108 protein-coding genes, 2 tRNA genes and 6 pseudogenes (2 of these 116 running past the window's edge) are annotated in these 115,057 nt (G+C 54.2%); 87 read left to right on the forward strand and 29 right to left on the reverse strand.

The window, feature by feature from the left end; genetic code table 11:
• The 12 genes from tssF to AC4OVS_RS09375 form a co-directional block, all read left to right on the forward strand.
• Positions 1-369, forward strand: partial view of a type VI secretion system baseplate subunit TssF gene (gene tssF / locus AC4OVS_RS09320; protein ID WP_023300321.1) — the 3' end only. It extends 1,503 nt beyond the left edge of the window; only the last 369 of its 1,872 coding nucleotides appear in the window; its start codon lies beyond the left edge, outside the window; the stop codon is at positions 367-369.
• Positions 366-1,409, forward strand: a complete 1,044-nt coding sequence (gene tssG / locus AC4OVS_RS09325; protein ID WP_491922339.1) for a type VI secretion system baseplate subunit TssG — start codon at positions 366-368, stop codon at positions 1,407-1,409. Before tssF ends, tssG begins: the two co-directional genes overlap by 4 nt.
• Positions 1,410-1,447: 38 nt before the next feature.
• Positions 1,448-4,063, forward strand: coding sequence for a type VI secretion system ATPase TssH (gene tssH / locus AC4OVS_RS09330; RefSeq protein ID WP_038416229.1), 2,616 nt, complete (start codon positions 1,448-1,450; stop codon positions 4,061-4,063).
• A 24-nt stretch (positions 4,064-4,087) separates the two neighbouring features.
• Complete coding sequence (locus AC4OVS_RS09335; protein ID WP_023300318.1) at positions 4,088-5,521, forward strand: serine/threonine protein kinase; 1,434 nt, start codon at positions 4,088-4,090, stop codon at positions 5,519-5,521.
• Between the two features lie 25 nt (positions 5,522-5,546).
• Positions 5,547-7,013 (forward strand): Tle-like phospholipase domain-containing protein, encoded by a 1,467-nt coding sequence (locus AC4OVS_RS09340; RefSeq protein WP_491922340.1) that lies wholly within the window; start codon positions 5,547-5,549, stop codon positions 7,011-7,013.
• The gene (locus AC4OVS_RS09345) at positions 7,010-7,771 is read left to right on the forward strand and encodes an ankyrin repeat domain-containing protein (RefSeq protein ID WP_481241472.1); all 762 of its coding nucleotides are present in this window, start codon (positions 7,010-7,012) and stop codon (positions 7,769-7,771) included. The genes AC4OVS_RS09340 and AC4OVS_RS09345 overlap by 4 nt, the downstream gene beginning before the upstream one ends.
• 52 nt (positions 7,772-7,823) lie before the next feature.
• A complete protein-coding gene (locus tag AC4OVS_RS09350) occupies positions 7,824-8,240 on the forward strand; it encodes a hypothetical protein (protein WP_491922341.1) in 417 nt (138 codons plus the stop codon).
• Positions 8,241-8,324: 84 nt separating this feature from the next.
• Positions 8,325-10,907, forward strand: a complete 2,583-nt coding sequence (locus AC4OVS_RS09355; RefSeq protein WP_491922342.1) for a type VI secretion system Vgr family protein — start codon at positions 8,325-8,327, stop codon at positions 10,905-10,907.
• Position 10,908: 1 nt separating this feature from the next.
• A complete protein-coding gene (locus AC4OVS_RS09360; protein WP_227746611.1) occupies positions 10,909-11,415 on the forward strand; it encodes a hypothetical protein in 507 nt (168 codons plus the stop codon).
• A 206-nt stretch (positions 11,416-11,621) separates the two neighbouring features.
• On the forward strand, positions 11,622-12,062 hold the full coding sequence (locus tag AC4OVS_RS09365; protein ID WP_023300307.1) for a DcrB-related protein: 441 nt from the start codon (positions 11,622-11,624) through the stop codon (positions 12,060-12,062).
• A gap of 3 nt (positions 12,063-12,065) precedes the next feature.
• Positions 12,066-16,451 carry an RHS repeat-associated core domain-containing protein gene (locus AC4OVS_RS09370; RefSeq protein WP_491922343.1) on the forward strand — a complete coding sequence of 1,462 codons (4,386 nt, stop codon included), beginning with the start codon at positions 12,066-12,068 and terminating at the stop codon, positions 16,449-16,451.
• On the forward strand, positions 16,448-16,927 hold the full coding sequence (locus AC4OVS_RS09375) for a hypothetical protein (protein WP_058677893.1): 480 nt from the start codon (positions 16,448-16,450) through the stop codon (positions 16,925-16,927). The genes AC4OVS_RS09370 and AC4OVS_RS09375 overlap by 4 nt, the downstream gene beginning before the upstream one ends.
• 426 nt (positions 16,928-17,353) lie before the next feature.
• Here the strand turns inward: AC4OVS_RS09375 and AC4OVS_RS09380 are convergent.
• Positions 17,354-17,602, reverse strand: a pseudogene (locus tag AC4OVS_RS09380) (DUF933 domain-containing protein); the annotation flags it as partial.
• Here AC4OVS_RS09380 and AC4OVS_RS09385 point away from each other — a divergent pair.
• The 5 genes and pseudogenes from AC4OVS_RS09385 to AC4OVS_RS09405 form a co-directional block, all read left to right on the forward strand.
• A pseudogene (locus AC4OVS_RS09385) lies at positions 17,601-18,774 on the forward strand (RHS repeat domain-containing protein); the annotation flags it as partial. The pseudogenes AC4OVS_RS09380 and AC4OVS_RS09385 overlap by 2 nt on opposite strands.
• An 8-nt stretch (positions 18,775-18,782) precedes the next feature.
• Positions 18,783-19,226, forward strand: a complete 444-nt coding sequence (locus AC4OVS_RS09390) for a DUF6386 family protein (protein WP_058646411.1) — start codon at positions 18,783-18,785, stop codon at positions 19,224-19,226.
• 132 nt (positions 19,227-19,358) lie between these two features.
• Complete coding sequence (locus AC4OVS_RS09395; RefSeq protein ID WP_023300301.1) at positions 19,359-19,586, forward strand: hypothetical protein; 228 nt, start codon at positions 19,359-19,361, stop codon at positions 19,584-19,586.
• 296 nt (positions 19,587-19,882) lie between these two features.
• Positions 19,883-20,212: a hypothetical protein gene (locus AC4OVS_RS09400; protein ID WP_200488062.1), complete on the forward strand. Its 330-nt coding sequence runs from the start codon at positions 19,883-19,885 to the stop codon at positions 20,210-20,212.
• A gap of 100 nt (positions 20,213-20,312) precedes the next feature.
• A pseudogene (locus tag AC4OVS_RS09405) lies at positions 20,313-20,653 on the forward strand (YciI family protein).
• A 59-nt stretch (positions 20,654-20,712) separates the two neighbouring features.
• Here AC4OVS_RS09405 and AC4OVS_RS09410 read toward each other — a convergent pair.
• Positions 20,713-20,868: pseudogene (locus AC4OVS_RS09410) on the reverse strand (hypothetical protein); the annotation flags it as partial.
• Between AC4OVS_RS09410 and AC4OVS_RS09415 the strand changes: the two are divergent.
• Positions 20,852-21,978: pseudogene (locus AC4OVS_RS09415) on the forward strand (RHS repeat-associated core domain-containing protein); the annotation flags it as partial. The pseudogenes AC4OVS_RS09410 and AC4OVS_RS09415 sit on opposite strands and share 17 nt — an antisense overlap.
• 11 nt (positions 21,979-21,989) lie before the next feature.
• Positions 21,990-22,472: an SMI1/KNR4 family protein gene (locus AC4OVS_RS09420; protein ID WP_063147196.1), complete on the forward strand. Its 483-nt coding sequence runs from the start codon at positions 21,990-21,992 to the stop codon at positions 22,470-22,472.
• A gap of 276 nt (positions 22,473-22,748) precedes the next feature.
• Here AC4OVS_RS09420 and ychF read toward each other — a convergent pair whose 3' ends face one another.
• Together ychF and pth are read right to left on the reverse strand one after the other, a co-directional pair.
• The gene (gene ychF, locus AC4OVS_RS09425; protein ID WP_010432886.1) at positions 22,749-23,843 is read right to left on the reverse strand and encodes a redox-regulated ATPase YchF; all 1,095 of its coding nucleotides are present in this window, start codon (positions 23,841-23,843) and stop codon (positions 22,749-22,751) included.
• A gap of 126 nt (positions 23,844-23,969) precedes the next feature.
• Positions 23,970-24,554, reverse strand: a complete 585-nt coding sequence (pth, locus tag AC4OVS_RS09430) for an aminoacyl-tRNA hydrolase (RefSeq protein WP_023306437.1) — start codon at positions 24,552-24,554, stop codon at positions 23,970-23,972.
• Positions 24,555-24,828: 274 nt separating this feature from the next.
• On the opposite strand from pth, the gene ychH reads away from it, so the two are divergent.
• A complete protein-coding gene (ychH, locus tag AC4OVS_RS09435; RefSeq protein WP_022648382.1) occupies positions 24,829-25,104 on the forward strand; it encodes a stress-induced protein YchH in 276 nt (91 codons plus the stop codon).
• 120 nt (positions 25,105-25,224) lie between these two features.
• Positions 25,225-26,283: a MerR family transcriptional regulator gene (locus AC4OVS_RS09440; RefSeq protein ID WP_063152557.1), complete on the forward strand. Its 1,059-nt coding sequence runs from the start codon at positions 25,225-25,227 to the stop codon at positions 26,281-26,283.
• Here AC4OVS_RS09440 and dauA read toward each other — a convergent pair.
• From dauA to lolB, 4 genes are all read right to left on the reverse strand, one after another.
• Positions 26,269-27,948, reverse strand: a complete 1,680-nt coding sequence (dauA, locus tag AC4OVS_RS09445) for a C4-dicarboxylic acid transporter DauA (RefSeq protein ID WP_491922344.1) — start codon at positions 27,946-27,948, stop codon at positions 26,269-26,271. The genes AC4OVS_RS09440 and dauA overlap by 15 nt on opposite strands.
• Positions 27,949-28,072: 124 nt before the next feature.
• Positions 28,073-29,020, reverse strand: coding sequence for a ribose-phosphate diphosphokinase (prs, locus tag AC4OVS_RS09450; RefSeq protein WP_003856663.1), 948 nt, complete (start codon positions 29,018-29,020; stop codon positions 28,073-28,075).
• Between the two features lie 125 nt (positions 29,021-29,145).
• Positions 29,146-30,015, reverse strand: coding sequence for a 4-(cytidine 5'-diphospho)-2-C-methyl-D-erythritol kinase (gene ispE / locus AC4OVS_RS09455; protein WP_491922345.1), 870 nt, complete (start codon positions 30,013-30,015; stop codon positions 29,146-29,148).
• Entirely contained in the window at positions 30,012-30,623 is a 612-nt protein-coding gene (gene lolB / locus AC4OVS_RS09460; protein WP_003856665.1) for a lipoprotein insertase outer membrane protein LolB, read from the reverse strand. Before lolB ends, ispE begins: the two co-directional genes overlap by 4 nt.
• A gap of 201 nt (positions 30,624-30,824) precedes the next feature.
• On the opposite strand from lolB, the gene hemA reads away from it, so the two are divergent.
• Genes hemA through kdsA form a run of 6 tightly spaced genes read left to right on the forward strand, consistent with a single transcriptional unit; the run spans position 30,825 to position 36,128 of the window.
• Positions 30,825-32,081 (forward strand): glutamyl-tRNA reductase, encoded by a 1,257-nt coding sequence (hemA, locus tag AC4OVS_RS09465; RefSeq protein ID WP_003856666.1) that lies wholly within the window; start codon positions 30,825-30,827, stop codon positions 32,079-32,081.
• Between the two features lie 41 nt (positions 32,082-32,122).
• On the forward strand, positions 32,123-33,205 hold the full coding sequence (gene prfA, locus AC4OVS_RS09470; RefSeq protein ID WP_023306432.1) for a peptide chain release factor 1: 1,083 nt from the start codon (positions 32,123-32,125) through the stop codon (positions 33,203-33,205).
• Complete coding sequence (prmC, locus tag AC4OVS_RS09475) at positions 33,205-34,035, forward strand: peptide chain release factor N(5)-glutamine methyltransferase (protein ID WP_022648378.1); 831 nt, start codon at positions 33,205-33,207, stop codon at positions 34,033-34,035. The genes prfA and prmC overlap by 1 nt, the downstream gene beginning before the upstream one ends.
• Entirely contained in the window at positions 34,032-34,424 is a 393-nt protein-coding gene (sirB2, locus tag AC4OVS_RS09480; protein WP_410022950.1) for an invasion regulator SirB2, read from the forward strand. The genes prmC and sirB2 overlap by 4 nt, the downstream gene beginning before the upstream one ends.
• Positions 34,425-34,427: 3 nt before the next feature.
• Positions 34,428-35,237 (forward strand): invasion regulator SirB1, encoded by an 810-nt coding sequence (sirB1, locus tag AC4OVS_RS09485; RefSeq protein ID WP_022648376.1) that lies wholly within the window; start codon positions 34,428-34,430, stop codon positions 35,235-35,237.
• Between the two features lie 36 nt (positions 35,238-35,273).
• Positions 35,274-36,128, forward strand: a complete 855-nt coding sequence (gene kdsA / locus AC4OVS_RS09490; protein WP_022648375.1) for a 3-deoxy-8-phosphooctulonate synthase — start codon at positions 35,274-35,276, stop codon at positions 36,126-36,128.
• A gap of 104 nt (positions 36,129-36,232) precedes the next feature.
• On the opposite strand, the gene chaA is transcribed toward kdsA, so the two are convergent.
• On the reverse strand, positions 36,233-37,333 hold the full coding sequence (gene chaA / locus AC4OVS_RS09495) for a sodium-potassium/proton antiporter ChaA (protein ID WP_003856672.1): 1,101 nt from the start codon (positions 37,331-37,333) through the stop codon (positions 36,233-36,235).
• 268 nt (positions 37,334-37,601) lie between these two features.
• On the opposite strand from chaA, the gene chaB reads away from it, so the two are divergent.
• Complete coding sequence (chaB, locus tag AC4OVS_RS09500) at positions 37,602-37,832, forward strand: putative cation transport regulator ChaB (protein WP_003856674.1); 231 nt, start codon at positions 37,602-37,604, stop codon at positions 37,830-37,832.
• 177 nt (positions 37,833-38,009) lie between these two features.
• On the forward strand, positions 38,010-38,705 hold the full coding sequence (locus tag AC4OVS_RS09505; protein WP_017384255.1) for a gamma-glutamylcyclotransferase: 696 nt from the start codon (positions 38,010-38,012) through the stop codon (positions 38,703-38,705).
• A gap of 30 nt (positions 38,706-38,735) precedes the next feature.
• On the opposite strand, the gene AC4OVS_RS09510 is transcribed toward AC4OVS_RS09505, so the two are convergent.
• The 3 genes from AC4OVS_RS09510 to AC4OVS_RS09520 all read right to left on the reverse strand — a co-directional run bounded on the left by AC4OVS_RS09510 (position 38,736) and on the right by AC4OVS_RS09520 (position 41,416).
• Positions 38,736-38,975 (reverse strand): hypothetical protein, encoded by a 240-nt coding sequence (locus tag AC4OVS_RS09510; protein WP_015570352.1) that lies wholly within the window; start codon positions 38,973-38,975, stop codon positions 38,736-38,738.
• Positions 38,976-39,171: 196 nt separating this feature from the next.
• Positions 39,172-40,956 (reverse strand): methyl-accepting chemotaxis protein, encoded by a 1,785-nt coding sequence (locus AC4OVS_RS09515; RefSeq protein ID WP_410022948.1) that lies wholly within the window; start codon positions 40,954-40,956, stop codon positions 39,172-39,174.
• 106 nt (positions 40,957-41,062) lie between these two features.
• Positions 41,063-41,416: a DsrE/DsrF/TusD sulfur relay family protein gene (locus AC4OVS_RS09520; RefSeq protein WP_023300288.1), complete on the reverse strand. Its 354-nt coding sequence runs from the start codon at positions 41,414-41,416 to the stop codon at positions 41,063-41,065.
• Positions 41,417-41,489: 73 nt separating this feature from the next.
• Between AC4OVS_RS09520 and nasR the strand changes: the two genes are divergently transcribed.
• The 7 genes from nasR (at position 41,490) to AC4OVS_RS09555 (ending at position 53,882) form a co-directional block, all read left to right on the forward strand.
• Positions 41,490-42,662: a nitrate regulatory protein NasR gene (gene nasR, locus AC4OVS_RS09525; protein ID WP_491922346.1), complete on the forward strand. Its 1,173-nt coding sequence runs from the start codon at positions 41,490-41,492 to the stop codon at positions 42,660-42,662.
• A gap of 227 nt (positions 42,663-42,889) precedes the next feature.
• Positions 42,890-44,137, forward strand: coding sequence for a CmpA/NrtA family ABC transporter substrate-binding protein (locus AC4OVS_RS09530; RefSeq protein WP_022648370.1), 1,248 nt, complete (start codon positions 42,890-42,892; stop codon positions 44,135-44,137).
• A gap of 2 nt (positions 44,138-44,139) precedes the next feature.
• Entirely contained in the window at positions 44,140-45,018 is an 879-nt protein-coding gene (gene ntrB / locus AC4OVS_RS09535) for a nitrate ABC transporter permease (protein WP_022648369.1), read from the forward strand.
• Positions 45,019-45,027: 9 nt separating this feature from the next.
• Positions 45,028-45,816 carry an ABC transporter ATP-binding protein gene (locus AC4OVS_RS09540; protein ID WP_042715167.1) on the forward strand — a complete coding sequence of 263 codons (789 nt, stop codon included), beginning with the start codon at positions 45,028-45,030 and terminating at the stop codon, positions 45,814-45,816.
• A gap of 12 nt (positions 45,817-45,828) precedes the next feature.
• Positions 45,829-49,815: a nitrite reductase large subunit NirB gene (gene nirB / locus AC4OVS_RS09545; RefSeq protein ID WP_491922347.1), complete on the forward strand. Its 3,987-nt coding sequence runs from the start codon at positions 45,829-45,831 to the stop codon at positions 49,813-49,815.
• Complete coding sequence (locus tag AC4OVS_RS09550; protein WP_491922348.1) at positions 49,812-52,289, forward strand: nitrate reductase; 2,478 nt, start codon at positions 49,812-49,814, stop codon at positions 52,287-52,289. The genes nirB and AC4OVS_RS09550 overlap by 4 nt, the downstream gene beginning before the upstream one ends.
• A gap of 174 nt (positions 52,290-52,463) precedes the next feature.
• The gene (locus AC4OVS_RS09555) at positions 52,464-53,882 is read left to right on the forward strand and encodes a YchO/YchP family invasin (RefSeq protein ID WP_022648365.1); all 1,419 of its coding nucleotides are present in this window, start codon (positions 52,464-52,466) and stop codon (positions 53,880-53,882) included.
• Between the two features lies 1 nt (position 53,883).
• Here the strand turns inward: AC4OVS_RS09555 and narL are convergent, their stop codons facing one another.
• Positions 53,884-54,534 carry a two-component system response regulator NarL gene (gene narL, locus AC4OVS_RS09560; RefSeq protein WP_003856701.1) on the reverse strand — a complete coding sequence of 217 codons (651 nt, stop codon included), beginning with the start codon at positions 54,532-54,534 and terminating at the stop codon, positions 53,884-53,886.
• Positions 54,527-56,323: a nitrate/nitrite two-component system sensor histidine kinase NarX gene (gene narX, locus AC4OVS_RS09565; RefSeq protein ID WP_192970030.1), complete on the reverse strand. Its 1,797-nt coding sequence runs from the start codon at positions 56,321-56,323 to the stop codon at positions 54,527-54,529. Before narX ends, narL begins: the two co-directional genes overlap by 8 nt.
• A gap of 309 nt (positions 56,324-56,632) precedes the next feature.
• Here narX and AC4OVS_RS09570 point away from each other — a divergent pair, with 309 nt between their 5' ends.
• From AC4OVS_RS09570 to narI, 5 genes are all read left to right on the forward strand, one after another.
• A complete protein-coding gene (locus AC4OVS_RS09570) occupies positions 56,633-58,030 on the forward strand; it encodes a NarK family nitrate/nitrite MFS transporter (protein ID WP_022648363.1) in 1,398 nt (465 codons plus the stop codon).
• Positions 58,031-58,411: 381 nt separating this feature from the next.
• Positions 58,412-62,155 (forward strand): nitrate reductase subunit alpha, encoded by a 3,744-nt coding sequence (locus AC4OVS_RS09575; RefSeq protein ID WP_023300281.1) that lies wholly within the window; start codon positions 58,412-58,414, stop codon positions 62,153-62,155.
• On the forward strand, positions 62,152-63,687 hold the full coding sequence (gene narH / locus AC4OVS_RS09580; protein ID WP_023300280.1) for a nitrate reductase subunit beta: 1,536 nt from the start codon (positions 62,152-62,154) through the stop codon (positions 63,685-63,687). The genes AC4OVS_RS09575 and narH overlap by 4 nt, the downstream gene beginning before the upstream one ends.
• Positions 63,684-64,394: a nitrate reductase molybdenum cofactor assembly chaperone gene (gene narJ, locus AC4OVS_RS09585; protein ID WP_022648360.1), complete on the forward strand. Its 711-nt coding sequence runs from the start codon at positions 63,684-63,686 to the stop codon at positions 64,392-64,394. Before narH ends, narJ begins: the two co-directional genes overlap by 4 nt.
• Positions 64,394-65,071 (forward strand): respiratory nitrate reductase subunit gamma, encoded by a 678-nt coding sequence (narI, locus tag AC4OVS_RS09590; RefSeq protein ID WP_022648359.1) that lies wholly within the window; start codon positions 64,394-64,396, stop codon positions 65,069-65,071. Before narJ ends, narI begins: the two co-directional genes overlap by 1 nt.
• Before the next feature lie 211 nt (positions 65,072-65,282).
• Here the strand turns inward: narI and AC4OVS_RS09595 are convergent.
• From AC4OVS_RS09595 to AC4OVS_RS09610, 4 genes are all read right to left on the reverse strand, one after another.
• Positions 65,283-65,367: transfer RNA gene (locus AC4OVS_RS09595), tRNA-Tyr, on the reverse strand.
• Between the two features lie 34 nt (positions 65,368-65,401).
• A tRNA-Tyr gene (locus tag AC4OVS_RS09600) sits at positions 65,402-65,486 on the reverse strand.
• A gap of 157 nt (positions 65,487-65,643) precedes the next feature.
• Positions 65,644-66,486 carry a formyltetrahydrofolate deformylase gene (gene purU, locus AC4OVS_RS09605; RefSeq protein ID WP_003856715.1) on the reverse strand — a complete coding sequence of 281 codons (843 nt, stop codon included), beginning with the start codon at positions 66,484-66,486 and terminating at the stop codon, positions 65,644-65,646.
• A 41-nt stretch (positions 66,487-66,527) separates the two neighbouring features.
• Positions 66,528-66,992, reverse strand: a complete 465-nt coding sequence (locus AC4OVS_RS09610; protein ID WP_022648358.1) for a YchJ family protein — start codon at positions 66,990-66,992, stop codon at positions 66,528-66,530.
• Between the two features lie 113 nt (positions 66,993-67,105).
• Between AC4OVS_RS09610 and rssA the strand changes: the two genes are divergently transcribed.
• From rssA to galU, 3 genes are all read left to right on the forward strand, one after another.
• Positions 67,106-68,008, forward strand: coding sequence for a patatin-like phospholipase RssA (gene rssA, locus AC4OVS_RS09615; RefSeq protein ID WP_491922349.1), 903 nt, complete (start codon positions 67,106-67,108; stop codon positions 68,006-68,008).
• An 89-nt stretch (positions 68,009-68,097) separates the two neighbouring features.
• A complete protein-coding gene (gene rssB / locus AC4OVS_RS09620) occupies positions 68,098-69,111 on the forward strand; it encodes a two-component system response regulator RssB (protein WP_491922350.1) in 1,014 nt (337 codons plus the stop codon).
• 199 nt (positions 69,112-69,310) lie between these two features.
• Positions 69,311-70,216, forward strand: coding sequence for a UTP--glucose-1-phosphate uridylyltransferase GalU (galU, locus tag AC4OVS_RS09625; RefSeq protein WP_022648355.1), 906 nt, complete (start codon positions 69,311-69,313; stop codon positions 70,214-70,216).
• A gap of 201 nt (positions 70,217-70,417) precedes the next feature.
• On the opposite strand, the gene hns is transcribed toward galU, so the two are convergent.
• A complete protein-coding gene (hns, locus tag AC4OVS_RS09630) occupies positions 70,418-70,831 on the reverse strand; it encodes a histone-like nucleoid-structuring protein H-NS (RefSeq protein WP_003856724.1) in 414 nt (137 codons plus the stop codon).
• 550 nt (positions 70,832-71,381) lie between these two features.
• Here hns and tdk point away from each other — a divergent pair.
• Positions 71,382-71,996: a thymidine kinase gene (tdk, locus tag AC4OVS_RS09635; protein ID WP_032622434.1), complete on the forward strand. Its 615-nt coding sequence runs from the start codon at positions 71,382-71,384 to the stop codon at positions 71,994-71,996.
• A gap of 68 nt (positions 71,997-72,064) precedes the next feature.
• Here tdk and adhE read toward each other — a convergent pair whose 3' ends face one another.
• Complete coding sequence (gene adhE / locus AC4OVS_RS09640; RefSeq protein ID WP_022648353.1) at positions 72,065-74,746, reverse strand: bifunctional acetaldehyde-CoA/alcohol dehydrogenase; 2,682 nt, start codon at positions 74,744-74,746, stop codon at positions 72,065-72,067.
• Positions 74,747-75,226: 480 nt separating this feature from the next.
• Between adhE and AC4OVS_RS09645 the strand changes: the two genes are divergently transcribed.
• From AC4OVS_RS09645 to AC4OVS_RS09675, 7 genes and pseudogenes are all read left to right on the forward strand, one after another.
• On the forward strand, positions 75,227-75,874 hold the full coding sequence (locus AC4OVS_RS09645; protein WP_017384236.1) for a YchE family NAAT transporter: 648 nt from the start codon (positions 75,227-75,229) through the stop codon (positions 75,872-75,874).
• A gap of 769 nt (positions 75,875-76,643) precedes the next feature.
• Complete coding sequence (gene oppA / locus AC4OVS_RS09650; protein ID WP_003856736.1) at positions 76,644-78,275, forward strand: oligopeptide ABC transporter substrate-binding protein OppA; 1,632 nt, start codon at positions 76,644-76,646, stop codon at positions 78,273-78,275.
• An 82-nt stretch (positions 78,276-78,357) separates the two neighbouring features.
• A complete protein-coding gene (gene oppB / locus AC4OVS_RS09655; RefSeq protein WP_003856738.1) occupies positions 78,358-79,278 on the forward strand; it encodes an oligopeptide ABC transporter permease OppB in 921 nt (306 codons plus the stop codon).
• Positions 79,279-79,290: 12 nt separating this feature from the next.
• Positions 79,291-80,199, forward strand: coding sequence for an oligopeptide ABC transporter permease OppC (gene oppC, locus AC4OVS_RS09660; RefSeq protein ID WP_015570372.1), 909 nt, complete (start codon positions 79,291-79,293; stop codon positions 80,197-80,199).
• Positions 80,200-80,210: 11 nt separating this feature from the next.
• Positions 80,211-81,224, forward strand: a complete 1,014-nt coding sequence (locus tag AC4OVS_RS09665; protein ID WP_017384234.1) for an ABC transporter ATP-binding protein — start codon at positions 80,211-80,213, stop codon at positions 81,222-81,224.
• A complete protein-coding gene (oppF, locus tag AC4OVS_RS09670) occupies positions 81,221-82,225 on the forward strand; it encodes a murein tripeptide/oligopeptide ABC transporter ATP-binding protein OppF (RefSeq protein ID WP_022648351.1) in 1,005 nt (334 codons plus the stop codon). The genes AC4OVS_RS09665 and oppF overlap by 4 nt, the downstream gene beginning before the upstream one ends.
• A 14-nt stretch (positions 82,226-82,239) precedes the next feature.
• A pseudogene (locus AC4OVS_RS09675) lies at positions 82,240-83,108 on the forward strand (ion transporter).
• A gap of 31 nt (positions 83,109-83,139) precedes the next feature.
• On the opposite strand, the gene AC4OVS_RS09680 reads toward AC4OVS_RS09675, so the two are convergent.
• Both AC4OVS_RS09680 and cls read right to left on the reverse strand, forming a co-directional pair.
• A complete protein-coding gene (locus AC4OVS_RS09680; RefSeq protein ID WP_006810881.1) occupies positions 83,140-83,469 on the reverse strand; it encodes an HI1450 family dsDNA-mimic protein in 330 nt (109 codons plus the stop codon).
• A gap of 33 nt (positions 83,470-83,502) precedes the next feature.
• A complete protein-coding gene (gene cls, locus AC4OVS_RS09685) occupies positions 83,503-84,963 on the reverse strand; it encodes a cardiolipin synthase (protein WP_022648349.1) in 1,461 nt (486 codons plus the stop codon).
• 143 nt (positions 84,964-85,106) lie between these two features.
• Between cls and AC4OVS_RS09690 the strand changes: the two genes are divergently transcribed.
• From AC4OVS_RS09690 to leuE, 4 genes are all read left to right on the forward strand, one after another.
• Positions 85,107-85,280, forward strand: a complete 174-nt coding sequence (locus AC4OVS_RS09690; protein ID WP_017384232.1) for a YciY family protein — start codon at positions 85,107-85,109, stop codon at positions 85,278-85,280.
• Positions 85,281-85,398: 118 nt separating this feature from the next.
• Entirely contained in the window at positions 85,399-85,527 is a 129-nt protein-coding gene (locus AC4OVS_RS09695) for a KPN_01571 family protein (RefSeq protein ID WP_209662595.1), read from the forward strand.
• An 11-nt stretch (positions 85,528-85,538) separates the two neighbouring features.
• Positions 85,539-85,949, forward strand: coding sequence for an Exc2 family lipoprotein (locus tag AC4OVS_RS09700; protein WP_022648348.1), 411 nt, complete (start codon positions 85,539-85,541; stop codon positions 85,947-85,949).
• A 67-nt stretch (positions 85,950-86,016) separates the two neighbouring features.
• Positions 86,017-86,652 carry a leucine efflux protein LeuE gene (gene leuE, locus AC4OVS_RS09705; protein WP_006810877.1) on the forward strand — a complete coding sequence of 212 codons (636 nt, stop codon included), beginning with the start codon at positions 86,017-86,019 and terminating at the stop codon, positions 86,650-86,652.
• 110 nt (positions 86,653-86,762) lie between these two features.
• Here leuE and AC4OVS_RS09710 read toward each other — a convergent pair whose 3' ends face one another.
• A complete protein-coding gene (locus AC4OVS_RS09710; RefSeq protein WP_038419819.1) occupies positions 86,763-87,773 on the reverse strand; it encodes a phage integrase in 1,011 nt (336 codons plus the stop codon).
• Between the two features lie 96 nt (positions 87,774-87,869).
• A complete protein-coding gene (locus AC4OVS_RS09715; protein WP_047352896.1) occupies positions 87,870-88,166 on the reverse strand; it encodes a helix-turn-helix domain-containing protein in 297 nt (98 codons plus the stop codon).
• A 135-nt stretch (positions 88,167-88,301) separates the two neighbouring features.
• Here AC4OVS_RS09715 and AC4OVS_RS09720 point away from each other — a divergent pair, with 135 nt between their 5' ends.
• From AC4OVS_RS09720 to AC4OVS_RS09755, 8 genes are all read left to right on the forward strand, one after another.
• A complete protein-coding gene (locus tag AC4OVS_RS09720) occupies positions 88,302-88,577 on the forward strand; it encodes a regulatory phage cox family protein (RefSeq protein WP_045352347.1) in 276 nt (91 codons plus the stop codon).
• 166 nt (positions 88,578-88,743) lie between these two features.
• Entirely contained in the window at positions 88,744-89,244 is a 501-nt protein-coding gene (locus AC4OVS_RS09725) for a hypothetical protein (protein WP_047352897.1), read from the forward strand.
• 66 nt (positions 89,245-89,310) lie between these two features.
• Positions 89,311-89,529 (forward strand): DUF2732 family protein, encoded by a 219-nt coding sequence (locus AC4OVS_RS09730; protein WP_047352898.1) that lies wholly within the window; start codon positions 89,311-89,313, stop codon positions 89,527-89,529.
• Between the two features lie 22 nt (positions 89,530-89,551).
• Complete coding sequence (locus AC4OVS_RS09735) at positions 89,552-89,815, forward strand: DUF5405 family protein (protein WP_047352899.1); 264 nt, start codon at positions 89,552-89,554, stop codon at positions 89,813-89,815.
• A gap of 1 nt (position 89,816) precedes the next feature.
• Complete coding sequence (locus tag AC4OVS_RS09740) at positions 89,817-92,096, forward strand: replication endonuclease (protein ID WP_491922758.1); 2,280 nt, start codon at positions 89,817-89,819, stop codon at positions 92,094-92,096.
• A 405-nt stretch (positions 92,097-92,501) separates the two neighbouring features.
• Positions 92,502-92,657 (forward strand): hypothetical protein, encoded by a 156-nt coding sequence (locus AC4OVS_RS09745; RefSeq protein WP_165586792.1) that lies wholly within the window; start codon positions 92,502-92,504, stop codon positions 92,655-92,657.
• 37 nt (positions 92,658-92,694) lie between these two features.
• On the forward strand, positions 92,695-93,003 hold the full coding sequence (locus tag AC4OVS_RS09750; RefSeq protein WP_072059096.1) for a helix-turn-helix domain-containing protein: 309 nt from the start codon (positions 92,695-92,697) through the stop codon (positions 93,001-93,003).
• A complete protein-coding gene (locus tag AC4OVS_RS09755; RefSeq protein ID WP_047352901.1) occupies positions 92,981-93,931 on the forward strand; it encodes a reverse transcriptase family protein in 951 nt (316 codons plus the stop codon). Before AC4OVS_RS09750 ends, AC4OVS_RS09755 begins: the two co-directional genes overlap by 23 nt.
• Before the next feature lie 115 nt (positions 93,932-94,046).
• On the opposite strand, the gene AC4OVS_RS09760 is transcribed toward AC4OVS_RS09755, so the two are convergent.
• Entirely contained in the window at positions 94,047-94,478 is a 432-nt protein-coding gene (locus AC4OVS_RS09760; RefSeq protein ID WP_047352902.1) for a hypothetical protein, read from the reverse strand.
• Here AC4OVS_RS09760 and AC4OVS_RS09765 point away from each other — a divergent pair.
• The gene (locus AC4OVS_RS09765) at positions 94,477-94,671 is read left to right on the forward strand and encodes a hypothetical protein (RefSeq protein ID WP_047352903.1); all 195 of its coding nucleotides are present in this window, start codon (positions 94,477-94,479) and stop codon (positions 94,669-94,671) included. The genes AC4OVS_RS09760 and AC4OVS_RS09765 overlap by 2 nt on opposite strands.
• A 498-nt stretch (positions 94,672-95,169) precedes the next feature.
• Here AC4OVS_RS09765 and AC4OVS_RS09770 read toward each other — a convergent pair whose 3' ends face one another.
• Positions 95,170-96,195, reverse strand: a complete 1,026-nt coding sequence (locus tag AC4OVS_RS09770) for a phage portal protein (RefSeq protein ID WP_047352904.1) — start codon at positions 96,193-96,195, stop codon at positions 95,170-95,172.
• Between the two features lies 1 nt (position 96,196).
• Positions 96,197-97,966 (reverse strand): terminase ATPase subunit family protein, encoded by a 1,770-nt coding sequence (locus tag AC4OVS_RS09775; RefSeq protein ID WP_047352905.1) that lies wholly within the window; start codon positions 97,964-97,966, stop codon positions 96,197-96,199.
• Positions 97,967-98,131: 165 nt separating this feature from the next.
• Here AC4OVS_RS09775 and AC4OVS_RS09780 point away from each other — a divergent pair, with 165 nt between their 5' ends.
• The 11 genes from AC4OVS_RS09780 (at position 98,132) to AC4OVS_RS09830 (ending at position 103,833) form a co-directional block, all read left to right on the forward strand.
• Positions 98,132-98,986, forward strand: coding sequence for a GPO family capsid scaffolding protein (locus AC4OVS_RS09780; protein ID WP_047352906.1), 855 nt, complete (start codon positions 98,132-98,134; stop codon positions 98,984-98,986).
• A 55-nt stretch (positions 98,987-99,041) separates the two neighbouring features.
• Positions 99,042-100,109, forward strand: a complete 1,068-nt coding sequence (locus AC4OVS_RS09785; RefSeq protein WP_017382976.1) for a phage major capsid protein, P2 family — start codon at positions 99,042-99,044, stop codon at positions 100,107-100,109.
• Positions 100,110-100,112: 3 nt separating this feature from the next.
• Positions 100,113-100,868 (forward strand): phage terminase small subunit, encoded by a 756-nt coding sequence (locus tag AC4OVS_RS09790; protein WP_148972754.1) that lies wholly within the window; start codon positions 100,113-100,115, stop codon positions 100,866-100,868.
• Between the two features lie 99 nt (positions 100,869-100,967).
• On the forward strand, positions 100,968-101,474 hold the full coding sequence (locus AC4OVS_RS09795; protein WP_032609900.1) for a head completion/stabilization protein: 507 nt from the start codon (positions 100,968-100,970) through the stop codon (positions 101,472-101,474).
• Positions 101,474-101,677, forward strand: a complete 204-nt coding sequence (locus tag AC4OVS_RS09800) for a tail protein X (RefSeq protein WP_017382979.1) — start codon at positions 101,474-101,476, stop codon at positions 101,675-101,677. The genes AC4OVS_RS09795 and AC4OVS_RS09800 overlap by 1 nt, the downstream gene beginning before the upstream one ends.
• Positions 101,668-101,889: a phage holin family protein gene (locus AC4OVS_RS09805; protein WP_014170137.1), complete on the forward strand. Its 222-nt coding sequence runs from the start codon at positions 101,668-101,670 to the stop codon at positions 101,887-101,889. The genes AC4OVS_RS09800 and AC4OVS_RS09805 overlap by 10 nt, the downstream gene beginning before the upstream one ends.
• Positions 101,873-102,382, forward strand: a complete 510-nt coding sequence (locus tag AC4OVS_RS09810) for a lysozyme (RefSeq protein ID WP_047352908.1) — start codon at positions 101,873-101,875, stop codon at positions 102,380-102,382. Before AC4OVS_RS09805 ends, AC4OVS_RS09810 begins: the two co-directional genes overlap by 17 nt.
• On the forward strand, positions 102,379-102,804 hold the full coding sequence (gene lysB, locus AC4OVS_RS09815; RefSeq protein ID WP_047352909.1) for an Rz-like lysis system protein LysB: 426 nt from the start codon (positions 102,379-102,381) through the stop codon (positions 102,802-102,804). Before AC4OVS_RS09810 ends, lysB begins: the two co-directional genes overlap by 4 nt.
• Positions 102,692-102,937, forward strand: a complete 246-nt coding sequence (gene lysC, locus AC4OVS_RS09820) for an Rz1-like lysis system protein LysC (protein ID WP_491922351.1) — start codon at positions 102,692-102,694, stop codon at positions 102,935-102,937. Before lysB ends, lysC begins: the two co-directional genes overlap by 113 nt.
• Entirely contained in the window at positions 102,900-103,367 is a 468-nt protein-coding gene (locus tag AC4OVS_RS09825; RefSeq protein ID WP_491922352.1) for a phage tail protein, read from the forward strand. The genes lysC and AC4OVS_RS09825 overlap by 38 nt, the downstream gene beginning before the upstream one ends.
• Entirely contained in the window at positions 103,360-103,833 is a 474-nt protein-coding gene (locus AC4OVS_RS09830) for a phage virion morphogenesis protein (RefSeq protein WP_047352910.1), read from the forward strand. The genes AC4OVS_RS09825 and AC4OVS_RS09830 overlap by 8 nt, the downstream gene beginning before the upstream one ends.
• Before the next feature lie 113 nt (positions 103,834-103,946).
• Here the strand turns inward: AC4OVS_RS09830 and AC4OVS_RS09835 are convergent, their stop codons facing one another.
• Positions 103,947-104,810 (reverse strand): hypothetical protein, encoded by an 864-nt coding sequence (locus AC4OVS_RS09835; RefSeq protein WP_047352911.1) that lies wholly within the window; start codon positions 104,808-104,810, stop codon positions 103,947-103,949.
• A 207-nt stretch (positions 104,811-105,017) separates the two neighbouring features.
• Here AC4OVS_RS09835 and AC4OVS_RS09840 point away from each other — a divergent pair, with 207 nt between their 5' ends.
• The 6 genes from AC4OVS_RS09840 to AC4OVS_RS09865 are packed head-to-tail and all read left to right on the forward strand — an operon-like array spanning position 105,018 to position 110,230.
• The gene (locus AC4OVS_RS09840; RefSeq protein WP_047352912.1) at positions 105,018-105,653 is read left to right on the forward strand and encodes a phage baseplate assembly protein V; all 636 of its coding nucleotides are present in this window, start codon (positions 105,018-105,020) and stop codon (positions 105,651-105,653) included.
• Positions 105,650-106,000 carry a GPW/gp25 family protein gene (locus tag AC4OVS_RS09845; RefSeq protein ID WP_047352913.1) on the forward strand — a complete coding sequence of 117 codons (351 nt, stop codon included), beginning with the start codon at positions 105,650-105,652 and terminating at the stop codon, positions 105,998-106,000. The genes AC4OVS_RS09840 and AC4OVS_RS09845 overlap by 4 nt, the downstream gene beginning before the upstream one ends.
• Before the next feature lie 5 nt (positions 106,001-106,005).
• Entirely contained in the window at positions 106,006-106,914 is a 909-nt protein-coding gene (locus AC4OVS_RS09850; RefSeq protein ID WP_047352914.1) for a baseplate assembly protein, read from the forward strand.
• Complete coding sequence (locus AC4OVS_RS09855; RefSeq protein WP_032609889.1) at positions 106,907-107,437, forward strand: phage tail protein I; 531 nt, start codon at positions 106,907-106,909, stop codon at positions 107,435-107,437. Before AC4OVS_RS09850 ends, AC4OVS_RS09855 begins: the two co-directional genes overlap by 8 nt.
• A gap of 11 nt (positions 107,438-107,448) precedes the next feature.
• Positions 107,449-109,797, forward strand: coding sequence for a phage tail-collar fiber domain-containing protein (locus tag AC4OVS_RS09860; RefSeq protein WP_032659924.1), 2,349 nt, complete (start codon positions 107,449-107,451; stop codon positions 109,795-109,797).
• A 1-nt stretch (position 109,798) separates the two neighbouring features.
• Entirely contained in the window at positions 109,799-110,230 is a 432-nt protein-coding gene (locus tag AC4OVS_RS09865) for a tail fiber assembly protein (RefSeq protein WP_032659926.1), read from the forward strand.
• 23 nt (positions 110,231-110,253) lie between these two features.
• Here AC4OVS_RS09865 and AC4OVS_RS09870 read toward each other — a convergent pair whose 3' ends face one another.
• Entirely contained in the window at positions 110,254-110,376 is a 123-nt protein-coding gene (locus tag AC4OVS_RS09870) for a hypothetical protein (protein WP_264300040.1), read from the reverse strand.
• Between the two features lie 228 nt (positions 110,377-110,604).
• Here AC4OVS_RS09870 and AC4OVS_RS09875 point away from each other — a divergent pair, with 228 nt between their 5' ends.
• The 5 genes in view from AC4OVS_RS09875 to AC4OVS_RS09895 are tightly spaced (at most 57 nt apart) and all read left to right on the forward strand, a layout consistent with a single transcriptional unit that may run on beyond the window.
• On the forward strand, positions 110,605-111,798 hold the full coding sequence (locus tag AC4OVS_RS09875; protein WP_023323582.1) for a phage tail sheath protein: 1,194 nt from the start codon (positions 110,605-110,607) through the stop codon (positions 111,796-111,798).
• Between the two features lie 12 nt (positions 111,799-111,810).
• Positions 111,811-112,329 carry a phage major tail tube protein gene (locus AC4OVS_RS09880; protein WP_023295232.1) on the forward strand — a complete coding sequence of 173 codons (519 nt, stop codon included), beginning with the start codon at positions 111,811-111,813 and terminating at the stop codon, positions 112,327-112,329.
• A 57-nt stretch (positions 112,330-112,386) separates the two neighbouring features.
• Positions 112,387-112,710 (forward strand): phage tail assembly protein, encoded by a 324-nt coding sequence (locus AC4OVS_RS09885; protein WP_047352915.1) that lies wholly within the window; start codon positions 112,387-112,389, stop codon positions 112,708-112,710.
• Positions 112,711-112,742: 32 nt separating this feature from the next.
• Positions 112,743-112,865, forward strand: a complete 123-nt coding sequence (locus AC4OVS_RS09890; RefSeq protein ID WP_017382998.1) for a GpE family phage tail protein — start codon at positions 112,743-112,745, stop codon at positions 112,863-112,865.
• Positions 112,855-115,057, forward strand: the 5' portion of a protein-coding gene (locus tag AC4OVS_RS09895) for a phage tail tape measure protein (RefSeq protein WP_047352916.1). The gene runs 248 nt beyond the window's last position; the window shows 2,203 of its 2,451 coding nt (coding positions 1-2,203); it begins with the start codon at positions 112,855-112,857; the stop codon falls past the right edge of the window. The genes AC4OVS_RS09890 and AC4OVS_RS09895 overlap by 11 nt, the downstream gene beginning before the upstream one ends.

Below are 115,057 nucleotides of genomic sequence, written 5' to 3' on the forward strand. Positions count from 1 at the left end.
AGCCTGATGGACAGCGAAAACGAAGAGGGCGCTGCCGCGCTGCGTCAGCTGTTAGGGCTGTACGCTAACCTCGCCGAGACGCCGGTTGCCCGTCAGGTGGATGGCGTTCGTCACTGCGTGCTGGAGCCGGTGCACCGCCGCGTGCCGGAACCCGGCCCGGTGGTGTTCGCCCGCGGGATCGGCATCACCCTGACGGTGGACGAACGCGCCTTTTCCGGTGCCAGCCCGTGGCTTTTCGGCAGCGTGCTGGAACGCCTTTTTGCCCGCCTGGTCTCCATCAACAGCTTTACGGAGTTCACGCTCAAGAGCCAGCAGCGCGGCGAAATCGGCTACTGGGCGCCGCGCATGGGTAAAAGGGCGCTGGTATGAGTGAAGTTGCCCCTGCAACGCTGCGCGTGCATCGCCTGACGCCGCTGCCCGATGCGTTCTGGCGCGGAGTGCGCGAGACGCCGTGGCGCTACGATCTGTTCCAGCTGTTAAGACGCATTGATGCCCAGGGCGGAGAACGTTACCCGCTGGGGCGCGCGCCGCTGCCTAAATTTGAGCCGCTGCGTATTGGTCAGCAGCCTTCAATGGGGTTTGCGCCGTCAACGGTTGCCGAGGTCCGGCAGCGGGAAGAGAACGGACTGCATGAGGTTTCCATTCTGAGCTTCGGCCTGTTTGGTCCTAACGGCCCACTGCCGGTGCACATGACCGAGTATGCCCGCGAGCGTATTCATCATCATCAGGATCACAGCCTCAGCGCGTTTGCCGACCTCTTTCACCACCGCCTGACGCTGCTGTTTTACCGCGCCTGGGCGGACGCGCAGCCTGCCGTTTCACTGGATCGCGACGACAACAGGCGCTTCGAAGGGTATCTTGCATCGCTGATTGGCATGGGTCAGCCCGGCCAGATGTCGAAAGGCAGCCTGAGCCCGCATGCCCGCTTTACTCACGCCGGGCACCTGACCCGCCACGGGCGGGACCCGGAAGGGCAGGAGAAGATCCTGCGCAACTATTTCAACATTCCGGTCAGGTTGGTGGCCAATGTACCGCAGTGGATGCCGCTCTCAACGCGGGAGCAGGCACAGCTGGGTGAGGGGCGTCGCCTGCCGCGCATGGGGGAGTCCGCTTTTCTTGGCATTGCGGTACGCGACGTGCAGCATAAATTTCGTCTTGAGATTGGCCCGTTGAGCGCAGACGAATACAACCGTTTTCTGCCGGGCGAAGGGTGGGTCACCGAGCTACGCGACTGGGTGCGACAGTACGCCGGGGTGGAATTTGAATGGGAAACACGGGTGATCCTGCGCGCCGATGCGGTGCAGGGCGCCACGCTCGGCAGCGCCGGGCGATTAGGGTACAACACCTGGCTGGGCCTTCAGCCTCAGCCTGTTCCGCGTGGCGATCTGGTGTATCGCGCAGAGCGATAATCCTTCCGTATACCGAATCATTGTTAATGGAAACTAACATGTCAGAAATTAGCCGTGCCGTGCTTTTCGGCAAACTGGATACGCTGTTATTTACCTCTCTGGAAAGCGCGACTGCCTTCTGTAAGCTGCGCGGCAACCCGTACGTTGAGCTGGTGCACTGGCTGCATCAGCTGATGCAGCAGCAGGATGGCGATCTGCAACAGGTCATCCGTCACTTCGCCCTTGATGAACAGCAGCTGACGCGCGATATCGTGGCGGCGCTGGATGCCCTGCCGCGTGGCGCGAGTTCCGTCTCTGACCTTTCCGAGCATATCGACAGCGCCGTCGAGCGCGCCTGGGTCTACGGCTCGCTGAAGTTTGGCGTCAGCCGCATCCGCGGCGGCCATTTGTTGATCGGCATACTGAAAACGTGGAATCTGGCTAACGTGCTGAAAAGTATTTCGGCGCAGTTCACCCGTCTTAACGTCGAGGTGCTGATCGAGCAGTTCGACGCTATTTGCGCCAGCAGCAAAGAGAGCCAGCAGGCCGCCGCCGCTGCGGACGCAGCTGCCGGGGCAGTACCGGCTGCGCAGGGCACGCTGGCGCAGTATGGTCAGGATCTGACGGCGCGCGCCCGGGATGGGAAAATTGACCCGGTGGTGGGGCGCGATGAAGAGATCCGCCAGATGGTCGATATTCTGATGCGTCGTCGCCAGAACAACCCCCTGCTGACCGGGGAAGCTGGCGTCGGGAAAACGGCAGTGGTGGAAGGGCTGGCGCTGCGTATCGCTGACGGCGACGTGCCTGAGCCGCTGCAAAACGTTCAGCTGTGGCTGCTGGATATCGGCATGCTTCAGGCCGGAGCGGGCATGAAAGGGGAATTTGAGGCGCGCCTCCAGGCGCTGATTAACGAGGTGCAGTCCAGCGCCACGCCGATTATTCTGTTTATCGATGAGATCCACACCCTGATTGGCGCTGGCGGCCAGCAGGGCACCGGCGATGCCGCTAACCTGCTCAAGCCTGCCCTGGCGCGTGGGCAACTGCGCACCATTGGCGCGACCACCTGGGCGGAATACAAAAAATACATTGAGAAAGATCCGGCGCTGACCCGCCGTTTCCAGACCGTACAGGTTCACGAGCCGGATGAAGCGAAAGCTGTATTGATGCTGCGCAGCACCGTGTCGCCGCTGGAAACTCATCATCAGGTTTTACTCCTCGACGAAGCGGTCAGCGCGGCGGTGAAACTGTCGCATCGCTATATTCCTGCGCGTCAGCTGCCGGATAAAGCGGTGGCGCTGCTGGATACCGCCTGCGCGCGCGTGGCCGTCAGCCAGAGCGCGCCGCCTGCCCAGCTGGAAGACTGCCTGCGTCATCTGGCGGCCCTGGACGTGGAGCTGGAGATTGCCGAACGTGAAGCGCGCGTGGGGGCGGGCGATCCGGCGCGCGTGGCGACATTAAGCGCCGAACGTGACGCGTTCGAAACCCAACGCGAGGCCCTGGCTAGTCGCTGGGAAGAAGAGCGCACGCGGGTGCAGGAAATTATCCGTCTGCGTGCCGCACTGTTTGCGGCGAGTGATGAGGATACGGCTGAACTGCGCGGCCAGCTGGCAGAACAGCAGCAGGCGCTGAAGACCTTACAGGGTGACGAACCGCTGCTGTTTGCCGCGGTCGATGAAAACGTGGTGGCTGCGGTGGTTTCGGACTGGACCGGGATCCCGCTGGGCCGGATGGTGAAAAATGAGATCGACGCGGTGCTGAACCTGGCTGATACGCTGAACCAGCGGGTTATTGGTCAGCGTCACGGTCTGGATCTGATTGCCCGTCGGGTAAAAACCTCGCGGGCGAAGCTTGACGATCCGAACAAACCGGTCGGCGTATTTATGCTCTGCGGGCCGTCCGGCGTGGGCAAAACCGAAACCGCGCTGGCGCTGGCGGAGTCGCTTTACGGCGGCGAGCAGAACGTCATTACCATCAACATGAGTGAATTCCAGGAAGCGCACACCGTTTCGACGTTAAAAGGTGCGCCTCCGGGCTATGTGGGCTATGGTGAAGGCGGCGTCTTAACCGAGGCCGTGCGCCGCCGTCCCTACAGCGTGGTGTTGCTGGACGAAATTGAAAAAGCGCACCCGGACGTGCACGAGATCTTCTTCCAGGTCTTCGACAAGGGCTGGATGGAGGACGGCGAAGGGCGTCACATTGATTTCCGTAACACCATTATTATTCTGACCTCTAATGTCGGTACCGAGCTGATCGCAGCCATGTGCGCCGACCCGGAACTGATGCCGGATCCTGACGCGTTAAGCGGCGCCCTGCGCCAGCCGCTGCTGGAGGTGTTTCCGCCTGCGCTGCTGGGCCGCCTGCTGGTGGTGCCGTATTACCCTCTGAGCGACGAGATGCTGGGGCAGATTGTGCGTCTTCAGCTCAGGCGCATTCAGCGTCGTCTGGAAGAGAATCACAATATTATTTCTGAATTTGACGACAGCGTGGTCGAACAGATTGTTCAGCGCTGTACCGAGGTTGAGTCGGGCGGGCGTATGGTGGATGCGATTCTGACCAATACGTTGCTGCCTCAGATGAGCCAGATTTTACTTACCGCCAGCCGCAGCGACGAGCAGTACCGACGTCTGCATGTCACCTGCGAGCAGGGCGAGTTCCACTGTCAGTTTGCCGCGTAATAATCATCAAGAGAACTGTAAAAGATGACGGATAATGATAACAATCGGACTGTCCCAAACGCGCTCCCGGTCGGGTACCGTTTCAATGAGTTTGAGATAAAAGAGGTGATTGGCGGCGGCGGATTCGGCATCGTCTATCGCGCCTGGGATCACCAGCTCGAACGCACTATCGCTATCAAAGAGTTTATGCCTTCCTCCCTCGCCGTGCGCGGCGAGGATATGACGCTGGTGCTGCGCAGCGAGCGCTTCGGCAAAGCGTTTTCTGCCGGTCTGAACAGCTTCATCCAGGAAGCCCGCCTGCTGGCGCGCTTTAACCACCCGAACCTGCTGCACGTGCTGCGCTTCTGGGTGCAAAACGACACGGCCTATATGGGGACGCTGTTTTACAGCGGCACCACGCTGTCGCGTCTGCGCGAAGAGAAACCGGAGCTGATTAACGAGGCGTGGATCCGCCGCATGCTGCCAATGCTCTTCGGCGCCATCAAAACGATCCACGATGAGGGCTACCTGCACCGCGACATCTCGCTGGATAACATTCAGATTCAGGATAACGGCCTGCCGGTGCTGCTCGATTTCGGATCGGCGCGCCGCACCATCGGTAATCTCTCGGATGAGACGGAAACCATGCTGCGTCCGGGTTTTGCGCCAATCGAACAGTATACCGACGACAATGAAAGCGAGCAGGGGCCGTGGACGGATATCTACGCGCTCGGCGCCGTATTGCGCACCCTCATAGTCGGCTCTCCGCCGCCGGTCAGCGTGGTGCGTTCGATTCAGGACACTTGCAAACCGCTGGTGGAGCTGATGCCGCAGGGGTATTCCATTCCGCTGCTTCAGGCCATCGACAAGGCGCTGGCGCTGCATATGGAAGACCGTCCGCAATCCATCGAGGAGTTTGCGGCGCTGATCGAGATGCCCGTCGCCGGTATCGACGAGGTGCTGACCGCGAAGAAGACCGGCACGATGCTGGTGCCGGTGGAAGAGGAGACATCTGCTTCCGCGCTGGACTGGCGACGTTACAAGCTTCCGGGGCTGGTGGCCGCGGGCGTGCTGGTTGGGGTGGTTGCCGGTGCGATGCTGTTCGGCGGCGGCAGCCAGGAAACGCCAGCGCAGACGGCGCAAACCCCTGCCGTGAGCCCTCCGGCTGAAACCTCCGCCGCAGCGGAAACCAGACCGGCAACGGCCGACGTGAGCGAGCCGGTAGCGCCACCTGCTACGGCACAGCAGAGTGCGCCGCCAGTCGACGCCAGCCCGGTCGCGCTGGTCTATATCCGCATGCTGGATGGCGAGACGCTGAAGGTTAACGGCGAGCCGAAGGCGCTGCGTCCGGGCAATAACGGTTACGCATCGCTGAAACTGCCGGCGGGTGAAACGCGTATTGAACTGGAAGGCAATGGAAGAACGCGTACCCAGACGCTGGATATTGCGAAGCCAGGCACCTGGCTGGTGAATCCGTAAGCCTGCGGGTAACAGGACGGAGCGAATGTATAACATCAAGTTTGTCTATCTTTTCCACGAGAACGTCTCGCCGGCGCTGTTTGCGAAAATAATCCGCCCGTCCGTTGCCGGGCAGTGGATTATGTCGGTTCCCGACCACTCGCTGCGCTCGCTCTTCACGCGCTACGATTTGCTGCGCACGATCACCGGCGCGAATCCTTACCAGTCCGGGCGTGATACCCGCACGCTGATCGCGCAGGATCTGGAGATGGGCAGGGTGGTCGCCATTGATGAAAGTTTTCGTGACTGGTCATCAGTAACGGAAATTTTTTATATCAACGCCAAAGGGCAACTTCAGGCTGCGTCCCTGGTCGGGCTGGGCTGGTATCCGGTGAGTACGATCGTCGACCGATATGAAACCATGGTGAGAACGTACGGATCTCGCCCTGCGCCAACGGTACTGCCAAAACAGGTAGTGAAATCTAAAACGGCACAGGTGCCGGATGAACCTACTCCCGGCAAGGACGGTAAAACCTATGCCGCACAGCTTCAGCAGATGACCAAAGCAGAACGCTGGCAGGCGCGTAAGGATCTGATTGCGAAGGGGAGCAATAGCCTTTATCCGGATGCCCAGATCGCCGCGAAACGTCTGGCAGCGAATAATATCGCGGTGGAAAAAGCGAAGCTTGCGGAAAATATTTATAAGACCGTGAACCCGCTGGAAACCACACCGGGCGTGCCGGAGGGATGGACAGATATCAGTAATGACGATGCGCTGTTAGGAAAGTTCGGGCTGAACAAATCCATGCTCTTTGACGATGATACGTCCCCCAATTTTCTGGCGCGCGTCTATCAACCGAAGCCGGAAGTGTTTGGTGCAGATATGAACCCCACGCTGGTATTCAGGGGATCGCGCGAGCCTGGTTTCGCCTCTCTGTCTGAGAATGTCTCCTCTCTACTGACCAAAGGGGAACTGGCGCCGGTGGTAAACGGGGCTGACTGGTCGAATAACTTCTCACAGGGCATGGGTATGGCTTCAGATTATTATAAAAAGGCCGTGAGTATCGGTAAGGAGCTGGCAAGGTCAGGGCAGAATATTGATATTGCCGGTCATTCTCTTGGCGGTGGTCTCGCCTCTGCAACCTCTATGGGCAGCGGGAAAGCGGGGTGGACGTTTAACGCCGCCGGCCTCAATGCCGGAACCGTAGAAAAATACGGCGGTAAGATATTAGGCAGTACGGATAATATCCAGGCGTATCGGGTTGAAGGTGAACTGCTGACGAAGATTCAGGAAGTTAACCCCTGGGAAGATCTGAAAACGATGAAAGGGCATGTCCCTTCGTGGATCCTCAAAGAGGAAATCTCTGCGCTGAGCCCTAATGCTGCCGGAATACCCCATGATCTTCCCGGTGGAACCGGAAGCGCGCTGGACCGCCACGGAATTAATCAAGCGATTGATTGCATAGAGCAACAGAAGGATGAGGATATTTCGATAATCGGGAGTCGATTGTGAAAAAAGGGTTGATGGCTTTTGTCGCGTTATGGTTTTTATTCATGATTCAGGGGTGTAAGCAGGATATGGACCTTAATCCACAGGACTACTTCAGCGGCCAGCAGCTTGAACTGGCGAAAGCGATTGAGGAAGGCGACGTCGATGCGGTGAAGACGCTTGCGCCAGACAGCGACCTTAATCAACCAGGAAAGCAGGATATGACCCTGCTTTTCTGGGCCCTTGGCAACGCAATTAATGATAAAAAAACGTCGAGCCATTTAAAGGTGATTACGTTGCTAGTTAAGGATGGCGCAGATCCGCTCCAGCCTCGACCGCAGGGAAAAAGCAGTCCTGCTGAATTTGCCCTAAAGGGAGACAGTGCGGACTGGATCGACGCGATGTTGGACGGTGGCCTCTCACCCAACGTGAAAGATAAGGTTTTCCACGAACCGATCGTCTTCCAGTCGCTTAAAGCGAAAAATACAGAGACGCTGGAAGCCATGCTCGATCGCGGTGCTGACGTCAACTCAACCAACTCACTGGGTAAAACGCTGGTGTTTGATGCGCTGGATAACCAGGCTTACGATCATGTCTTGTTGCTGCTCGATCGGGGAGCGGATCCGTCAATTAAGGCCAAAAATGGCTGGTCGATGAGCAATGCGCTCGCGGACGCGCTGAATGGACTTGACCGAGGCAGTGAGCAATACGAGAAATTAAACGAAATAAAAGAGAAGCTCATCCAGAAGGGGGGCGAATGGCCACCCGCGCCGGTTAAGTGATTGCTCAACTGTCATGAACGCCAGAGATAAGGTTTTCATTTTCTGGGGATGCATGGATGCCCTGGCCATTGTGCTCTATTGTGCCCAGTCCGTGCGACATGACAGGATCCCTTTTATTTCCGATATACACGCCTTCAGTACGGTTGTGAACACGCTGTCTGCTGGTGGGTATAGCGCTCTGGTTATTCTTTTCTTTATTCTCGATTTCTTGTTGTTGGTCTCTTTTATTGCCTCAGCATGGTGCTTCTTCGCCCGGAATTTATACGCGAGAAGACTGGCGCTCTACCAGGAAATACTGCGTCTGGTTGGATTTCGCTACTCAGTTTCCCTTTTTCCCCTGGTGTTAAGTTTCACGGGCGTGATGAATGTCTGGCTAAATGGCTTTTTGTTCTTTTTGTCAGAGTTTCTGAAAATCTATTCCCTGTGGATTTATAAATATGAAGGGGAAAGTCCCCCGGTTAAAGAGTAAGACGGCCAACAACCAGAACATTCACGTTTAAAAAAACCTTGCGTTAAAAATACTCTCAGCATAAACCATTACGGAATAAAGATTATGCTCAACCGAATTACCGTTCAGCTCCCGGTTGAGGGGCTGCTTTTCTGGAAACTCTCCGGCCGCGAGGCGATGTCGGAGTCGTTCGCGCTGACGCTGACCCTGCTCGGCACGGATGCGCGCCTTGACCGCAGCAGGCTGCTGGGTCAGCCGGTCACGGTGACCATCCCCACCCAGAACCTGCTTACCCCCCGCTATATCAACGGCAAGGTGACGCGCGTGGCGGTGAGCGCCGTGGAGCTGACGGGCACCCGCTATGCGGTGTACCAGCTGACGGTGGAGCCGGACCTGTGGCCGATGAAGCGCGACCGCAACCTGCGTATCTTCCAGGGCCAGACGGTACCACAGATTGTCAAAACCCTGCTGGGTGAGCATCAGGTTAACCTCGAAGACAAACTCACCGGCAGCTACCGGGTGTGGGACTACTGCGTGCAGTATCAGGAGTCGAGCCTGGACTTCATCAGCCGCCTGATGGAGCTGGAGGGGATTGCGTATCACTTCAGCCACGAGGCGGACAAGCACACCCTGGTACTGACCGACGCCGCGACGCAGCATCAGCCGTTCAGCGGCTATGAGGTCATTCCTTACCATCAGACGCCGTCCGGCGGCAGTACGGATGAAGAGGGCATCAGCCAGTGGGCGCTGGAGGACAGCGTGACGCCGGGGATTTACAGCCTCGACGACTACGACTTCCGCAAGCCGAACGCGTGGCTGTTCCAGGCGCAGCAGAACCCGGCGTCACCGAAACCGGGCAGCATCGACGTGTACGACTGGCCGGGCCGCTTTGTGGAGACAGGCCATGCGGAGTTCTACGCCCGCATTCGTCAGGAGCGCTGGCAGGTGGAGCATCAGCAGATTCAGGCGACGGCCACGGCGGCGGGCATTGCGCCGGGCCACATCTTTACCCTGACCAACGCGCCATTCTTCAGCGATAACGGTGAGTATCTGGTGACGGCGGCCGGGTATCACTTCGAGGAGAACCGCTACGCGAGCGGCGAGGGGGAAACCATTCACCGCACCGATTTCACCGTTATCCCGGCGGCGGTGTCGTACCGTCCGGCGCAGAGCACGGCGTGGCCGCGGACCTACGGCCCGCAGACGGCGAAAGTCGTGGGGCCGCAGGGGGAGAGTATCTGGACGGACAAATATGGCCGGGTGAAGGTGAAGTTCCACTGGGACAGGCTGGCGAAGGGCGATGACACCAGCTCCTGCTGGGTGCGTGTCTCCAGCGCATGGGCGGGCCAGGGCTACGGCGGGGTGCAAATCCCGCGCGTGGGCGATGAGGTGGTGGTGGACTTTATCAACGGTGACCCGGACCGACCGATTATCACCGGCCGCGTGTATAACGAAGCCAGCATGCCGCCGTGGGCGCTGCCGGCTGCGGCAACGCAGATGGGCTTTATGAGCCGCACGAAAGACGGTTCCGTGGACAACGCCAACGCCCTGCGCTTTGAGGACAAGGCGGGCGCAGAGCAGGTGTGGATCCAGGCTGAGCGTAATATGGACACCAGCGTTAAAAATGATGAAACGCACAGCGTCGGGGGCGCACGCAGCCATTACGTGAAGAAAAATGAGCTGCATCGTGTTGAAGCGAACCAGATCCAGGCCGTGAAAGGCGGAACCGAGATCCTCACGGGAAAAGGCAAGCTGGATGCAGCGGTAGAGCAGTATGTCATTGCTTCCGGGACCAAGCTGCGGCTGGTCTCGGGTGAGAGTGCTATTGAGCTTAACGCTAACGGCAAAATTAACCTGATTGGCAAAGAGTTTAACTTTTTCGTGGAAGGGGATGGTTATATCACCACGGGTGGTAAGCTGCATCTGAATACCTCGGGAACCAAGCCGGGCACAACGGCACCGGGATCGGGGCATAAAGGGGATATTGATGCGGCGGTGCAGGAGAAGTTTTCTCCAAATAAAAGTGCTAAGAATCCGGCTCCCGCAGTTTCAGCGCCAGCAGCATCCAGACCAAAACCAACAACAAAATTTGCAGCAGCTCCACCATTAAAAGGGAGTTACATTTATCAAAATAATTCCTACAACTCTGATGTGATGCCCTTCAGTGAAGATGTAGTTAGGGAAATCAATAAGTCACCAACGCTTCAGACACAATTAAAAGATCTAAAAGATAAAGGGTGGGCTATTCAGCCGGGAGCCGCAGGAGGGGGGAGTTACGCTGATACAAATAACAAATTGATTGTCATGGACCCTGAACACATGGAGGATACAGCCACAACTGTGCAAACTCTGGCACATGAGGCAGGGCATGCAACTTATCCTGTTGCGGTAGATTCTTCGAGTAAGGAAAACTTCATCAACAGTCAGCTTATGGATGAAGGTGGAGCAACGCTGAATAACATTAAAATACAACGCGAGATCCTTGCAAACGGCGGTATTGATATTGATATAGCGGGAAGTGCCGAAAACCTAAAAGCATATAATTCTGCATATGATAAAATGGTGAGCGGTGAGTTATCTCGCATTGATGCAGCCAAAGCAATAGGAAAAGTGTATGGTAAAGGCGAAATAGCCTCAGGGACTAATTTAAATTATAATGATTACTATGGAGGATTCTATGGAAAGTAGGATGATTAAAGCTACATTCCTCATTGTTCTTCCACTATTTTCAGCATTTACCTATGCAGGGCATAATAAAATGAATCAAGATTCGTTGTGGCAAATGATCAAAGAAATGAAATCAGTGTGGGGTAAACAAGTTGAGGATGTCAGTAAACTGTTTAACCAACCGCTGATTAATAATACACAGGAGAAAGAAGACCGTTATACTTCAGCTCCCTTTACGTTAACTGATGGCACACGGATCAGCGATGTGGATGTTCGTTTATGGGGAAATGGCGATAACAGCGTATCTTTGGTTTCTTTCGTAATTAATCAACCATGTATTACTCTTGAACAAGTCAAATCTCATTTTCCAGATCTGAAATTGTCTAATATCCCTCGCGGAAACACGCCGGGACAATCAGTTGGATATCGCACTCCTACCGATGAACGCGGGCTGGCATGGGCATTTAGCTTTCCAGTTCTTAATCAGGAATGCCTGAGCAGGGTAGTTATGTCACGCTACGAACATTAAGTTGCGAGGCAACTTTACGGGCTGTGAAAGAAGATAATTATCAAACGGCCAATAATATCGCTGCCCCTAAAGTTTTTTCGGAAAAAAAGAAAGTGCTAACGTTGTAATGATCTTGTCCCTCTGAGTCGCTAAGCAGTAACTAATATTGGCTGTATAAACTTTAGCGCTTTTAATCTTATTTTTCTAATGACATCCCGAGTTCACTTATGAAATACACCCTCCAGGAAGGTTCGTTTTCCCTTTTTCCTGCCGCCTGGCAGGATAACAGCATGAACATCATTCGTGATGACGAGAGCGGATTATCCGTGGTGGTCAGCCGCGGCGTTATCCCGGATGGCAGCAATTACGAACAAGAGTTTCACCGCCAGTGGGATGTGCTGCGTTCTCAGATGGGTGAGATCGCCCAGAGCGAATTTCAGCACGTAAAAGCCGGGCCTGACGGAAAAATTAACGGGCTGGAAGTTGAGACCACCTTTGACCGTAACGGCCAGCGCCTGTGGCAAAAACAGCTTGCCGTGCAGACGCCGGACAAACCGGTACTGATGATTTTTACCCTCTCGGCCTTAAAAGCCTTTACGGAAGAGGACGAGGCGCGCTGGAGCGCACTGAAGCAAAGTCTGACGCTAAACGACAACCGGAATGTGTAAGGCATGAGCGATAACAACGCGGCCCGTAAGGGCGACGAGATTATTCACTCCAGCATTTTTGCTGATATAACCAGCATTGTGGCGGAAGGTGCCGCCTATGCGGTGATTGGCGCGGCGGTCGGGGCAGCAGCTACCGTGGCGGCGCCACTGCTGGGAGCCGGGGCGGCAGCCGCAGGCGTGGCGGCGATCGGATCCAGCTGTCTGCTGAGCGGCATTATTGGGGGTGTCCTGGCGAACGTTGCGGGGATCACCGACGATATCAGCAACACCGCTGAAGGGCTGGGCAACGCGCTTTTCCCGCCGTCGCCTGCGGGTAAGATCACTACCGGTTCCAGCAACGTTCTTACCAATGCGATCCCCGCTGCACGCGCAGCCGGGACCTTGACGCCTGCCGATACTTCTTCCCCTGAGCCGCAGTCTCCGGGCAGCTTTGCCGACTACGCGGGCATGCTGCTTGCCGCTGCCGGACAGTTCGGCAGCGAAATGTGGCAGCCGAGCGTGGCCTCTGCCGCTGCCGGGACCTCGCCGCTGGAAGAAGACAAGGTGGCGTGCGAGAAACACTCCGGGCCGCAGTATCTGGCGGAAGGCTCGAAAAGCGTCTTTATCAACGGGCAGCCCGCGGTGCGTGCAAAAGATCGCACCACCTGCGAAGGCACCGTTTCCGACGACGTCTCCCCGAACGTGATCATCGGCGGCGACACCCTCACGGTTCGCGATATTAAAAGCGGCAAAACGCCGGGCCTGGCGCTGGGGATGATTGCGCTCTCCCTGCTGCGCGGGCGTCCGGGCAAGATCCTGAAAAACATGCCCTGCGCGCTGGCTGCTGCCGGTGGCGGGATGCTGGCCGATATGGCGGTCAACGCCGTGTTCGGCTCCTCGCACCCGGTTCACGCCGCTACCGGCGTGAAGGTGCTGAATGACGACGACGAACTCGATTTCTCGCTGCCGGGGCGCTTTCCGCTACGCTGGCAACGCAGCTACAACAGCCTGACCACCCGCGAAGGGCTGTTTGGTCTGGGCTGGGCTACCACCTTTGACAGCTATCTGACGCTGGAAGAAAACAACGCCACCTGGTTCGATGAAACCGGGCGCGAGCTGAGCTTTGAACTGCCGCCGGTCGACCGCGCGTTTTACAGCATCAGCGAAGGCATTATCATCCGCCGCAATGAGAGCGGCGACGTGGCGATTGCCGACGATGACGGCGCGGTGTGGCGTCTGTATAAACCGACCCGCGCTAACCCAGCCATCCTGCGCCTGGCCTCCCTCAGCGACGAGTACGGCAACGCGTTGCTGACGGCGTGGGATGAACACGGGCGGCTGGTCGGTCTGCACGATGAGCCGCGGGCGATCGACGTCACTCTGCGTTATGAAAATGAACGTTTCCCGCAGCGCGTTACCTCGGCGAGCCATTTCGACGGCAACCAGACATGGCCGCTGATGCAGTGGGGGTACGACGTGTGCGGCCAGCTGGCCAGCGCAACGGATGCCTCCGGCGTGGTAACCCGTGAATACCGTTATAACGATGATGGCCTGATGGTCTGGCACCGTCTGCCGGGCGGTCTGGAGAGTGAATACCGCTGGCAAAAATTCGACCACTGGCGCGTGGTGGAAAACCGCACCAGCACCGGCGACGGCTGTCGCTTTAGCTATGATCTAGCCGCCGGGCTGACGACCGTCGATCACTACGACGGTCAGACGCGAAAGCATTACTGGAACGCGCAAAACCTGATTGTTCGCTACGTTGACGAGCGCGGTGAGAACTGGCGCTACGAGTGGGATGACAACGAACTCCTCACGCGCCGCATCGATCCGCTCGGTAATGCCGTTACCTTCGTCTATGACGACATGGGTAACCGGGTGCAGGAGATCGACGCCGACGGCAATACCCGCACCACCACCTGGCTGGAGCACCGTGCGCTTCCGGCCTCCATCATCGAAGCCGACGGTAGCGCCACCCGTTTCCTGTATGACGAACATCACGGGCTGAAGTGCGTGGTGGATCCGATGGGGCAGACCACGCTGCTTCGTCGGGACGAGTTTGGTCAGGTCGTGGAAGAAGTTGATGCCGCCGGCAACAGCCGCTACCAGGAGTACAACGAGGCCGGGCAGATGGTGCGTGTTACGGACTGTTCGGGCCGTGTGACACAATACCGTTATCATCCGCTGGGCTGGCTGGTGGCTGAGATAAGCGCCGACGGCGAAGAGACGCGTTACCGCTACGACGCCGCAGGGCGTCCGGTGCAGCTCGATCGCCCAGAAGGCTGGACGGAATCTCTCAAATGGAACGAACGTGGCCTGCCGGTGAAGCATGCGGGCGCCGACGGGAAAGAGAGCGAGTTCAGATACGACGAGGCAGGGCGCTTAACCGCCACCCGTAATACGCAGGGTGAAGAGGTGCGTCGCCGCTGGGACAGCCGCGGGCGTCTGATTGCCCTGGAAAACGAAAACGGCGAAGCGTACCAGTTCCGCTGGGGTGCGGACTCGCTGCTGCTGGAAGAGGTAGGGCTCGATGGCGTGGCCTCGCAGTATCGCTACGATGCCTGCGGGCGTACGATAGCGCGCACCTTTGCCGCCGGACATCCGGAGGCCATTACCCATGCCTTTGCCTGGAGCGCGAGCGGCCAACTGGTCGCCCGCACCACGCCGGAAGGGCAGACCCGCTACCACTACACCCCGTCCGGCCTTCTGAGCCGGATTGGGCTGCATCCTACGCTTTCAGCCGATGCCTGGAGCGCCGAAGCCGAGCAGGAGCTTGTGTTTGAGTATGACGCGCTTGGACGCGTCACGCGCGAAACGGGCGAACACGGAGAGCTGGCGTGGGAGTATGACGCCCTCGGTAACCGCACCTCCGTCACGCTGCCCGATGGCCGGGAGCTGAAACAATTCTACTACGGCAGCGGGCATTTGCTCAGCATTGCCCTTGATAAGCTGTCGGTCTCCGACTTTACCCGCGACGAACTCCATCGTGAAACCAGCCGTACGCAGGGGCTGCTGACCACCCGCAGCGAATACGACCGTCTTGGCCGACTGCATCGCCGGGACGTTTTTACCGGCAATGCCCAGCGCCCGTCGCCGCGCCGCTGGTCCCGCCGCTGGGATTACGACTATCGCAATAATCTTGTCCGCGAAGAGCGGGACGATAACCCGTTCAGCTGGTACCGCTGGCAGTACGACAGCGCAGGGCGCCTGCTCGTTCAGGACGGCACGCTGCCTGGTCAGGAGCAGTGGCGCTGGGATGCGGCCGGTAACCCGCTTGAGGGGGCTGCTGAGAAAGTCAAGCACAACCGTCTGACGCAGCTCAACGGCATTCGCTGGCGTTATGACATCCATGGCCGCACCGTGGAGAAGGATAATGGCCAGACCCGCTGGCACTACCGCTACGACGGCGAGCACCGCCTGACGGAGGTCATCAGCCAGCCACGGGACCGCAACAGACCGCAGACGGAGGTCAGCTTCCGCTACGATCCGCTCGGGCGACGCATCAGCAAAACGCGCCGCCAGATGCTGGGCGGCCAGCCAACCGGCAAGCCGGTCACCACCCGGTTTGTCTGGGAAGGGTTCCGGCTGTTGCAGGAAGTGCACGGGGATGAGCCGCTGACCTACGTCTACAGCGATCAGGACAGCTACGATCCGCTGGCACGTATTGACGGCGTTGATGCCCCGGAGATCTTCTGGTTCCACTGTCAGCCCAACGGCACACCGGAGCGGATGACGGATATCGAAGGGCAGGTGCGCTGGGAAGGGGTGAACAGCGCCTGGGGCAAGCTGCTGCGGGAAAGCGAGACGCAGGTATCAGGATATTCCCAGAACCTGCGTATGCAGGGGCAATACCTGGATCGCGAGACAGGGCTGCACTACAATCTGTTCCGGTATTACGACCCGGACTGCGGACGGTTTACGCAGCAGGACCCGATAGGGCTGGCGGGGGGGATAAACCTTTACCAGTATGCGCCAAATGCGCTGGGGTGGTTGGATCCGTGGGGGTTGAGCCGTAAATGTAAGGATCCATCTAAAGAAGCTACGAAATGGCAAGGTCAAGGTGATTACAAAGGTATAGATGTCTACAAAAATAGGAAACTGAAAAAAGGCACGATTTTGTATGCATTATATCCGAACGGTGATACTCCTCCATCATATGCGGTGACTTATCCAACCGTTAGGCAAAACAAAGGAAATGCTATAGGCTACCATGAAGCGCTTCAGGTTAAAATTGATCCTCATCGTACATTAAGAACGCAAGTAAGAGCTTATTATGTCAGCGAGGATATTGATGTCGCATATGGAAGAGCATTGGCTAATAACATTTATGGCCGAGGGGGAGGGATGCAATTCTTTATCCCTGAGGAATTTAGAAATCTACTGATACCGGGGAAGGTTATAAGCATATGATTGATTTTGAAATTAACATCGCAGATGGCAAAGTTAAGTTAGATAATAAATATCTTTTCATACAACGGGAGGATACGTTTATAGTTTCTGAACTTTACAAATATCTTGAATCAAAAAATAAAATGCAAAGATTAATTCCTTATCATTATACCGTTAATACCGTTCTTTGGTTTGATAAGAAATTTGAGCTTATAATACGCCCATTATGCTTTAGCAATTTTCCATTTATGGTGCAATTAATTTATAAAGAGGGTGAGTATTATCAGGCAATAAGTGATTGGAATAAAGTTTCTAACATTGATATGTTAAACAAAGAAGTTAATTTCTTATATCGTTGGGTAGCAGAGGAATATGATCTTGGCGAACCAGATGCAAAAGAAAAACATAGTGTAACATGGCGTTTGGAATGGGGTGATATTACTGTCTGCTATGACATTAAATCATTTAATTGCGGTATCTATATAACATGGAATTAACTATCAAATAAGTATCGCATGTTGACTGTTTTTGATCTTTTCTTTTTTAATAATCGATACGCATAAACATATCAATGGTGTACCACGTCCACAGGTGGTCGATTCAGTGTAGTTAATGAGGGGTAAATAATTGCACACGTTCCTCTAGATCTCATTCTTAATGAAATCCGTGTAGCTGATTCCACAGATTGGAGCCTTCGAAAATAAAATGCCCCAGTATGAATTAGGATTTATACTACGGATTATTACTTGATAAAAAGCCCAGCGCAAGCATTCGCTGGAACTATGACATCTTCTGTTAAACTGTGTAGAGCTCTAACGAGCGTGCCCGCTGCACTGTTGCAACTTTTCAAGTGCATATCTTGAATAAATTAATGGTGGAACATTACAGCTGCTAGGGATAGGACGCAATTACCCTATGATTTAGTCGGTGTGGATCTTACCGGCCGCCTGAGGCGCAGTCGCACCGACAGGGATGGTCCATGCACGCACTTCTTTTACGCCAGCAGTGAAGTAGATTTGCAGATTCAGCAGCTCATAGCCCGCGCGGATCACGCGGTTCAGGCCCGGCTCTTCCAGACCCGGCTCGGCCATTAAATCTTCACGATCGGTGTCGTTCATTTCAGCGATATCGGATTCAACCGCGGCGCAAACCGCCACCACTACAGAATCTTCACCGCTCGAAGATTTTGCTGAGAAGATCCCGCACAACCGCCTGTCGCAGCTCAACGGCATTCGCTGGCGTTATGACATCCATGGCCGCACCGTGGAGAAGGATAACGGCCAGACCCGCTGGCACTACCGCTACGACGGCGAGCACCGCCTGACGGAGGTCATCAGCCAGCCGCGGGACCGCAACAGACCGCCTGACGGAGGTCAGCTTCCGCTACGATCCGCTCGGGCGACGCATCAGCAAAACGCGCCGCCAGATGCTGGGCGGCCAGCCAACCGGCAAGCCGGTCACCACCCGGTTTGTCTGGGAAGGGTTCCGGCTGTTGCAGGAAGTGCACGGGGATGTGCCGCTGACCTACGTCTACAGCGATCAGGACAGCTACGATCCGCTGGCGCGTATTGACGGCGTTGATGCCCCGGAAATCTTCTGGTTCCACTGTCAGCCCAACGGCACGCCGGAGCGGATGACGGATAGCGAAGGGCAGGTGCGCTGGGAAGGGGTGAACAGCGCCTGGGGCAAACTGCTGCGGGAAAGCGAGACGCAGGTATCAGGATATTCCCAGAACCTGCGTATGCAGGGGCAATACCTGGATCGCGAGACAGGGCTGCACTACAATCTGTTCCGGTATTACGACCCGGACTGCGTACGGTTTACGCAGCAGGACCCGATAGGGCTGGCGGGAGGGATAAATCTTTACCAGTATGCGCCAAATGCGCTGGTATGGGTGGATCCGTGGGGGTTGAGTAGGTGTTCTGGAGGTACCCGCTTAACTGTTAATAAACCGAAGATTTTAAGCAGCACAAAGCTGTCATCAACTGAGAGAAAATTCCTCGAAAGACAGTTTATGAAAAAAATGAATGCCTTAAACCGAGCGGCTCAAAGAGGAGAGTTAGTTTGGTCTCCTGGCACCCATGAGGTTAGGATTTCATCTTTGCAAAGTTCTTACAGGCAGGCTGTTTCTGCACGCTTTGAAAAAATGTTTTGTTCAGCACCTGATCTAAGTAAATTAAACGCTGATCATCCTGTTGATTTAATTGTTGGAGGTTCGCCTACACAAAGATTACAAATGCTGAATGAAACTATTAATAAAAGTGTCGGTAGTTCTTTGAAAAATGCAGGCAGAAAGGCGGGGCTTCAGCCCGGAGATACCATCAGTGAAATAATATTTCAATAGGGGGTAAAATGAATAAATCTATTAATATACAGACGGATACTGCCACATTAGTAATTTATGATTTGATGTCATTAAAGCATAGGATTAATGATGATGCAGATTGGTGGAGTCTTCCAGAAGATGAAGTTGAAGAAATAAATAAAGGGAATGTATTATTTCTCAATGTTGGAGATGATGGTAACTATAAAGTTGATATTAAAAGTGAAATTGGTGAATATGCCGGATCGTTATTTTTAAACGTACCTACTGGAAAGGTTTTCATAGGGGCGGGAGAGGATGTCACTGGCGGAGATCTGGAGCCAGATGATTCAGATGCTATTTCAGGCGAGTTTATTACTTTAGAACCAGGTAGTTACGAGGTTAAATATAAAAAGCATGGTTCAGATGTGCTAATTTCCTTTACAAAAGCAACGTTTACTGAAAACTCATTAGAAGAGGGTGTTTATCTCTGAATAAAAATCCACGCCCTGGCGTAGATTTTTTCATCCAAAAAAATGTTAAAATGAAGAACCATAGATCAGCGACAAAAAGGCACTTCTAGTTATACTTGTGACTTTTTACATAAAATCAGTAAGGTAATCAAAATGTATTTTTTAGAAAGAAAAGATGCAGAAAAAATGCTCTTTGAATTTTTAAAGAGAACTTTAATAAAAGAATCAGATATTGATGAGTTAATGAGCATGGCAACTAAACATGATTCCGGCCCTCCGATGAAAGGTATAATGTATAAGTATGACAAAATGGAGAGAAATGAACTCACCGCACAAGATTTAGATGATCTTAGTACATTGATGCATTTTTATGGCCCGTGATTAAGCATATCAATCCTTTTCTTTTAAAATATTATAATTCCAGAGCCTGGAAAGCTATCAACAACCAAATAGATGATATTTTTATTATTTCTCAGATAAGATATTCAAATCAAAACTAAATTTAAAGTTGTTATTCTTAATGATAAAAACCTGAAGCCTCATTGGAATCTTGAGGCCGTTTTAAAGAGTAAAGTCAGCATCAATATCAAAAACTTTCAACATCATCCATGTATAAAAATAATTTTTTATTGAGAGCGAATATGATCGCTGACTTCAGGTTTATCTGAGAAAGCAACGTGCTAGAATGGATTTTCTGTTCAAAAATTATTAGACTAAACATACCTCGCTTAGATGCCGCAAAGGTCGATCCTGTACGCCAATTAGTCTTTGCGATAAGCGAACCAGAACCATTACCAACCGTTTTGAAAATCTTCAATGCTGAGGGCCAAGAGCTATTACTTTCTGCACCACCTGAAAACGCTTATTTCTATTACTTAACATTTAATTTGTCGAAGGAAGTCATTGTTGTCTGTAGTTTCGCAATTCACCAAAATGGCTGGTATGACTGGTTTTATACCTATGATATGAAGCTTAACACGCTGTCTCGGTCAGGCCCTGCGTGTTGAGATCGAAAGCGCCCCAAAATATTAACAATAACTAGTGGCAAAAGAGGGTTGCATAAGCAGTTCTAACAAGTGGCTGATAAACTGTGCTGAGAAGCAAAGGATGAGCACTGTTTACTTTGTCATATTTACCTATATAAAACCAGTCAAAGAGATTGACGCAGCGATACCTGCTCATGTGGAATGGCTAGAAAAGGGGAATTCAGAGCGGATCTTTCAGGCGTCCGGCATACTGATACTGTGAATCGGAGGTGTCAGTCTCGCTAAGTGCTAGTGTCAGGCCTTACTTGGAGAGCATCTACGCGAGAAGTCTTTACAGACTTTAAAGTTTGAGACTCTGAAATCATTACTTTTGTACCCAGCTTGAAGACAGTTCTCTTAGACAATAACTTTTACCCTGCAATAAAAAATCCACCCCTAAGCGTGGATTTTTCCCGTTCATAAAAATTAAACGTAAACAAGAAGTTCATCACATCGCCATCTTCAACAATGTAATCTTTTCCTTATGCACGCATCTTGCCTCCTTCTTTCGCGCCTGGCCCTTCCTGACCCAGCTCGGCTATAAACTCTTCACGGTCGGCATCGTCCAGTTCAGCATTATCGGATTCAACCGTGGCGCAAACTACTACCACTAACGAACCTTCACCGCTTGAAGGTTCTGCTGAGAAGCTCACGCAAAACCGTCTGACGCAGCTCAACGGCATTCGCTGGCGCTATGACGTCCACGGACGCACCGTGGAGAAAGATAACGGCCAGACCCGCTGGCACTACCGCTACGACGGCGAGCACCGCCTGACGGAGGTCATCAGCCAGCCGCGGGACCGCAACAGACCGCAGACGGAGGTCAGCTTCCGATACGATCCACTGGGCCGCCGCATCAGCAATACGCACCGCCAGATGCCTGACGGCCTGCCAACCGGTAAGCTGGTCGCCACGCGGTTTGTCCGGGAACGGTTACGGCTGTTACAGGAAATGTGCGGGGATGTGCTGTTGACCTACGTCTACAGCGATCAGGACAGCTACGACCCGCTGGCGCGTATTGACGGCGTTGATGCCCCGGAAATCTTCTGGTTCCACTGTCAGCCCAACGGCACGCCGGAGCGGATGACGGATAGCGAAGGGCAGGTGCGCTGGGAAGGGGTGAACAACGCTGGGGCAAACTGCTGCGGGAAAGCGAGACGCAGGTATCTGGGTATTCCCAGAATCTGCGGATGCAGGGGCAATACCTGGATCGTGAGACAGGGCTGCACTACAATCTGTTCCGGTATTACGACCCGGACTGCGGACGGTTTACGCAGCAGGACCAGATAGGGCTGGCGGGGGGGATAAAACTATACCAGTATGCGCCGAATGCGCTGGGGTGGGTGGATCCGTGGGGGTTGGCATTAAAGGGAGTCGACTTTACAGGAAGCCCAGATCTTTTCCCAATCAATGGAACGAAACAGAATATTGTATCTATTACAATGCAAGGAACTCGAGATAGAGATTTCACCAAGGCATTCAAGGCAGCCGGTATTTCTAAAAACGAAGCAATCGGATATACATGGCACCATGTCGATGATTTTGACCCAGCCACAGGAAGGACAACAATGCAACTAGTAAAAACTTCTGCGCATGAAGCTACTTTCCCCCACAAAGGCTCAGTTTCACAATTCGAGAAATATTTTGGGGTAAAATATGGATCCCAAGAAGCTATTGCTGTTTCACATTCTAAAGGCTGGTTGAAGGGGTGTGTTCCGAAAAAATTGCGTGCAAACTGTCACCATTGAGGTATAAATCTATGAATCATTTCAGTAACTGTGAAAAAAAGATTGAACGTGCAGATATTGCTAAAATCGAAGAGAAATTATCTATTACCCTTCCGGATGATTTTGTTTCACATTATCTGCATTTTAATGGTGGCACTCCTGAGAAAAGTTGGTGGGACTGTGATGAAGATTTTGAGCCAGTAGAGGTGGCAGGGTTTAAACCGTTTGTTTATAATGCTCAGACAAATGATGATCCTAGATCTTTAATTGACGGCTGCTATATCAGCATGTTGGCTCGGGAAGTCATTCCTAATAACTTGCTTCCTTTCGCAAATGATTGGGGAGGGAACTTCTTTTGTCTGAATTTAGATAATTATTCAATCGTATATTTTGCTACAGATTCTTTTGATGAGGATTTGACTATGCAAGAAAATCACACAAAACTTCAAAGATATCTAACAAATTCATTTTCTAAATTTGTTAATGGATTGGTAACAGAAGAAGATCTTTCCTAAGAAGCCATTAAATGTAAGCGAATTATTCGCTACAGTTGCTGTTGTTATGAGATTTTTTAATAAAATGCTATGATAAGCCATAGGGTGTTATAAGGAAACAGCATGGCGCGCTTGATGGCATGAACGTACAGCTGCGAAGTTTTTGCTAGATGATCCTTGGAGGGTGAGAGAACCTCTTCCCAAAGAAGGTATTTTTTAAATTTAATACTGATCGGGGAATTAATCTCGGAATAAAAAATCCACGCCAAAGCGTGGATTTTTTTAATTCAAAACTAATCAGACGTTAAACAAGAAGTTCATCACATCGCCATCTTTAACGATGTAGTCTTTCCCTTCAGCACGCATCTTGCCAGCTTCTTTCGCGCCTTGCTCACCCTTGTAGGTGATAAAGTCTTCAAACGCGATAGTCTGCGCACGAATGAAGCCTTTCTCGAAGTCGGTGTGGATCTTACCAGCCGCCTGAGGCGCAGTCGCACCGACAGGGATGGTCCATGCACGCACTTCTTTTACACCAGCGGTGAAGTAGGTTTGCAGGTTCAACAGCTCATAGCCCGCGCGGATCACGCGGTTCAGGCCCGGCTCTTCCAGACCCAGTTCGGCCATGAACTCTTCACGGTCGGCATCGTCCAGCTCGGCGATATCAGATTCAACGGCCGCGCACACGGCAACAACCACAGAACCTTCAGCCGCGGCAATTTCACGTACTTTGTCGAGGTACGGGTTGTTCTCGAAACCGTCTTCGTTAACGTTGGCGATGTACATGGTTGGCTTCAGGGTCAGGAAGCTCAGGTATTTGATCGCCGCTTTGTCTTCTTCAGTCAGGTTTTTCAGCGCGCGCAGCATGCCCGCGTTTTCCAGCTGTGGCAGACATTTTTCCAGGGCAGCCAGTTCCGCTTTCGCGTCCTTGTCGCCGCCTTTCGCTTTCTTCTGCACGCGGTGAATGGCGCGCTCGCAGGTGTCGAGGTCAGAGAGGGCCAGCTCGGTGTTGATGACGTCGATGTCGTCAGCCGGATCCACTTTGTTGTTAACGTGGATAATGTTGTCGTTCTCGAAGCAGCGCACAACGTGGCCGATCGCTTCGGTTTCACGGATGTTGGTCAGGAACTGGTTGCCCAGGCCTTCACCTTTGGATGCGCCTTTTACCAGGCCCGCGATGTCCACGAACTCCATGGTAGTTGGCAGAATGCGCTGCGGCTTCACAATTTCTGCGAGCTGGTCCAGACGCGGATCGGGCATAGGAACAACACCGGTGTTCGGCTCGATGGTACAGAACGGGAAGTTCGCCGCTTCAATACCTGCCTTGGTGAGCGCGTTGAACAGGGTGGATTTGCCCACGTTTGGCAGACCGACGATACCGCATTTGAATCCCATTTCTAAATCACCTTAATATCTTGATAATCAATCCGTTAACGATAACCGATTGAAGAAAAGTAAATAACTACGCCTATTATACACGTAACCCGCGCGACGCGCGGTAAAAAAGCCCCAGGGCGTCGATTATTGCGCTTTGAAAGCGTGCAGTCGATTGGTGGCTTTCGTCAGGCCGTCCTGAAGCCAAATCTCGGTGCAGCGGGCCGCTTCGTCCACCGCTTCGTCAATCAACTTCTGCTCAGAAACCGGTGGTTTACCCAGTACGAAACCAACAACTTTGTTTTTATCGCCCGGATGGCCGATTCCCACGCGCAAACGGTGGAAATTAGGGGTATTACCCAGTTTGCTGATGATGTCTTTAAGGCCGTTGTGGCCGCCATGACCGCCGCCCAGCTTGAACTTCGCCACGCCTGGCGGCAGATCCAGTTCGTCGTGGGCCACCAGGATCTCATCCGGATTTATGCGATAGAACGTTGCCATGGCCGACACGGCTTTGCCGCTCAGGTTCATAAAGGTGGTTGGCACCAGCAACCGCACGTCGGCACCCGCAAGATTGATGCGTGAGGTATACCCGTAAAACTTGGGTTCTTCACGCAGGGGCGCGCGCAGACGTTCCGCCAGCAGATCAACATACCAGGCGCCGGCGTTATGGCGGGTAGCGGCATACTCTGCGCCCGGATTGGCGAGGCCGACAATCAGTTTAATCGTCACGATTTACTTCCTAATGGGTTCCAGATCTGGCGCGTAGTTTACTGTCTGGCGCGCCGCTTGACAAAGTTCTGCCTGCTGTACACCGAAATGCGAATAATTTCTTCTTTGAACAATTAGAATTTCAAGCTGTTCAATGTCTTATTTGTAAATTTTTGTCCGGGAGTTATCTGTAAATGTGATCATTCACGCAACTCATATAAGTGGCGTTGTCTATACTTTACACACAAGGAGAAGGGGTTTTTCCCCTGACAACCCAAAGTTCCGGAGGTGACATATGAAACGCAAAAACGCTTCAATGCTCGGTAACGTGCTAATGGGGTTGGGACTGTTCGTGATGGTCGCCGGTGTCGGTTATTCAATTTTAAACCAATTACCGCAGCTTGACCTCCCACAATACTTTGCGCATGGCGCGGTGCTGAGTATCTTCCTCGGTGCGGTATTGTGGCTCGCCGGGGCGCGCGTGAGCGGACATGAGGAAGTCTGCGATAAATACTGGTGGGTGCGCCATTACGATAAACGATGCCGCCGCGACCAGCATAAGCACGGCTAGTGCCCCATAAAGAACACCGAAACGACTTCATCTGAAGTCGTTTTTTTTTGCATGACGCATTGACCCTCACGTAACGTAAGGCTTCAGAGTAGCAACACTGGCAGAACAAAAGGAGCCGTTATGTTGATTCAGGTGGGTGAACTGGCGAAACGTGCTGGGATCACCGTGCGGACTTTGCATCACTACGAGCAAACAGGGCTGTTGTTACCTTCTGCCAGAAGCGCGGCAGGCTACCGGCTTTATAACCTGGCGGATGTGCAGCGTCTGCATATGATCCAGACGCTGGCAAAAGCCGGGCTGGAGCTTGCCGAAATCAGGGATTTTCTGGAACAGCGTTCGCTGTCATTAGCGGAATTACTCGACGGGCAAATCACTTTGCTGGACAAGCAACTGCGTAGCATCCATACGCTGCGCAACCGGCTGGTGGAATTGCGTACCGGGCTGACCGACGATGCGACGCCGGATCTGGAATCCTGGCTACAGACTCTGGAGTTAATGAATATGTACGATCGCTGGTTTAGCAAAGAAGAGTTGCAGCAACTGCCGTTTGCGGTAGAGAAAGAGGCGCTGGCGGATATCTGGTCGGGTCTGGTGACGGAGGTTAAACATTTACTGGAACAGAACGTCAGCGTCACGGACGCGCGGGCGACCGATTTGGCTTCACGGTGGATGGAACGCCTGGAACAGGATACCGCAGGCAAACCGGAATTTTTGACCCGTCTGAACGAAATGCACAGCGTGGAGCCGCAGATGCAGGAGCAAACCGGCATTACACCGGAGATTACGGATTACATCACGCGGGCGTTTGCCGAATCAAAGCTCAGCATCTGGGAGAAATATCTCACTGCCGAAGAGATGGCCTTTACCCGGGCGCACTACTTTGACCGGATGATGGAGTGGCCGCCGCTGGTGGCAAAGCTACATCAGGCGCAGCGGGATAATCTCAGTCCCGCTTCTGACGATGCGCAAAAGCTGGCAGAAAAGTGGCTGGTTTTGTTCCAGTCCTATGCGGGAACAAACCCGCAGACCCAGCAAAAATTTCGTCTCGCCATGCAGCAGGAGCCGCATCTGATGAAAGGCACGTGGATGACGCCTGCCGTGCTTGAATGGCTCCAGCAGGCGATCGGGGTGATGATGCAAAGACGTATCTCTGCATCAGATGACTCACAGATCCGCTAATGCAGCTTCACGGTTAGGGTAGAAGGACAATCGGCCAGGGATCGGCTGTACGCCCGCGCGCGCCATGGTGCGCAGGGGCTGGAATTCGAGGTTACTGATCCGCAGCTCGCAGCCTTCCGGCAGGCGGGCAACAAAGCGCTGGAAGGCATCCAGACCGCCGGCATCCAGCACCGGGACGGCATCCCACTTCAGCACCACAATCCGTTTGCCCGCGATGCGGGACGCCAGATCGCTGAACAAACCTTCCGCCGCGGCGAAGAACAGCGGGCCAATCACGCGCAACACCAGCACATCTTCAGGCACCTCAACGTTAACCGGGGAGAGACGCGTCATCTGCGCGATGCGGCGCATAAACAGCAGCGAGGCCAACACTATGCCGACGCTGATAGCGATAACCATATCAAACAGCACGGTCAGCGACATGCAGATCAGCATCACGATGATGTCATCTTTCGGCGCACGGCGCAGCAGATTCACCACCTTATGCGCCTCACTCATATTCCAGGCCACCATCAGCAGCAGCGCAGCCATGGCAGAGAGCGGAAGCCATGAAAGCAGTGGGGCAAGGATCAGCAGCGCCATGATCACCAGCAGGGAGTGAATGACCGCGGAAACCGGTGATGTCGCGCCCGCACGTACGTTCGCGGCGGAACGGGCAATCGCAGCCGTAGCCGTAATACCGCCGAAGAACGGTGCAACGATGTTCCCTAAGCCCTGACCGACTAGTTCGCTGTTGGCTTTGTGCTTAGTGCCGGTCATGCCGTCGAGCACGACGGCGCAGAGCAGGGATTCAATCGCGCCCAGCATTGTCATGGAGAACGCGGCAGGCAGCAGAGCGCGAAGGGAATCCCAGCTCAGGGTGAAGCTGGAGCCCGGCATGTCCCACGGCAGAACCAGCTGCGGCAGCAGCTGCGGAATACCGTTACCCTGTGAGCCATCCGCCAGAACATAGTGGAACTGGGAGCCAATGGTGGCGACCTGTCCACCGAGCAGGTTGACGACGCCCATCACCGCGCAGCCCAGCAGCAGAGCGGGGAGATGCCCCGGGAGACGAATGCCTAAGCGAGGCCAGACGATGAGTGTGCCGAGGGTAACGATGCCAATGGCTGCATCGCCCAGGTTGGCCGTCGGCAACGCCATAAACAGCGCGCCCACTTTCTGTAAGTAGTGCTCCGGAACATGGGCCATTTGCAGGCCGAGGAAATCCTTAATCTGCATGGTCCCGATGGTAATCCCAATCCCCGAGGTGAACCCCAGCGTCACGGAAAGGGGAATATATTCAATCAGGCGACCAAAGCGGGCCAGACCGAACAGAATTAAAAAGATGCCGGACATCAGGGTGGCAACCAGCAGGCCTGCCAGACCAAACTGTTGGGAAACCGGGTAGAGGATCACCACAAAGGCGGCAGTTGGGCCGGAGACGCTGAAGCGGGACCCGCCCGTCAGCGCAATCACAATCCCCGCAACGGCTGAGGTGTACAGCCCGTACTGCGGCGCGACGCCGCTACCAATCGCCAGTGCCATCGCCAGCGGGATGGCAATAATCCCGACGGTGATCCCGGCTATCAGGTCACGAACAAAGCGTGACGACGTGTATTTCTCTTTCCAGCAGGCGTCGATGAGGGCGCGAAAGGGCAGAACATGTGAGGAGGTTACGTTTTTCACAATTATCTATCATCCGTGTGCGCATCATCTGTCATATGAATGGCAGGTGAAGGAGGCATAAGTCATACAAATAAATACTATAAACAAAAAAACCCGCCGTAGCGGGTTTTTTGGCCGTGTTCGATCAGTGTTCGAACATTGCAGAGATGGATTCTTCGTTGCTGATACGACGAATCGCTTCGGCCAGCATCCCGGACAGAGTCAACGTACGCACGTTTGGCAGCGCTTTGATCTCGTCACTCAGTGGAATGGTATCGCACACCACAACTTCGTCGATGACGGAGTTACGCAGGTTGTTTACCGCATTGCCGGAGAAGATCGGGTGAGTCGCGTAAGCGAATACGCGTTTCGCACCACGCTCTTTCAGCGCTTCAGCGGCTTTACACAGCGTACCGCCGGTATCGATCATGTCGTCCACCAACACGCAGTCGCGGCCAGCCACGTCACCGATGATGTGCATCACCTGAGAAACGTTAGCGCGCGGACGGCGTTTGTCGATGATCGCCATGTCGGTATCGTTCAGCAGCTTCGCGATAGCACGAGCACGTACCACGCCGCCGATGTCCGGAGAAACCACAATCGGGTTGTCCAGATTCAGTTGCAGCATGTCTTCCAGCAGGATTGGGCTGCCGAAAACGTTATCAACCGGCACGTCGAAGAAGCCCTGGATCTGCTCTGCGTGCAGGTCGACTGTCAGTACGCGGTCAACGCCGACGCTGGAGAGGAAGTCTGCGACAACTTTAGCGGTGATTGGCACACGCGCGGAACGGACGCGACGGTCCTGACGTGCATAGCCAAAGTAAGGAATAACAGCAGTGATACGGCCAGCAGAAGCACGACGCAGCGCGTCGACCATAACAACCAATTCCATCAGGTTGTCGTTCGTTGGAGCACAGGTGGACTGGATGATGAAAATATCACCACCGCGTACATTTTCGTTAATTTGTACGCTGACTTCGCCGTCGCTAAAGCGACCTACAGCGGCGTCGCCGAGGGAAGTGTACAGGCGGTTGGCAATACGTTGTGCTAGTTCCGGGGTGGCGTTACCAGCAAAAAGCTTCATATCAGGCACGAGAAGAACCTCAGGCATGCGTCCAGTGGTGGATAGCGTTCGCCGCAAACTGCGGGGCCTAAGCAAACGCTATCCAGGCGGTGTATTAAAGAGCGCGATGCAACGTCTGGAACAGGGTGACGTTGTCACCGAAACTCAGTCTGCGCCAGAATGGCCTGCTGTAGGGGGGAGGTGTTCATCCCGCGTGCTACAAAACCATGCAGCCAATCCGGCGCTTGCTCAAGCACCTGACGGGCGGCGGATTCGGTGTCAAATTCAGTAAAGACACAGGCCCCTGTACCGGTCAGGCGCGACGGCGCGTATTCTAACAGCCAGGAAAGCACCGCATCAACCTCGCGAAAACGTTTTCTTGCGATATCCTCGCAATCGTTGCTGAATTCACAATTTAATAACGTTTTTATTGACCGTACCGGGGTATTTCTTTTCAGGTCAGGATCTTTAAAGATGACCGGGGTAGGAATGCTCACGCCAGGGTGAACGATCAGATACCATTTTTCCGGCGGATCGACCGGCGTGAGGATTTCGCCCACCCCTTCAGCAAACGCCGCGTGGCCGCGCACAAACACTGGTACATCGGCGCCCAGCGTCAACCCTAACGCTGCCAGCTCGTCCGTTGTCAGACCGCAGCCCCACAGATGGTTAAGCGCCACCAAAACGGTTGCAGCATTTGACGAACCGCCGCCAAGACCGCCGCCCATCGGCAGGCGTTTGTCGATACGGATATCCGCACCGCTTCCCGCTAGCAGACGACCCGACGACGACGCCGTTTTCATCAGCAGGCGGGCAGCGCGCACGATCAGGTTATCGTCGTGCGCCACGCCGTCGACTGGCGTCAGCAGGCAAATCTGCCCGTCCTGACGCGGTTCGATTGAGATCGTGTCGCCGTAGTCGACAAACTGAAACAGGGTTTGCAGGGTGTGATAGCCGTCAGCGCGCTGCCCGGTAATGTAGAGAAACAGGTTCAGTTTTGCGGGAGAGGGCCAGTGGGTCATCATTTAACGATCCAGTTATCCATTTTCAGCTTGATACGCTGGCTACCCTGCGTCAGCTCCATATTGGACGGCAGCGATGGTTGCGTCTTGCTGTCATACGCGCTGTACACCACTTTCCAGGTTTTACCGCCCTGGGTGTAGTTAACCTGGCTCAGACGGTATTGGTCATCAAGCGTATAGTCGGTGGCGTCACCCGGCAGGCCAAGGATCCACTGGCGCAGACTATTGAGCGGAATCGGCATCCCGGTCAGTTTGCCAATCATCTCTTCGGCGTCGGTCGCGGTGTAGTGCTGGCCTTTGTTATCGGTGATCTGCGCTTCGCCAGGCTTCGCGTTAAGCTCCAGCTCGGTGCTGCCCAGCGGGTTGAGCAGCAGCAGGCGATAGTTGTCCTGCCCCGTTTGCTGCCAGAAGAAGCGAGCATAAACTTTTTGTTCGTCAGAGAGATATGCAAATGCACCGCGGGTCTGGTACTGGCTTAATTTCAGCACATCCTGCTGGTGCTGACGCCACTGCGGTGAGTCGGGGCTTTTGCCCGGGCCTTTCGGCTGATGAACGGAACAGGCGGTCAGAACCAGGGCCGCCAGAGGCAGCAGGCGAATCATTCGGGTCATAATGATGACAAATCCTTGAGATACGTTGCAGTTATAACTGTTAATGCTAGCGTTGAAGGGTGCCACCGTCTACGTTCAAATTATCTCAAAGCGCGGCGTAAGCTATTACTCCGAAAGGGGGCAGTCTCTTTTATTGATCTCGCGCATCCTGTATGATGCGTCCTGCTAACCTTATTAACGCTGGTACTACTCCCGCTCAACATGACCCTATTAGCACTCGGTATTAACCACAAAACGGCCCCGGTTTCACTGCGAGAACGCGTTACGTTTTCGCCGGATACGCTCGACCTGGCGCTGGATAGCCTGCTTGCACAGCCGATGGTGCAGGGTGGCGTGGTGCTGTCGACGTGCAACCGTACCGAGCTCTATTTAAGCGTGGAGGAGCAGGACAACCTGCACGAGGCGCTGATCCGCTGGCTATGTGACTATCACAACCTCAACGAAGAAGAGCTGCGCAACAGCCTGTACTGGCATCAGGATAACGATGCGGTCAGCCATCTGATGCGTGTGGCCAGCGGTCTGGATTCGCTGGTGCTGGGCGAGCCGCAGATCCTCGGCCAGGTGAAAAAAGCCTTCGCGGATTCCCAGAAAGGGCATCTGAAAGCCAGCGAACTGGAGCGAATGTTCCAGAAGTCATTCTCCGTGGCGAAGCGTGTGCGAACCGAAACCGACATTGGCGCCAGTGCGGTTTCGGTTGCTTTCGCGGCCTGTACTCTTGCCCGTCAAATCTTTGAATCGCTGTCGACCGTCACCGTACTGCTGGTGGGGGCGGGCGAAACCATCGAGCTGGTGGCGCGCCATCTTCGCGAACACAAGGTGAAGAAGATGATCATCGCTAACCGCACCCGCGAACGTGCGCAGGTGCTGGCAGATGAAGTGGGCGCTGAGGTGATTGCGCTGAGCGACATCGATGAACGTCTGAAAGAGGCGGACATTATTATCAGTTCTACCGCCAGCCCGCTGCCGATTATCGGGAAAGGGATGGTCGAGCGTGCGCTGAAATCCCGCCGCAATCAACCGATGCTGCTGGTGGATATCGCCGTTCCGCGTGATGTCGAACCGGAAGTGGGCAAACTGGCGAACGCCTACCTGTACAGCGTGGATGACCTGCAAAGCATCATTTCGCACAACCTTGCCCAGCGTAAGGCGGCGGCTGTGCAGGCGGAAACCATCGTTGAACAGGAAACCAGCGAATTTATGGCCTGGCTGCGCGCGCAAAGCGTCAGCGAGACCATCCGCGAATACCGCGGTCAGGCGGAGCAGGTGCGTGATGACCTGACGGCCAAAGCGTTAGCGGCCCTTGAACAGGGCGGCGACGCGCAGGCGATTATGCAGGATTTAGCCTGGAAACTGACCAACCGCCTGATCCATGCCCCAACCAAATCTCTTCAGCAGGCTGCCCGTGACGGGGACGATGAACGCCTGACTATTCTGCGCAACAGCCTCGGGCTGGAATAGCGCCCTATACCCATTTTCTAAGACAAGGTGCATTTACGCCTATGAAGCCTTCTATCGTCGCTAAACTGGAAGCTCTGCACGAGCGCCATGAAGAAGTCCAGGCGCTGCTCGGCGATGCCGGGACCATTGCCGACCAGGAACGTTTTCGCGCGCTGTCGCGTGAATACGCGCAGTTAAGTGATGTTTCAAAATGCTTTACCGACTGGCGACAGGTCCAGGAAGATATCGAAACCGCGCAGATGATGCTCGACGATCCTGAAATGCGCGAGATGGCCCAGGAAGAGTTGCAGCACGCTAAAGCACGGTCAGAAGAGATGGAGCAGCAGCTTCAGGTCCTTCTGCTGCCAAAAGATCCGGACGATGAGCGTAACGCTTTTGTGGAAGTCCGCGCCGGTACCGGCGGCGACGAAGCGGCGCTGTTCGCCGGAGATCTGTTCCGTATGTACAGCCGTTATGCGGAATCACGCCGCTGGCGCGTAGAGATCATGAGCGCCAACGAAGGCGAGCATGGCGGCTACAAAGAGGTTATCGCCAAAATCAGCGGCGACGGCGTTTATGGTCGGCTGAAGTTTGAATCCGGTGGTCACCGCGTGCAGCGTGTGCCTGCGACAGAATCTCAGGGACGCATTCACACTTCGGCCTGTACGGTGGCGGTCATGCCCGAGCTGCCGGAAGCGGAACTGCCGGATATCAACCCGGCGGATCTGCGCATCGACACCTTCCGCTCTTCAGGGGCGGGTGGTCAGCACGTTAACACCACCGACTCCGCTATCCGTATTACTCACCTGCCCACCGGGATTGTGGTTGAGTGTCAGGACGAGCGATCCCAGCACAAGAACAAAGCTAAGGCGTTATCCGTGCTGGGTGCCCGTATCCACGCGGCGGAAATGGCGAAACGCCAGCAGGCGGAAGCCTCTACCCGCCGTAACCTGCTGGGCAGCGGCGACCGTAGCGATCGTAACCGCACCTATAACTTCCCGCAGGGGCGCGTAACCGACCACCGCATCAACCTGACGCTCTACCGTCTGGATGAGGCAATGGAAGGCAAGCTCGATATGCTGATTGAGCCTATCGTGCAGGAATACCAGGCCGACCAGCTGGCGGCGCTGTCCGAGCAGGATTAATGGATTTTCAGCGCTGGTTACGTGAGGCGGCCCGTGAACTTTCAGAAAGTGAAAGCCCGAAGCGGGACGCCGAAATTCTGCTTGAGCATGTGACGGGTAAAGCCCGCACGTATCTGCTGGCTTTCGGCGAAACCGAACTGACAGCTGAACAGCTATCGCAGCTGGAGGCGCTGCTCGCCCGCCGTAAAACCGGCGAGCCGGTGGCGCATCTGGTTGGCGAGCGCGAGTTCTGGTCACTTCCGCTGTATGTTTCAGCGGCGACGCTGATCCCGCGCCCGGACACAGAGTGTCTGGTGGAGCAGGCGCTGGCGCGGTTACCGGCGCAGTCGTGTCAGATCCTCGATCTGGGTACCGGCACCGGCGCGATTGCGCTGGCGCTTGCCAGCGAGCGGCCGGACTGTATCGTGACGGCGGTAGACGTGATGCCTGATGTGGTCGCCCTCGCGCGGCGCAACGTTGAACGGCTGAGGCTGAACAATGTTTCCGTTCTGCAAAGCAGCTGGTTTGCCGCGCTTGGAAGCCGCATGTTCGAAATGATTGTCAGCAATCCGCCCTACATCGACGAAGACGATCCGCATCTCGCGCAGGGCGACGTGCGTTTTGAACCGTTGACCGCGCTGGTCGCTGCGAATCAGGGACTTGCGGATCTCGATTACATTGTGACAACGTCACGGCAACATTTGCTTCCCGGTGGCTGGCTGCTGGTGGAACATGGGTGGACGCAGGGAGAGGCGGTGCGAGCACTGTTTACGCGTGCCGGATACGCCGCCGTGGAAACCTGCCGCGATTACGGCGGCAATGAACGTCTGACGCTGGGGCAGTGGTCATGAGCCTGTTTACGCTGCTAATCTCCGTTCACCTGGTTTCCGTTGCCCTGACCATCGGCTTTTTCATTGTCCGCTACTGGTGGCGCTACAGCAATAATCCGCTGATTAACGCCCGCTGGGTACGTATCGCCCCACACGGTATCGACACAGTGCTGTTCCTTTCCGGAGCCGGGTTAATGTGGAAGACCGGCTATCTGCCATTTACTGATAAAGGCCTATGGCTGACTGAAAAGCTGTTTGGCGTTATCATCTACATCGTTTTGGGTTTTATCGCGCTTGGGCGTCATCGTCCGCGCAGCCAGCAGGCAGGGTTTATCGCCTTTCTGCTGGGTCTGGTGGTGCTGTACATCATCATTAAACTCGCCACCACAAGAATACCGTTACTGGGGTAAGTCATGAGGTCCTTAGCCGATTTCGAATTTAACAAAGTGCCGCTATGCGATGGTATGATCCTGATTTCAGAGATGATCCGCGACGATTTCACATCACAGTACGTTTACGCTGAACTGGAAAATCTGGTCAGCCTGGCGCGCGAAGAGATCAATCAGGCACGTCCGCAAGACTGGCAATTAGAGAAGCTGATTGAGCTTTTCTACGGCGAATGGGGTTTCTGCGACACGCGAGGCGTGTATCGCCTGTCTGACGCACTGTGGCTGGACCAGGTGCTGAAAAATCGACAGGGTAGCGCCGTCGCGTTGGGCGCCATTTTACTGTGGGTTGCGCACCGACTGGATATTCCACTGGTGCCGGTCATTTTCCCCACGCAGATGATTTTGCGGGCGGAGTGGCTGGACGGTGAGATGTGGTTAATCAATCCGTTTAACGGCGACACGCTGGATGAGCATACGCTGGACGTCTGGCTGAAAGGCAACATCAGCCCGATAGCGGAGCTGTTCAATGAAGATCTCGATGAAGCCGATAACGCCGAAGTGATCCGCAAGCTGTTGGATACGCTGAAGTCTGCGCTGATGGAAGAGCGTCAGATGGAGCTGGCCCTGCGCGCAAGCGAAGTGCTGTTGCAGTTCAATCCGGAAGATCCGTACGAAATCCGCGACCGCGGCCTGATTTATGCGCAGCTCGACTGCGAGCACGTGGCGCTGAATGATTTGAATTATTTCGTCGAGCAATGTCCGGAAGACCCGATCAGCGAAATGATTCGCGCGCAGATCAACGCGATCGCGCATAAACACATTACACTGCATTAATCTTAATTCCGATTCACACCTGAATAAGGCGATCCTATGAAACAAAAAGTGGTTAGCATTGGTGATATCAACGTGGCAAACGACCTGCCGTTCGTGCTGTTTGGCGGTATGAACGTTCTGGAATCCCGCGATCTCGCTATGCGCATCTGCGAACACTACGTGACCGTGACCCAAAAGCTGGGCATCCCGTACGTGTTTAAAGCCTCTTTTGACAAAGCCAACCGCTCTTCCATTCACTCCTACCGTGGCCCGGGCCTGGAAGAGGGGATGAAGATTTTCCAGGAGCTGAAACAGACGTTTGGCGTGAAAGTGATCACCGACGTGCACGAAGCGTCTCAGGCACAGCCCGTGGCTGATGTGGTAGACGTGATTCAGCTTCCGGCGTTCCTGGCGCGCCAGACTGACCTGGTAGAAGCGATGGCGAAAACCGGTGCCGTGATTAACGTGAAAAAACCGCAGTTCGTGAGCCCTGGCCAGATGGGTAACATCGTCGATAAGTTTATCGAAGGTGGTAACGACCAGGTGATCCTGTGCGACCGTGGTTCAAACTTCGGTTATGACAACCTGGTTGTGGATATGCTGGGCTTCAGCGTAATGAAGAACGTCTCTAACCAGTCTCCGGTGATTTTCGACGTGACCCACTCCCTGCAATGTCGCGACCCGTTTGGCGCCGCGTCTGGCGGGCGTCGTGCGCAGGTGACCGAACTGGCGCGCGCCGGTATGGCAACCGGCCTGGCGGGTCTGTTCATTGAAGCGCACCCGGATCCGGTTAACGCGAAATGCGACGGTCCATCCGCGCTGCCGCTGGATAAGCTGGAGCCATTCCTGAAACAGATTAAAGCGATTGACGATCTGGTGAAGAGCTTCGACGAGCTGGATACCAGCAACTAATAAAAAACCCGCTTCGGCGGGTTTTTCTTTGCCCGGCGGCGCTACGCTTGCGCGGGCCTACGGGTTTCGTAGGCCGGGTAAGCGCAGCGCACCCGGCAAAAAAATTACGCAAATATCGTCATCAGATACGCAATAAACAGCGCCATATGCGCCGCGCCGTTCAGCACATTGGTGCGGCCGGTGGAGAAGGATATCTGGCACAGCAGCAAGGATGCCACCATCACAATCATCTCTGGTGCACCCAGCGCAAACTGCAATTCATTCCCCGTCATAAAGGCAATAAGCGTTACCACCGGAACGGTAAGGGAGATGGTCGCCAGAACGGAGCCAAAGAACAGATTCATCGCACGCTGCACCTGATTATTGAGCACCGCTTTCAGCGCACCCAGGCCTTCTGGCGACAGGATCAACAGGGCTACCAGGAAACCGGTAAAGGCGACCGGCGCGTTCAGTTCAGTTAACAGCGCCTCCAGCGGGTTCGCATTCATCTTGGTGACCGCAATTACCGCAATCAGATGCACGATCAGCCAAACCGTGTGCCACGCGCTGCTGTGGGCCGACGGCTTACCGTGATGCGGGTCATCATCGTCGCCGTCGTCTTCATGCTCGTAAACAAACAGGCTTTGGTGCGTTTTGGTCTGGATCAGCAAGAACACGCCGTACATTGCCGCGGAAATCAGCGCCACCAGCAGCGCCTGGCCGGTGGTGAAGTTTGCGCCCGGCAATGCCATCGGGAATACCAGCACGATAATCGCCAGCGGGAACAGGGCGATTAGATACTGTTTAATGCCAAAAAGGTTCATGTACTGGGTGGCAAATTTGCGGCCACCTAATAAAAGCGAAAAACCGACCAGGCCGCCGGTAACAATCATAATGATGGAGTAGAGCGTATCGCGCATTAACGTTGGTGCGGCGTCGCCGGTGGCCATTAATGCGGAAATTAGACTGACCTCAAGAATCACAACCGAAAGGCTTAAAATTAATGACCCATACGGCTCTCCAAGACGGTGGGCTAAAACATCCGCATGGCGTACCACGCTAAATGCACTGGTTAAAATACCCACCAGAGCCAGAATATTGATCCCCACAACCACTGGCAATGACTGACTGCTTCCCCAGAAGAGCAGCACAGCCAGTGCCAGAACCGGGAAAATGAGAGAGGTCTCCTTGTGGCGGGTCTTTACCGCCTCGTGTGTTGCTGTCATGTGTTTCTCCAACAGTGCAGGTGCTTGTAATTATAGATAGATTTTGAGGGTGTTAAATTAACAGAAAACGGTTAAATACCCTGTATTTTTTACTTAGTTTTACCCTTTAATGGGATTTTACTGTCTGAAGCTTATAATACCTTATTTACACAAAATAATAATTTAATAACAATGGTTTGTGCTATTAAATAGTTCATTTCTCGCTGTCGGCTGGCACCCTGGCGTATCGTCGTCCACACTTATCTTTTAGCCAAAAGAGAGGTTAGCGATGCCATACAAATCGAAAAGCGAATTACCGGATAACGTGCAAAACGTACTGCCTGCCCACGCTCAGGATATCTACAAAGAAGCCTTTAACAGCGCCTGGGATCAGTACAAAGATAAAGAAGATCGCCGGGACGATGCCAGCCGTGAAGAGACGGCGCATAAAGTGGCCTGGGCCGCCGTAAAAAATGACTATGAGAAAGGGGATGATGACAAATGGCACAAAAAGAAATAACTGCCGAATAATACGCTGCCTCCATTTTGACATTTCAGGCGGTTGAACTGCCGCTGTATTGCATCTGGCCCGCGAATTGCTTATCGTTGCTCAACTGCTGTTAAAATGAACAGCACAGAATGCCGGGAAGGCGCATTAAAGATGTCGCAAGGAAGCATGCAGTGGCGGAGGTGGAATGTGTTAACGCGTGATTTCTTGATGAAGGCAGATTGTAAGACGGCATTTGGTGCTATTGAGGAATCGCTTCTGTGGTCGGCTGAACAACGTGCGGCGTCGCTTGCGGCAACGCTGGCCTGCCGCCCGGATGATGGCCCGGTCTGGATTTTTGGTTACGGCTCTCTGATGTGGAACCCGGCGCTCGAGTTTGTTGAATCGGCAACCGGAACGCTGCCTGGCTGGCACCGCGCCTTCTGTTTGCGCCTGACCGCCGGACGCGGCAGCGCGTGTCAGCCTGGACGTATGCTTGCACTAAAAGAGGGCGGGCGCACCACGGGCGTGGCATACCGGCTGCCGGATACCACGCTGGAAGATGAGCTGACACTGCTGTGGAAGCGCGAGATGATCACCGGCTGCTATATGCCCAGCTGGTGCAAGCTGGAACTGGACGACGGCCGCACCGTCAACGCGCTGGTGTTCATTATGGATCCGCGCCACCCGCTGTATGAAGCCGACACCCGAACCCAGGTGATTGCCCCGCTGATTGCCGCCGCCAGTGGACCGCTGGGCACTAATGCCCAGTACCTTTTCTCGCTCGATCAGGAGCTGACGCGTCTCGGTATGCAGGACGACTGTCTGAGTGAGCTGGTGGTGAAGGTTAAAGCGCTGCTGGAAGGGAACCCGCTCAGCAATACGCTCCGCCCGGGTTTTGCCTGATAATACGCCCGGCTGGCCGGGCGTTTATGGTTATGCTGCCACGTAACTTACGGAATGTTCGAGCGACTGGCTGTGGCTGTCGATCAGCACATCCCAGGTGCCGGTGTAAGGCACCGTCAGCCAGGCCTTATCATCCTGGACGGTAAGGATATCTGCCTGCGATTGCTTTTGCCCTTTTGTACTCATCAGATGGATGCGGCAACGTTCTGAGCAACGCACCACTACCGTATCCCCGCCAAACAGTTTCAGACTCGTTTTAACTCGTGCCATTTTTTATACCCCGTCGTTTTTGCCCATCCCGAGCGTGATGTTGTTCACAATTTACTCATTGCATAACACCAAAGGGGAAGGTGGGTGATGCTGATTTCGATCAAAAAATGGCGCAACGATTAAACAAAAATGACAAAATCCCTGAAACCTTTCAGCGGACGCGCGTTTTCCCTGCTTAACGCGCGTCCGGGAAAAATTATATGCGGAAATGGCCAGCGGTCTCAGCAAGGTCGCCCGCCTGGCTTTGCAGCGCGCTGGCCGCCGCAGCAGACTGTACAACGAGTTCAGCGTTCTGCTGCACCATGCGATCCAGGTGAGTCACCGCGTGGTTAATTTCATGGATGCCTTTCATCTGCTCGCGGGTGGCAATAGATATTTCACGCATAATGCCAGACACGCTCCCGACGCTGGCGCGGATCTCATCCATGCTGTCGCCCGCAAGGTGCACAAACCGGGAGCCGGTTGCAACGCTTTCGGTAGTGGAGTCAATAAGGGATTTTATCTCTTTCGCCGCCTGAGCGCTGCGGCTGGCCAGATTACGCACTTCCCCCGCAACGACCGCGAACCCACGGCCCTGCTCACCGGCACGAGCCGCTTCGACGGAGGCGTTAAGCGCCAGAATGTTGGTCTGGAAGGCGATGCCGTCAATCACGCTGGTGATATCGCCAATCTTTGCAGAAGCCACTTCGATGGACTGCATGGTGCTGATTGCCTGCGAGACTACTTCGCCGCCGCGCGCTGCGGCCGCAGAGGCCTTACTGGCCTGGTCGTTGGCTTCTTCGGCCGATTCATTCGACTGGGTAACGGAGGCGGTTATCTCTTCCACGGCGCTGGCGGTCTCACGCAGGCTGGACGCGGCCTGCTCGGTTCGTCCGGAGAGATCCTGATTGCCTGCCGCAATCTCCTGCGCGGCGTTTTTCACTGAGGCGCTGGCGTCGCGAAGCTGGACCATCACCACCGAGAGCTTATTGCTGAAGGCGTTAAACGCCTGCGCAATTTGCGCCACTTCGTCATCGCCGCTATCCGGCAGACGCTGGGACAGATCGTTGGTGCCGTTGGCAATGCTGTGCATCGCGTCGCGAATGTCGGACAGGCGCTTAAGCAGGCGGGCTATCAGGAGGTGGACAATGGCGCCGCTCAGAAGCGCCAGAATCACCAGCGAGATTGCCGACGCTTTCAGCAAGGAACGCATGCCGGAGGTGGCGTCGCTGCTGTCGAGGGCGACGACCAGCAGCCAGTTCGTGCCCGGCACGGCTGAGGCGATAAAGGTTTTTTCCTCATCATTCAGCGTCCCGTCGACCGGATTACCGCTCTTCAGCGCCGCAAGGTCGATGCCTTTGATCGTCCCGGTAAACGGCTTCAGCGTCAGGGTCGGCTCGTTGGCGGCAATAACCGTGCCGTCGCTGTTCAGGAGTAACCCGCTGCTGGCAGGCGTTGGGTGGATCCCGCGCACGTTCGCCACCACGCTATCCATGGCGACATCGCCCGCTATCACCGCTATCAGAGTACCATTCTCTTTCACCGGTACGGCAAACGTCACCACCAGCTTCCCGGTACCGGCATCAACGTAGGGCGCCGTCACAACCGGGCCATCCGTGCTCACCACCTGCTGATACCAGGGACGAATGGTTGGGTCATAATCCGCCGGGACCCCCGCAGGATCGGAGAATTTCGCCGTCTTGCTGGCGTAGCCTGCGTAGACGTTGGTGAAGCCGCCCGCCTGGGCTAATTGCTTAAACACCGGAACCGGATCGTCAGCCAGCGCGATACTCTGCGCGGAGGCAATCACCGTCATTTTGCTTTTGACCCAGTCGGCAATCGCCATATTGTGGCTGGCGCTGGTGCTGGTCAGTATATCGCGCTGCGACTGCTGATTATCCTGGCGCGTGACCTGAAAGTTGATAATGGTATTAAGAAGAAGGGCGACGACCATACAGCCTGTCGTCGCCGCAATGATGCGGGCGCGAATGGATCTGAACATAAGTGTAATACCTGCTGTGTTGTTTCCATGCCTATCGGCAATGGCGCAGGTAAACTTGATGCTGAAACCGCGTCCATAAGAAAATAATATTTTTAGCGATTTATTATTAAAAAGTTAATACTTTATCAGCGGTAAGAGTCCATTCAGCCAGTTCAACCAGCGTGCCAATTTCCACGCCATCAATCAGGGGCAGCCCGGTAATGCCGCGACCGTCGGTACAGGTTTTGCACAGCTTGACCGGAACGTTTTGCGCGGTCAGGATCTCCAGCATGTGTTGTATGTTGTAGCCCTCAGCGGGTTTCTGCCCCTTCAGCGCGGCCGTGACGGCATCGGACATCAAAAAGAGGCGCAGCTCCAGCTCACTCTCCTTATCGCGCAGCGCGATTGCCAGGCGCAGACTGTTAAAAAGGGATTCACTGCCGTAGGCCGCACCGTTGGCGACGATCACAATCTTCTGCATGTTGACTCCTGTTCTTTGAAAAGGCACGAATATTGCTTCTCATACCGAAGAATATGTATCGGAGAGAGAAACGATGACGATAGTGGCTGGCAGTTCGCCTGGCTCGACCGAATGGTTCCAGCGTGCAAGAATGCTGCGGGAGGAACAGCTCGGCAGATTAGCGCAGCTGGGCGCACTGGTGAACGGCATCAGTCGACTGGTGCATATGCTACAGTGCGAACGCGGTGCGTCAAATGTCTGGCTCTGCTCGCAGGGTAAATTGTACGGGCCTGAATGCAAGGCCAGCAGGGCTTTGGTGGATGAAAACCTTGCTGCATTGCACCTCCTGTTTAGCGAACCGCTGCCGGGCAGCGCCCTCTGCGAACGTATCGCCAGCGCACTGCACGGCCTTGAAACGCTGACGGTGCTGCGTGATGGTGTTACAGGTCAACGCGTCACCGCGCCGCAGGCGATGGAACACTACAGCCGCATACTGCGGCTTCTGCTCAATATCGTACCTCAACTCAGCGACAGCATTGACGATCTGCACATCGCGGGCCGATTTGTGGCCCTTTACAGCCTGATGCAGGGCAAAGAACTTGTGGGACAAGAGCGGGCGTTAGGGGCTATTGGTTTTACCCAGGGCTTCTTTGACGATGAAACTCGCCAGCGGCTGGTGGATCGCATTGATGGCCAGCAGGCCTGCTTTGAGGTTTTTATCTCCCATTGCACTCCAGACGTGCAGGAGACGTTTACCCTCAACTGTCAGCCGGGTCTGGAGACTGAAAAACTCAGGCGTGAAGCGTGCACCCGCCAGCCTCCGGCAGATAATGGCGATACTGCCCTCAAATGGTTTGCCCTGCAAACCGCGCGCCTTGAGCATCTGCGCACGCTGGAGGAGGTAGCCATTGCCGATCTGATGACGGCAGTTGAGGAGCGTCGCTATAGCGAAAACCTGCACGTAGACGATGAGTACGACGATATCCTGGCGCGATTTCCGGATAGACCACTGCTGCCGCTGGTGCGCCAGCAGGCTCGTGAAATTGAGCAACTCTCCCGTCAGCTTGCTTCCCTGCGCGACACGCTGGAGGAGCGCAAGACCATCGACAAGGCCAAAAGCGTGCTAATGACGCATCAGAACATGAGCGAGGAGCAGGCGTGGACAGCCCTGCGCAAAATGGCGATGGATAAAAACCAACGCATGGTGGATATCGCCCGTGCGCTCCTTACGGTGAAAAATCTGTGGAAGATACCCCCTGGGGAGTAGTTGCACAGTCAGTGGGCATTTAATGCCTGATTGAGGTGCGTAAAAGAGCGCTCTCCTTGCAGAAACCCCGTAACGCCGGGGTTAAAAAGCTGGCATCACCTTTGCATTAACAGATTAACTATTTTTGACGATGCGCCAACGGCGGTGCATACGTCTTCGGGATAAAGGCGTCCAGCGGTGCTTCAGCACCGTCGGGCGCTTTTTTTTGCCTTTTTTCAGGAGCAATTATGGCGGATTTGTCGAGACGGCGTTTATTGCAGGCCAGCATGCTGGCGAGTGGTGCGATGCTGTTGCCGGGTGTCATGCAGGCCGCATGGGCGGCGGGGTCAGATAAGCCGGAGCAGGATACCGTGCGTATCGGGTTTATCCCCCTGACCGATTGCGCGCCAGTGGTTATCGCGGCCCTGAAAGGGTTCGATAAAAAACACGGCATTACCATTGTACCTACCAAAGAGGCGAGCTGGGCGGCGGTGCGCGACAAGCTGGTGGCGGGGGAGCTGGACGCCGCACACATTCTTTACGGCCTGCTGTACGGACTGGAGCTGGGTATCGCGGGCAAGCCGCAGCAGATGGCGAACCTGATGACTCTCAACCAGAACGGTCAGGCCATTACGCTCTCCAGCGATCTGGCGGAGAAGGGCGTTCGTGATCTCGACGGGCTGAAAAAGCTGATTACACAGCAGGCACCGGGAACCTACACCTTCGCGCATACCTTCCCGACGGGGACACACGCTATGTGGCTCTACTACTGGCTGGCCAGTGCGGGCATTAACCCGTTTGACGACGTGCGCACTGTGGTGGTCCCGCCGCCACAGATGGTGATGAACATGCGCATCGGCAACATGGTCGGGTTCTGCGTCGGCGAGCCGTGGAACGCGCGGGCGATTAACGACCGCATCGGGTTTACCGCCGCCACGTCACAGTCCATCTGGGCCGATCACCCGGAAAAGATCCTCGGCACCCGACGCGACTGGGTGGTGAAAAATCCGCACACCGCACGGGCGCTGGTGAGCGCCGTGATGGAAGCCGCGCGCTGGATCGAGGCGTCAGCGGAAAACAAACGTGAAACCGCGCAGATCCTCTCGCGCCGCGCATGGCTCAACTGCAAGGAACAATACCTCACCGGACGCATGCTCGGCGAATACGACAACGGGCTCGGTCAGCGCTGGCAGGATGCGCACCCGATCCGTTTCTTCAATGAGGGTGCCGTGAGCTACCCGTATCTCTCCGACGGCATGTGGTTCTTAACCCAGTTCCGTCGCTGGGGCTTGCTCAACGCCGCGCCGGATTATGCGGGCATCGCACAGCGCATTAACCAGACCGCGGTCTGGCAGGATGCCGCGACCGCCGTGGGCGGCATGTCCACACCGTCATCACCGTATCGCAGCAGTACCCTGATGGACGGCACCGTCTGGAACGGCACCGATCCGGAAGGGTACGCCAACCGCTTCGCCATTCACCGTAAAGGGGCCTGAGTATGCAGCATCTGCAAAATACGCAACCACAAGAGAAGTCAGAGAGCGGGGAAGTGATTGTCCTGCCTCCGCTACAGGTTCGCCGTCGTGCGCCAGCGTTTACGCGTCGGATGAATGAGTTTTTACAGCGCGTCATCCCGGCGCTGCTCGGTCTCGGTCTGCTGGTGGTGCTCTGGCAGCTGGCGGCGATAAACAGTAAAGGTTTCCCGACGCCGCTCAGCACGCTCGATTCGGCCATGACCCTGTTTGCCGATCCGTTTTATCGCGACGGGCCAAACGATATGGGCATTGGCTGGAACGTGCTGGCGTCGTTGCAGCGCGTCGCCATCGGCTTCGGTCTGGCGGCGCTGGCGGGCATTCCGCTGGGCTTTTTGATTGGGCGCTTCACCTTTTTCTCCCGCATGTTCAACCCGCTGATCGCGCTCCTGCGTCCGGTCAGCCCGCTGGCCTGGCTGCCTATCGGCCTGCTGCTGTTCCAGAAAGCGGAGCCCGCGTCGAGTTGGACCATTTTTATCTGCTCCATCTGGCCGATGGTCATTAACACCGCCGAAGGGGTGCGCCGTATTCCGCAGGACTACCTCAACGTGGCCCGGGTGCTGCAACTCTCAGAGTGGACCATCATGCGCCGCATTCTTTTCCCCGCCGTGCTGCCTGCGGTGTTGACCGGGGTACGTCTCTCCATTGGCATTGCCTGGCTGGTGATTGTCGCCGCCGAGATGCTCACCGGAGGTTTAGGCATTGGCTTCTGGATCTGGAATGAGTGGAACAACCTTAACGTCGAAAACATTCTCATCGCCATCGTCATCATTGGCGTGGTCGGGTTGCTGCTGGAGCAGGGGCTGATGCTGATCGCCCGTCGCTTTAGCTGGCAGGAAAAATAAGGAGTGAAGATGAAACCTTTAATTCAGGTCCAGGCCGTGAGCCAGCGTTTTTCCACCGCCAGCGGCGAGTTTCTGGCACTGCAAAACGTCTCTTTTGATATCCACGAGGGCGAAACCGTCAGTCTGATTGGTCACTCCGGCTGCGGCAAGTCGACGCTGTTAAACCTGATCGCCGGGATCACGCTGCCGACGGAAGGCGGGCTGATTTGCGACAACCGCGAAATCGCCGGGCCGGGGCCTGAGCGTGCGGTAGTGTTTCAGAATCATTCGCTGCTGCCGTGGTTAACCTGCTTCGACAACGTGGCGCTGGCGGTGGATCAGGTCTTCCGTCGCACCATGAGTAAGGCCGAGCGCAAAGAGTGGATTGAGCACAATCTCGACCGGGTGCAGATGGGCCACGCGCTGCATAAGCGCCCCGGGGAGATCTCCGGCGGTATGAAGCAGCGCGTCGGTATTGCCCGGGCGCTGGCAATGAAGCCGAAAGTGCTGCTGATGGATGAGCCGTTTGGCGCGCTCGATGCGCTGACGCGTGCCCATCTTCAGGACTCGGTGATGCAGATCCAGCAGGCGCTGAACACCACCATCGTGCTCATCACTCACGACGTGGACGAGGCGGTACTGCTCTCTGACCGCGTATTGATGATGACCAACGGCCCGGCGGCCACCGTGGGTGAGATCCTGCGCGTCGATCTGCCGCGCCCGCGCAACCGGGTGCAGCTGGCGGACGATAGCCGCTATCACCACATGCGCCAGCAGATCCTCCATTTCCTCTACGAAAAACAGCCGAAAGCGGCGTAATGAGGGGGCACGATGCGACTGGTCATTATCGGTAATGGTATGGCGGCAACCCGGCTGATTGCATCGCTCACCGGGCGTGTGCCCGGTCGTTTCGCTATCACCGTCATCGGTGACGAGCCGGAGCAGGCGTACAACCGCATCCAGCTTTCGCCGGTGCTGAGTGGTGAAAAGCAGGCGGAGCACATCTGTCTGCACGATGAAGACTGGTACACGGCACGAGGCGTGACGGTGCTGCGAGGAGAAACGGTGCTATCAGTAGACGTTAACGCGCGTAAAGTGCGTACCTCTGCTCGCACGCTGGGCTGGGATGCGCTGGTGTTTGCCACCGGGTCTACCCCTGTAGTGCCGCCGATCCCCGGCGGCGATGCGCCGCATGTGTTCACCTTTCGCACCCTGGCAGAGACCCGCGCCATCCAGAACCTCTCCGGTCCGGCGGTAGTGCTGGGCGGTGGCGTACTTGGCGTGGAAGCAGCGGCAGCGCTGGCGCGCAACGGTGACAACGTCACGCTTATCCATCGTGGTCCCTGGCTGATGGAACAGCAGCTGGATCAGCAGGCGGGACTGCTGCTTGAAGAGGCGCTGGCGGCGCGGGGCGTTAGCTGTGAACTCGCCTCTGGCATCGCGGCGATTAACGGCAAGAGCGTGACGCTACTCAACGGATGCCGCGTCACCGCCGCGCGCGTGGTGCTGGCCACGGGTGTACAGCCCAACGTTGCGCTGGCAAAAACCAGCGGCATTCGCTGCGCGCGCGGTATCGTGGTGGATCACCAGATGCAAACCTCCGTGCCGGCTATCTACGCCATCGGCGAGTGCTGCGAAATTGACGGCCAGACATTTGGCCTGGTCGCCCCCTGTCTGGCGCAGGCGGATATTCTCGCCGCGCGGCTGGCCGGGGAGATCACCGCGCCGTTTACCCGGACCGACAACGGCGTGCGTCTTAAGGTGACCGGCGTGGAGCTGTTCAGCCTCGGACGCGCGACGGCGCAGGCGGACGATGTGGTATGGAGTTCATGGGATCCGCTGACCCGTCACTATCGACGTTTACTGATCCATCAGGGGGCGCTGGCTGGCGTGCTGCTGCTGGGTGACTGCCGCAGTGCGGCAACCTTTACCGATTTACTGGCAACGGCTGCGCCCGCCCACGCGGACTGGCTGTTCGATCGTTTCACAACGCAACCGCAGGTTGCAGGACAGAACGCTATGACAAAACCTACTCTGGTGGTGGTTGGGCACGGTATGGTCGGCCATCATTTCCTCGAAGACTGCGTTAACCGCAATTTGCATCAGCAGTATCAGATTATTGTTTTTGGCGAAGAGCGCTATGCGGCCTATGACCGCGTGCATCTGTCGGAATATTTTGGCGGACGCAGCGCGGGCTCGCTCTCGCTGGTGGCGGGGGAGTTCTTTGCCGATAACGGTATAGAGCTGCGCCTCTCGCAGCAGATTGTCGCTATCGATCGTGATGCACACGTTGTGCGTACCGCCAGCGGCCATGAAACCCACTGGGATAAGCTGGTGCTGGCGACCGGCTCGTACCCGTTCGTACCGCCCGTTCCGGGCAGCGATCTGCCGGGTTGTTTTGTCTACCGCACCCTCGACGATCTGGACAATATTGCGGCCCATGCGGCAGGCTCTCGCCGCGGCGTGGTAATTGGCGGCGGCCTGCTGGGGCTGGAGGCGGCGAATGCGCTTAAGCAGCTAGGGCTGGAAACCCACGTGGTGGAGTTTGCGCCGAACCTGATGGCGGTGCAGCTCGACAGCGACGGTGCGGCAATGCTGCGCAGGAAAATTGAGGCGCTGGGCGTAGGGGTACACACCAGTAAATCGACGACGGAGATTGCCACCGCAGACGACGGGCTGGTGCTGCGTTTTGCCGAGGGTGAACAGCTGGAAACGGACATGGTCGTCTTCTCTGCCGGTATTCGTCCGCAGGACGCGCTGGCGCGCAGCAGCGGGCTGGCTATTGGCGAGCGCGGCGGGATCTGTATTGACGACGGCTGCCGGACCTCCGATCCGGACGTGCTTGCCATCGGGGAATGCGCGCTGTGGGAGGGGAAAATCTTTGGCCTGGTGGCACCGGGCTACCAGATGGCGCGCGTGGCTGCCGCTGTGCTGGCGGGTGAGGAGAAGCGCTTCACCGGCGCGGATATGAGTACCAAACTCAAGTTGCTGGGGGTGGATGTGGCGTCGTTTGGTGATGCCCACGGGCGCACGCCGGGGGCGCTGAGCTACCAGTGGACGCACGGGCCGCAGCAAATCTACAAAAAAATTGTGGTCAGTCACGACAGCAAAACCCTGCTGGGTGGCGTGCTGGTGGGCGATGCCAGCGAATACGCCACGCTGGTGCAGATGATGCTTAACGGCATCAGTCTGCCAAAAGAGCCGGAAACGCTGATATTACCCGCGTCGTCAGGCTGCACGCCAAAAGCGCTGGGCGTGGCGGCGCTGCCGGAAAGCGCGCAGATCTGTTCGTGTCATAACGTCAGCAAAGGGGATATCTGCCTGGCGGTAAGCGCGGGCGCAACGGATATCGGCGCCATTAAGCAGTGCACCAAAGCGGCGACCGGCTGCGGAGGTTGTAGCGCGCTGGTGAAGCAGGTGATGGAGTTCCAGCTTGCGGAGCAGGGCGTGGAGGTGAAAAAAGATATCTGTGAGCACTTCCCGTACTCGCGTCAGGAGATATACCACCTGGTGCGCGTCAACCATATCCGGACCTTCGACCAGCTTATCAGCCGTTACGGACAAGGGCACGGCTGTGAGATCTGTAAACCGCTGGTGGGATCAGTGCTGGCCTCCTGCTGGAATGAATACCTGCTAAAACCGGCGCATCTGCCGCTGCAGGACACCAACGACCGCTACTTTGCCAATATTCAGAAGGACGGAACGTATTCCATCGTGCCGCGCATGCCTGCCGGGGAAGTGACGGCCGACGGGCTGATCGCCATCGGCCAGATTGCGAAACGCTATAGCCTTTACAGCAAAATCACCGGCGGACAGCGTATTGACCTGTTTGGCGCCACGCTCGAACAGTTGCCGGAAATCTGGCAGGCGCTGGTGGAGGCCGGATTTGAGACCGGTCATGCGTACGGGAAATCCCTGCGCACGGTGAAATCCTGCGTCGGGTCGACCTGGTGTCGCTATGGCGTGCAGGACTCCACCGGCCTTGCGGTCAAACTGGAGCATCGCTACAAGGGGTTACGTGCGCCGCACAAAATCAAAATGGCGGTCTCCGGCTGTACCCGTGAGTGCGCAGAGGCGCAGAGCAAAGACGTGGGGGTGATTGCCACGGACAAGGGCTGGAACCTTTATCTGTGCGGCAACGGCGGGATGAAGCCGCGCCATGCGGATCTCTTTGCCAGCGATCTGGACGACGAAACGCTGATCCGCACCGTTGACCGTTTCCTGATGTTCTACATTCGCACGGCAGATCGTCTGCAACGCACCAGTACCTGGATGGATAATCTGGAAGGCGGCCTCGACTATCTGCGCGAGGTGATCCTCAACGACAGCCTGGGGATCGCCCACGAGCTGGAGCAGGAGATGGCCCGGGTGGTGGAGACCTATCAGTGCGAATGGCAAACCACCCTCAACGATCCTGATCGCCTGGCGCTGTTCCGCACCGCGGTTAATGTCCCTGCCGCGGCGGAGAGCAAGCGCTGGCAGGAAATTTGCGGCATCGATGATATCCCCGAGCAGGCGGGCATCGGCGCGCGGCTTGGCCGAAAACCGATTGCGCTGTTCCGCTTTGGAACGTCCGTTTATGCCCTGGACGACCTGGAGCCGGGCAGCAGCGCGAACGTGCTTTCGCGCGGCATCCTTGGCGATGCAGCGGGCGAGCCGGTGGTGATTTCCCCGCTTTATAAGCAGCGCATACGTCTGCGCGATGGATGTCAGGTGGAGAACGGCGAACCCGTGGTGCGCGCCTGGCCGGTAAAAATTGAAAACGGCAAGGTTTGGGTTGGAAGCCAAGAGCTGGTGATGCGTGCGGAGGCCTCATGACGGAAACCCGTACAACGTGCCCTTACTGCGGGGTGGGCTGCGGCGTGGTCGCCAGTGTGGAAGATGGCGCGGTAAGCGTTCGTGGGGATGAAACTCATCCGGCGAACTTTGGTCGCCTGTGCGTAAAAGGATCTGCCCTCGGGGAAACGACGGGGTTGCAGGGACGTCTGCTGCGCCCGGTTGTTGACGGCATGGAGGTGGCATGGCCGCAGGCGCTGGGTGAAGCGGGCGAGCGGCTACGGAAGATCATCAACGAATGGGGGCCGCAGGCGGTGGCGTTTTATGCCTCCGGCCAGCTGTTGACCGAGGATTACTATGCGGCCAACAAGCTGATGAAAGGCTTTATCGGGGCGGCGAACATTGATACCAACTCGCGGCTGTGCATGTCGTCGGCGGTGGTGGGCTACAAACGCGCCTTCGGTGAAGACATTGTGCCGTGCAGCTACGAGGACGTGGAAAACAGCGATCTGGTGGTACTCGTTGGCTCAAACGCGGCCTGGACGCATCCGGTGCTGTATCAGCGGCTGGTGCAGGCAAAACGCAGCAACCCGCAGATGAAAGTGGTCGTGATCGATCCGCGCAAAACCGCCACCTGCGATGCCGCTGACCTGCATCTGGCGCTTAAGCCCGGCAGCGACGCCGGGCTGTTTGTGGGATTGCTCAATCTGATTCAGGGGAGCGGCGAGTGGCCGATTCCTCACGTGGCCGCGTTTTGCGATCTGCCTTCAGACGAGATTGGCACCTTCTACGACTGGTTTGTCACTGCGCCACGCGCGATCACGCTCTACACCATGGGGATCAACCAGTCCTCCAGCGGCAGCGACAAGTGTAACGCCATCATTAACGTGCATCTTGCCAGCGGGAAGTTCAACCGTTCGGGCTGCGGCCCGTTTTCGCTGACCGGACAGCCAAACGCCATGGGCGGGCGGGAAGTGGGTGGGCTGGCGAACCAGCTGGCGGCGCACATGAACTTCGAGCCGGACGATCTTTCGCGTGTGGCGCGTTTCTGGGGAACCGAGCGGCTGGCACAAACGCCGGGGCTGATGGCGGTAGAGCTGTTTGACGCGATTGCCCGCGGCGAGGTGAAGGCGGTGTGGATCATGGGCACCAATCCTGCCGTGTCACTTCCCGACAGCCACGCGGTGTGCCAGGCCCTGGCAGCCTGCCCGCTGGTAATAGTATCTGAGGTGATGCAGGAGACGGACACCAGCCGGTTTGCTCATATCCGTTTTCCCGCCCTGGGCTGGGGCGAAAAAGACGGAACGGTGACCAATTCCGAGCGGCGTATTTCGCGCCAGCGCGCGTTTCTGCCTGCGCCGGGCGAGGCCAGACCGGACTGGTGGATCATCGCCCGGATCGCAGAGCAGCTCGGTTATGGCGATGCCTTCGCCTGGGAACACCCTCATGAGATATTTTGTGAACATGCGGCGCTGACGGCGTTTGAAAATAACGGCGAACGGGCGCTAAACCTGCGCGAACTGGCGTCGCTGTCGCGAGAGGCGTGGGACGAGCTGGCGCCTTATCAGTGGCATGCCGGTGATTTCCCGCAAAGAAATCTTGTACCGGTTGATCCTTCCTCGCATGGGGCAGGCGTCGACGAATTGTACCCCTTGATACTGAATACCGGGCGGATCCGCGATCAGTGGCACACCATGACGCGCACGGGGTATGTTTCGCGCCTGATGCAGCATATCGATGAGCCTTTTATTGAGATGAACGCAACCGATGCGGCGCGCGCGGGGCTGACTGACGGCCAGCTGGCGCGGATAAGTTCCCCGCGCGGGGTCATGGTTGCCAGAGTACGTATCTCTACCGCACAGCGTGCGGGCGAGCTGTTTGCGCCGATGCACTGGAACGCGCAGTTTGCCCGGCAGGGGAAGGTCAACGCGCTGGTGGAAGGGCGGGTTGATGCCTGGTCCGGCCAGCCGGAGAGTAAACAAACCGCGGTGAGGATCCTGCCCTGGCTACCCGCCTGGCAGGGGGAGCTGTATGCCCGCGAGTTGCCAGCGCTGCCGCCGTCGGTATGCTGGTGGCGTAAAGCCTCACGTCTGACGGTGGCGGGGGAGCAGCCGCTGCTGTCGTGGGTCATGGCGTACGCCAGCGGTCGGGGCTGGCAGTTACAGGTGGCACAGACGGGAGAACGCAGCAGCGTGCTCGCCTGGCATCACGGCGAGCTGATGCTGGGCTACTGGGAAGGCCAGACGCTGCCGGCGCTGGCGCATGCGTTTATTGAAGAAGCCTTTGCTGCTGCGCCCGTACAACTCGCTGAACGCCACGCGCTGCTGCACGGACAACGGCCGGGCGAAGATGCCGATCCCGGGCGAATTATCTGTAGCTGCTTTAGCGTGGGTGAAAATACGATACGTAAGGCGATAGCCGGAGGCTGTAATTCTGCCGCAGCGCTGGGCGTGAAGCTGCGTTGCGGTACGAACTGCGGCTCCTGCCTGCCGGAGCTGAAAGGGTTGTTGGGATAATAGTGTAAAGGCGTCAGGTGGCGGCTTCGCACCGGCACGAATTTGTAGGTCGGGTAAGGCGAAGCCGCCACCCGACAATTCTGTTCAGGATATTCCTGAAATTTCTGTTAAGACTGGTTTTCAGGGCTTATGGCGTTAACATAATAAGTGTTTGTTCATAAACACAGGTTCTGATTGACGACGTTGAAGGCTGTATCGTCCCGCATCCGTTTTTTGCTGTTACTCCCCCTTTTTACGGCTGGAGCCGTTCACGGTGCGCCGAAATCCTTCGTGCAGCAGGCGCAAAATCCGTTTGATAACAACGGCGATAGTCTGCCGGATCTCGGTATGGCGCAACCGACTACCGAAGGCGAAAAGCACCTGGCTGAAATGGCAAAGGCCTTCGGTGAAGCCAGTATGATCGATAACGGCCTGACGGCCGGGCAGCAGGCGCGACAGTTCGCGTTTGGCAAGGTGCGGGATGCCGTCAGCGGGGAAGTCAACGAGCAGATCGAATCCTGGCTTTCCCCCTGGGGTAACGCCAATGTCAATGTACTGGTGGATGACGACGGTAACTTTAACGGCAGCAGCGGAAGCTGGTTTATCCCCTGGAGCGACAACACCCGCTATCTGAGCTGGAGCCAGCTTGGCCTGACGCAGCAGACAGACGGGCTGGTGAGCAACGTCGGGATCGGGCAGCGCTGGGTTGCCGGAAACTGGCTGCTGGGCTACAACACCTTTTACGACAACCTGCTGGAAGACAACCTTCAACGTGCCGGACTGGGCGCAGAGGCGTGGGGCGAAAACCTTCGCCTGTCGGCCAATTACTACCAGCCGTTCGCTGGCTGGCAGCCGCGTTCCGACATCCGGGAGCAGCGCATGGCGCGCGGGTACGACGTAACGGCCAAAGCCTGGCTTCCCTGGTTTCATCACCTGAACACCAGCGTCAGCTTTGAACAGTATTTTGGCGATAACGTCGATCTGTTTAACAGCGGTACGGGGTATCACAACCCGGTTGCGGTCAACCTGGGGCTGAATTATACCCCCGTTCCGCTGGTCACCCTGACGGCTGCCCATAAGCAGGGGGAGAGCGGCGTTAGCCAGAATAACCTCGGGCTGAAGCTCAACTATCGCTTTGGCGTGCCGCTGGCGAAACAGCTTTCCGCCGGGGAAGTGGCGGCGACGCGCTCGCTGCGGGGCAGCCGCTATGATTCACCTGAGCGTGATAATCTGCCCGTGATGGAATTCCGTCAGCGTAAAACCCTCTCGGTCTATCTGGCCACGCCGCCGTGGGATCTTAAGCCAGGCGAAACTGTGATGCTGAAGCTGCAAATTCGCAGCACGCACGGTATCCGTCAGATCCACTGGCTGGGTGATACCCAAGCGCTCAGCCTGACCTCACCGGCAAACAGCAACAGCAGCGATGGCTGGAGCATAATCATGCCCGCCTGGAACGACGCGGAAGGGGCGAAAAACGAATGGCGGCTTACGGCCGTGGTGGAAGATAAGGATGGGCAGCGTGTCTCCTCCAATGAGATCACGCTTTCCGTGGTGCAACCGCTCGTCGCAATGCCTGCCGACGATCCACGGTGGAAGTTGCTGCCGGATGAGTAAGTTAAAAAATGCGCTCCTGATGCACCCAGACGGCGGCTTCGACGCGGGATTTTAACTTCATTTTCTTCAGCATGTGTTTGACATGCACTTTGACCGTGCTCTCGGTGATGTCCAGACGGCGGGCTATCATTTTGTTCGGCAGACCCTGAGCAATCAGCTTCAGAATGTCGCGCTCGCGCGGGGTCAACTGGCTGACGTCACGGTCAGACGTGGCGCGGTTCGCACGCAGGCTGGCGGCCAGTACCGGCGTTAACGCTTCACTCAGCACCATCTCGCCTGCGGCAGCCTGTTGCAGCGCCTTGAGCAGATCTTCCGGCTCCATATCTTTCAGCAGATAGCCGTCTGCCCCCCGCTTGAGGGCGGTGACCACGTCTTCTTCATGGTTTGAGACGCTGAAGACCACCACCCGGCCAGAGAGGGATTTCTCCCGCAGCTTGTCGAGGGTTTCCAGGCCATTCATGCCCGGCATGTTGAGATCGAGCAAGATCAAATCAGGATCGAGCGATTCGGCAAGTTCAATACCCTGTTCGCCGTTGCTGGCTTCCCCGACGACGGTGATATCGGGCGCCATGCTGACAAGCTGTTTAACGCCAGTGCGCAGCATCGGATGATCGTCAATCAACAGGATAGATGCCGGTTCCTGATTAGTCATGGTTTTCTCCTTGAGCAGTTATGAGGGGCTTTTCGGGTATAAAGGTGACCACGACTTCGGTGCCACCTGACTCTCCCCGGCGAACCTGGCAATCACCGCGCAGGCTTTGCGCGCGGTCTCGCATGATGATTAAACCATAATGGTTCGTTCGTTCGGCATTTTCCGGCACGCCGCGGCCGTTATCCTGAACCCTGAGCTTCACCTGATTATCCTGGCAGCTGACGGTGACCGTGACGGCCGTCGCCTCGGCATGCTTGAGCACGTTGCTCAGGGCTTCACGGGCAATTTGCAGCAAATGGATCGCCTGGTGAGAGGGGATAAAACGCGGTGGCAGCTGGTAATCCAGCTTCACCGGGAAGCCCAGCCTGGCACTAAATTCCTGACAGCTGGACTCCAGCGCAGGGCGTAGCCCCGGCTCGGTGAGCTGTAAACGGAAGGTGGTCAGCAGCTCGCGAAGCTGAATCCACGAGGTGTTAAGCTCGTTGCGGATCTGGCTGAGCAGCTGTTTGCTGCTCTCGGGCATGCCTTCGTCCTGCATTTGCAGGCAACTCACCTGCATCTTCATGCAGGAGAGGGACTGGGCGATGGAGTCATGCAGCTCGCGGGCGATGGTGGCGCGCTCCTCCATCACGATCAGCTGCTGCTGTTTCTCCTGATGACGGTCGAGCGCCAGCGTGGCCGTGAGCTGCTCTACAAGAGTATCGACCAGCTGCTGCTGGTCGTGGCTCAGATGACGTCCGGCGGGCAGGGTGGCCAGCAAAATACCGTACTGGGTATGGCTGTCCATCAGCCGCCACTTGAGGGTCGTGCCGCTGGTGGTAAGCGGCGGCAAGCCGCGCGGGCAAAGATGACACCCTTTATCGTCGCAGGAGATGTCCGACTGACAGGTAAATTCCTGATGGTTTTCCTCATCTTCAACGTCATAAACCCGTAGCTCAAGATCGTGGAGCAGAGTCAGGTTTTGCAGGCCGTTCAGTACCGGCGAGAGACGCTCGCAAAGCGGTACCTGCATATGCAGGCGACGGTTCGCCTGCCAGAGGAAAGAGAGGATCTCGTTTTTCTGCTCAAGCCCGGCGGTTTTCTCCTGGACGCGTTTTTCCAGTACCGCGTAGCTTTCAGATAGCTCCGCCGACATGGTGTTGAGCGCCTCGCCGAGCATCGCCATTTCGTTGCGCCCGCTGATGTGCGTGCGTTGGGTAAAATCGCGCTGTGTGACGGCGCGGGCCATCGCCAGGAGTTGCTTCCAGGGGTTAAGCAACCGCGCGCGCAGCCAGATAACCGTGAAAATCAGCAGCAAACCCATAAACAGCGCCATTGCGCGGTGAACCATCACCACGCGGTCAATGCGTAACTCTGTGGTGCGATCGAACGAGGAGACGAGATGATCGATGCGTGAAACAAACCCGGCGACATCCTTGGCGACCGTTTCCCGGTCTTCCGCCCGCTTTAACCCGGGCTCCAGCTGGGTATGCCAGTAGCCCTGAAGCGCCTTAAGCTGAGATTGCTGGCCGTCACGGATGGCGGCTCTTTCCAGTTCAGGGCTGAATGCGGTACGCTCCATTTCGTCGATAAGCGGTTGGTCAGCCTGCGTCAGCGGCACCGACGCCAGCAGCCGGTAACTCTGCATACGTAGCGAGCCTGCCTCGTTGATGGCATGCGCATTACCCTGCACACCCTGTACCAGCCAGCCAGAAATAGCCATGCCGGTCACACCGATAGCGGTGGACAGCAGAACAATAAGCGCCAGCTGGTTAACCAGCGTCAGCGGAGATAAACATCTTTTTAACATAGAGTTGCCGGGCTCCTGACGTGACCTGATTGCAGGAATGGCGCTATTCTGGTGCATACCCTGGAGTATACCCATACCAATAAAGGATTACCTCTAAATTGCCAGAGAGGTAACGGTTAGTGGGTGGACGAAGCAGGGATGCGTCAGCACCGTGAAAAACCACACCTTTTTTACGTTTTGCATCTACTCATTAAGAGTGATGGCTTTTTTTTCGCCGCAAAACCTCCCACTTTTCCTTTGATTTATATCAACTTACCGCCGCCCTAAAGCCCTAATGTTTGCAGCATCATTCGAGAATCAGAGGTGTCTATGAGTCACTCTTCCGCTCCCGAAAGGGAAACTGGTGCCGTTATTACAGACTGGCGTCCAGAGGATCCGGCGTTCTGGCAACAGCGCGGCCACCGTATAGCAAGTCGTAATCTGTGGATTTCCGTGCCATGTCTGTTACTGGCGTTTTGCGTCTGGATGTTGTTCAGTGCGGTTGCGGTTAACCTGCCAAAAGTGGGCTTTACCTTTACCACCGATCAGCTGTTTATGTTGACTGCGTTGCCGTCGCTTTCAGGCGCACTGCTGCGCGTTCCTTACGCGTTTATGGTGCCGGTCTTTGGTGGTCGTCGCTGGACGGCTTTCAGTACCGGGATCATGATCGTGCCGTGCGTGTGGCTCGGTTTTGCGGTGCAGGATACCTCTACACCGTTTAGCGTGTTCGTGATTATCTCTCTGCTGTGCGGTTTTGCGGGGGCGAACTTTGCGTCCAGTATGGCAAACATCAGCTTCTTCTTCCCGAAAGCGAAGCAGGGTGGTGCGCTGGGCATTAACGGCGGTCTGGGTAACATGGGCGTGAGCGTGATGCAGCTGATTGCTCCGCTGGCGATCTCGGTCTCCATCTTTGCGGCGTTTGGCGGCGGCGGTGTGACGCAGCCCGACGGTTCAGTGCTGTTCCTGCAAAATGCCTCCTGGATTTGGGTACCGTTCCTGGTGGTCTTTACCCTGGCTGCATGGTTCTTCATGAACGACCTGTCCGCGTCCAAAGCGTCCCTGAGCGAGCAGCTGCCGGTTCTGAAACGTGGCCACCTGTGGGTAATGGCACTGCTGTATCTGGCGACCTTCGGCTCGTTCATCGGTTTCTCCGCAGGCTTTGCCATGCTGTCGAAAACCCAGTTCCCGGACGTACAGATCCTTCAGTTTGCCTTCTTCGGTCCGTTTATTGGCGCGCTGGCACGTTCGCTGGGCGGGATGATCTCCGACCGTCTGGGTGGAACGCGCGTTACGCTGGTGAACTTTGTATTGATGGCCATCTTCTGTGCGCTGCTGTTCCTGACGCTGCCTGCGGGTGGTGAGGGAGGTAACTTCTTTGCCTTCTTCGGCGTCTTCATGGTGCTGTTCCTGACCGCCGGGCTGGGCAGTGCGTCTACTTTCCAGATGATCTCTGTCATCTTCCGCAAGCTGACCATGGACCGCGTGAAAGCGCAGGGCGGGAGCGACGAGCAGGCGATGCGTGAAGCCGCCACTGATACCGCTGCGGCGCTTGGGTTTATCTCTGCGATTGGCGCGATTGGCGGCTTCTTTATTCCAAAAGCGTTCGGTATCTCACTGGATCTGACCGGCTCTCCGGCGGGTGCGATGAAGGTATTCCTCGTCTTCTATATCGCCTGTGTGGTCATCACCTGGCTGGTATATGGCCGTAATACCAAGAAAAACAAGTAAGCTTGATTATCCGTTTGCGCGGCCTGAGTGCCGCGCTTTTTTTAATCGCTTAATAGTTACAACATACTAATAGCGTTTCCCGTAGTCGCACGCAGGTAACGCTGTGATCGCCATCGCTTTACAGGTGTCTCTACCCCTTAATACCTAAGATGTTAAATTTTGCTCCACTTATTGTACGATAAATAAAATATATCCATATAAATCATTAAGTTAAAAAATATTAACAGCTACCGCTTTGGTGGTATTTGATCTAATACCCCCCTTCAGAGACCCCCTCCGTCTTGATCGTTATCAATTCTCACCATCTTTCATAGCGTTACCTTCGCTGCAAATCAGCAATGTCGATTTAGAGAGCCACAGGCTCCACACAGGAGATACCCGATGAGCAAATTTTTGGACCGGTTTCGCTACTTCAAACAGAAGGGTGAAACTTTTGCCGATGGGCACGGCCAGGTTCTGGATACCAACCGGGACTGGGAAGACGGTTACCGTCAACGCTGGCAGCATGACAAAGTTGTCCGTTCTACCCACGGTGTAAACTGCACTGGCTCATGTAGCTGGAAGATTTTCGTTAAAAACGGTCTGGTGACCTGGGAAATGCAGCAGACCGACTATCCGCGTACCCGTCCGGATATGCCGAACCATGAACCGCGCGGCTGCCCGCGTGGGGCCAGCTACTCCTGGTATCTCTACAGCGCCAACCGTCTGAAATACCCGCTGATGCGTAAACGCCTGATGAAAATGTGGCGTGAAGCGAAAGTGCAGCACAGCGATCCGGTTGATGCATGGGCATCCATCATCGAGGACGCCGACAAAGCGAAAAGCTTCAAACAGGCGCGTGGTCGCGGTGGTTTCGTTCGTTCTTCCTGGAAAGAGGTGAACGAGCTGATTGCGGCCTCCAACGTCTATACCGTGAAAACTTACGGTCCTGACCGCGTGGCAGGCTTCTCGCCAATCCCGGCAATGTCGATGGTCTCTTACGCCTCCGGCGCGCGCTACCTTTCACTTATCGGCGGTACCTGTCTGAGCTTCTACGACTGGTACTGCGACCTGCCGCCAGCGTCGCCGCAGACCTGGGGCGAACAGACCGACGTGCCGGAGTCCGCTGACTGGTACAACTCCAGCTACATCATCGCCTGGGGCTCTAACGTTCCGCAGACCCGTACCCCTGATGCGCACTTCTTTACCGAAGTACGTTACAAAGGGACCAAAACCGTTGCCGTGACCCCGGACTACGCCGAAATCGCCAAACTGTGTGACCTGTGGCTGGCACCGAAACAGGGTACTGATGCCGCCATGGCGCTGGCGATGGGCCACGTCATGTTGCGTGAATTCCACCTCGACAAGCCAAGCCAGTATTTCACCGATTACGTGCGTCGCTACACCGACATGCCAATGCTGGTGATGCTTGAAGAGCGTGACGGCTATTACGCCGCTGGCCGTATGCTGCGTGCTGCGGATCTTGTGGACGCGCTGGGTCAGGAAAACAACCCGGAGTGGAAAACGGTCGCCTGCAACAGCAACGGCGAGCTGGTGGCACCAAACGGTTCTATCGGCTTCCGCTGGGGCGAAAAAGGCAAATGGAACCTGGAACAGCGTAACGGCACCACGGGTGAAGAGACAGAACTTCGCCTCAGCATGCTGGGCAGCCAGGACGAAATCGCCGATGTCGGCTTCCCGTACTTTGGTGGTGAAGGTTCCGAGCACTTCAACAAGGTTGAGCTGCAAAACGTTCTGATGCACAAACTGCCGGTTAAGCGCCTGCAACTGGCGGACGGTTCTACCGCTCTGGTCACTACGGTCTACGATCTGACCATGGCGAACTATGGCCTGGAGCGCGGTCTGAACGATGAAAACTGCGCGACCAGCTATGACGACGTGAAGGCTTATACACCAGCCTGGGCGGAGCAGATCACCGGTGTGCCACGCGCCCAAATCACCCGTATCGCCCGCGAATTTGCGGAAAACGCAGACAAAACTCACGGTCGCTCCATGATCATCGTCGGTGCCGGTCTGAACCACTGGTATCACCTCGATATGAACTATCGCGGCCTGATCAACATGCTGATCTTCTGCGGCTGCGTCGGGCAGAGCGGCGGCGGCTGGGCGCACTACGTGGGCCAGGAAAAACTGCGTCCGCAGACCGGCTGGCAGCCGCTGGCGTTTGCCCTTGACTGGCAGCGTCCGGCTCGTCACATGAACAGCACCTCCTACTTCTATAACCACTCCAGCCAGTGGCGCTACGAGACGGTGACCGCGCAGGAGCTGCTGTCGCCGATGGCGGATAAATCCCGCTACAGCGGCCATCTGATTGACTTCAACGTGCGCGCTGAACGCATGGGCTGGCTGCCGTCTGCACCGCAGTTGGGCACTAACCCGCTGCGCATTGCGGAAGCGGCGAAGAAAGCGGGCATGTCACCGGTGGACTACACCGTGAAATCGCTGAAGGATGGCTCAATCCGTTTTGCGGCAGAACAGCCTGAGAACGGCAAAAACCATCCGCGTAACCTGTTCATCTGGCGCTCCAACCTGCTGGGTTCGTCCGGTAAAGGCCATGAGTACATGCTGAAATACCTGCTCGGTACCGAAAACGGTATTCAGGGTAAGGATCTCGGCAAGCAGGGCGGCGTGAAGCCAGAAGAAGTTGAATGGAAAGACAACGGTCTGGACGGCAAGCTGGATCTGGTGGTAACGCTGGACTTCCGTCTGTCCAGTACCTGCCTGTACTCCGATATCGTGCTGCCTACCGCCACCTGGTACGAAAAAGACGACATGAATACGTCGGATATGCATCCGTTTATTCATCCGCTGTCTGCGGCCGTTGACCCGGCGTGGGAATCAAAAAGCGACTGGGAAATCTATAAAGACATCGCGAAGAAATTCTCCGAAGTCTGTGTAGGGCACCTGGGCAAAGAGACCGACGTGGTGACGCTGCCAATCCAGCACGACTCCGCTGCCGAACTGGCGCAGCCGCTTGACGTGAAGGACTGGAAAAAAGGCGAATGCGACCTGATCCCGGGCGTGACCGCGCCGCACATTATTCCGGTTGAACGTGATTACCCGGCAACGTACGAGCGCTTTACCTCTATCGGTCCGCTGATGGAGAAGATCGGTAACGGCGGTAAAGGCATCGCCTGGAACACCCAGAGCGAAATGGACCTGCTGCGCAAGCTCAATTACACCAAAGCAGACGGCCCGGCCAAAGGCCAGCCAATGCTGAACACGGCAATTGATGCAGCGGAAATGATCCTGACCCTGGCACCGGAAACCAATGGCCACGTGGCGGTGAAAGCGTGGGCGGCTCTGAGTGAATTTACCGGCCGTGACCATACGCATCTGGCGAAGAATAAAGAAGAAGAGAAAATCCGCTTCCGCGATATTCAGGCTCAGCCGCGCAAGATTATCTCCAGCCCGACCTGGTCTGGTCTGGAAGATGAACATGTCTCCTATAACGCCGGATACACCAACGTTCACGAGCTGATCCCATGGCGCACGCTCTCTGGCCGTCAGTCTCTGTATCAGGATCACCAGTGGATGCGTGACTTCGGTGAAAGCCTGCTGGTTTACCGGCCGCCAATCGATACCCGCTCCGTGAAAGCGGTGATGGGGGCGAAATCAAACGGTAACCCTGAGAAGGCGCTGAACTTCCTGACGCCGCACCAGAAGTGGGGTATCCACTCCACCTACAGCGACAACCTGCTGATGCTGACGCTGTCACGCGGGGGGCCGATTGTCTGGATGAGCGAAGCGGACGCCAAAGATCTGGGTATCGAAGATAACGACTGGATCGAAGTGTTCAACAGCAACGGTGCCCTGACGGCACGTGCGGTGGTGAGCCAGCGTGTACCAGCCGGGATGACCATGATGTACCACGCGCAGGAACGTATCGTTAACCTGCCGGGTTCAGAGATCACCGAGCAGCGCGGCGGTATTCACAACTCTGTGACCCGTATTACGCCGAAACCGACGCATATGATCGGCGGCTATGCCCAGCTGGCCTACGGCTTTAACTACTACGGCACTGTAGGATCAAACCGCGATGAGTTCGTGGTGGTACGTAAGATGAAGAATATTAACTGGTTAGATGGCGAAGGAAATGACCAGGTACAGGAGAGCGTAAAATGAAAATTCGTTCACAAGTCGGCATGGTGCTGAATCTGGATAAATGCATCGGCTGTCATACCTGCTCAGTCACCTGTAAAAACGTCTGGACCAGCCGTGAAGGTATGGAGTACGCCTGGTTCAACAACGTGGAAAGTAAGCCGGGCACCGGCTTCCCGACCGACTGGGAAAACCAGGAGAAGTGGAAGGGCGGCTGGATCCGTAAAATCAACGGCAAACTGCAACCGCGCATGGGTAACCGTGCGATGCTGCTCGGTAAAATCTTTGCTAACCCGCATCTGCCGGGCATCGACGATTACTACGAGCCTTTTGATTACGACTATCAGAACCTGCACAACGCGCCGGAAAGCAAACACCAGCCGATCGCCCGTCCTCGCTCGCTGATCACCGGTAAGCGCATGGACAAAATTACCAGCGGTCCAAACTGGGAGGAAATTCTGGGCGGCGAGTTCGAAAAACGCGCCAAAGACCAGAACTTCGAGAACATGCAGAAGGCGATGTACGGCCAGTTCGAAAACACATTCATGATGTATCTGCCGCGCCTGTGCGAACACTGCCTTAACCCGGCGTGCGTGGCGACCTGCCCAAGCGGCGCCATCTACAAGCGTGAAGAAGATGGCATTGTGCTGATCGACCAGGACAAGTGCCGCGGCTGGCGTATGTGCATCACCGGCTGCCCGTACAAAAAAATCTACTTTAACTGGAAGAGCGGTAAGTCTGAGAAGTGTATCTTCTGCTACCCGCGTATCGAAGCCGGTATGCCGACCGTCTGCTCAGAGAGCTGCGTAGGGCGTATCCGCTACCTCGGCGTGCTGCTGTACGACGCGGATGCGATTGAAAATGCCGCAAGCACCGAGAACGAGAAAGATCTGTATCAGCGTCAGCTGGAGGTCTTCCTCGATCCGAACGATCCGAAGGTGATCGAGCAGGCGCTGAAAGACGGTATTCCGCAGAGCGTGATTGACGCCGCACAGCAGTCCCCGGTGTACAAAATGGCGATGGACTGGAAGCTGGCGCTGCCGCTGCACCCGGAATACCGCACGTTGCCGATGGTCTGGTACGTGCCGCCGCTGTCTCCGATTCAGTCTGCGGCTGACGCAGGTGAACTGGGCAGCAACGGCATTCTGCCGGACGTGGAAAGCCTGCGTATTCCGGTTCAGTATCTGGCCAACCTGCTCACCGCAGGGGATACCCAGCCGGTGCTGCTGGCGCTGAAACGTATGCTGGCGATGCGTCACTTCAAACGTGCGGAAACCGTTGACGGCGTTAACGATACCCGCGCGCTGGAAGAGGTCGGCCTGACCGAAGCGCAGGCGCAGGAGATGTACCGCTATCTGGCAATCGCTAACTACGAAGATCGTTTCGTGGTGCCGAGCAGTCACCGCGAGCTGGCTCGCGAGGCCTTCCCGGAGAAAAGTGGGTGTGGCTTTACCTTTGGCGACGGTTGCCACGGGTCAGACAGCAAATTCAACCTGTTCAACAGCCGCCGCATCGACGCGATGGATGTGACCAGCAAAACGGAGCCGCACCAATGATTGAACTCGTCATTGTTTCGCGTCTGCTCGAGTACCCTGATGCTGCGCTTGTGCAGCATCAACAGGAACTCTTTGATGCACTCGCGTCATCTGAAAACCTGGATAAAGAGGATGCCCAGACGCTGGGCATTTTCCTCCGCGACCTGCTGGCGCGCGATCTTCTTGATGCGCAGGCGGACTACAGCCAGCTGTTTGACCGTGGTCGTGCCACGTCTCTATTGCTGTTCGAACACGTTCACGGTGAATCCCGCGACCGTGGTCAGGCGATGGTGGATCTGATGGCCCAGTACGAGCAGCACGGTTTGCAACTCGACAGCCGCGAGCTGCCGGATCACCTGCCTCTGTACCTGGAATATCTGGCGCAGCTGCCGAAAGAGGAAGCGCTGGGCGGGTTGCAGGACATCGCTCCCATTCTGGCGTTGCTCGGCGCACGTCTCCAGCAACGTGAGAGCAATTATGCTGTCCTGTTCGATCTGCTGGTGAAACTGGCTAACGCCTCGGTTGACAGTCAAAAAGTGGCGGAAAAAATTGCGGATGAAGCCCGTGACGACACCCCACAAGCACTGGATGCCGTCTGGGAAGAAGAACAGGTGAAATTCTTTGCTGACCAGAGCTGTGGCGAATCTGAAATCTCCGCGCATCAGCGTCGTTTTGCCGGAGCGGTGGCTCCGCAATATTTGAATATCTCTAACGGAGGACAGCACTAATGCACTTCCTGAATATGTTCTTCTTTGACATTTACCCGTATATCGCGGGCACCGTGTTCCTGGTGGGAAGCTGGCTGCGTTATGACTATGGCCAGTACACCTGGCGTGCTGCCTCCAGCCAGATGCTGGATCGTAAAGGGATGAACCTGGCGTCAAACCTGTTCCACATCGGGATTTTGGGTATTTTCGCCGGTCATTTCCTGGGGATGCTGACGCCGCACTGGATGTACGAAGCGTGGCTGCCGATTGAAGTGAAGCAGAAGATGGCGATGCTCGCCGGTGGCGCCTGCGGCGTGATGACCCTGGTGGGTGGGCTGCTGCTGCTGAAACGCCGTCTGTTCAGCCCACGCGTGCGGGCTACCACGACCGGAGCGGACATCCTGATCCTCTCCCTGCTGATGGTGCAGTGTGCGCTGGGTCTGCTGACCATTCCATTCTCTGCGCAGCATATGGACGGCAGCGAGATGATGAAGCTGGTGGGATGGGCGCAGTCTGTCGTGACCTTCCGCGGTGGTGCCTCTGAGCATCTGGACGGCGTGGCGTTCATCTTCCGCGTTCACCTGGTGCTGGGTATGACCCTGTTTGTGCTGTTCCCGTTCTCTCGCCTGGTGCACATCTGGAGTGCGCCGGTGGAGTACCTGACGCGCAAATATCAGATCGTGCGTGCTCGTCGCTGATTCGCTGTATTGATACAACCCCGCATTTGCGGGGTTTTTTTTGTCCTGGAACCAGGGTTTCGTGCGGATGCCGGGTGGCGGCTGCGCCTTACCCGGCCTACGGAATTCACTATGCTCGGATCGAACCCTGGTCGAAGCTTCTCATCTTTCCCCGCATGGGAGAACCATGGAGCATTGTGCTTTTGGAGAGTGCTAAAGAATCTGGAAGTGATGGTGGTGGGGGAAGGATTCGAACCTTCGAAGTCGATGACGGCAGATTTACAGTCTGCTCCCTTTGGCCGCTCGGGAACCCCACCAGGGGTAATTCATATTTTGAAGTAAAGCTGGAGATGGTGGTGGGGGAAGGATTCGAACCTTCGAAGTCGATGACGGCAGATTTACAGTCTGCTCCCTTTGGCCGCTCGGGAACCCCACCACGGGGTAATGCTTTTAACTGGCCTGCTTCCTGTTGGAAGCGGGGCGCATCATATCAAATGAGACGCCCCTGTAAAGCATTCCTTTAGGAAAATGAAGCTGTTTGCCTGCTTTTTATCCGTAAAGGCGTAAAGCTAATCAATTCATTTTCCGAAGGATTAAAGAATAATCGTTCTGTTGCCGTACACAAAGACGCGCTGAGCAAGTACCTGATAAAGCGCACGGCTCAGTACGTTCTTCTCAACGTCACGGCCAGCTCGCATCATATCTTCTGCCGTGTAGGTGTGATCCACGTGGATCACGTCCTGCATGATGATTGGGCCTTCGTCCAGATTATCATTCACGTAGTGCGCGGTTGCGCCAATGATCTTCACCCCACGCTCGTACGCCTGGTGGTACGGACGCGCGCCAATAAAGGCTGGCAGGAAGGAGTGGTGGATGTTGATAATTTTGTTCGGGAAGCGCGCCACGAAGGATGGCGTCAGCACGCGCATGTATTTTGCCAGCACCACGTAGTCCGGGTTATGTGCTTCAATCGCAGCAGCCATCAGGTTGTCGTGCTCTTCGCGGGTATGACCTTCATGGCTGACCAGTTCAAACGGAATGTCGAAACGTTCAACCAGCGTACGCAGCGTCTCGTGGTTGCCAATGACGGCGGCAATTTCGACGTCCAGGCCACCGTAGTTGGCTTTCATCAGCAGATCGCCCAGGCAGTGCGCCTCTTTGGTGACCAGAATGACAATGCGGCGACGACCCGCCGGGTTTAGCTCGCGCACCGAGCCTTCCGGCAGGGCGCTGTCCAGATCGGCAAGCAGGGTTGTGTCGTTGAAAATACCTTCCAGCTCGGTACGCATAAAGAAGCGACCGGTACGGTGGTCAACGAACTCGTTGTTCTGCACGATATTCAGTTCATGCTTGTAGCAAATGTTGGTAATTCGTGCGATCAGTCCTTTTTGATCGGGACAGATAGTGCGCAGAACTTTACGTTGTAATGATTGCATCGCCGGGAAATCCTGTTTATGTATTTGCGAAGTCTGAGTTGTCAGGCATTACTGCCGCAACACTTTTTAAATTTTTTTCCTGAACCACAGGGGCAGGGATCGTTACGACCGAATTGCGGACGTGTGCCGTCAATATAATACCATTGCCCGCTGTCCTTTAAGAACCGTGAGCGTTCAATGATGGCGCCGGGTTTGTTTTGTTCGCTAAAGCGGGCGACAAAACTGACATAGCCCTCGTTGGCATCGCGGCCGGGAGCGGCATCAAAGACGGTAAGGCCCAGCCAGACGGTGTTGGCAAATCCGGCTTCAATCTCTTGCCGAAAATCGGCAGCATCACAGGACGGATGCCAGGTTTTAATCAGGTAGTCTGCGTTTTTGATCACAAAAGCAGTATACCGCGAGCGCATAAGGTGTGACGGGTCTGGTGCAACCTGCTCGCCAGAAAGATATCGCTGGCAACATAGGCTATACTCCAGAGCGCTACCACAGGGGCAGAGTTGAGACACGATTCTCTTCCTGGAACAAAAAATAAGGCGTTAAACGCTTAAGGTAGCAATATGTTAACTGAGCAGGTGCGTTGACGCTATGTCGGGAATCCAGGGGAAGTAAAACAGGGCTAATGAGAAAGGTAAAAATTGGACTGGCGTTGGGCTCAGGTGCAGCCCGGGGTTGGTCACATATTGGCGTTATCAATACCTTAAACCAGATGGGGATTGACGTTGATATTGTCGCAGGATGTTCTATCGGGTCGCTGGTCGGATCCGCGTACGCCTGCGGTAAGCTCCCGCAGCTTGAAAGCTGGGTGCGCTCCTTTAGTTACTGGGATGTACTACGCCTGATGGATCTCTCCTGGCAGCGTGGCGGCCTGCTGCGCGGCGAACGCGTATTCAATCAGTTTCGTAAGATAATGCCCCTCGCTGACTTCAGCCACTGCCAAATGCCTTTCGGCGCCGTTGCAACCAACCTCAGTACGGGCAGGGAGTTATGGCTCACCGAAGGGGATATTCATCTCGCCGTTCGCGCATCCTGTAGCATGCCTGGGTTAATGGCGCCTGTGCCTCATAATGGCTACTGGCTCGTTGATGGCGGCGTGGTGAATCCTGTGCCCATCTCTCTGACGCGCGCCATGGGGGCAGATATCGTCATTGCAGTGGATTTACAGCACGACGCTCACCTTATGCAGCAGGATTTGATGCCGGTTAATCTTCAGAGCGATGATGCGGAAGAAGAGAAACTTGCCTGGCATGCGCGTTTACGCGGCAGAATAGGGCACCTGACTGCCCGTCGCACGGTGACCGCGCCGAACGCCATTGAAATCATGACGACCTCCATTCAAATTCTTGAGAATCGCCTGAAGCGAAACCGTATGGCTGGCGATCCTCCGGATATTCTTATTCAGCCCTATTGTCCACAAATCTCTACCCTTGATTTCCACCGGGCTGAGGCCGCCATAGCAGCGGGCTCGTTAGCCGTCGAAAAGAAAATAGATGAACTGTTGCCTTTTGTGCGTACAGCACGTTAAGCACTTTTTTGATTACTTCAGCAAAATCTGACAGGCGATAGTACCAATAGCATGCCACTATTGAGTAACTGTCAGCCAGGGGAGGAACCATGACACAGCCATTGGCCGGAAAACATATTTTGATAGTAGAAGACGAGCCCGTTTTCCGATCGCTACTGGATTCGTGGTTATCCTCACTGGGTGCAACCACGTCCCTTGCCGAAGATGGCGTCGAGGCACTGGAAAAAATGGCCAGCATGGCGCCTGATCTGATGATCTGCGATCTCGAGATGCCGCGCATGGACGGATTAATGCTGGTGGAAAACCTGCGTAACGAAGGTTATCAGACACCGATACTGGTGATCTCGGCAACCGAAAATATGGCGGATATTGCTAAGGCGTTGCGTTTGGGTGTGCAGGATATCCTGCTCAAACCGGTTAAAGATTTAAACCGACTGCGTGAAACGGTGTTGGCCTGCCTGTATCCCAATATGTTTAATTCCCGGGTGGAAGAAGAAGAACGTCTTTTCCAGGACTGGGATGCTTTAGTCAGTAATCCGCTCGCGGCCGCGAAGCTGCTTCAGGAACTTCAGCCGCCGGTGCAGCAAAATATCTCTCACTGCAGAGTAAATTATCGCCAGCTGGTAGCGGCTGACCAGCCTGGACTGGTGCTGGATATTGCGCCGCTATCAGATTCCGACCTCGCTTTTTATTGCCTGGATGTTACCCGAGCGAGAGATAACGGCGTTCTGGCGGCCTTATTACTCCGTGCGCTGTTTAATGGATTGCTACAGGAACAATTATCCCATCAGGGGCAACGACTTCCTGAGTTAGGCAGTTTACTAAAACAGGTCAACCAACTTTTTCGCCAGGCCAATTTGCCGGGGCAGTTCCCGCTTCTGGTTGGCTATTATCACAGCGGGTTGAATAACCTTATTCTGGTCTCTGCTGGATTAAATGCCACGCTGAATACCGGCGAACACCATATACAGGTGAGTAACGGTGTGCCGTTGGGAACGTTGGGTAATACTTACCTTAATCAAATTAGCCATCGCTGCACCTCCTGGCAGTGCCAAATTTGGGGTGCCGGTGGGCGGTTACGCTTAATGTTGTCCACGGAGTAAGCAGTCAGATTTTATTTTTCAGATTGCTTTACCTGTGTTTTTGCTGGCAGTGCTACTATCGCTGCAAGTTTCATGCGTATTTGTCTTAATTGATCGGCAACGCGTTCTTTTCAGACCCGTATTAGTGGCTGAGACTGTATACTCAACGCGTTATTCAATGCATAAAAGTTCAAAACTTGAACAGTTCAGGAGAATTTCAATGGCTGCCCTAAATTCGAAAGTCAGAAAGGCCGTTATCCCGGTGGCGGGATTGGGTACCAGGATGTTGCCAGCGACGAAGGCAATCCCAAAAGAGATGCTGCCTCTGGTTGATAAGCCATTAATCCAGTATGTCGTGAATGAGTGTATTGCGGCAGGTATCACCGAAATTGTACTGGTGACGCATTCATCTAAAAACTCTATCGAAAACCATTTCGATACCAGTTTCGAACTCGAAGCAATGCTGGAAAAACGCGTAAAGCGCCAGCTGCTGGAGGAAGTGCAGTCTATTTGCCCTCCACACGTTACCATTATGCAGGTTCGTCAGGGCCTGGCGAAGGGCCTGGGGCACGCAGTATTGTGTGCACATCCGGTAGTGGGTGATGAGCCGGTCGCGGTTATTCTGCCAGACGTGATCCTTGATGAGTATGAGTCCGATCTTTCCCAGGAAAACCTGGCGGAAATGATTAAACGCTTCGACGAAACCGGCAGCAGCCAGATTATGGTTGAGCCAGTCGACGATGTGACTGCTTACGGTGTGGTTGACTGCAAAGGTGTTGCCCTGCAACCTGGTGAAAGCGTACCAATGGTTGGCGTTGTTGAAAAACCTAAAGCGGACGTCGCGCCGTCTAACCTTGCTGTCGTTGGCCGTTACGTACTGAGTGCTGAAATCTGGGCGCTGCTGGCCAAAACGCCTCCGGGTGCGGGCGATGAAATCCAGCTGACGGATGCTATCGATATGCTGATCGAGAAAGAGACCGTGGAAGCCTACCATATGAAAGGTAAGAGCCATGACTGCGGTAATAAGCTCGGTTATATGCAGGCATTCGTCGAATATGGCATTCGCCATAACAGCCTGGGTGAAGAATTTAAAGCTTGGCTCAAAGGTAGCGTGGGTATTAAGTAATAAACTCACGGACCAGTGAACAAGACCGGTGTGGCGATGCCCACCGGTTTTTTTATGCCTGTCGATCCGTAATTGGCTGGAGATTGTCAAGGACGTTAAATAGTGAGCCAGGCAATATGACAGAATGTAAGGAGATGTTTGGGGAATATTATGGGCATAAAAAATCCCGCATTAAGCGGGATTTTTCAGAATCTTTCCAGATTAATCCTTGATCAGGAAGTCATCCAGTTGTTTACCTTGTTCGTCCATAGCTTTCTTGATTACAGCAGGAGTACGACCCTGGCCGGTCCAGGTTTTCTCTTCGCCGTTCTCGTCGATGTAGCTATATTTAGCAGGACGTGCTGCGCGTTTTGCTTTGGTACCGGTTTTAGCCGCAGCCATGCTGTTCAGCAATTCGTTTGGATCGATACCATCGGCAATCAGCATTTCGCGATACTGTTGCAGTTTACGTGTACGTTCTTCGATTTCAGCCGCTGCTGCGCTTTCTTCTTCACGACGTTCGTTAACGACAACTTCTAATTTTTCGAGCATCTCTTCAAGCGTTTCAAGGGTACATTCTCTTGCCTGCGCACGAAGAGTACGGATGTTGTTCAGAATTTTAAGTGCTTCGCTCATTGTAGTAATCTCAAACTTATAATGGGGGTGGGTTTGTTGTCCTAATAATAGAGCGTTAATTTCACTTGTGCAATAGGTTGGAATGTAAGGAATTCAAAAAATACAAAATTAATGACGCTATTATTAATTACGCTAACTTAAATTTCATTGTTTGCTGGGGCGATGAGATATCGTTTCAAACGGCAAAAGCGCGTCATTTGCATGTTTGTTTTGTGACTTTTACCTCAGGAATTATAGTTGCGGTTGATAAATATCAGCCTTTCGTATTACTCCGGCTAAGCGCAGCGAACAGAAGAATAGTTAATAAATAGTGAATTTTAAAGATTGCAGAAGCCACTATAAAAAGAAGTGTTATCTCCGGTGTCGAGCTCGCCTTATTGTCCGTGCTAAAAGCCTTTACTGTCTGTTTTAACGCATTATTTTGCGCTATCAACGAAGAGTTTATTGGTGCAGAACAGCCTGGAGCACGCAGCCCGCCGCTGATGACAATACAAAATATGGTACAATGATCCATCGGGAATATTACACATTGATTAGGGTTCTTCGGCCAATGGCACAACTTTATTTCTACTATTCGGCAATGAATGCAGGGAAATCGACGGCGTTACTGCAATCCTCATACAATTATCAGGAGCGGGGGATGCGTACCGTTGTTTATACCGCCGAAATCGACGATCGCTTTGGGGCAGGGAAGGTAAGCTCAAGAATAGGGCTCTCGTCGCCTGCAAGGCTGTTTAACCCTGAAACGGACCTGCTTGAGGACATTCGTGCCCAGCATGCCTCTAAGCCTGTCCATTGCGTGCTGGTAGATGAAAGCCAGTTCCTGACCCGCGAGCAGGTCCATGCGCTTTCAGAGGTCGTTGATGAGCTGGATATTCCCGTTCTTTGCTATGGATTACGCACTGACTTTCGCGGTGAGTTATTTGCCGGTAGCCAGTATCTGCTCGCCTGGTCGGATAAGCTGGTTGAGCTGAAAACTATCTGCTTTTGTGGCCGCAAGGCAAGTATGGTTCTTCGCCTGGACCAGTCGGGTAAGCCTTATGCTGATGGCGAGCAGGTGGTGATAGGGGGCAATGAACGTTATGTCTCGGTCTGCCGCAAGCATTATAAAGAGGCGCTGGCTGTAGGCTCGCTGACGGCGTTACAGGGCGACAATCGCAAATAAAAAAAATGTCTTACGGATCCTCAGATATAAAAAAACCCGCCAGCGGCGGGTTTTTTTCACACTGTCAATCAAGCATTTTTCTTCGCTTTCTTGTCAGCTTTTACAACTGCGGGGATGTCTACTTTTACGGCAGCGACATCGCTTTCAGTGAAGTTACGACCGTAATAGGTATCCAGCAGGATCTGTTTCAGTTCGGAAATCAGTGGGTAGCGCGGGTTAGCACCAGTACACTGGTCATCGAATGCATCTTCAGACAGCTTATCTACGTGAGCGAGGAAGTCAGCTTCCTGAACGCCTGCTTCGCGGATAGATTTAGGAATACCCAGTTCAGCCTTCAGGCTTTCCAGCCATGCCAGCAGTTTCTCGATCTTCGCTGCAGTACGGTCGCCCGGTGCGCTCAGACCCAGGTGGTCTGCGATTTCAGCGTAGCGACGACGAGCTTGCGGACGGTCGTACTGGCTGAATGCAGTCTGCTTGGTTGGGTTGTCGTTGGCGTTATAGCGGATAACGTTGCTGATCAACAGGGCGTTCGCCAGACCGTGAGGAATGTGGAACTGTGAACCCAGCTTGTGCGCCATGGAGTGACAGACACCCAGGAAGGCGTTAGCAAATGCAATGCCCGCGATGGTTGCCGCACTGTGTACACGTTCACGAGCTACAGGGTTTTTCGCACCTTCGTTGTAAGAAGCTGGCAGGTTTTCTTTCAGCAGTTTCAGTGCCTGTAAAGCCTGACCGTCAGAGAACTCAGAAGCCAGTACGGAAACGTAAGCTTCCAGGGCGTGAGTTACCGCATCCAGACCACCGAACGCACACAGTGATTTCGGCATTTCCATGACCAGGTTGGCGTCAACGATAGCCATATCTGGCGTCAGTGCGTAGTCAGCCAGCGGATATTTCTGACCCGTTGCGTCATCAGTCACAACAGCAAATGGCGTCACTTCTGAACCGGTACCGGAAGTGGTGGTGACGGCGATCATTTTCGCTTTCACGCCCATTTTCGGGAACTTGTAGATACGTTTACGGATATCCATAAAGCGCAGCGCCAGTTCTTCGAAGTGGGTTTCCGGATGCTCGTACATGACCCACATAATTTTCGCGGCGTCCATTGGGGAACCGCCACCCAGTGCGATGATCACATCAGGTTTGAAGGAGTTAGCCAGTTCAGCGCCTTTACGTACAACGCTCAGGGTTGGGTCAGCTTCAACTTCAAAGAAGACTTCAGTTTCGACGCCAGACGCTTTCAGAACAGAGGTGATCTGGTCTGCATAGCCATTGTTGAACAGGAAACGGTCAGTCACGATGAGCGCACGTTTGTGGCCATCAGTAATCACTTCGTCCAGCGCGATTGGCAGAGAGCCGCGGCGGAAGTAGATAGATTTCGGAAGTTTGTGCCACAACATGTTTTCAGCTCGCTTAGCAACGGTTTTCTTGTTGATCAGGTGTTTTGGACCAACGTTTTCAGAGATGGAGTTACCACCCCAGGAACCACAACCCAGAGTCAGGGAAGGTGCGAGTTTGAAGTTATACAGGTCACCGATACCACCCTGAGAAGCAGGGGTGTTGATCAGGATACGTGCCGTCTTCATCTTCTGACCGAAGTAAGCAACACGCTCTGGCTGGTTATCCTGGTCGGTGTACAGGCAAGAGGTGTGGCCGATACCGCCCATCGCCACCAGCTTCTCTGCTTTTTCTACCGCGTCATCGAAATCTTTCGCACGGTACATTGCCAGTGTCGGGGATAGTTTTTCGTGAGCAAACGGCTCACTTTCATCAACGACTTTCACTTCACCAATCAGAATCTTGGTGGTAGCAGGGACGCTAAAGCCGGCGAGTTCAGCGATTTTATACGCCGGCTGACCTACGATAGCTGCGTTCAGTGCACCATTTTTCAGAATCACGTCCTGAACGGCTTTCAGTTCTTTACCTTGCAACAGGTAGCCGCCGTGGCTGGCGAAACGTTCACGAACGGCGTCGTATACCGAATCAACCACGACAACAGACTGTTCAGATGCACAGATAACGCCGTTATCGAAGGTTTTCGACATCAGCACAGAGGCAACTGCACGCTTGATATCTGCCGTTTCGTCGATCACAACAGGAGTATTACCTGCGCCTACGCCGATGGCTGGTTTACCGGAGCTGTATGCTGCTTTAACCATACCAGGACCGCCGGTCGCCAGGATTAGGTTAATGTCCGGGTGATGCATCAGGGCATTGGACAGTTCAACAGAAGGTTGGTCGATCCAACCGATCAGATCTTTTGGCGCACCCGCAGCAATGGCAGCCTGAAGCACGATATCCGCTGCTTTGTTGGTGGCGTCTTTCGCACGTGGATGCGGGGAGAAAATGATTGCGTTACGTGTTTTCAGACTGATAAGAGATTTGAAGATGGCGGTAGAGGTTGGGTTAGTGGTTGGAACGATACCGCAAATAATGCCGATGGGTTCAGCGATAGTGATGGTGCCAAAAGTGTCGTCTTCTGACAGCACACCGCAGGTTTTCTCATCTTTATAGGCGTTGTAGATATACTCTGAAGCAAAGTGGTTTTTGATCACTTTATCTTCAACGATACCCATACCGGATTCGGCAACGGCCATTTTAGCGAGAGGGATTCGAGCATCTGCAGCAGCCAGAGCGGCCGCGCGGAAGATTTTATCAACCTGTTCTTGGGTGAAATTGGCATATTCACGCTGGGCTTTTTTCACGCGCTCGACGAGGGCGTTCAGTTCAGCGATATTGGTAACAGCCATAATGCTCTCCTGATAATGTTTAAACTCTTTTAGTAAACCAGCGCTCGATACGTCTGACAGTATAGTCAGAGCCGATCCCACTTGCGTAACACACAGTAAAACAAAGGATTACTCACTGCTTCCGCTCACTAATTTACTAAAAGAGCCTTACCTTAGCATCATACCTTTTTGATAGGTGATCTCCCTGGCGGCGTAACCAAGATTACTCACTTCTGAGTACGAAAATTATGATCAAGATCAATTTTGTCCTAAGCTGATACCTTTCAGCAGGGTTATTTTGTGCTAATTATTCCAGTGTTAAATAATTAAGTAACTATTGGAAGTGGCGCTATCATTGATTATACAAATGTTTAACATCATGAATTGATAACGTTTTAGAACAGATTTCTGGTGAAGTGTGCGGCTAAAAAGCGTATCTTCAGCGCGGATTTATCATTACACGCTGTCTCTCCCTGACCATGCTCAATTGCGGAGCTTAATGTGATTCAAACGCTCTTTGATTTCCCTACATATTTCAAGTTTTTTATTGGCTTGTTTGCCCTGGTCAACCCGGTAGGGATTATCCCTGTCTTCATCAGTATGACCAGCTATCAGACAGCCGCCGCGCGAAATAAAACCAACCTGACGGCAAACCTGTCGGTGGCGATTATCTTGCTTACGTCTCTTTATCTGGGGGACGCCATTCTTCAGGTCTTCGGCATCTCGATTGATTCGTTCCGAATAGCAGGCGGGATCCTGGTGGTGACGATTGCCATGTCGATGATCAGCGGCAAGCTGGGGGAGGATAAACAGAATAAGCAGGAAAAATCAGAGACAGCTATCCGCGAGAGTATCGGCGTGGTGCCACTGGCACTGCCGCTGATGGCGGGCCCGGGGGCAATCAGCTCTACCATTGTATGGGGAACACGCTATCACAGCCTGATGCACCTGATTGGCTTCTCTGTCGCCATTGCCCTGTTCGCACTTTGCTGCTGGGGCGTATTTCGTATGGCGCCATGGCTGGTTCGCTTGCTGGGACAAACGGGCATCAACGTGATTACCCGTATCATGGGTCTGTTGTTAATGGCGTTAGGCATCGAATTTATCGTTACCGGTATAAAAAGTATATTCCCCGGATTAGTACACTGACTTTCGTTTGAAAGAGCGGAGCCAGCGGCTCCGTTTTTTTACGTGAATATCAGCAAATCATATAAATAAAGTTGAAATACGCACCAGCCATAATAAGTTCTACTAATAACCCTCTTTTGTTGATTTTCAAGAGGTTGTTTATTTTCAGTTTGCTTCTCTGCCCATAAATCCTTCAAACGCTCTGTTATTTTACTCACATGATACTCTGGGGCTTGCTGACAGATAACCGAAATGATATTAGTAATTTCGACGCTGACCCAGACGAATGTGCTAAATAATAACCAGATGTTAAATTTTCGTGAAAAATCGTTCGAATTTGTCATGTCATCGCACCAGTCACGAGAGAACTCTACAACTGAATGTATTGTAAGGGTTTTACTTGTTTTTGGCGTAAAAGGTGGTCGGCGGCATAGCTACGCCTGACTCCGTAAAAGAGAAATGCTTAACAAATTTGCAAAATGTATTGGCGAGAGTTGGCACCATTTGGTACTTTCCGGCCTTATATTTTGCGGCATTAAACAAGTTGATGAGAACTATTTTCATATAGCCCTCACATAAGATATCCAACGCATCTCTCTGACAGGGGAGAGGTGTAAAGAATCGACGCAAGACCGCCGTACGAGCGGTCAGTAATAATGAAGTCGATGATAGCAAGAAGTAAAAAAAGAACCTGACAGCAGCAAAAAAAACTCCTGCGCTGTACAGGCCCCAACAGGGGATTACACAACTGGCGAAGGCCAGTCATAATAATGAGTGGAGTATCAACACAATGTCCATCATCACAAAAAAAAGTCTGGTAGCGGCAGGGATTTTAACTGCGCTAATCGCGGGCAACGCTGCAATGGCTGCGGACGTTCCTGCTGGTGTTCAGCTGGCTGAGAAGCAAACGCTGGTACGTAATAACGGTGCGGAAGTGCAGTCTCTTGATCCGCACAAAATTGAAGGTGTTCCAGAGTCTAACGTTAACCGCGATCTGTTTGAAGGTCTGCTGGTGACTGACGTAGACGGCCACCCGGCTCCGGGCGTGGCGGAAAAATGGGACAACAAAGATTTTAAAGTCTGGACCTTCCATCTGCGTAAAGATGCCAAATGGTCTGACGGTACGCCGGTTACCGCCGAAGATTTCGTCTATAGCTGGCAGCGTCTGGCGGATCCGAATACCGCCTCCCCGTACGCGAGTTACCTCCAGTATGGCCATATCGCCAATATTGATGACATCATCACGGGTAAAAAGCCAGTAACCGACCTGGGCGTAAAAGCCATCGATGCCAACACTTTTGAAGTGACGTTGAGCGAACCTGTTCCGTACTTCTATAAGTTGCTGGTTCACCCGTCCGTTTCTCCGGTACCAAAATCCGCGGTAGAAAAATTTGGTGAAAAATGGACGCAGCCTGCGAATATCGTGACCAACGGTGCATATAAGCTGAAGGACTGGGTCGTTAACGAGCGTATGGTGCTGGAGCGCAACCCGCAGTATTGGGATAATGCCAAGACGGTTATCAATCAGGTCACCTACCTGCCAATCTCTTCTGAGGTAACGGACGTAAACCGCTACCGCAGCGGCGAAATCGACATGACCTATAACAACATGCCGATTGAACTGTTTCAGAAGCTGAAAAAAGAGATCCCGAAAGAAGTTCACGTCGATCCGTATCTGTGCACCTACTATTATGAAATTAACAACCAGAAAGCACCGTTCACCGACGTACGTGTTCGTACCGCACTGAAGCTGGCTCTGGATCGCGACATTATCGTGAATAAAGTGAAGAATCAGGGCGACCTGCCGGCTTACAGCTACACCCCGCCTTACACCGACGGTATGAAGCTTGTTGAACCTGAATGGTTCAAATGGTCCCAGGAAAAACGTAACGAAGAAGCGAAAAAGCTGCTGGCTGAAGCGGGCTATACCGCCGACAAGCCGCTGACCTTTAGCCTGCTGTACAACACCTCCGATCTGCATAAAAAACTGGCTATTGCCGTCGCGTCTATCTGGAAGAAAAACCTCGGCGTGAACGTGAAGCTGGAAAACCAGGAATGGAAGACCTTCCTCGATACGCGCCACCAGGGAACCTTTGACGTGGCACGTGCAGGATGGTGTGCGGACTATAACGAACCGACCTCATTCCTGAACACCATGCTGAGCGACAGTTCGAACAACACCGCACACTATAAGAGCCCGGCGTTTGATAAGCTGATTGGCGAAACCCTGAAGGTGGCAGATGACGCCCAGCGCGCCGATCTGTACGCGAAATCAGAACAACAGCTCGATAAAGACTCTGCGATCGTTCCGGTTTACTACTACGTTAACGCCCGCCTCGTGAAACCATGGGTAGGGGGTTATACCGGTAAAGACCCGTTGGATAATATTTCCGTTAAGAATCTTTATATTATCAAGCATTAATGGCAATACGTGGGGCGTGCGAGCTTGCCCCACTGTGTCTATTTTGTAACATTCATCAGGCACACGCCAGAAGGTACGGGCAATGTTGAAATTTATCCTGCGTCGCTGTCTTGAAGCGATTCCAACGTTATTTATTCTAATTACAATTTCCTTCTTTATGATGCGTCTTGCGCCGGGCAGTCCTTTTACCGGTGAACGCACGCTTCCGCCAGAAGTTATGGCCAACATCGAAGCGAAATATCATTTAAACGATCCTATCACTACGCAGTACTTCAACTATCTGAAGCAACTTGCACACGGTGATTTTGGTCCGTCATTCAAATATAAAGACTATTCCGTTAACGACCTGGTGGCGTCCAGCTTCCCGGTATCGGCTAAATTAGGGGCTGCTGCATTTATCCTGGCCGTTGTTCTCGGTGTCACTGCGGGCGTTATCGCCGCACTAAAACAAAATACCCGATGGGATTACGCCGTAATGGGGGTCGCAATGACCGGGGTGGTTATCCCCAGCTTCGTTGTCGCGCCGTTGCTGGTCATGATATTCGCGATAACCCTTAAATGGCTGCCCGGGGGCGGCTGGAATGGCGGGGCGCTGAAGTTCATGATATTGCCGATGGTGGCATTATCTCTGGCCTACATTGCCAGTATCGCCCGTATTACGCGTGGTTCAATGATTGAAGTCCTGCATTCGAACTTTATCCGTACCGCCCGAGCGAAAGGGTTGCCGATGCGCCGGATTATTTTCCGTCACGCTCTCAAGCCTGCACTGTTACCGGTGCTCTCCTATATGGGTCCTGCATTCGTCGGCATTATTACGGGTTCAATGGTGATTGAAACCATTTATGGCCTGCCGGGCATCGGGCAGTTGTTTGTTAACGGGGCGCTTAACCGAGACTATTCGCTGGTGCTGAGCCTGACGATCCTCGTGGGCGCGCTGACCATTCTGTTTAATGCCGTTGTCGATGTGCTGTATGCCGTTATCGATCCGAAAATCCGTTACTAACTGGAGCACGCCATGATGTTGAGTAAGAAAAACAGCGAGGCGCTGGAAAACTTCAGTGAAAAGCTGGAGGTCGAAGGTCGTAGCCTTTGGCAGGACGCCCGCCGTCGTTTTATGCATAACCGTGCCGCCGTTGCCAGCCTGGTCGTGCTGGTGCTTATCGCGCTTTTCGTAACCCTTGCGCCAATGCTCTCTCAGTTCACCTATTTCGATACGGACTGGGGCATGATGTCCAGCGCGCCGGATATGGAATCCGGGCACTATTTCGGTACCGACTCCTCCGGGCGTGATTTGCTGGTGCGTGTGGCGATTGGCGGCCGTATCTCCCTGATGGTTGGCATCGCAGCGGCGCTGGTGGCGGTAATTGTCGGCACGCTTTACGGTTCGCTTTCCGGTTACCTCGGCGGGAAAGTGGACTCCGTGATGATGCGTATGCTTGAAATCCTGAACTCCTTCCCGTTCATGTTCTTCGTCATTCTGCTGGTGACCTTCTTTGGTCAAAATATCCTGCTGATCTTCGTGGCGATCGGGATGGTGTCCTGGCTGGATATGGCGCGTATTGTGCGCGGCCAGACGCTGAGCCTTAAACGTAAGGAGTTTATCGAAGCCGCACAGGTTGGTGGCGTTTCTACCGCCAATATTGTGGTGCGTCATATCGTTCCTAACGTGCTGGGCGTGGTGGTGGTATACGCCTCCCTGCTGGTGCCAAGTATGATCTTGTTTGAATCTTTCCTGAGCTTCCTGGGATTAGGTACGCAAGAGCCGTTGAGTAGCTGGGGCGCTCTGTTAAGTGACGGCGCAAACTCCATGGAAGTGTCACCGTGGTTACTGCTGTATCCGGCGGGCTTCCTGGTCGTCACCCTGTTCTGTTTCAACTTTATCGGCGATGGCCTGCGTGATGCCCTCGACCCGAAAGACCGTTAAGGAGCGCCGTCATGACCATTATTGAAACGGCAACCGCGCCACAGGCGCAACAGCGGACCAGCGCACTGCTGGACGTTAAAGACCTCCGCGTGACGTTTAAAACCCCCGACGGTGATGTGACTGCCGTTAACGATCTCAACTTCGACCTGCGTGCCGGTGAAACGCTGGGCATTGTGGGCGAATCCGGTTCCGGTAAATCCCAGACCGCATTCGCACTGATGGGCCTGCTGGCGTCAAACGGCGTGATAGGTGGTTCGGCGACGTTTAACGGGAAAGAGATCCTGAATTTGCCGGAACATGAGCTGAACAAGCTGCGCGCCGAGCAGATTTCAATGATTTTCCAGGATCCGATGACCTCCCTGAACCCCTATATGCGGGTGGGTGAACAGCTGATGGAAGTGCTGATGCTCCACAAGGGGCTGGGCAAAGCCGAAGCGTTTGAAGAGTCCGTCAAAATGCTGGATGCGGTGAAAATGCCTGAAGCACGCAAGCGCATGCGCATGTATCCGCACGAGTTCTCCGGCGGTATGCGTCAGCGAGTCATGATCGCGATGGCATTGCTTTGCCGGCCAAAACTGCTGATCGCTGATGAACCAACCACCGCTCTCGACGTGACCGTCCAGGCGCAGATCATGACGTTGCTGAACGAGCTGAAGCGTGAGTTCAACACCGCCATCATCATGATCACCCACGATTTAGGCGTCGTTGCCGGGATCTGCGACAAAGTGTTAGTCATGTATGCAGGCCGCACGATGGAATACGGTAATGCCCGCGATGTGTTCTACCAGCCAGCCCACCCGTACTCTATCGGGCTGCTGAATGCCGTACCGCGCCTCGATGCGGAAGGGGAGTCGCTGCTGACTATCCCGGGCAACCCGCCAAACCTGCTGCGTTTGCCAAAAGGCTGCCCGTTCCAGCCACGCTGTCCGCATGCGATGGAAATCTGTAACAGCGCACCGCCGCTGGAAGCGTTTGCCCCAGGCCGTCTACGCGCCTGCTTTAAGCCGCTGGAGGAGCTGGTATGAACGCAATCGACGAAAAAAGAAATGTGCTGCTCGAAATCGCTGACCTGAAGGTCCATTTCGATATCAAAGACGGTAAACAGTGGTTCTGGCAGCCTGCCAAAACCCTGAAAGCGGTGGATGGCGTCACGCTACGCCTGTACGAAGGGGAGACCCTGGGCGTGGTGGGCGAATCCGGCTGCGGCAAGTCGACATTTGCGCGTGCGATCATCGGCCTGGTGAAAGCCACCGACGGGAAAGTGGCATGGCTTGGCAAAGATCTGCTGGGGATGAAGCCGGATGAATGGCGCAATGTGCGCAGTGATATCCAGATGATTTTCCAGGATCCTCTGGCGTCCCTGAATCCGCGTATGACCATTGGCGAAATCATTGCCGAGCCGCTGCGCACCTATCATCCGAAGATGCCGCGCCAGGAAGTTCGCGATCGGGTGAAAGCGATGATGCTGAAGGTGGGTCTGTTGCCTAACCTCATCAACCGCTACCCTCACGAGTTTTCCGGCGGTCAGTGCCAGCGTATCGGTATCGCACGCGCGTTGATCCTTGAACCGAAACTGATTATCTGTGATGAGCCGGTTTCGGCGCTGGACGTTTCCATCCAGGCCCAGGTGGTTAACCTGCTACAGAAACTGCAACGGGAAATGGGGCTGTCGCTGATCTTCATCGCCCACGATCTGGCGGTGGTAAAACACATTTCAGACCGTGTGCTGGTCATGTATCTGGGCCACGCCGTGGAACTGGGCACGTATGATGAGGTGTACCATAATCCGCTGCACCCTTATACCAAAGCGCTGATGTCTGCGGTTCCCGTTCCGGATCCCGATCTGGAAAAAAATAAAACCATTCAGCTTCTGGAAGGTGAACTGCCTTCGCCAATCAACCCGCCTTCAGGCTGCGTATTCCGTACGCGATGCCCAATAGCCGGGCCGGAATGTGCAAAAACACGGCCGGTTCTGGAGGGCAGTTTCCGACATGCGGTTTCCTGCCTGAAAGTAGACCCGTTATAATCGCAAGGGCTGACATGATGTCAGCCCTTATTTTTTAGAGGTTAATGTGTCGCGATTATTCACGTCGGCCCGTCAGCGGCTTTATCACCTTTTATTTGATCCAGAAACGGTTTCCGGTCGCCGTTTCGAGGGTCTGTGTGGCTTATTTGCGCTGATTAGCGTCATTATTATCTTTATCGAATCCGGTGCCGGAACGCAGTACCACATGACGTATGAGGAGTGGCACGTATTTGTCTGGCTGGAATTGATCGTCACGCTGGTGTTTACCGCAGAGTATGTGCTGAGGGTCATTAGCTGGCCAAATCCGGCGAAATACGTTTTCAGCTTCTGGGGATTTATTGATTTAGCCACTATCCTGCCGCTGTATGTCATGTGGCTGTGGCCTGAGATCAGCCTGAATTATGTGTTTGCCTGGCGCGCAATGCGGGCGATTCGTGTGTTACGAATTCTGAAGCTGCTGCGCTTTATGCCGTCGCTGAGGGTTTTTTGGGTCGCCATTGTCAGCGCCCGCCACCAGCTTATTCTCTTCTATTCGTTTATTGCTATCGTGATGATCGTTTTTGGCTCCCTGATGTATTTAATCGAAGGGCCAAAATACGGGTTTACCACGCTTAATGCGTCGGTTTACTGGGCTATCGTCACGGTGACCACCGTGGGCTATGGCGATATTACACCGCATACGCCGCTCGGACGTATTGTGGCATCGGTTCTTATACTGATCGGTTATTCGGTGATAGCGATACCGACGGGGCTAATTACCACCCATATGAGCAGCGCCTTCCAGAACAGCAAGCAGCAACGCAAATGTCCGAATTGTCAGCAGGGAAATCATGAACCCGGGGCGCGGTTTTGTCACCGCTGTGGAAATGCCTTGCCGGATTAAATAAAAAAGGCTGCGCGGGCAGCCTTTTTTATTATTCGCGCCAGAGAATATGGCACAGCTTATGGTCTTTCTCGCGGCACAGCAGGACGCGGGCAAAGATGTCGTTAATTTCTCCGCCGTCTTCATCTGCCAGGCCAATTACTACCTCAGCGAAGAAGTCCGGGTTGAGATCAAAATCGACGTGTTCGGCCCAGTCTTCAGACGGATCGAACAGCTCAGCACCGCCACGCTCTTCAAATTGCAGGTTGAAAAGAATGACGTCAGCAGGGTCGAGATTATCGACCGCCAGCTCGAGAAAAATATCGTAGGCCTGTTCGAGCGTTTCGTCTTCGGTCAGGCGATTGTTCAGATCCATTTCCATGATGACTACCTGTTAAACATCGTTGGGCACGTTTTACAGCAACGGACTAAAGAAGTAAAACAGTCGTTCGGCAATTCGCTGCCACAGCGGACGTTTCGCCCACAGTCTGGCGTCCAGCAGGCGTGAGCGGGAGATATAATCATCCTGAACCGCCGCCAGATCGCCGCCGAAACCGGCGTCATCAATGACCAGCGTAATTTCAAAATTCAGCCACAGACTGCGCATATCGAGGTTGACGGTACCCACCAGGCTCAGCTCTCCGTCTACCAGCACGCTCTTGGTGTGTAACAGACCGCCTTCGAACTGATAGATTTTAACGCCCGCGGCCAGCAGCTCACTAAAGAACGCGCGACTTGCCCACCCGACCAGCAGCGAATCGTTCTTGCGCGGCATAATAATGCTCACATCCACTCCGCGCTGTGCCGCTGTACAGATGGCGTGCAGAAGGTCGTCGCTGGGGACGAAATAGGGCGTGGTCATGATCAGATATTCCCGCGCTGAGTACGCGGCAGTAAGCAGTGCCTGATGGATCAGATCTTCCGGGAAGCCAGGACCGGAGGCGATAGTGTGGATAGTGTGCCCGCTGGCTTCCTCAAACGGCATGATATTGCCATCCGGCGGCGGGGGAAGAATGCGTTTACCGGTTTCAATTTCCCAGTCGCACGAATAGACGATGCCCATAGAGGTTGCCACCGGGCCTTCCATGCGAGCCATCAAATCGATCCATTGCCCCACGCCGGAATCCTGTTTAAAGAAGCGGGGGTCGACCATGTTCATGCTGCCGGTGTAGGCGATATAGTTATCGATCAGGACCATTTTCCGGTGCTGACGAAGATCCATGCGGCGCAGAAAGACGCGCATAAGATTCACTTTCAGCGCCTCGACCACCTCGATACCGGCGTTGCGCATCATGCCTGCCCACGGGCTACGGAAAAAGGCCACGCTGCCGGCGGAGTCCAGCATCAGGCGGCAGTGGATACCGCGACGTGCAGCGGCCATCAGCGATTCGGCGACCTGGTCCGCCATGCCGCCCGGCTGCCAGATATAAAACACCATCTCGATATTATGCCGGGCGAGCTGGATATCACGGATCAGCGCCTGCATCACGTCATCGGAAGAGGTCATCAGTTGCAGCTGATTGCCTTTTACCCCAGCAATGCCCTGGCGGCGTTCGCACAGCTTGAACAAAGATGCGGCCACGCTGCTGTTCTCTTCGGCGAAGATATGCTTGCAGGCTTTAAGGTCGGCAAGCCATTTTGCCGTGGAGGGCCACATGGCACGGGCGCGTTCGGCCCGGCGTTTACCCAGATGAAGTTCACCGAAAGAGAGATAGGCGATGATGCCCACCAGCGGCAGAATGTAGATAATCAGAAGCCAGGCCATGGCGGAAGGTACCGCTCTGCGTTTCATCAGAATGCGCAACGTCACCCCGGCAATTAACAGCCAGTATCCTAAAATGACCAGCCAACTCACCACGGTGTAGAAGGTTGTCATAAATAAAAAATCCTTTTGAAAGCGTATTGTTATGAGTTTACGCATCAGGATTCATCTGGCAAATAAAAACGGCAGATAAAAGCGCTGGTTTGCCGCCTGCTTAGGCATATAATGGCATCTCTGTTAGAGAAAGAGTTGTAGACATGAAGCGCAGTAGAACTGAAGTAGGGCGCTGGCGCATGTTGCGACAGGTGAGTCGTCGTAAGGCTCGTTGGCTGGAAGCACAATCCCGCCGCAATATGCGTATCCACGCCATCAGAAAATGTGGCCTGAACAGACACCGTAACGCGCTGCTGTTCGCGGTCCAGGATATCTGAAAAGCATGAGGGGCACCGTAAAGGTGCCCATTAAACATCCAGACTATCAATCTTTGCAGTCTCCTCCCGTCTGCTTTCCACGATATACTACGTCCCCATAACGTCATGATATTAAAAGATGAATCCTTATCTCTGGATTTTTATTGCACTTTTGGCGCTGGATGCGCTCAGGGAAGGTTTAGGACTTTCGTCATTTTCCTCATTGGCAGATTATGTTTTTGCGTGGGGAATACATTGGCTTTATTAAAGGAAAAAAGGATGAACGTAAAAGTGATGGCAGCACTCTTCGGGATCGCAGTATTAAGCGGTTGTGCAAGTAGCAAAACCTCACCCGAACGGCACGCGTTTTATTTCGTGTCGCATCAGTCCAGCTTTACTGGCGGCAATTACACCTCCAGCGTGCAGAAAAATTATCACCTGAACGTAGCGCAGTTCCGCGAGCTTTATGCCCGGGGCAAAGCTGACCGTGCGGAAGGGCGGACTCAGGCTGAAGCCAGTGAATACGCGCAAAGCATTCGCGATCAGTTGAAAGAAAATGCGAAGTCGCAGGAATTGTACGCAGGCAACGCGAAGGATAAATGGTCTTCGGACATGGACAGTAAAGACGCCATATTATTTGGTAACGAACTGGCCGCGACTTATCTTGATGGTTATAACGGCGTACAATAGCGCAACTGATTCAGGGGATACCGTAATTACCGGTATCCCCGCTGTTTTTGAGCAAAAGGAGTGAGACGTGTTTGCGGAGTTTGGTGTACTGAATTTCTGGACCTATGTTGTCGGCGCATTTTTTATCGTGCTGGTTCCAGGACCGAACACCTTGTTTGTGCTGAAAACAGGGATTGGCCACGGCGTTAAGAAAGGCTATCTGGCAGCCACCGGTGTGTTTATTGGTGATGCCGTGCTGATGTTTCTGGCCTGGGCGGGCGTTGCCGCGTTGATCCAGACCACTCCGGTATTATTTAATATTGTCCGCTATCTTGGGGCGTTTTATCTGCTGTGGCTCGGCGGAAAAATGCTCTGGTCCGTTATGACACGTCAAAAAAATGCGCACGAAAGTAGCGCCGAACCGGCAAGCGCGATCCTTAAGCGTTCGCTGGTGCTGAGCCTGACGAACCCGAAAGCGATTCTCTTTTACGTATCGTTCTTCGTGCAGTTCATTGATGTCAATGCGAAGAATACCGGCACGTCGTTCCTGATCCTCGCCACCACACTTGAGCTGATCAGCTTCATGTACATGAGCTTCCTGATTTTCTCAGGCGCGTTTGTCACGCGTTATCTGAAAACCAAAAAGAAACTGGCGAAGCTGGGGAATGGGTTGATAGGCCTGCTGTTTGTTGGATTTGCGGCGAGGCTGGCGTCGCTGCACTGAATGAAGAAAAGGCTCCTGAGGGAGCCTTTTTAATGTCTGGCGTAGCTGGAAAGCCGCGCCAGACAAGGCTTCACGTTTTACTACTAGCAGCCAAAAGCCATAAAAAGCGGCTAGGGTGTGGACACATTGTGGACACTCTTACCACCATTAGCACCCTTCAGCGGGTTAAGCGAAATCGCGTCCTGCAGGTACTGAGGAGCGAAGTGCGCATAGACCATTGTCTGCGCAATTTTCGTATGACCTAAGATCCTCTGCAGTGTGATGATATTGCCCCCGTTAATCATAAAGTGCGTGGCGAAAGAGTGTCGTAGCGCATGTGTTGCTTGCCCCGCCGGTAAGTCGGGCTTAACTTCTTTGAGGATTCGCCTGAAATCAGCATAACTGGCCTCAGGAAACAGAAAGCCTCGTGCTTTGCCGACTACGTAAGCCGCAACGTCATCAGAGATCGGGACCGTGCGCGGTGTGTTGGTTTTCGTCTTAACGAAAGACACCCGGTTATGAATCACATTCTCCGCCTTCAATCGCGCAGCTTCTCCCCATCTTGCTCCGGTACTCAAACACAAAACCGCAATTTTACGATTATCACCTGAGAGCGCAGCAAGTAAGGCGTCAATTTCCTCAAGAGTGAGATAGCCCGTTTCGGCTGTCTGCTCTTTCAGTTTTTTGAATCCCCTGAATGGATGCTCACCGTTATACAGTTCTGACTCAATCAGGGTTGTGAACATCCCACCTAGCGTGATCAGGTCGCGGTTGATGGTAGTTGGCTTAATACCTTCACCCCGACGTTGAGCACAATATTGCGTTATCAGGCTCTTGGTAATCTGGAAAGCGCACGGGTTTCCGGTCATCGTTTCGAAACGCTCAATTTTCCTGAGATACGATTGACCGTGCTCCTCATGTTTACCTTTCAGCTTCCACCATAACTCTTTCAGTTCCGACAATTGGCGTTTGTCCGTTGGTTTTGAAAGCCATTCCTTTGAGTGATGGTTATATTGAGTATGCTTTTCAAAAGCCATCGCCTCGCTTTTCTTGTCGAACTTCCGACGGATGCGTTTTCCGTTACGCCCGGTCGGTCTAATGTCCACTTCATATCGACCATCATCGAGCTTTTTAACAGACATAAAGCCTCCCGATGATGTTACTGCGTACTTCAATTTCCTGATTTAAATAGCAAAAGCTCACTGTGCATTTACTGCACAAATAAGCGCCATAAATAGTTAGCCAGTTTTCTGGTCTGAGTGGGATGACGTTGTTATCTGCTGCCCAAAGTGCGCGAGAGCCGGTGCAATCTGCCCAGCTTCAGGTGATATCGTCTCTGTCATGAACCACATAGTGTATTTTTTGAACTGAGGATGATTCAAAATCTTCATCACCGCCTGTATGCCCATATCTTTTACACCCTTCTCGTAACTCGAAAGAGAGCTGTATGGAACGCCTGTTAAGTCACTGAATTCTTTCCTATTCATACGTTCTGACTCACGCATGATCGCTAGCTTTTCATTTACGGGTATCATCGTAATTAACACTCCAGTATTGATAGAAAAACGATAACGGAGTAATCTTCTATTCGTTATCGCAAACTAATGGCTCCAATATGGCAATTAATAGCCATTAGGAGCAATTAAAACACTAACGAGGAATACTCACAAATGAATAGGGTCATTGATAGTGTGAGCGACGCCGTTCCATACCAGGAATTCGCGCGCCTTATTGGTAAAACACCCGCAGCCGTTAAAGGCATGATTGAGAAGGGCAAGCTGCCTGTAGTCGAGATGACTGATCCGCAGTCCACGAGTGGGCGCGCAGGGGAATATTGGGTTTATCTGCCTGCCTGGAACAAAGGAATGAAGATGGCTTATGACAGCCGTCCTAAAGAGATTCGCGATGGCTGGCTGATGTGGCTCGGATTAGGGGGGCCAGTATGAAGAATGAACCTCGTTGCATTGCACAGTTGCTTCGAAGAGAAAGCCCTAATCCGATTAACTTCACTATCACTCACGGTCGCGGACGCAAGGGCATCATCATCCGAACCCGTAAGACGGGTGTTATCGAGAAACTTCGTCGCTTGGTCAAAAAGAGAGGATTGTGGTTATGACGGTAATGACACTTGATGTGATCCAGAAACAACCAACAGCACTTCGCGGTCTGGTCTGCAAGTATCTGGCTCAGCCTCGCTGGCAGGACACTTGCGATTTTTACAATCAGATGATGGAGCGGGAGCGTCTTACGGTTTGTTTCCACGCACAATTAAAACAGCGTCACTCTGTCATGCGCTTAGAGGAAATGACCGAAGCCGATCGTGAGCGTCTTGTTTGTGCGCTTGATGAATTGAGAACTGCATTTGCCCGGTGCCGACAATTTGGCGAGTCAAAAGCAATTTTCATCAGCCGCCTAACTGTTAGTCAAAGGCGCTCATTGTATCTTCATGCGGGACTGACAGAGCAGGAGTTTATGATGCCGCACTGGCGTTTGAATGAAGAGGACTGTTATTGGCGTGAGAAACTTTTCAGGGCTTTGCGAGAGCTATTTAGCCTTTTTGAGTACGCACCAACCATTTTAACCTCGGTAAAACCTGAGCAGTATTTACATTAATTAATCTGGATTCGATTTATTACGCGCCTTACAGCGTGGGGACTCCTTTTGTCCGGAGATAGGCAAATGCAAAAACAAGATACAGCGCAGCGGGGGATGTATTCGGCACATCTGGCGCAGGCAGTAAGCGAGGCACAGCGCGACATGGCGACCCGTTTCTCTTCTCAGTTTGATGGGCTTATCGCGTACATCAGTAAGTCAGAACTTAATCGCACCGAGATTATCGAGTTATTAGGCCAAGAGTCGGAAAAGTTACACAACTCAATTTTCGGTAGAGCTGGCTAACCACTGTTAACAGGAAGCAAAAATGAGCTTACACATCGAGATTAATAACCAGTACGTCATCACCTGTGACCGCTATCAATTCATTTTGCAGGAGAGGAAGACCGCAACATCCGGGAAGAACAAAGGCAGGGATTGGCTGGACGTTGTCGGTTACTACCCGAATATCCCTAAGCTTATCTCAGGCCTGGTATTGCATGACCTTTTGACCAGCGATCTTATTGGCTTCTCAGCTTTGGAAGCTCGAATTGAACGCCTGGGGAAGCAATGTCTGGACGCCTTTAAATAGTATGTCCATCGAATCTCGGGGGCGTATTGCCCCCTCGCCACCACCACAATTTTTGAAGGGCACCAGTGATTCATTCGTTGGTGCTTATCCCTGGAATAACGTCACTAAAGAGGCCATTGGCCGCGACAGACACCTTACACGTGCCGAACTCCGTCAGGTGCAAGGTGTTTTAAACCGGATTGACCGTCTGCCGTTTTTCCTGCAAACGCTGTTTACATCGCGTTATAACTTCATCCGCCGTAAAAAGAGCCCTTTAGGTGGGCTGTATTTCCTTAAAAACACGTTTGAGCGCAAGCTGCTGCCACGTCTTGAGCGTGTTAATGAGCTGTGCGGGATGAATGAATCCGCCTCGATTGGTTTTCTGTCCGAGCGCGACCAGTATGCGCGCTTACCAGATATGAATGACAAAGAGCTCAGGAAATTTGCGGCCAGAATTGCCTCTCAGCTCTGGAGCAAATACGAGGAGTTAAGCGACGCCTGGGCGGAGGCTCACGGCGGGAAAGAGACACTTTTCACCGATAAAGCTCAGTCGCACCTATACGGGCAAGTGGCCGGTATTGCTCGCGCATTTAACATCACCCCGATGTACTGGAAAAAATACCGTAAGGGTCAGATGACGATCCGCATGGCATTTTCCACTATTTCCCGCCTGATTAAAGACGAGTGGTGGTTCAACCAGCTCAAAGCACAGCGGATGCGCTGGCGCGAGGCGCTGCTCATCGCAGCAGGTGAGGTCAACAAAGACCGTTCACCTTACGCAAGCAAAATGGCGATCCGCGATGTTCACGCGCGCCGCCTTGCTAATCTCGAATACCTTAAATCCTGCGAACTGGAAAACAAAGTCACTGGCGAACGTATCGACCTCATCAGTAAGGTCATGGGGAGTATTTCTAACCCTGAAATACGCCGCATGGAGCTGATGAACACTATCGCCGGGATTGAACGTTACGCGACCAGCGTTGGTGACGTGGGGATGTTTATCACGCTGACCACGCCATCGAAGTATCACCCGACCCGTCAGGTTGGCAAAGGTGAAAGCAAAACGGTGCAGCTCAATCATGGCTGGAACGAAACAGCATTCTCACCCAAAGACGGCCAGCGCTATCTGTGCCGAATCTGGAGCCTGATGCGTACAGCTTTCAAAGATAACGATTTAGAGGTTTACGGGATGCGCGTTGTCGAACCGCACCATGACGGCACGCCGCACTGGCACATGATGCTGTTTTGCAAACCCGGTCAGCGTAAAGCCATTAACGAAATTATGCGTCGTTATGCCCTCAAAGAGGACGGACACGAAAAGGGCGCGGCAAAACAGCGCTTTGAGTCACGCCATCTTAATCAGGGCGGAGCGGCGGGTTATATTGCTAAATACATTGCAAAAAATATCGACGGTTATGCGCTCGACGGCCAGCTCGATAATGACACCGGCAAGCCTCTGAAAGATACGGCCGCAGCCGTCACCGCATGGGCGTCAACATGGCGTATCCCTCAGTTTAAACCGATTGGTCTCCCGACGATGGGCGCTTACCGTGAACTGCGCAAATTGCCGCGTGGGGTAAGTATTGCCTGCGAGTTTGACGACAGGGTCGAGGCCGCGCGAGCTGCTGCAGATGAGGGGGACTTTGAGCGGTACATCATCGCGCAGGGTGGGGCAAACATGCCGCGTGATGCTCAGGCGGTCAGGGTCGCCCGTAAGGTGACGGATGAGGTCAACGAATACGAGGAAGATATCGAGAGGGTGGTCGGTATTTATGCCCCTCATCTCGGGACTGACCGTGTCCATGTAACCCGTACAGCCGAATGGCGTATCGTTCCAAAGGTTTTGGCCGTTGAGCCTTTGACCTTAAAAAGCGGCTCTGCCGCGCCTCGGAGTCCTGTCAATAACTGTGGAAAGCTCACCGGCGGTGGCGATCCAGTTATGATCCCTACACCGTCTGAGCAAGCCGCAGCGGTGTTAAATCTGATTGAGCGCGGGGTTATTGGCTGGAATGAGCCGGACGTCGTTAAGGTACTTAACGGGGCGTTAAAAGCTGGCGCACCGCGCAAAAATCGACAGCAAAGAAGCAATGCGCCTCTCAAAGCCAGCGAGCAAGCGCCATCAGCCAGGATGACAAAGCCCGAAAGGGATCGCGTCGCAAAAATTCGTTTCGATTTGGCTCAGGAGGGCATTACCCCGGAACGGTGGGAGCTCGATGCACTGGCGCGTGGGGCAACGGTGATTTATGGCGATAAAATATTTAATTACGCGGTGGGGGATGATTGGATAGATTCGTATTTTTAACTTCTATCTTCGAAATAAATGAGGTTTATACTCTTTTGTTATTAATTTTTATCTTGTAACTTCTAAAAGTTATAATGCTGTATATTAAGCGAAGCAAATTTCTTGCTATGATGCATGCATTGGTTAGTTAGTGAGATAAATCGCCACCAATTGGGTATTTATTACCCGTGGAAAGCTGATGCTTTCTAACTTTTACCCCGCGCAACGCCTCAGAGCACCTAAGCGACGTCGCTCGTCAGAGTTATCGCTGCTCCAGATGGTATGGCGTATGGGTATACGAACCCTTTGGGCGACCAAGGGTTCGTGGAGCAGGGGGCTAGTGCTGTTCAATCTCATCCTTATGAGGGCGAACCACGGTGCTTGAGCGAACATACGTTTGCACACCGTGGGCATAAGGAGAAAATCATGAAAAATGATAAATTAACCAACGAACAGCAGGCGCAGAGCAAGTCAAACCGGAAAAAGTGGGCTGCGTATGCGTGGGAAGCGGTTAAATGGGGTATTCGACTGTTTGATTTAATCACACGTTTAGTGGACTATTTGGAAGGGGGAGATATGTGATGCGTCCTCCCTAGTTTCAATTTCGTGGAGTTGCCTAATGTTACATAAAGCCCTTCGTTTGATAAGGCAATACCATAAAGAGTCATTAGTTGAGTTATCAGCATCTTTAGGTATTCCTAAAGAAAAAATAGTAGAGTTTGAAAGCGGCATCACATCACCTTCAGTAGAAATTTTACAGCGCTATGCTATTCATTTCGACATACCTGTAACATCTTTAGTCTTTTTTTCAGAATCATTAGGTACACAAGGTCGTTTGTCTAAGCGGTTACGTCTAAATTTGGCTGATAAGATTCTGGATATCCTGGAGTGGGTGAATAAAAGAAATGAAAAAACGGAAAAAGCTTAGAATTTCCACTAAAAACAAATCTTATGGTGTGATGGATTCACCATTTTATAAACTTAAAAGCAAAAAAAAACTTGCAGCACTTCTTTGTGTTAATATTAGTGATTTTTCAATCCTGAAGAAAGATGAAGGTAATTATTCTATTTTTGAACAATTATCTAAAAAAGGTAAGCCTCGAAAAATACAAAAACCTCTAGAAAAATTAGATGTTGTTCATACTCGCATTGCTAGTTTATTATCACGCATTAGTTTGCCGCTATATCTTCACTCAGGTAAGAAAGCATGTTCTAACGTGACGAATGCTCGAGCGCATCTTAACAATGAAAAAATGATGACTACTGACATCAAAGCCTTTTTTCCATCTACAACAAGGTTGATGATTTTTTCTTTTTTCTATTCAGTGATGAAAATGTCGTGTGATGTTGCGGATATTTTATCTCACATATGCACTTGTCATGACCGTTTACCAACAGGCAGTAGAATTAGTATGCCTTTGGCTTTTTTTGCAAATTCAAGAATGTTTGATGAAATACACGAGTTGTGCCAAAAATTGAAGATTGAAATGACTGTGTATGTTGACGACCTTACATTCTCTGGCGCTAACGTTAATAGATTATTCTGTGCTGTAACGCGCAAGATTATTAGTAAGCATGGTCACGTTATGCATCCAACAAAGACAAAATTGTATTCCAAAGATAAACCTAAGTTAGTAACCGGAGTGATTGTTTTAGGCAATCATTTGAAAGTTAGGAATGAACAGCATCGATTGATGGCTAGGGATATTGAGTACTGGAAAATAATTAAAGATGCAGAAAATGCAAAGGAAACCTCAATTGCAAAAACGCTTTTTGGGCGTTTACATTCAATGGGAGTTATTGAGCAGCGTTACAAATCGAAAGTGCTTACTTTAAAGAGTAACACTGCAAATTAAAATTTACATTATATCGATTGCTTTTCTAGCTTTGTTGAAAAACCTTATAACAACCTAATCAGCATTTAAATAGATTTAAATGCTGATTAGGTTGAGTAGCAATAAATCTAGTTCGTCAGCTTGTTACCAAATTCACACCGAGTGTTAGCAAATTTGTCACCGCGCCTGCTATAACTCCAGGTGTGCCATCTTTTACCGCATTAATAATTTTATCTCCCATTTTTTCATTTCCACTCAGAGCATCAGGTTTTTTGTTTAGCACGGAGAGTGCTTTTTCGGTGAGACGTACATCTCGAAAATAAGATTGATGATCTGTTTCATACTGGATATAGCCGTTTTCTTGAAGAAAGGTGAATGTTCCCTCAACCACACAACGCAATTGGTTCAATGCTTTCATTTCCGGTGAGTTAAGCTGATCAAAGTAGTCATCAGGTAGCGAGGCGTTGAACTTTTCGTAGGTTATAACCTGCGCTACAGGAAAGTTCTCCCATAACAATGCAAAGATTTCTGCAGTCTGTTGGTTAAACAATTCGAGGTTCTTGGACATGCATAATTCCCTATCATCTAGTAAAGATTCGTTTGTCTATTGGGCAAAGACTCTGACTGTAATGGCCCTAAACAACGATCTGAGCTCTCGCGAGATCGAAAGCTACACCGCGAAAATGGTCGAAAAAGCCAGTAAAGATGAGCTCATGAACGTTATTAAACATCTGTTAAATCACATTAGAATGCACAAATAAAAGGATCTATATCAATACGTTAACCTTTGTTTTAAAAATTTGATAGATGTCATTGATGCTGTTGATTGTTGCAAATGTATGCATTAGCAATCGCACAGGCAGATGTACGATCAAAATCGTCCTCAAACCGGCACCGTGAATGCCGGTTTTTTAATGTCATTTTCCCGGTTATTGTTCCTTTTCAGCGGCGCATGAATCAGGTGCATGAGTTTGCATTCTTTTTTTATTCCAGCGTTTGCCAGCCAGCGCCAGAGCTGGCGCGGCTCGGAACTCCTGATGCACCTGCATTAAAAGCGACCCTTTAAGCGGGCAGGCGAGGCGGGGATAGCACTGCGCGCCAGACGTGGTGACAGCATTTATTTTACGCGTCTGTGCGCGTCGTGGTGGCACGCTGTTGAGTGCGGTCGGCTAATGAGGTGCTGGCGTGGTTGCGCCGCGTGTGCGGTGTCTGGCTGGCTCTAAGAGGATGCCGCCCGGAGGCGGCATTCTGGCGGAGGGTTACTCGGTTTCGATGTTGTAATCCTTAAAGCGGATCACCTCTAAACCGAGCCATTCATTGATTTCCTTGAAACGCTCCTGCAATGGCGTCAGCTCGTTACGCACAAATACCCGCGCCACCTTCTCGATATCGCCCATTGAGCCGATATTTTCGGGCTTGCCGCCCATAAGCTGGAACGGTACGCGGTGCGCATCGAGCAGGTCGGCGGCGCTCACCTTTTTGATGTTGAAAAAATCATCCTTCGTGGCGACTTCACTCAGTGGCACAATCTTGATGCCATCCGGTTTCCCGTTCGGGGCATAAAAAAACAGGTTTTTGAAATTCCCGAGCCCTTTCGAGTCACGCATCGCGGAGCGCAGCGCCTCGACGTCGGTGCTGCTCTGTGCCGCGTCGGTGACGTACATGATGTAACCCGCGTGCGCGCCGTTCTGGTAATACTTGCGACGAAACAACGTGGCGGATTCATTCAGCCAGGCTGAATTAAGCGCGCTCAGGTATTCCGGCATCCCGTACAGCTCCTGATTGATGTCAGGCTCAAGCAAATGACAGACTGAGCCGGGGGCGAACTGGTGCGGGTGTGAGAAATCCGACACGTACCAGTAAACATCCTCTTCGACACCCCTGCGGGTGTATTTGGCCGGAGAGGTTTCCAGCTTCATGAGCTGGCCGGTCACGCTCATGCGCTTCTCAAGATAGCCATTAGCAAAAACCAGATAATCGAGCACAAGGCGGCTGAAATCCTGCCGTGAAAGCAACGGATGCGGGATGTAGGTGCTCGTCAGGATGTTACGCTTCACGTAAATCGGGGAGCTGTGATGCACGGCGGCGCGCAGGCTTTTCGCCAGCCCGGAGAAGTTGACCGGCGGCTCGTACCATTTGCCGTTATTGATGCACTCGACATAGTCAAGGATATCGCGGCGATCCAGAACGGGTGACGGCTCGCCAAAGGTGAACGCCTCCATTTTCTGCGGTGCAATGGCGGTCATGTTGGTCTGTTTTGGCTGTTTCTTTTGGCGTTTTTTCATCTTAGTTGATATCCAGAATCGAGGTTGAATGCATACCGCTACCGGCGGAAAGTGGCTCGTTTAACAGGGCGTGCATGGTCGCCCATGCGATATCCGCGTGGCTGGCTTCCTCACTGCGGCTGGCTTCATAGGTAGCGCTGCGGCCGCTGCTGGTCATGGTTTTACGGATAGCCATGAATGACTGCGTGATGTCGGTCGCACCGGCGTCATACTCCAGACACCCGCGTCGGATGGTGTCTTTCGCTTTCAGCACCATTGCGGTTTTCATTTCCGGCGTGTAACGGATGGCGCGCGCTGCCGGGAAGAATGAGCGCACGAGCTGGTAAACACCCTGGCCGATGCCGGTCGCATCGATGCCGATATAGTCGACCGTGTATTTCTCGGTCAGCGCCCGGATGGCTTCGGCCTGCGCGGCAAAATCCATGCCTTTCCACTGGTGACGCTCAAGGATGCGGAACTTGCCTCCGGCTACAAGTGGCGGAGCCAGTACCGCACAGCCTGCGCTGTCGCCGGTGTGTGACGGGTCGTAGCCAATCCAGACCGGACGCCAGCTAAACGGACGGTCGGCGAATGGCTCGAAGTCCTCCCATTCTTCCATCGCATCGACCATGCAACGCTGGAGCTCCTCGAACGGGAATACCGACGCTTTATCGTCGACGAACTCGCACATGAACAGGTTACGGAAGTCATCCGCGCTGTTTTCCTGTCTGAGCTGGTCGAGGTTAAACAGGGTACAGCCCCCGGCGAGCGCGTCCTCAATGGTGACAATCTGCCGCCACTGGCCGTCCCCGCATAACATGCCCCCGGCAAGCGCCTGATGACTGATATCGATGTCGACACATTCGTCGCGGTTACTGCGGCCACGGTTAAACAGCTCCCCTGACCAGAACGGGTACGCGCCGTGCGCCAGCGTCGACGGCGTCGAAAAATAGGTGGTGCGCAGGTGCGACTGTGAGGCCATACCGGAGGCGACTTTTCGCAGCTTCTGGAAATTGGGTATCCAGAAAATCTCATCGACATAGAGGTCGCCGTTGTGACTCTGCGCGGTATTGGAATTAGTCCCGAGGAAAATCAGCTCTGCGCCGTTGTTGCCGATGACAATCGGGTCGCCTGACAGGTCGACGTCGACCAGACGCGCAAAGGCGATGATGTACTTACGGAAAACGTAAGCCTGCGTTTTACTGGCTGATAAAAATATCTGGTTATGGCCGGTCTTAAGGGCGCGCAGGAGCGCTTCGCGCGCAAAGTAGAACGTTGCGCCAATCTGGCGCGATTTGAGGATGTGGCGAATACGGTGCGCGATGCCTGCCTTATGCCAGTTGAGCTGATACTCAAACGACTGGTCAAAGAAAATCTCTTCCAGCTTTTCAATCGCTTCTTCACTGAAGAAATTACGTTTCGGCTTTTTGCGATCCCCTTTGTTACGGCTGGCGATATTGGGGTTTAAATCCACCTCGTTTCCGGTCTGGCTGTAGCGGTTCACGCGCGCAAGGCGCTCCATCTGTCGCGACAGAAAATCAGCGACCTTAAAGTCGTGCGGCGTGAGGTCGGGCTTGGCGTAAATCTGGATGAGGCGCGCCTCTAACGTCGATTCAACGCGGTTAATCGGCGCGGTTTCCTCCCATCCATCACGCTGTTTCCAGCTCTGCACCGTGGGGCGCTTGAGTTGCAGCATGTCGCAGATTTGCGGCACGGCGAACCCCTGCCAGTACAACAGCCGCGCCTGTCGTCGCGGGTCATTGAGTAATGAAAGGTCAGTTGAAATGGTCATGCTTACCTCGTTTTAATGTTACGAGGCAAGGCTAAGGAAATGACCGTGCTTAATCGCTAAACCCCTGTTGTGTCAGGGATTGCACTTCTGCAACAGGTGGCTGATGAGGGGCTGAGTCGGGAAACTAACCCCGACCCGAAAACCCAATATCAGGACACCTGAACAATGGCAAAGAAAGTTTCTAAATGGTTTCGCATCGGCGTCGAGGGTGACACCTGCGATGGCCGCGTCATCAGCGCTGATGACATTCAGGAAATGGCCGACACGTTCGACCCGCGCGTCTACGGCTGCCGCATTAACCTCGAACATATCCGGGGGCTGCTGCCTGACAGTCTGTTTAAGCGATACGGCGATGTAGTCGAGCTAAAAGCGGAGGTTATCAGCGATGGCTCTGCGCTCGACGGCAAAAAGGCGTTGTTTGGCAAAATCCAGCCTCTTGACGAGCTGGTCAGCATGGTTAAGGCCGGACAAAAGGTTTACACCTCAATGGAGATCCGCCCGAACTTTGCCAACAGTGGCAAGTGCTATCTGGTTGGCCTCGCCGTCACCGATGACCCGGCAAGCCTCGGCACCGAATACCTCGAATTCTGTAGCCGCGCCACACAAAACCCGCTCGCCGGTAAAAAAGACCAGCCGGGCGATCTCTTCTCTGTGGCCTCGCTGGCTGAGCTGGAATTTGAGGACGTTCCCGACACCATGCTCAACAGCCTGACCGACAAGGTAAAGGCCATTTTCAGCCGTAAACAGGCCAGCGACGACGCACGTCTTGCAGATGTGCATGAGGCTGTGACGACCGTCACCGAGCTGGTGCAAACCAACCTCACCGCCACCGACCAGCGCGTCACCGAGCTTGAGACCGAACTGGCGCAGCTTAAGCAGGACGTGACCAGCAAGGCCGAAGAAAGCGCGCAGGCGTTTAACGACCTCAAAAACTCCCTCGATAACACCGAAAGCCAGCGCCAGCCGCGCCGCGAGCTTTCTCGTGGTGGTACGGGCGACGAGCTGCTGACCAACTGCTGATAACCCGCCGGGCGCGCTGCCCGGCCTGATACCTATTACCCGAACAGGAAAAACCATGCGTAAACAAACCCGCTTTAAATTCAATGCCTACCTGACCCGCGTCGCGGAGCTGAACGACATTTCCACCGATGACGTGGCGAAGAAATTCACCGTTGAGCCGTCGGTCACGCAAACCATGATGGACACCGTGCAGGAATCGTCCTCATTCCTGACGAAAATCAACATCGTGCCGGTCGACGAACTGAAAGGCGAAAAGGTCGGTGTGGGCGTTAACGGCACAATCGCGAGCACCGCTGATACTGACGGCGATGGCGAGCGTGAAACCGCTGATTTTACTGCGCTGGAGTCCAACAAATACGAGTGCGCACAGATTAACTTTGACTTCCATATCCGCTATAAACAGCTCGACCTGTGGGCGCGATTCCAGGACTTCCAGACCCGTATCCGTAACGCCATTATCAAGCGTCAGGCGCTCGATTTCATCATGGCCGGTTTCAACGGTATTGAACGCGCCGCAAAATCTGACCGCAAAAAAAATCCGATGCTTCAGGATGTGGCGGTGGGCTGGTTGCAGAAGTACCGCAATGAAGCGCCAGCGCGCGTGATGTCAAAAATCACCGACGAGGACGGCGCGGTCATTTCCGATGTGATACGCGTGGGTAAAAACGGCGACTATGCGAACCTCGACGCGCTGGTTATGGATGCCACCGGCAACCTGATTGATGAGATTTATCAGGATGACCCGGAGCTGGTTGTCATCACCGGTCGCAAGCTGATGGCGGATAAATACTTCCCTATCGTCAATAAAGACCAGGAAAACAGCGAGTCGCTGGCCGCTGACATCATCATCAGCCAGAAGCGAATCGGCAACCTGCCTGCCGTGCGCGTGCCTTACTTCCCGGCGAATGCCCTGATGGTGACGCGTCTCGATAACCTGTCTATCTACTTCATGGATGACGCGCATCGCCGCAGCATCATCGAAAACCCGAAGAAAGACCGCATCGAGAACTACGAGTCAATGAATACCGACTACGTGGTCGAGGCATACGCTGCCGGTTGCCTGATTGAAAATATCAAGCTCGGTGACTTCACCGCACCTGCTGCACCGGAAAGCGGAGAGTAAGCCATGACGAGTCCCGCAGCGCGTCACATGATGCGGGTCTCGGCCTCTGAAACAGCGCGGCGGGCTGCTGTCCCGCTGCGCAATGCAACTGCCTATGAGCAGATGCTCGTTAAGCTGGCCGCAGACAACCGCACGCTAAAACAAATCCGATCCAATGAGCGCAAGGCAGATAAAAAGCGTGAGCTGCTGCCGTTCTATCTGCCATGGGTGGCTGGCGTCCTCGCAAACGGCAAGGGCGCGCAGGATGACATCGTCATGACGGTCATGCTGTGGCGTCTCGATGCTGACGATATCGCCGGGGCGCTGGAAATTGCCCGTTACGCCATGACCTATGGCCTGACCATGCCGACCGGTCGACGTCCGACGCCTTACCTGCTGGCCGAAGAGGTGGCACTGTCCGCGCAGCGCCTGCTCGCTGCAAAACAGCCGGTCGAACTGGCGAACCTGCTCGACACTATTGCGCTGACTGAACGCGCTGACATGCCCGATATCGTGCGCGCGAAGCTGCACAAAATCACCGGCTATGTCCTGCGTGATGCGAATCAACTGCCCGAGGCGCTGACGCACCTGCAACGTGCGATCCAGTTAGAACGCACCATCGGTGTGAAAAAGGATATCGAGCAGTTAGAGCGCCAGCTCAGGCCAAAACCCGAACCGGCACCGAAAGCCACAACGACTAAACCGCGCACGCGCAAACCTGCCGCCAAACCGGCGGCACGTCGCGGGCGTCCACCAAAGACGGCAAAAGCCGCAGGTTAACCGAGCGCTCCCCGAGCCGGGCGGCACGCCGGTCAACGCGGGTATCAGTTGCCCTGACTGCGACCGGCGTCCACCGCCCACCTATTACCCGAGGTTGTCATGACGACGCTGATTATTGAGCAAAACAAAGAGCCGCAGGATGTGCCGGGCGTGGTGATACCGCCACCGGGCGTGAGCGAGCCGGTAATCAAAAACACCCCGTTTTTTCCTGATGTTGACCCGAAGCGCGTGCGTGAGGAAATGCGTTTAGAGCAGACCGTTTCCCCTGTGCGCCTGCGCCGGGCAATTAAGACCGCCATCGCAGAGACGAACGCCGAGCTGGGCGAATGGCGCGAGCGTCAGCTTGATGCAGGTTACGCCACGCTGGCGGATGTCCCGACCGACAGGCTCGACGGCGAAAGTGTGCGTGTTTTCCACTACTTCAACGCCGTGTGTGCAATGACGACCGCCACGCTTTACGAGCGTTTTCGCGGCGTGGATGCGACCGCCAGAGGTGACAAAAAGGCAGACAGCATCGACAGCACTATCGATGAAATGTGGCGGGATATGCGCTGGTCTGTGGCGCGCATCCAGGACAAAGCGCGCTGCATTGTGGGGCAAATCTGATGAAAGCGTATGCGCTACAGGGCGACACCCTCGACGCGATTTGTGTGCGGTACTACGGGCGCACCGAGGGCGTGGTCGAAACCGTCTTAGAAGCGAATCCCGGCCTGTCTGAGCTCGGCGTCATCCTGCCGCACGGCACGGCAATTGAACTGCCCGAGACCGACAGCGCGGCCAGAACCGAAACGGTGAATCTATGGGACTGAGTATGGAGAAAATCACCACGTTTATCGCCTACTGGCTGGCCGTCGCGCTGGCGTACCTCGGCGCAATATCGCCCGAAAAGATGGCGCTTTACGTGGGCGGCGGATGCGCCATTTTTACCGCGCTTACGAATTACTGGTTTAAGCGCAAAACGTACCTCTATCTGACGTCACTCGGACTCGACAAGGGGGCTATTCGTGAAATCAATCGTTAAACGTTGCAGTGTGGCCGCAGTGCTGGCGCTGGCGGCGCTGATGCCTGACTTTCGTCTGCTTAACACCTCGCCCGAGGGGCTGGCGCTGATTGCCGACCTCGAAGGTTGTCGCCTGACGCCTTACCAGTGCAGCGCGGGAGTGTGGACGTCAGGTATCGGCCACACTGCAGGCGTCGTACCGAAAGGGGAAATCACCGAACGGCAGGCGGCGGCGAACCTTGTCGCGGATGTGCTGAACGTAGAAAAACGTCTGGCCGTATGCGCGCCGGTGAAAATGCCGCAGCACGTTTACGACGCGCTGGTCAGCTTCTCTTTTAACGTTGGAACCGGCGCGGCCTGCCGGTCGACGCTGGTCTCGTTTATCAAACGCCAGCAATGGCCGCAGGCGTGCGACCAGCTCACCCGCTGGGTTTACGTGAATGGCAACGTTAACAAAGGGCTGGAAAACCGCCGCGCGCGCGAGCGTGCCTATTGCCTCAGGGGGATTCAATGAAAGTGATGTTGTTTTTACTGATCGCGCTGATGGCGGTTGTGCTCTGGCAGCGTCATGAAAACGGCAACCTGACGCGCTCTTTTGAAAGGGCGAACAGGGTCGCGACCGAACAAAAAAACGTGATCGGCATGCTGAAAAACCAGCTGTCCGTTTCGCAGGGCATTGCCCGGAGAAATGAAACCGCGCAGGTCAATTTGCGCGGAGAACTGCTGGCCGCCGGTGCAATGGCCGTGCGGCGTGAAGAAACCATTACGAGGCTGATAAATGAGAATGAAACGTTACGCCGCTGGTACAGTGCTGAGCTGCCTGATGTTGTGCGTCGGCTGCACACCCGCGCCGGTTGTACCTCCGCCGGTCATTGTTTACAGCGCCTGCCCGAAAGTGAGCTATTGCCCGATGCCGGGCAGCGATCCGGCCACTAATGGCGACCTGAGCGCCGATATTCGCAGGCTTGAGCACGCGCTCGCCGCCTGCGCGCTGCAGGTTGAAACCATCAAAGACTGTCAGGATAAACTCGATGAAGAAAGCACGCAGCCTGCGCGAAGCGCTGAATAAAGCCGTCCCGCAGCTTGAAACAAACCCCGAAATGATGCGCATCTTTGCCGATGAGGGGAATATCGATGCGCGTCTCGCGGCCTCGCTGTCGCATGAGAAAATTTATACCCTGAATGTGATCGTGTGTGACTTTGTCGGCGACCCTGATTTGATATTCGTGCCGGTGGTCGCGTGGCTCAGGGAAAACCAGCCTGATATCTGCACGCTCGATGAAGGGCGAAAAAAAGGCTACCGTTTCCAGATGGATTTAAACGACGGGGACAGCGTCGATATCAGCATCAGCCTGCAGCTCACCGAGCGTACCCTCATCAAAGAGGAAAACGGCGCGCTGCATGTCAGCTATGCCCCGGAGCCGCCGCTGCCTGAGCCCGTGACACGACCAAAAGAGCTCTATATTAACGGCGAACTGGTGAGCAAATGGGATGAGTGATTTAACGCCTTTTGACAACCAGCTCACCGGGCTGCTTGCTGCCCTGTCACCCGCAGGGCGTCGCAAGCTTGCCGGTGATATTGCAAAGGAGCTGCGCAAGTCGCAACAGCAACGGATAAAACAGCAAAAAGCCCCGGACGGCTCACCCTATCAGGCGCGAAAGCGTCAGCCTCTCAGGGCTAAGAGAGGGAGGATTAAACGGGCGATGTTCCAGAGGCTCCGCACGAGCCGGTACATGAAAGCCACTGGCAGTGAAAGCAGGGCAATGGTGGAGTTTACCGGCAAAGTGCAGCGAATTGCGCGTGTCCATCAGTACGGGTTAAAAGACCGGCCTAACCCGCACAGCCATGACGTGCAGTATGCAGAGCGCCAGTTACTTGGATTCAGCAAAACCGAAAATAATTCTATAGAGAAAATTGTTTTGCATCATATATTGAGGGTGAGGGATACAAAAGATGCAGGGTAGTATGCTACCACGCTGTGCAGTGAAATTATGATGCGGTGTTTATTATGTGTAATGTAATGGATGTTTCACTAAATGATTGAAAACATCCATTACTATTTTTAATTATAATGCTGTTAAGGTATGTTATTTTTTTTAAGAAAAAAATGAACTACAAGTCGCTCGATAGGTGTGAGTGGTCTATTTGATTTAAAGTGGTTGCTAGAATTATTGTTACTTAGCTCAATTGCTTTAGTTGCGATAAGATCTTTGTAAATAAACTTTTTATCTTCGTTACTTAGTGTCTTGAATTGTTCGGATGGGCTTGAGCTTGATTTTGCGATTCTGAGTGAGCCCGGGGTGTGTTTTTTTTCTTCTTCAATTTTCTGCTCCATACTAATGACATGCTCATTAATATAGTCGCCAACAGGAATTCCAGTTAGGGTTATGATTTTACCAGATATATAGTGTGGATAATGGTTGGCTTTCTCATAATTGATTGATTTAGCCATTTCTTGGAAGTGCTCGCCAGTAATTGTCAACGAAGCGTCTTGCACTAAAAAATAAAGGTCAACGGCGAAGTTAAAAATCGCGGGATAGATGTCGACATATTTTCCGTAAAAAATGAAAGTTTCGCGGATGTATCGTTTTGTTTGTTCTTGCTTTGTATTTTCAATTATGCGTTCAATGACGGTTAAAGGTAATAGGCACAAAATTCCCACTTCAGTGCGAATGTTTGCAATGTCTGAAGATTTTATTCCTTTTGACGAATTTAAAAGCTCGGAGTGATGGAGGGAGAAATTGCGTAGAGTTTTTAGAGAAAGATATCGCTTATTATCTTTGCTAACGTTTTTTTTGGTCGCAATCTCATACTTTTCTATAGAACTGCAAAGAGAGTTGAGTAAATTATTTAGATCATCAGTGTCACTTGAAGATGTGAATGTGTAATATTTTTTATAAAATCTTGATATTTCTATCTCACAGCTTTCTTTTGGTGTCATTTATTTATTCCGTTGAGACTAATTGTTGAGCCATATAAATGATAGCGAAATAGTGAAGGTGGGTCGATACTCTTTCTAACATTTGTGTAGGTCTGCCAATAATCTACTTTAATTAAGTGTGTCATATACGCAACATAGCTTGTTGTTACATCTCTCATCAAACCTGCTTGAGTAGCCTAACCCCTTGCCCGGCGGCATCCTTTCCCCATGACTAATCTAAATTCTCTGCAGGAAATCGCTCGCGCGATCCGCAACCTTATCCGCACCGGCATCGTGACCGACGTTGACCACGACGAGGGGCTTTGTCGTGTCCAGACCGGCGGCATGGAAACCACCTGGCTGAACTGGCTAACCTGCCGCGCCGGTCGCTCGCGCGTATGGTGGGCTCCATCCGTTGGCGAGCAGGTGTTATTGCTGGCCATCGGCGGTGAGCTCGATACGGCCTTTGTGCTGCCAGGCATTTTCTCAGATGACAATCCCGCGCCGTCAGCCTCACCTGATGCGTTACATGTGGCATTTCCCGATGGCGCTGTCATTGAGTACGAACCCGAAAGCGGCGCGCTTACCGTGTCTGGCATCAAAACCGCCAACGTCACCGCGTCGGATTCCATCACGGCCACCGTGCCGGTGGTGCTGGTGAAAGCCGAAAGCCGCATCACGCTCGATACGCCCGAGGTGGTATGTACCAACAAACTGACGACCGGCACGCTCGAAGTGCAGAAAGGCGGGACGATGTCCGGGAATATCGAGCATACAGGCGGGTCACTGTCGTCAAATGGCAAAGTGCTGCACCTCCATAAACACCCGGGCGACAGTGGCGGGACAACGGGGGCACCGATATGACAGTGCGTTATCTGGGAATGAACAGCCAGACCGGCCTCAGTGTCACTGAGGTTGAGCATATCAGGCAAAGCGTGCGCGACATTCTCGTCACGCCGGTTGGCTCGCGCGTCATGCGCCGTGAATACGGCTCGCTTCTGTCGGCACTGATTGACCAGCCGCAGACACCGGCACTGCGATTGCAAATTATGGCCGCGTGCTATTCCGCGATCCAGAAGTGGGAGCCGCGCGTCAGTCTGACAACCATCACCTTTGAGCGGTCGGAGACCGACGGCGGGCTGTATGTCGATATTACCGGCACGCGCTCGGCTAACGGTCAGCCCTTTTCCCTCACTATTCCATTGAGTTAAACGTTATGGCAATTGTTGACCTGAACCAGCTCGCCGCGCCTGATGTCGTGGAGGTGCTGGACTATGAGACCATCCTCGCGGAGCGCAAGGCGACCCTCGTCTCGTTATACCCGGAGGAACAACAGGAGGCAGTCGCGCGCACGCTGACGCTCGAATCAGAGCCGATTGTTAAGCTGCTGGAGGAAAACGCCTATCGGGAGGTTATCTGGCGCCAGCGCGTCAACGAGGCCGCGCGTGCGGTCATGCTGGCGTATGCAGAAGATGCCGACCTTGACCAGATAGGCGGAAATTATAACGTCGAGCGCCTCGTCATCACCCCGGCAGACGACACGACGTTTCCGCCCACGCCAGCCGTAATGGAGTCGAATACAGACTACCGTCTGCGCATCCAACAGGCTTTTGAAGGACTGAGTACCGCAGGCTCAACCGGTGCATATCAGTTTCATGGCCGCAGCGCCGACGGGCGTGTCGCGGATATTTCCGTCATCAGTCCTGAGCCTGCGTGTGTGACCGTGTCCGTGCTGTCGCGTGAAAATAACGGCGTGGCCTCTGACGAGCTGCTCGCTATCGTGCGCGATGCCCTGAACGACGAGGACGTCAGGCCGGTGGCCGACCGCGTGACCGTGCAGTCAGCGAAAATCATCGACTACAAAATCACTGCATCGCTTTACCTTTACCCCGGCCCCGAAAGTGAGCCTGTGCTCAGTGCGGCAAAAGCAAAGTTACAGGCGTATATCACCGCGCAGCACCGGCTCGGGCGTGACATCCGTAAATCGGCCATCTATGCGGCGCTCCACGTCGAGGGCGTGCAGCGTGTCGAGCTGGCCGCGCCGGTGGCTGACATCGTTCTCGATGAAACGCAGGCGTCATGGTGCAGCGAGTACAGCGTCACCATAGGGGGTAATGATGAATGACACCCGACTGTTGCCGGTTGGCTCCTCGCCGCTTGAGTTGGCGGCGGCGCGCGCCTGCGCTGAAATCGAAAATACCCCCGTCCCCCTGCGCCGACTCTGGAGCCCGGACGACTGCCCGGCAAACCTCTTGCCGTGGCTGGCGTGGGCGTTTTCCGTTGACCGCTGGGATGAGAACTGGCCGGAGGCCACCAAACGGGATGTGATCCGCAATGCCTGGTATATCCACGCACACAAAGGAACGATTGGGGCAGTGCGCCGCGTCGTGGAGCCGCTCGGCTACCTGATAAACGTGTCTGAGTGGTGGCAGACAAACGATCCGCCCGGCACGTTTCGACTCGATATCGGTGTGCTGGAGACCGGCATCACCGAGGAAATGTATTACGAAATGGAGCGGCTTATTGCCGATGCAAAGCCAGCCAGCCGCCATCTTATCGGCCTCAATATTATTCAGGACATTCCCGGCTATCTGTACACCGGCGCCCTGAGCTATGACGGCGACATCATCACGGTTTACCCCGGATAAGTGAGAGCACAATGACAGTGAAATATAAAACGGTCATCACCAAAGCCGGTGCAATCAAGCTGGCCGCAGCGACCGTCCCGAACGGGAAAAAAGTCAATTTTACGGCGATGGCCGTCGGTGACGGCGGCGGTACGCTGCCGGTGCCTGACCCAAACCAGACAAAACTCGTTAAAGAGGTCTGGCGTCATGCGCTGAACAAAATCAGCCAGGACAATAAGCACAAAAATTATGTCGTGGCGGAGCTGCTCATCCCGCCTGAGACCGGCGGTTTCTGGATGCGTGAGCTCGGACTCTATGACGACACCGGCACGCTGATAGCGGTCGGTAATATGGCCGAAAGCTACAAGCCAGCGCTGGCGGAGGGGTCAGGCCGTGCGCAGACCGTGCGAATGGTAATTATGGTGAGCGACATCGAGTCAGTCGAGCTGACCATCGACACCTCAACGGTGATGGCAACGCAGGACTACGTCGACGACAAGCTCGCTGAGCATGAGCAGTCCCGCCGCCATCCTGACGCCACGCTCACCGCAAAGGGTTTTACTCAGCTCAGCAGCGCGACCGACAGCGTGTCTGAGAGCGTCGCAGCGACGCCGAAAGCGGTTAAAGCGGCGTATGACATTGCGAAGGGTAAATATACGGCTCAGGATGCCACCACGGCGAAAAAGGGTATCGTCCAGCTCAGTAGCGCGACCGACAGCACGTCTGAGAGCGTCGCAGCGACGCCGAAAGCGGTTAAGGCGGCGTATGACCTTGCGAAAGGGAAATATACGGCTCAGGACGCCACCACGGAGCAAAAGGGTATCGTCCAGCTCAGCAGCGCAACCGACAGCACGTCTGAGGCGCTGGCGGCAACGCCGAAAGCAGTTAAGGCCGCGAATGACAACGCTAACGGGCGCGTACCATCAGGGCGCAGGATTAATGGTCATGCGCTGACTGATGATTTTAATATCAGCGCGCAGGATATTTTCAACGGGCAAGCCGTGGCAATTGGCAATGCCGCCGACCTGAACGCCTACACCACGGCGGGACTTTATTACCAGCCAGCGAATGCGCAGGCTCAAACCGGCAGGAACTATCCAGAAGCTAACGCCGGTTCGCTGGAAGTTTATAAGCATGCCGGTATCACGCAGATTTACCGGATTTATAACAGCTCCCGCTCGTACATTCGCACGCTTTACAGCGGGACGTGGTCAGCCTGGGTTAAACAGTATGATGCGTCCAATAAACCCTCCCCAGCTGATATTAATGCCGTGAATAAGGGCGGCGATACAATGACCGGGGGGCTTAAGATTCGCGCTGCTGATGCGTTGCGCATTTACGATGCGGCATACGGAATGATTTTTCGCCGTTCAGAAAATAATTTTTACCTGATTCCGACAGTAAAAGACCAGGGGGAAAATGGCGGCATAAGTTCACTGCGTCCATTTTATGCAGATCTCACTAATGGCAGAGTGACGCTGGGTAATGGTGCAGTCGTTAACGGCGGTCTTGGGCTGGGTGTAGTCAGCGGCCTTGGGGGGAACTCTATTGCTCTGGGGGATAATGACACCGGTTTCAAACAGAACGGAGATGGTGTGCTGGATGTTTATGCCAACAGCAAACAGGTAATGCGATTCCTGAACAGTGGCATAACGAGTTATATGCTCTTCAACATGAATGCAGGCGCATCAGTAAGCAGCACTCTCACCTTTAAAAACGGTAGCGGTATCACGTCAGAGAAAACTGGTGCCAACCCCCGAAACGGCCGAATTTACTGGGGCGGTGATGCGAGTCGCGGCAACAGGATAGAGTTTGCAGATGATGCCGGCTGGAAAGCTTACATTGAGCGTCATCCCTCAAACGGTGTTCAGTTAGTCGTTAACGGGCGAATCAATGGAAGTATTATTTATTCCAGTGGTGAAGTACAGGCAGGCGGAGGGAGTGCTCGTTTTGCAGCTGATGGAAATATATTCGGCTCAAAATGGGGCAATCAGTGGCTTGATGCATATCTGAGAAACACCTATCAGCCAAAGGGCAATTATACCCCGGCTGGTCAGGCCTATACCAAAGCAGAATCGGATGCGCGCTACGGGGTCGGTAAAACGACGACAGGAAATAACAGCGCTTATTATACTCACGGCAACGGCGCTGTCTTTATGCAGGCAGTAAGAAATATTGCTGTCGGTAATAATGCCACTGTAACCGTGACACTGCCTACATCTTTCCCTAACGGCATTCTCGGTACAGGGGTCAGTTTTTATGGTTCGGGTGGCAACAACTCCGACTCATATTATATGTGCACGCCGGTCAATAAAAATCAGGTGAAAATCCAGACCCGAAACTGTAACGGAACATTTTCACTTATCGTGTCGGGATATTGATATGAAGAAATATTTCAGTAATACAGAAAAAAGCTTTTACCTTGAGGAAACTGTTAAGGCATATCAGGCTCAGGATATTTCAGTACCGGCTGATCTGATGACCATATCCGATGACGAATATGAAGCTTTTATGGTTTCACCTGACCGGAAAGCGCCTCAGTACAATGTTGAATCAGAATGTATGGAATGGGTCGACATCGAACCACCTACACGCGAGGAAGCTATCGAAAAAGCTGAGTCATTAAAGGCGCAGCTCTTGTCTGTAGCAGCTCAGGCCATAGCCCCATTGCAGGATGCGGTCGATTTGTCGATGGCGACAGATGAGGAAATGGCGAGCCTGTCGGCGTGGAAGAAATACCGGGTTTTACTTAACCGGGTTGATACCAGTGAGCCTGACGAAATTGAATGGCCTGAATCGCCGTTAACAGAGTAATAAAAAACCCGCGTTAAGCGGGTTTAATCATAGGGGCATTCTTCATAGTCTTTTTCTGTTTCATCACCGACAAACAGTCTGAGCCAGCAAAAGCCAAAGAGCCACCATGTAGCCAGACAACCAATAACCCAGAGTAAAATCGTCATTATCGCTTCCTCGTTAATGGCGAAACGATAGCGACAATACCCATTCATTGATAATGGTTATCAGCGATCGATTAACCGTGATTGATCGCTGATAACGATCAATGACGCTTTCCTCACATGGCAACCGGTCACTGCGCGTTGTGCTGTCACTTCCCCAACGGCCTTTCGTTTCTCACACCTCACACACAACAGAAAATAGTTGCACCCCTTAACCACGGAGTTAAACGGATGAGCGACTATCATCACGGCGTCGAGGTCATCGAGATTAACGATGGCACGCGCACCATTTCCACCGTTTCGACGGCTATCATCGGCATGGTCTGCACCGCCAGCGATGCTGACGATTCAACATTCCCGCTAAATGAGCCGGTGCTGATTACCAGCGTGCAGAACGCTATCGGTAAAGCCGGTAAGCTCGGCACCCTGTCAAAATCCCTGCAAGCCATTGCCGACCAGTGCAAGCCGGTCGTTGTGGTTGTGCGCGTTGCCGAAGGTATTGAAGACCCGGACGACCCGGAAGCAGCGCAGAAAGAAACCATTTCCAACATCATCGGCACGACCGACGAAAACGGCAAATACACTGGGCTTAAAGCGCTGTTGACCGCCAAAACCGTCACCGGCGTCAAGCCGCGTATTCTCGGCGTGCCGGGGCTGGATTCTCTGGAAGTGGCGACCGCGCTCGCGGCGACCTGTCAGAGCCTGCGCGCGTTTGGCTATATCAGCGCGTGGGGCTGCAAGACCATTTCCGAAGCCATCGCCTACCGTGAGAATTTCAGCCAGCGCGAGCTGATGGTCATTCACCCTGATTTTCTGGCGTGGGACACTACGGCGAATCAGACCGATATAGCATGGGCGACCGCCCGCGCGCTCGGCCTGCGTGCCAAAATCGACCAGGAGACGGGCTGGCACAAAACGCTGTCTAACGTCGGCGTGAATGGCGTCACCGGCGTCAGTGCCTCGGTCTCGTGGGACTTGCAGGAGAAGGCCACCGACGCGAACCTGTTGAATCAGGCCGGTGTCACGACGTTGATCCGTAACGACGGATTTAAATTCTGGGGCAACCGTACCTGTTCCGACGATCCGTTATTCCTCTTTGAAAACTACACCCGCACGGCGCAGGTGCTGGCCGACACGATGGCGGAGGCGCACGCCTGGGCGATTGATAAACCCGTCACCGCAACGCTTATCCGCGACATCGTCGCCGGTATCAATGCGAAATTCCGCGAGCTGAAAAACAACGGCTATATCGTTGACGGCTCCTGCTGGTACGACCCGGAGTCAAACAGCGTGGAAACGCTCAAGGTGGGGAAACTGTATATCGATTACGACTACACCCCCGTCCCGCCGCTGGAAAACCTGACCCTGCGCCAGCGCATCACTGATACCTATCTGGCGAACCTGTCAGAGTCGGTCAACAGCTAAGGAGCTCTGAGCATGGCATTACCACGCAAACTGAAATACCTGAACATGTTCAACGATGGCCTGAGCTACATGGGCGTCGTTGAATCCGTCACCCTGCCAAAGCTGACCCGTAAGCTTGAGAAATACCGCGGCGGCGGGATGCCGGGTTCGGTGTCGATTGACCTCGGTCTCGATGACGATGCGCTGTCGTGCGAGTGGACGCTCGGCGGTCTGCCCGACGTCGAGCTGTGGGCGCAGTACGCCTCACCGGGCGCGGACAGCGTACCGTTGCGCTTTACCGGCTCATACCAGCGCGATGACACCGGCGCGATTTCTGCCGTTGAGGTGGTCATGCGTGGCCGTCACAAAGAGTACGACGGCGGCGAAAACAAACAGGGCGAAAGCGGCACGACCAAAATCTCGACCGAATGCGCGTACTACCAGCTCACGATTGACGGCAGGGAGGTCATCGAGATTGACGTCATCAACATGGTGCTGAAAGTCGACGGCGTCGACCGTCTGGCAGAGCACCGCAAGGCCATTGGCCTGTAACCCTCTTAACCGGTCAGTCAGGCTGGCCGGTCACTTAACTTTGACGAGAGCAACATCATGGAAAACAACATCGAAACCGGCGTTACAGAAATTGAAGTCGCCGAAACCAAAAAGCCACACGTCGTGACCCTCGATAACCCCCTCATGCGCGGTGAGCAAAAAATCGGAGAGGTGACGGTTTCAAAACCTAACGCGGGAACCCTGCGCGGGGTGTCGCTGGCCTCACTGGCAAACTCTGACGTTGACGCGCTGATTAAGGTGCTGCCGCGTATGACCTACCCGGCACTCACCGAGCATGAAATTGCCCGTCTGGATGCCTCAGACCTGATGCAGTTCGCCGCTGAGGTGATTGGTTTTTTGTCGCCATCTTCGGCTCGCTGACGTTCCCCGCAAAACTTTCGGTCGATGACCTGATGGCGGATATCGCGGTGATTTTTCACTGGCCGCCATCAGAGCTGTATTCCCTGAGCGTGACCGAGCTCCTCACATGGCGCGACAAGGCGCTACAGCGAAGCGGAAACCACTATGAGCAATAACGTCAGGATCGAGGTGCTGCTTAACGCAGTAGACCGGGCAAGCCGACCGCTAAAAGCTATCCAGAACGCCAGCAAATCCCTCGCTGGCGATATCCGCAACTCACAGACGACCCTGCGCGACCTTAACGCGCAGGCGTCCCGAATCGACGGATTCAGGAAAGCGAGCGCACAGCTTGCCGTGACCGGTCAGTCGCTTAACAAAGCGAAACAGGAGGCCGCAGCGCTGGCCGTCCAGTTTAAAAACACGGAAAACCCCACCAAAGCGCAGGCGCGCGCGATGGAGGCAGCAAAAAAATCCGCCGCTGACCTGCAACTCAAATATAACGGGCTCAGGCAATCGGTACAGCGCCAGCGCACCGAGCTTGCACAGGCCGGGATAAACACCCGCACGCTGTCGGCTGACGAGCGTCGCCTTAAAACCAGCATCAGTGAGACAACTGCGCAGCTTAACCGACAGCGTGAGGCGCTGGCGCGGGTCAGTCAGCAACAGGCAAAGCTGAGCCGGGTTAAAGAGCGCTATCAGACCGGTAAATCCCTTGCGGGTAGTGCGGCGGCGGCTGGCGCTGCCGGTGTCGGAATTGCCACGGCAGGGACTATGGCCGGGGTAAAACTGCTGATGCCTGGCTATTCGTTTGCACAGAAAAACTCTGAGCTGCAAGCCGTGCTCGGGGTCGACAAACAGTCGCCCGAAATGGAGGCGTTACGCAAACAGGCCAGACAGCTCGGTGACAATACCGCCGCATCTGCTGACGACGCAGCGAGTGCACAAATCATCATCGCCAAAAGTGGCGGGGATGCTGATGCCATTCAGGCGGCAACGCCGGTTACGCTGAATATGGCGCTGTCGAATCAGCGCTCAATGGAGGAAAACGCCGCCCTGCTGACAGGGATGAAATCTGCGTTTCAGCTTTCCAACGACCAGATCGCGCACATTGGCGACGTGCTGTCGATGACGATGAACAAAACCGCCGCCGACTTTGACGGGCTGAGTGATGCGCTGACCTATGCCGCGCCGGTGGCGAAAAATGCCGGGGTCAGTATCGAGCAAACCGCCGCGATGGTCGGTGCGTTGCACGATGCGAAAATTACCGGCTCGATGGCGGGAACGGGTAGCCGTGCAATCCTGAGCCGCCTACAGGCGCCGACCGGTAAAGCCTTTGAGGCTATCAAAGAGCTCGGCGTTAAGACTTCTGATGCCAGAGGAAACACGCGCCCGATATTTTCCATCCTGAAGGAAATGCAGCGCAGTTTTGAGAAAAACAATCTCGGTACCAGCCAGCGCGGCGAGTACATGAAAACCATCTTCGGTGAAGAGGCCAGCTCGGCGGCAGCGGTGCTGATGACCGCAGCGTCAACCGGCAAGCTCGACAAACTCACCGCAGCGTTTAAAGCCTCGGACGGTAAAACCGAGGAGCTGGTCAAAATCATGCAGGATAATCTCGGCGGCGACTTTAAAGAGTTTCAGTCTGCTTATGAGGCCGTGGGAACTGACCTGTTTGACCAGCAAAACGACGCTCTGCGCAAACTGACGCAGACGGCCACGCGATATGTTTTGAAACTCGATGGCTGGATCACCCGCAATAAATCACTGGCGACCACTATCGGTGTTGTAGCCGGTGGCGCACTGGCGCTGATTGGTGTGATTGGCGGGATTGGCCTGATTGCGTGGCCGGTGGTGATGGGGATTAACGCCATTATCGCCGCCGCAGGTCTGCTGGGAACGGTCTTTACCGTTGCCGGTGGCGCAATAGTGACTGCTGTCGGTGCCATCAGTCTGCCGGTGGTCGCGGTCGCCGGTGCGGTGGTGGCCGGGGCGCTCCTGATTCGTAAATACTGGGAGCCCATAAGCGCATTCTTTTCGGGCGTGGTGGAGGGGCTTAAAGCGGCATTTGCGCCGGTGGCGGAAATCTTCTCGCCGCTGACGCCGGTGTTTGATTCCATCATCGAGAAATTGCGCGGGGTCTGGCAGTGGTTTACTGACCTGATAGCACCGGTTAAGGCGACACAGGAAACGCTAGAACGTTTCAAAACTGTCGGTGTGGTGGTCGGCAAAACACTGGCTGATGCGCTGATGCTGCCGCTCCGTTCATTCAATAAGTTACGCAGTGGCGTCGACTGGCTGCTGGAAAAGCTCGGGGTCATCAAAAAAGAGTCGGACGGCCTCGACCAGACTGCCGCTAAAGCCAGTGCCG

This window comes from Enterobacter sp. 4974935 (assembly GCF_058661735.1).

Coding starts and splice junctions, on each gene's coding strand:
- AC4OVS_RS09865 (WP_032659926.1), top strand. CDS start 109,799: ATGAAGAAATATTTCAGTAATACAGAAAAAAGCTTTTACCTTGAGGAA.
- rssB (WP_491922350.1), top strand. CDS start 68,098: ATGACACAGCCATTGGCCGGAAAACATATTTTGATAGTAGAAGACGAG.
- AC4OVS_RS09835 (WP_047352911.1), bottom strand. CDS start 104,810: ATGACACCAAAAGAAAGCTGTGAGATAGAAATATCAAGATTTTATAAA.
- narL (WP_003856701.1), bottom strand. CDS start 54,534: ATGACTAATCAGGAACCGGCATCTATCCTGTTGATTGACGATCATCCG.
- AC4OVS_RS09350 (WP_491922341.1), top strand. CDS start 7,824: ATGGATGCCCTGGCCATTGTGCTCTATTGTGCCCAGTCCGTGCGACAT.
- AC4OVS_RS09550 (WP_491922348.1), top strand. CDS start 49,812: ATGACGGAAACCCGTACAACGTGCCCTTACTGCGGGGTGGGCTGCGGC.
- AC4OVS_RS09740 (WP_491922758.1), top strand. CDS start 89,817: ATGTCCATCGAATCTCGGGGGCGTATTGCCCCCTCGCCACCACCACAA.
- AC4OVS_RS09770 (WP_047352904.1), bottom strand. CDS start 96,195: ATGAAAAAACGCCAAAAGAAACAGCCAAAACAGACCAACATGACCGCC.
- AC4OVS_RS09680 (WP_006810881.1), bottom strand. CDS start 83,469: ATGGAAATGGATCTGAACAATCGCCTGACCGAAGACGAAACGCTCGAA.
- AC4OVS_RS09360 (WP_227746611.1), top strand. CDS start 10,909: ATGATTAAAGCTACATTCCTCATTGTTCTTCCACTATTTTCAGCATTT.
- AC4OVS_RS09840 (WP_047352912.1), top strand. CDS start 105,018: ATGACTAATCTAAATTCTCTGCAGGAAATCGCTCGCGCGATCCGCAAC.
- narI (WP_022648359.1), top strand. CDS start 64,394: ATGCACTTCCTGAATATGTTCTTCTTTGACATTTACCCGTATATCGCG.
- AC4OVS_RS09690 (WP_017384232.1), top strand. CDS start 85,107: ATGAAGCGCAGTAGAACTGAAGTAGGGCGCTGGCGCATGTTGCGACAG.
- AC4OVS_RS09885 (WP_047352915.1), top strand. CDS start 112,387: ATGGAAAACAACATCGAAACCGGCGTTACAGAAATTGAAGTCGCCGAA.
- AC4OVS_RS09760 (WP_047352902.1), bottom strand. CDS start 94,478: ATGTCCAAGAACCTCGAATTGTTTAACCAACAGACTGCAGAAATCTTT.
- AC4OVS_RS09890 (WP_017382998.1), top strand. CDS start 112,743: ATGGCGGATATCGCGGTGATTTTTCACTGGCCGCCATCAGAGCTGTAT.
- AC4OVS_RS09530 (WP_022648370.1), top strand. CDS start 42,890: ATGGCGGATTTGTCGAGACGGCGTTTATTGCAGGCCAGCATGCTGGCG.
- hns (WP_003856724.1), bottom strand. CDS start 70,831: ATGAGCGAAGCACTTAAAATTCTGAACAACATCCGTACTCTTCGTGCG.
- tssH (WP_038416229.1), top strand. CDS start 1,448: ATGTCAGAAATTAGCCGTGCCGTGCTTTTCGGCAAACTGGATACGCTG.
- AC4OVS_RS09375 (WP_058677893.1), top strand. CDS start 16,448: ATGATTGATTTTGAAATTAACATCGCAGATGGCAAAGTTAAGTTAGAT.
- AC4OVS_RS09725 (WP_047352897.1), top strand. CDS start 88,744: ATGACGGTAATGACACTTGATGTGATCCAGAAACAACCAACAGCACTT.
- AC4OVS_RS09855 (WP_032609889.1), top strand. CDS start 106,907: ATGAATGACACCCGACTGTTGCCGGTTGGCTCCTCGCCGCTTGAGTTG.
- AC4OVS_RS09420 (WP_063147196.1), top strand. CDS start 21,990: ATGAATCATTTCAGTAACTGTGAAAAAAAGATTGAACGTGCAGATATT.
- AC4OVS_RS09520 (WP_023300288.1), bottom strand. CDS start 41,416: ATGCAGAAGATTGTGATCGTCGCCAACGGTGCGGCCTACGGCAGTGAA.
- AC4OVS_RS09720 (WP_045352347.1), top strand. CDS start 88,302: ATGAATAGGGTCATTGATAGTGTGAGCGACGCCGTTCCATACCAGGAA.
- AC4OVS_RS09710 (WP_038419819.1), bottom strand. CDS start 87,773: ATGTCTGTTAAAAAGCTCGATGATGGTCGATATGAAGTGGACATTAGA.
- AC4OVS_RS09390 (WP_058646411.1), top strand. CDS start 18,783: ATGAATAAATCTATTAATATACAGACGGATACTGCCACATTAGTAATT.
- ychF (WP_010432886.1), bottom strand. CDS start 23,843: ATGGGATTCAAATGCGGTATCGTCGGTCTGCCAAACGTGGGCAAATCC.
- AC4OVS_RS09355 (WP_491922342.1), top strand. CDS start 8,325: ATGCTCAACCGAATTACCGTTCAGCTCCCGGTTGAGGGGCTGCTTTTC.
- AC4OVS_RS09755 (WP_047352901.1), top strand. CDS start 92,981: ATGAAAAAACGGAAAAAGCTTAGAATTTCCACTAAAAACAAATCTTAT.
- cls (WP_022648349.1), bottom strand. CDS start 84,963: ATGACAACCTTCTACACCGTGGTGAGTTGGCTGGTCATTTTAGGATAC.
- AC4OVS_RS09715 (WP_047352896.1), bottom strand. CDS start 88,166: ATGATACCCGTAAATGAAAAGCTAGCGATCATGCGTGAGTCAGAACGT.
- AC4OVS_RS09700 (WP_022648348.1), top strand. CDS start 85,539: ATGAACGTAAAAGTGATGGCAGCACTCTTCGGGATCGCAGTATTAAGC.
- tdk (WP_032622434.1), top strand. CDS start 71,382: ATGGCACAACTTTATTTCTACTATTCGGCAATGAATGCAGGGAAATCG.
- AC4OVS_RS09695 (WP_209662595.1), top strand. CDS start 85,399: ATGAATCCTTATCTCTGGATTTTTATTGCACTTTTGGCGCTGGATGCG.
- oppF (WP_022648351.1), top strand. CDS start 81,221: ATGAACGCAATCGACGAAAAAAGAAATGTGCTGCTCGAAATCGCTGAC.
- chaA (WP_003856672.1), bottom strand. CDS start 37,333: ATGACAGCAACACACGAGGCGGTAAAGACCCGCCACAAGGAGACCTCT.
- sirB1 (WP_022648376.1), top strand. CDS start 34,428: ATGAGGTCCTTAGCCGATTTCGAATTTAACAAAGTGCCGCTATGCGAT.
- AC4OVS_RS09795 (WP_032609900.1), top strand. CDS start 100,968: ATGACGACGCTGATTATTGAGCAAAACAAAGAGCCGCAGGATGTGCCG.
- AC4OVS_RS09790 (WP_148972754.1), top strand. CDS start 100,113: ATGACGAGTCCCGCAGCGCGTCACATGATGCGGGTCTCGGCCTCTGAA.
- AC4OVS_RS09750 (WP_072059096.1), top strand. CDS start 92,695: ATGTTACATAAAGCCCTTCGTTTGATAAGGCAATACCATAAAGAGTCA.
- narJ (WP_022648360.1), top strand. CDS start 63,684: ATGATTGAACTCGTCATTGTTTCGCGTCTGCTCGAGTACCCTGATGCT.
- purU (WP_003856715.1), bottom strand. CDS start 66,486: ATGCAATCATTACAACGTAAAGTTCTGCGCACTATCTGTCCCGATCAA.
- sirB2 (WP_410022950.1), top strand. CDS start 34,032: ATGAGCCTGTTTACGCTGCTAATCTCCGTTCACCTGGTTTCCGTTGCC.
- adhE (WP_022648353.1), bottom strand. CDS start 74,746: ATGGCTGTTACCAATATCGCTGAACTGAACGCCCTCGTCGAGCGCGTG.
- AC4OVS_RS09365 (WP_023300307.1), top strand. CDS start 11,622: ATGAAATACACCCTCCAGGAAGGTTCGTTTTCCCTTTTTCCTGCCGCC.
- AC4OVS_RS09340 (WP_491922340.1), top strand. CDS start 5,547: ATGTATAACATCAAGTTTGTCTATCTTTTCCACGAGAACGTCTCGCCG.
- AC4OVS_RS09765 (WP_047352903.1), top strand. CDS start 94,477: ATGCATAATTCCCTATCATCTAGTAAAGATTCGTTTGTCTATTGGGCA.
- chaB (WP_003856674.1), top strand. CDS start 37,602: ATGCCATACAAATCGAAAAGCGAATTACCGGATAACGTGCAAAACGTA.
- galU (WP_022648355.1), top strand. CDS start 69,311: ATGGCTGCCCTAAATTCGAAAGTCAGAAAGGCCGTTATCCCGGTGGCG.
- AC4OVS_RS09785 (WP_017382976.1), top strand. CDS start 99,042: ATGCGTAAACAAACCCGCTTTAAATTCAATGCCTACCTGACCCGCGTC.
- AC4OVS_RS09570 (WP_022648363.1), top strand. CDS start 56,633: ATGAGTCACTCTTCCGCTCCCGAAAGGGAAACTGGTGCCGTTATTACA.
- tssG (WP_491922339.1), top strand. CDS start 366: ATGAGTGAAGTTGCCCCTGCAACGCTGCGCGTGCATCGCCTGACGCCG.
- narH (WP_023300280.1), top strand. CDS start 62,152: ATGAAAATTCGTTCACAAGTCGGCATGGTGCTGAATCTGGATAAATGC.
- ntrB (WP_022648369.1), top strand. CDS start 44,140: ATGCAGCATCTGCAAAATACGCAACCACAAGAGAAGTCAGAGAGCGGG.
- lysC (WP_491922351.1), top strand. CDS start 102,692: ATGTTGTGCGTCGGCTGCACACCCGCGCCGGTTGTACCTCCGCCGGTC.
- ychH (WP_022648382.1), top strand. CDS start 24,829: ATGAAACGCAAAAACGCTTCAATGCTCGGTAACGTGCTAATGGGGTTG.
- ispE (WP_491922345.1), bottom strand. CDS start 30,015: ATGATGACCCACTGGCCCTCTCCCGCAAAACTGAACCTGTTTCTCTAC.
- oppA (WP_003856736.1), top strand. CDS start 76,644: ATGTCCATCATCACAAAAAAAAGTCTGGTAGCGGCAGGGATTTTAACT.
- AC4OVS_RS09875 (WP_023323582.1), top strand. CDS start 110,605: ATGAGCGACTATCATCACGGCGTCGAGGTCATCGAGATTAACGATGGC.
- AC4OVS_RS09850 (WP_047352914.1), top strand. CDS start 106,006: ATGGCAATTGTTGACCTGAACCAGCTCGCCGCGCCTGATGTCGTGGAG.
- AC4OVS_RS09805 (WP_014170137.1), top strand. CDS start 101,668: ATGGGACTGAGTATGGAGAAAATCACCACGTTTATCGCCTACTGGCTG.
- oppC (WP_015570372.1), top strand. CDS start 79,291: ATGATGTTGAGTAAGAAAAACAGCGAGGCGCTGGAAAACTTCAGTGAA.
- hemA (WP_003856666.1), top strand. CDS start 30,825: ATGACCCTATTAGCACTCGGTATTAACCACAAAACGGCCCCGGTTTCA.
- AC4OVS_RS09775 (WP_047352905.1), bottom strand. CDS start 97,966: ATGACCATTTCAACTGACCTTTCATTACTCAATGACCCGCGACGACAG.
- AC4OVS_RS09830 (WP_047352910.1), top strand. CDS start 103,360: ATGAGTGATTTAACGCCTTTTGACAACCAGCTCACCGGGCTGCTTGCT.
- AC4OVS_RS09395 (WP_023300301.1), top strand. CDS start 19,359: ATGTATTTTTTAGAAAGAAAAGATGCAGAAAAAATGCTCTTTGAATTT.
- AC4OVS_RS09440 (WP_063152557.1), top strand. CDS start 25,225: ATGTTGATTCAGGTGGGTGAACTGGCGAAACGTGCTGGGATCACCGTG.
- rssA (WP_491922349.1), top strand. CDS start 67,106: ATGAGAAAGGTAAAAATTGGACTGGCGTTGGGCTCAGGTGCAGCCCGG.
- AC4OVS_RS09510 (WP_015570352.1), bottom strand. CDS start 38,975: ATGGCACGAGTTAAAACGAGTCTGAAACTGTTTGGCGGGGATACGGTA.
- nasR (WP_491922346.1), top strand. CDS start 41,490: ATGACGATAGTGGCTGGCAGTTCGCCTGGCTCGACCGAATGGTTCCAG.
- prmC (WP_022648378.1), top strand. CDS start 33,205: ATGGATTTTCAGCGCTGGTTACGTGAGGCGGCCCGTGAACTTTCAGAA.
- nirB (WP_491922347.1), top strand. CDS start 45,829: ATGCGACTGGTCATTATCGGTAATGGTATGGCGGCAACCCGGCTGATT.
- AC4OVS_RS09730 (WP_047352898.1), top strand. CDS start 89,311: ATGCAAAAACAAGATACAGCGCAGCGGGGGATGTATTCGGCACATCTG.
- kdsA (WP_022648375.1), top strand. CDS start 35,274: ATGAAACAAAAAGTGGTTAGCATTGGTGATATCAACGTGGCAAACGAC.
- oppB (WP_003856738.1), top strand. CDS start 78,358: ATGTTGAAATTTATCCTGCGTCGCTGTCTTGAAGCGATTCCAACGTTA.
- AC4OVS_RS09745 (WP_165586792.1), top strand. CDS start 92,502: ATGAAAAATGATAAATTAACCAACGAACAGCAGGCGCAGAGCAAGTCA.
- AC4OVS_RS09860 (WP_032659924.1), top strand. CDS start 107,449: ATGACAGTGAAATATAAAACGGTCATCACCAAAGCCGGTGCAATCAAG.
- AC4OVS_RS09780 (WP_047352906.1), top strand. CDS start 98,132: ATGGCAAAGAAAGTTTCTAAATGGTTTCGCATCGGCGTCGAGGGTGAC.
- AC4OVS_RS09370 (WP_491922343.1), top strand. CDS start 12,066: ATGAGCGATAACAACGCGGCCCGTAAGGGCGACGAGATTATTCACTCC.
- AC4OVS_RS09515 (WP_410022948.1), bottom strand. CDS start 40,956: ATGTTCAGATCCATTCGCGCCCGCATCATTGCGGCGACGACAGGCTGT.
- lysB (WP_047352909.1), top strand. CDS start 102,379: ATGAAAGTGATGTTGTTTTTACTGATCGCGCTGATGGCGGTTGTGCTC.
- AC4OVS_RS09575 (WP_023300281.1), top strand. CDS start 58,412: ATGAGCAAATTTTTGGACCGGTTTCGCTACTTCAAACAGAAGGGTGAA.
- AC4OVS_RS09825 (WP_491922352.1), top strand. CDS start 102,900: ATGAAGAAAGCACGCAGCCTGCGCGAAGCGCTGAATAAAGCCGTCCCG.
- AC4OVS_RS09870 (WP_264300040.1), bottom strand. CDS start 110,376: ATGACGATTTTACTCTGGGTTATTGGTTGTCTGGCTACATGGTGGCTC.
- AC4OVS_RS09880 (WP_023295232.1), top strand. CDS start 111,811: ATGGCATTACCACGCAAACTGAAATACCTGAACATGTTCAACGATGGC.
- AC4OVS_RS09335 (WP_023300318.1), top strand. CDS start 4,088: ATGACGGATAATGATAACAATCGGACTGTCCCAAACGCGCTCCCGGTC.
- AC4OVS_RS09735 (WP_047352899.1), top strand. CDS start 89,552: ATGAGCTTACACATCGAGATTAATAACCAGTACGTCATCACCTGTGAC.
- AC4OVS_RS09845 (WP_047352913.1), top strand. CDS start 105,650: ATGACAGTGCGTTATCTGGGAATGAACAGCCAGACCGGCCTCAGTGTC.
- AC4OVS_RS09800 (WP_017382979.1), top strand. CDS start 101,474: ATGAAAGCGTATGCGCTACAGGGCGACACCCTCGACGCGATTTGTGTG.
- prfA (WP_023306432.1), top strand. CDS start 32,123: ATGAAGCCTTCTATCGTCGCTAAACTGGAAGCTCTGCACGAGCGCCAT.
- lolB (WP_003856665.1), bottom strand. CDS start 30,623: ATGACCCGAATGATTCGCCTGCTGCCTCTGGCGGCCCTGGTTCTGACC.
- AC4OVS_RS09540 (WP_042715167.1), top strand. CDS start 45,028: ATGAAACCTTTAATTCAGGTCCAGGCCGTGAGCCAGCGTTTTTCCACC.
- narX (WP_192970030.1), bottom strand. CDS start 56,323: ATGTTAAAAAGATGTTTATCTCCGCTGACGCTGGTTAACCAGCTGGCG.
- AC4OVS_RS09665 (WP_017384234.1), top strand. CDS start 80,211: ATGACCATTATTGAAACGGCAACCGCGCCACAGGCGCAACAGCGGACC.